At 56.6% G+C, this 95,127-nt stretch carries 87 protein-coding genes and 2 pseudogenes (1 of these 89 only partly in view); 49 read left to right on the top strand and 40 right to left on the bottom strand.

Annotated elements, in window-relative coordinates:
* The 5 genes from CHB79_RS22130 to CHB79_RS17375 form a co-directional block, all read left to right on the top strand.
* On the top strand, positions 1 to 227 hold a 227-nt coding region (locus CHB79_RS22130), incomplete at its 5' end, for a hypothetical protein (RefSeq protein WP_217898871.1).
* A 504-nt stretch (positions 228 to 731) separates the two neighbouring features.
* Positions 732 to 2,264 carry a TolC family protein gene (locus CHB79_RS17390; RefSeq protein ID WP_029529598.1) on the top strand — a complete coding sequence of 511 codons (1,533 nt, stop codon included), beginning with the start codon at positions 732 to 734 and terminating at the stop codon, positions 2,262 to 2,264.
* Positions 2,245 to 3,018 carry an efflux RND transporter periplasmic adaptor subunit gene (locus CHB79_RS17385; protein ID WP_089360808.1) on the top strand — a complete coding sequence of 258 codons (774 nt, stop codon included), beginning with the start codon at positions 2,245 to 2,247 and terminating at the stop codon, positions 3,016 to 3,018. The genes CHB79_RS17390 and CHB79_RS17385 overlap by 20 nt, the downstream gene beginning before the upstream one ends.
* The gene (locus tag CHB79_RS17380; RefSeq protein WP_089360807.1) at positions 3,011 to 4,351 is read left to right on the top strand and encodes an efflux RND transporter periplasmic adaptor subunit; all 1,341 of its coding nucleotides are present in this window, start codon (positions 3,011 to 3,013) and stop codon (positions 4,349 to 4,351) included. The genes CHB79_RS17385 and CHB79_RS17380 overlap by 8 nt, the downstream gene beginning before the upstream one ends.
* Complete coding sequence (locus tag CHB79_RS17375; protein WP_089360806.1) at positions 4,351 to 6,447, top strand: site-2 protease family protein; 2,097 nt, start codon at positions 4,351 to 4,353, stop codon at positions 6,445 to 6,447. The genes CHB79_RS17380 and CHB79_RS17375 overlap by 1 nt, the downstream gene beginning before the upstream one ends.
* A gap of 50 nt (positions 6,448 to 6,497) precedes the next feature.
* Here the strand turns inward: CHB79_RS17375 and CHB79_RS22085 are convergent, their stop codons facing one another.
* From CHB79_RS22085 to aroC, 6 genes are all read right to left on the bottom strand, one after another.
* A complete protein-coding gene (locus CHB79_RS22085) occupies positions 6,498 to 6,647 on the bottom strand; it encodes a hypothetical protein (RefSeq protein ID WP_176443212.1) in 150 nt (49 codons plus the stop codon).
* 407 nt (positions 6,648 to 7,054) lie between these two features.
* Complete coding sequence (gene mtnC, locus CHB79_RS17370; RefSeq protein WP_010488702.1) at positions 7,055 to 7,738, bottom strand: acireductone synthase; 684 nt, start codon at positions 7,736 to 7,738, stop codon at positions 7,055 to 7,057.
* Between the two features lie 64 nt (positions 7,739 to 7,802).
* Positions 7,803 to 8,348 (bottom strand): 1,2-dihydroxy-3-keto-5-methylthiopentene dioxygenase, encoded by a 546-nt coding sequence (locus CHB79_RS17365; RefSeq protein ID WP_010488703.1) that lies wholly within the window; start codon positions 8,346 to 8,348, stop codon positions 7,803 to 7,805.
* Between the two features lie 53 nt (positions 8,349 to 8,401).
* Positions 8,402 to 9,016: a methylthioribulose 1-phosphate dehydratase gene (locus CHB79_RS17360; RefSeq protein ID WP_029529600.1), complete on the bottom strand. Its 615-nt coding sequence runs from the start codon at positions 9,014 to 9,016 to the stop codon at positions 8,402 to 8,404.
* A gap of 44 nt (positions 9,017 to 9,060) precedes the next feature.
* Positions 9,061 to 10,212 carry an MFS transporter gene (locus CHB79_RS17355; protein ID WP_089360805.1) on the bottom strand — a complete coding sequence of 384 codons (1,152 nt, stop codon included), beginning with the start codon at positions 10,210 to 10,212 and terminating at the stop codon, positions 9,061 to 9,063.
* A gap of 53 nt (positions 10,213 to 10,265) precedes the next feature.
* Positions 10,266 to 11,357 (bottom strand): chorismate synthase, encoded by a 1,092-nt coding sequence (gene aroC, locus CHB79_RS17350; RefSeq protein ID WP_010488711.1) that lies wholly within the window; start codon positions 11,355 to 11,357, stop codon positions 10,266 to 10,268.
* Positions 11,358 to 11,634: 277 nt separating this feature from the next.
* Between aroC and CHB79_RS17345 the strand changes: the two genes are divergently transcribed.
* Both CHB79_RS17345 and CHB79_RS17340 read left to right on the top strand, forming a co-directional pair.
* On the top strand, positions 11,635 to 12,591 hold the full coding sequence (locus CHB79_RS17345) for an alpha/beta hydrolase (protein ID WP_089360804.1): 957 nt from the start codon (positions 11,635 to 11,637) through the stop codon (positions 12,589 to 12,591).
* Between the two features lie 84 nt (positions 12,592 to 12,675).
* On the top strand, positions 12,676 to 13,470 hold the full coding sequence (locus tag CHB79_RS17340; protein ID WP_089360803.1) for a hypothetical protein: 795 nt from the start codon (positions 12,676 to 12,678) through the stop codon (positions 13,468 to 13,470).
* Between the two features lie 21 nt (positions 13,471 to 13,491).
* Here CHB79_RS17340 and prmB read toward each other — a convergent pair whose 3' ends face one another.
* On the bottom strand, positions 13,492 to 14,421 hold the full coding sequence (gene prmB, locus CHB79_RS17335) for a 50S ribosomal protein L3 N(5)-glutamine methyltransferase (protein ID WP_089360802.1): 930 nt from the start codon (positions 14,419 to 14,421) through the stop codon (positions 13,492 to 13,494).
* A gap of 452 nt (positions 14,422 to 14,873) precedes the next feature.
* Between prmB and CHB79_RS17330 the strand changes: the two genes are divergently transcribed.
* From CHB79_RS17330 to folE, 4 genes are all read left to right on the top strand, one after another.
* Positions 14,874 to 15,473, top strand: a complete 600-nt coding sequence (locus CHB79_RS17330; protein ID WP_089360801.1) for a cysteine hydrolase family protein — start codon at positions 14,874 to 14,876, stop codon at positions 15,471 to 15,473.
* Between the two features lie 102 nt (positions 15,474 to 15,575).
* Positions 15,576 to 15,896, top strand: a complete 321-nt coding sequence (locus tag CHB79_RS17325) for a hypothetical protein (RefSeq protein WP_010488716.1) — start codon at positions 15,576 to 15,578, stop codon at positions 15,894 to 15,896.
* Between the two features lie 99 nt (positions 15,897 to 15,995).
* Positions 15,996 to 16,556: a Smr/MutS family protein gene (locus tag CHB79_RS17320; RefSeq protein WP_089360800.1), complete on the top strand. Its 561-nt coding sequence runs from the start codon at positions 15,996 to 15,998 to the stop codon at positions 16,554 to 16,556.
* Positions 16,557 to 16,703: 147 nt separating this feature from the next.
* Complete coding sequence (folE, locus tag CHB79_RS17315) at positions 16,704 to 17,252, top strand: GTP cyclohydrolase I FolE (RefSeq protein ID WP_010488718.1); 549 nt, start codon at positions 16,704 to 16,706, stop codon at positions 17,250 to 17,252.
* Positions 17,253 to 17,312: 60 nt separating this feature from the next.
* On the opposite strand, the gene CHB79_RS17310 is transcribed toward folE, so the two are convergent.
* Positions 17,313 to 18,080: a GntR family transcriptional regulator gene (locus CHB79_RS17310; RefSeq protein ID WP_089360799.1), complete on the bottom strand. Its 768-nt coding sequence runs from the start codon at positions 18,078 to 18,080 to the stop codon at positions 17,313 to 17,315.
* A 669-nt stretch (positions 18,081 to 18,749) separates the two neighbouring features.
* Here CHB79_RS17310 and CHB79_RS17305 point away from each other — a divergent pair.
* Together CHB79_RS17305 and CHB79_RS17300 are read left to right on the top strand one after the other, a co-directional pair.
* Positions 18,750 to 20,099, top strand: coding sequence for an NCS2 family permease (locus tag CHB79_RS17305; protein WP_010488720.1), 1,350 nt, complete (start codon positions 18,750 to 18,752; stop codon positions 20,097 to 20,099).
* A gap of 113 nt (positions 20,100 to 20,212) precedes the next feature.
* Entirely contained in the window at positions 20,213 to 20,839 is a 627-nt protein-coding gene (locus tag CHB79_RS17300; protein WP_089360798.1) for a LysE family translocator, read from the top strand.
* A 29-nt stretch (positions 20,840 to 20,868) separates the two neighbouring features.
* On the opposite strand, the gene CHB79_RS17295 is transcribed toward CHB79_RS17300, so the two are convergent.
* The gene (locus tag CHB79_RS17295) at positions 20,869 to 22,482 is read right to left on the bottom strand and encodes an ABC-F family ATP-binding cassette domain-containing protein (protein ID WP_176443211.1); all 1,614 of its coding nucleotides are present in this window, start codon (positions 22,480 to 22,482) and stop codon (positions 20,869 to 20,871) included.
* Between the two features lie 310 nt (positions 22,483 to 22,792).
* Complete coding sequence (gene uraH, locus CHB79_RS17290; RefSeq protein ID WP_010488723.1) at positions 22,793 to 23,146, bottom strand: hydroxyisourate hydrolase; 354 nt, start codon at positions 23,144 to 23,146, stop codon at positions 22,793 to 22,795.
* A 412-nt stretch (positions 23,147 to 23,558) separates the two neighbouring features.
* Between uraH and puuE the strand changes: the two genes are divergently transcribed.
* From puuE to CHB79_RS17240, 10 genes are all read left to right on the top strand, one after another.
* Positions 23,559 to 24,488 (top strand): allantoinase PuuE, encoded by a 930-nt coding sequence (gene puuE / locus CHB79_RS17285; RefSeq protein ID WP_010488724.1) that lies wholly within the window; start codon positions 23,559 to 23,561, stop codon positions 24,486 to 24,488.
* Positions 24,488 to 25,003, top strand: coding sequence for a 2-oxo-4-hydroxy-4-carboxy-5-ureidoimidazoline decarboxylase (gene uraD / locus CHB79_RS17280; RefSeq protein ID WP_089360796.1), 516 nt, complete (start codon positions 24,488 to 24,490; stop codon positions 25,001 to 25,003). Before puuE ends, uraD begins: the two co-directional genes overlap by 1 nt.
* Before the next feature lie 69 nt (positions 25,004 to 25,072).
* Positions 25,073 to 26,068: an allantoicase gene (alc, locus tag CHB79_RS17275; protein WP_010488728.1), complete on the top strand. Its 996-nt coding sequence runs from the start codon at positions 25,073 to 25,075 to the stop codon at positions 26,066 to 26,068.
* 113 nt (positions 26,069 to 26,181) lie between these two features.
* Positions 26,182 to 26,685: an ureidoglycolate lyase gene (locus tag CHB79_RS17270; protein ID WP_010488730.1), complete on the top strand. Its 504-nt coding sequence runs from the start codon at positions 26,182 to 26,184 to the stop codon at positions 26,683 to 26,685.
* A gap of 49 nt (positions 26,686 to 26,734) precedes the next feature.
* Positions 26,735 to 28,057 carry a urate hydroxylase PuuD gene (locus CHB79_RS17265; RefSeq protein WP_010488732.1) on the top strand — a complete coding sequence of 441 codons (1,323 nt, stop codon included), beginning with the start codon at positions 26,735 to 26,737 and terminating at the stop codon, positions 28,055 to 28,057.
* A 154-nt stretch (positions 28,058 to 28,211) separates the two neighbouring features.
* Positions 28,212 to 29,567: a nucleobase:cation symporter-2 family protein gene (locus tag CHB79_RS17260; protein WP_010488734.1), complete on the top strand. Its 1,356-nt coding sequence runs from the start codon at positions 28,212 to 28,214 to the stop codon at positions 29,565 to 29,567.
* Positions 29,568 to 30,017: 450 nt separating this feature from the next.
* Positions 30,018 to 30,878, top strand: coding sequence for an outer membrane protein OmpK (locus tag CHB79_RS17255; protein ID WP_089360795.1), 861 nt, complete (start codon positions 30,018 to 30,020; stop codon positions 30,876 to 30,878).
* Between the two features lie 256 nt (positions 30,879 to 31,134).
* Positions 31,135 to 31,512: a DUF3302 domain-containing protein gene (locus CHB79_RS17250; RefSeq protein WP_089360794.1), complete on the top strand. Its 378-nt coding sequence runs from the start codon at positions 31,135 to 31,137 to the stop codon at positions 31,510 to 31,512.
* A gap of 2 nt (positions 31,513 to 31,514) precedes the next feature.
* Positions 31,515 to 32,474: an HlyD family secretion protein gene (locus CHB79_RS17245; protein WP_010488740.1), complete on the top strand. Its 960-nt coding sequence runs from the start codon at positions 31,515 to 31,517 to the stop codon at positions 32,472 to 32,474.
* A 286-nt stretch (positions 32,475 to 32,760) separates the two neighbouring features.
* The gene (locus CHB79_RS17240) at positions 32,761 to 34,224 is read left to right on the top strand and encodes an NCS1 family nucleobase:cation symporter-1 (protein WP_089360793.1); all 1,464 of its coding nucleotides are present in this window, start codon (positions 32,761 to 32,763) and stop codon (positions 34,222 to 34,224) included.
* An 84-nt stretch (positions 34,225 to 34,308) separates the two neighbouring features.
* On the opposite strand, the gene CHB79_RS17235 is transcribed toward CHB79_RS17240, so the two are convergent.
* Positions 34,309 to 35,130 carry a transporter substrate-binding domain-containing protein gene (locus CHB79_RS17235; RefSeq protein WP_089360792.1) on the bottom strand — a complete coding sequence of 274 codons (822 nt, stop codon included), beginning with the start codon at positions 35,128 to 35,130 and terminating at the stop codon, positions 34,309 to 34,311.
* A gap of 62 nt (positions 35,131 to 35,192) precedes the next feature.
* Positions 35,193 to 36,188 carry a GTP 3',8-cyclase MoaA gene (gene moaA / locus CHB79_RS17230; protein WP_089360791.1) on the bottom strand — a complete coding sequence of 332 codons (996 nt, stop codon included), beginning with the start codon at positions 36,186 to 36,188 and terminating at the stop codon, positions 35,193 to 35,195.
* A gap of 204 nt (positions 36,189 to 36,392) precedes the next feature.
* On the opposite strand from moaA, the gene CHB79_RS17225 reads away from it, so the two are divergent.
* Positions 36,393 to 37,037: a TetR/AcrR family transcriptional regulator gene (locus tag CHB79_RS17225; RefSeq protein WP_010488751.1), complete on the top strand. Its 645-nt coding sequence runs from the start codon at positions 36,393 to 36,395 to the stop codon at positions 37,035 to 37,037.
* 85 nt (positions 37,038 to 37,122) lie between these two features.
* Here CHB79_RS17225 and CHB79_RS17220 read toward each other — a convergent pair whose 3' ends face one another.
* Positions 37,123 to 38,799 carry a DEAD/DEAH box helicase gene (locus CHB79_RS17220; RefSeq protein ID WP_010488754.1) on the bottom strand — a complete coding sequence of 559 codons (1,677 nt, stop codon included), beginning with the start codon at positions 38,797 to 38,799 and terminating at the stop codon, positions 37,123 to 37,125.
* 387 nt (positions 38,800 to 39,186) lie between these two features.
* On the opposite strand from CHB79_RS17220, the gene CHB79_RS17215 reads away from it, so the two are divergent.
* Positions 39,187 to 39,978: a crotonase/enoyl-CoA hydratase family protein gene (locus CHB79_RS17215; RefSeq protein WP_089360790.1), complete on the top strand. Its 792-nt coding sequence runs from the start codon at positions 39,187 to 39,189 to the stop codon at positions 39,976 to 39,978.
* A 101-nt stretch (positions 39,979 to 40,079) separates the two neighbouring features.
* Here the strand turns inward: CHB79_RS17215 and CHB79_RS17210 are convergent, their stop codons facing one another.
* Complete coding sequence (locus CHB79_RS17210; RefSeq protein ID WP_089360789.1) at positions 40,080 to 40,853, bottom strand: spermidine synthase; 774 nt, start codon at positions 40,851 to 40,853, stop codon at positions 40,080 to 40,082.
* Positions 40,854 to 41,020: 167 nt separating this feature from the next.
* On the opposite strand from CHB79_RS17210, the gene CHB79_RS17205 reads away from it, so the two are divergent.
* The 5 genes from CHB79_RS17205 to CHB79_RS17185 all read left to right on the top strand — a co-directional run bounded on the left by CHB79_RS17205 (position 41,021) and on the right by CHB79_RS17185 (position 46,783).
* On the top strand, positions 41,021 to 42,355 hold the full coding sequence (locus CHB79_RS17205) for a flavin-containing monooxygenase (RefSeq protein ID WP_089360788.1): 1,335 nt from the start codon (positions 41,021 to 41,023) through the stop codon (positions 42,353 to 42,355).
* A gap of 9 nt (positions 42,356 to 42,364) precedes the next feature.
* A complete protein-coding gene (locus CHB79_RS17200) occupies positions 42,365 to 43,306 on the top strand; it encodes a bile acid:sodium symporter family protein (protein ID WP_089360787.1) in 942 nt (313 codons plus the stop codon).
* On the top strand, positions 43,303 to 44,085 hold the full coding sequence (locus tag CHB79_RS17195) for an SDR family NAD(P)-dependent oxidoreductase (RefSeq protein WP_010488765.1): 783 nt from the start codon (positions 43,303 to 43,305) through the stop codon (positions 44,083 to 44,085). Before CHB79_RS17200 ends, CHB79_RS17195 begins: the two co-directional genes overlap by 4 nt.
* Positions 44,086 to 44,225: 140 nt before the next feature.
* The gene (locus CHB79_RS17190) at positions 44,226 to 44,957 is read left to right on the top strand and encodes a sulfite exporter TauE/SafE family protein (protein WP_089360786.1); all 732 of its coding nucleotides are present in this window, start codon (positions 44,226 to 44,228) and stop codon (positions 44,955 to 44,957) included.
* A gap of 26 nt (positions 44,958 to 44,983) precedes the next feature.
* Entirely contained in the window at positions 44,984 to 46,783 is a 1,800-nt protein-coding gene (locus CHB79_RS17185; protein WP_089360785.1) for an N-acyl-D-amino-acid deacylase family protein, read from the top strand.
* Positions 46,784 to 46,840: 57 nt separating this feature from the next.
* Here CHB79_RS17185 and CHB79_RS17180 read toward each other — a convergent pair whose 3' ends face one another.
* From CHB79_RS17180 to CHB79_RS17170, 3 genes are all read right to left on the bottom strand, one after another.
* Entirely contained in the window at positions 46,841 to 47,485 is a 645-nt protein-coding gene (locus CHB79_RS17180; RefSeq protein WP_089360784.1) for a DsbA family protein, read from the bottom strand.
* Entirely contained in the window at positions 47,482 to 47,925 is a 444-nt protein-coding gene (locus CHB79_RS17175; protein ID WP_089360783.1) for a disulfide bond formation protein B, read from the bottom strand. The genes CHB79_RS17180 and CHB79_RS17175 overlap by 4 nt, the downstream gene beginning before the upstream one ends.
* Positions 47,926 to 48,044: 119 nt before the next feature.
* The gene (locus CHB79_RS17170) at positions 48,045 to 48,413 is read right to left on the bottom strand and encodes a hypothetical protein (RefSeq protein WP_141133436.1); all 369 of its coding nucleotides are present in this window, start codon (positions 48,411 to 48,413) and stop codon (positions 48,045 to 48,047) included.
* A 260-nt stretch (positions 48,414 to 48,673) separates the two neighbouring features.
* Between CHB79_RS17170 and CHB79_RS17165 the strand changes: the two genes are divergently transcribed.
* The gene (locus CHB79_RS17165; RefSeq protein WP_089360781.1) at positions 48,674 to 50,020 is read left to right on the top strand and encodes a class II 3-deoxy-7-phosphoheptulonate synthase; all 1,347 of its coding nucleotides are present in this window, start codon (positions 48,674 to 48,676) and stop codon (positions 50,018 to 50,020) included.
* Positions 50,021 to 50,072: 52 nt separating this feature from the next.
* On the opposite strand, the gene CHB79_RS17160 is transcribed toward CHB79_RS17165, so the two are convergent.
* Both CHB79_RS17160 and CHB79_RS17155 read right to left on the bottom strand, forming a co-directional pair.
* Positions 50,073 to 50,996 carry a response regulator gene (locus tag CHB79_RS17160; protein ID WP_089360780.1) on the bottom strand — a complete coding sequence of 308 codons (924 nt, stop codon included), beginning with the start codon at positions 50,994 to 50,996 and terminating at the stop codon, positions 50,073 to 50,075.
* 2 nt (positions 50,997 to 50,998) lie between these two features.
* Positions 50,999 to 52,303: an ATP-binding protein gene (locus tag CHB79_RS17155; protein ID WP_089360779.1), complete on the bottom strand. Its 1,305-nt coding sequence runs from the start codon at positions 52,301 to 52,303 to the stop codon at positions 50,999 to 51,001.
* A 297-nt stretch (positions 52,304 to 52,600) separates the two neighbouring features.
* Here CHB79_RS17155 and CHB79_RS17150 point away from each other — a divergent pair, with 297 nt between their 5' ends.
* From CHB79_RS17150 to CHB79_RS17140, 3 genes are read left to right on the top strand one after another with little or no spacing between them, the layout of a single operon-like run.
* Positions 52,601 to 53,995 carry an ethanolamine ammonia-lyase subunit EutB gene (locus CHB79_RS17150; protein ID WP_089360822.1) on the top strand — a complete coding sequence of 465 codons (1,395 nt, stop codon included), beginning with the start codon at positions 52,601 to 52,603 and terminating at the stop codon, positions 53,993 to 53,995.
* 10 nt (positions 53,996 to 54,005) lie between these two features.
* Positions 54,006 to 54,821: an ethanolamine ammonia-lyase subunit EutC gene (gene eutC / locus CHB79_RS17145; protein ID WP_089360778.1), complete on the top strand. Its 816-nt coding sequence runs from the start codon at positions 54,006 to 54,008 to the stop codon at positions 54,819 to 54,821.
* Between the two features lie 32 nt (positions 54,822 to 54,853).
* Entirely contained in the window at positions 54,854 to 55,021 is a 168-nt protein-coding gene (locus CHB79_RS17140; RefSeq protein WP_010488787.1) for a DUF2897 family protein, read from the top strand.
* 49 nt (positions 55,022 to 55,070) lie between these two features.
* Here CHB79_RS17140 and CHB79_RS17135 read toward each other — a convergent pair whose 3' ends face one another.
* Positions 55,071 to 55,841 carry a type 2 periplasmic-binding domain-containing protein gene (locus CHB79_RS17135; RefSeq protein WP_089360777.1) on the bottom strand — a complete coding sequence of 257 codons (771 nt, stop codon included), beginning with the start codon at positions 55,839 to 55,841 and terminating at the stop codon, positions 55,071 to 55,073.
* Positions 55,842 to 55,996: 155 nt separating this feature from the next.
* A complete protein-coding gene (locus CHB79_RS17130) occupies positions 55,997 to 56,617 on the bottom strand; it encodes a TetR/AcrR family transcriptional regulator (protein WP_010488791.1) in 621 nt (206 codons plus the stop codon).
* Between the two features lie 230 nt (positions 56,618 to 56,847).
* Between CHB79_RS17130 and CHB79_RS17125 the strand changes: the two genes are divergently transcribed.
* The 9 genes and pseudogenes from CHB79_RS17125 to CHB79_RS17090 all read left to right on the top strand — a co-directional run bounded on the left by CHB79_RS17125 (position 56,848) and on the right by CHB79_RS17090 (position 68,053).
* Entirely contained in the window at positions 56,848 to 58,632 is a 1,785-nt protein-coding gene (locus CHB79_RS17125) for an acyclic terpene utilization AtuA family protein (protein ID WP_089360821.1), read from the top strand.
* Between the two features lie 43 nt (positions 58,633 to 58,675).
* A complete protein-coding gene (locus CHB79_RS17120) occupies positions 58,676 to 59,548 on the top strand; it encodes an SDR family oxidoreductase (protein ID WP_089360776.1) in 873 nt (290 codons plus the stop codon).
* Positions 59,549 to 59,551: 3 nt separating this feature from the next.
* Complete coding sequence (gene atuC / locus CHB79_RS17115) at positions 59,552 to 61,168, top strand: geranyl-CoA carboxylase subunit beta (RefSeq protein ID WP_089360775.1); 1,617 nt, start codon at positions 59,552 to 59,554, stop codon at positions 61,166 to 61,168.
* 42 nt (positions 61,169 to 61,210) lie between these two features.
* Complete coding sequence (atuD, locus tag CHB79_RS17110; RefSeq protein WP_089360774.1) at positions 61,211 to 62,371, top strand: citronellyl-CoA dehydrogenase; 1,161 nt, start codon at positions 61,211 to 61,213, stop codon at positions 62,369 to 62,371.
* A gap of 39 nt (positions 62,372 to 62,410) precedes the next feature.
* Positions 62,411 to 63,205, top strand: coding sequence for an enoyl-CoA hydratase/isomerase family protein (locus CHB79_RS17105; RefSeq protein ID WP_089360773.1), 795 nt, complete (start codon positions 62,411 to 62,413; stop codon positions 63,203 to 63,205).
* A gap of 46 nt (positions 63,206 to 63,251) precedes the next feature.
* Positions 63,252 to 64,674: pseudogene (locus CHB79_RS17100) on the top strand (acetyl-CoA carboxylase biotin carboxylase subunit); the annotation flags it as partial.
* 341 nt (positions 64,675 to 65,015) lie between these two features.
* Positions 65,016 to 65,255 (top strand): annotated as a pseudogene (locus CHB79_RS22440) (acyl-CoA carboxylase biotin carboxyl carrier protein subunit); the annotation flags it as partial.
* A 14-nt stretch (positions 65,256 to 65,269) separates the two neighbouring features.
* Positions 65,270 to 66,094 (top strand): SDR family oxidoreductase, encoded by an 825-nt coding sequence (locus CHB79_RS17095; protein ID WP_089360771.1) that lies wholly within the window; start codon positions 65,270 to 65,272, stop codon positions 66,092 to 66,094.
* A 132-nt stretch (positions 66,095 to 66,226) separates the two neighbouring features.
* A complete protein-coding gene (locus tag CHB79_RS17090) occupies positions 66,227 to 68,053 on the top strand; it encodes a long-chain-acyl-CoA synthetase (protein ID WP_089360770.1) in 1,827 nt (608 codons plus the stop codon).
* A gap of 67 nt (positions 68,054 to 68,120) precedes the next feature.
* Here CHB79_RS17090 and CHB79_RS17085 read toward each other — a convergent pair whose 3' ends face one another.
* From CHB79_RS17085 to CHB79_RS17065, 5 genes are all read right to left on the bottom strand, one after another.
* Positions 68,121 to 68,699, bottom strand: a complete 579-nt coding sequence (locus CHB79_RS17085; RefSeq protein ID WP_089360769.1) for a hypothetical protein — start codon at positions 68,697 to 68,699, stop codon at positions 68,121 to 68,123.
* 117 nt (positions 68,700 to 68,816) lie between these two features.
* The gene (locus CHB79_RS17080; RefSeq protein WP_010488812.1) at positions 68,817 to 69,443 is read right to left on the bottom strand and encodes a hypothetical protein; all 627 of its coding nucleotides are present in this window, start codon (positions 69,441 to 69,443) and stop codon (positions 68,817 to 68,819) included.
* Entirely contained in the window at positions 69,440 to 70,018 is a 579-nt protein-coding gene (locus CHB79_RS17075; RefSeq protein ID WP_089360768.1) for an RNA polymerase sigma factor, read from the bottom strand. Before CHB79_RS17075 ends, CHB79_RS17080 begins: the two co-directional genes overlap by 4 nt.
* Positions 70,019 to 70,029: 11 nt before the next feature.
* Positions 70,030 to 71,727, bottom strand: coding sequence for a vWA domain-containing protein (locus tag CHB79_RS17070; RefSeq protein WP_089360767.1), 1,698 nt, complete (start codon positions 71,725 to 71,727; stop codon positions 70,030 to 70,032).
* A gap of 66 nt (positions 71,728 to 71,793) precedes the next feature.
* Entirely contained in the window at positions 71,794 to 73,239 is a 1,446-nt protein-coding gene (locus CHB79_RS17065; RefSeq protein WP_010488818.1) for an aminotransferase-like domain-containing protein, read from the bottom strand.
* Between the two features lie 234 nt (positions 73,240 to 73,473).
* Between CHB79_RS17065 and CHB79_RS17060 the strand changes: the two genes are divergently transcribed.
* Entirely contained in the window at positions 73,474 to 74,718 is a 1,245-nt protein-coding gene (locus CHB79_RS17060; RefSeq protein WP_029529607.1) for a cyclic di-GMP phosphodiesterase, read from the top strand.
* A gap of 31 nt (positions 74,719 to 74,749) precedes the next feature.
* Here CHB79_RS17060 and CHB79_RS17055 read toward each other — a convergent pair whose 3' ends face one another.
* Genes CHB79_RS17055 through CHB79_RS17045 form a run of 3 tightly spaced genes read right to left on the bottom strand, consistent with a single transcriptional unit; the run spans position 74,750 to position 76,739 of the window.
* Positions 74,750 to 75,562 (bottom strand): OmpA family protein, encoded by an 813-nt coding sequence (locus CHB79_RS17055; RefSeq protein WP_089360766.1) that lies wholly within the window; start codon positions 75,560 to 75,562, stop codon positions 74,750 to 74,752.
* A complete protein-coding gene (locus CHB79_RS17050) occupies positions 75,559 to 75,885 on the bottom strand; it encodes a DUF4398 domain-containing protein (protein WP_176443216.1) in 327 nt (108 codons plus the stop codon). Before CHB79_RS17050 ends, CHB79_RS17055 begins: the two co-directional genes overlap by 4 nt.
* A gap of 23 nt (positions 75,886 to 75,908) precedes the next feature.
* Positions 75,909 to 76,739 (bottom strand): substrate-binding periplasmic protein, encoded by an 831-nt coding sequence (locus CHB79_RS17045; protein ID WP_010488824.1) that lies wholly within the window; start codon positions 76,737 to 76,739, stop codon positions 75,909 to 75,911.
* Between the two features lie 111 nt (positions 76,740 to 76,850).
* Between CHB79_RS17045 and CHB79_RS17040 the strand changes: the two genes are divergently transcribed.
* Positions 76,851 to 77,804: an alpha/beta fold hydrolase gene (locus CHB79_RS17040; protein ID WP_089360764.1), complete on the top strand. Its 954-nt coding sequence runs from the start codon at positions 76,851 to 76,853 to the stop codon at positions 77,802 to 77,804.
* A gap of 63 nt (positions 77,805 to 77,867) precedes the next feature.
* On the opposite strand, the gene CHB79_RS17035 is transcribed toward CHB79_RS17040, so the two are convergent.
* Together CHB79_RS17035 and CHB79_RS17030 are read right to left on the bottom strand one after the other, a co-directional pair.
* Positions 77,868 to 78,797 (bottom strand): electron transfer flavoprotein subunit alpha/FixB family protein, encoded by a 930-nt coding sequence (locus tag CHB79_RS17035; RefSeq protein ID WP_010488826.1) that lies wholly within the window; start codon positions 78,795 to 78,797, stop codon positions 77,868 to 77,870.
* Complete coding sequence (locus tag CHB79_RS17030; RefSeq protein WP_010488827.1) at positions 78,798 to 79,547, bottom strand: electron transfer flavoprotein subunit beta/FixA family protein; 750 nt, start codon at positions 79,545 to 79,547, stop codon at positions 78,798 to 78,800. It abuts the gene before it with no gap.
* 320 nt (positions 79,548 to 79,867) lie between these two features.
* Between CHB79_RS17030 and CHB79_RS17025 the strand changes: the two genes are divergently transcribed.
* Positions 79,868 to 81,523, top strand: a complete 1,656-nt coding sequence (locus CHB79_RS17025; protein WP_010488829.1) for an electron transfer flavoprotein-ubiquinone oxidoreductase — start codon at positions 79,868 to 79,870, stop codon at positions 81,521 to 81,523.
* A gap of 148 nt (positions 81,524 to 81,671) precedes the next feature.
* Here the strand turns inward: CHB79_RS17025 and CHB79_RS17020 are convergent, their stop codons facing one another.
* Both CHB79_RS17020 and CHB79_RS17015 read right to left on the bottom strand, forming a co-directional pair.
* Positions 81,672 to 82,241, bottom strand: a complete 570-nt coding sequence (locus CHB79_RS17020; RefSeq protein ID WP_089360763.1) for a DUF1285 domain-containing protein — start codon at positions 82,239 to 82,241, stop codon at positions 81,672 to 81,674.
* Positions 82,242 to 82,295: 54 nt separating this feature from the next.
* The gene (locus CHB79_RS17015) at positions 82,296 to 82,907 is read right to left on the bottom strand and encodes a DUF4823 domain-containing protein (RefSeq protein ID WP_425439610.1); all 612 of its coding nucleotides are present in this window, start codon (positions 82,905 to 82,907) and stop codon (positions 82,296 to 82,298) included.
* 515 nt (positions 82,908 to 83,422) lie between these two features.
* Between CHB79_RS17015 and CHB79_RS17010 the strand changes: the two genes are divergently transcribed.
* The 3 genes from CHB79_RS17010 (at position 83,423) to CHB79_RS17000 (ending at position 86,029) form a co-directional block, all read left to right on the top strand.
* On the top strand, positions 83,423 to 84,490 hold the full coding sequence (locus tag CHB79_RS17010) for a DUF4331 family protein (protein WP_089360762.1): 1,068 nt from the start codon (positions 83,423 to 83,425) through the stop codon (positions 84,488 to 84,490).
* Between the two features lie 87 nt (positions 84,491 to 84,577).
* Positions 84,578 to 85,441: a DUF4198 domain-containing protein gene (locus CHB79_RS17005; protein WP_089360761.1), complete on the top strand. Its 864-nt coding sequence runs from the start codon at positions 84,578 to 84,580 to the stop codon at positions 85,439 to 85,441.
* Positions 85,442 to 85,447: 6 nt separating this feature from the next.
* Positions 85,448 to 86,029 (top strand): HupE/UreJ family protein, encoded by a 582-nt coding sequence (locus tag CHB79_RS17000; protein ID WP_089360760.1) that lies wholly within the window; start codon positions 85,448 to 85,450, stop codon positions 86,027 to 86,029.
* Between the two features lie 48 nt (positions 86,030 to 86,077).
* On the opposite strand, the gene nirD is transcribed toward CHB79_RS17000, so the two are convergent.
* From nirD to CHB79_RS16965, 7 genes are all read right to left on the bottom strand, one after another.
* Positions 86,078 to 86,446, bottom strand: a complete 369-nt coding sequence (nirD, locus tag CHB79_RS16995) for a nitrite reductase small subunit NirD (RefSeq protein ID WP_010488840.1) — start codon at positions 86,444 to 86,446, stop codon at positions 86,078 to 86,080.
* Positions 86,446 to 89,007 carry a nitrite reductase large subunit NirB gene (nirB, locus tag CHB79_RS16990; protein WP_089360819.1) on the bottom strand — a complete coding sequence of 854 codons (2,562 nt, stop codon included), beginning with the start codon at positions 89,005 to 89,007 and terminating at the stop codon, positions 86,446 to 86,448. The genes nirD and nirB overlap by 1 nt, the downstream gene beginning before the upstream one ends.
* Positions 89,008 to 89,436: 429 nt before the next feature.
* Entirely contained in the window at positions 89,437 to 91,161 is a 1,725-nt protein-coding gene (locus CHB79_RS16985; RefSeq protein ID WP_089360759.1) for a bifunctional protein-serine/threonine kinase/phosphatase, read from the bottom strand.
* Between the two features lie 51 nt (positions 91,162 to 91,212).
* Entirely contained in the window at positions 91,213 to 92,025 is an 813-nt protein-coding gene (locus tag CHB79_RS16980) for a formate/nitrite transporter family protein (protein WP_010488846.1), read from the bottom strand.
* 416 nt (positions 92,026 to 92,441) lie between these two features.
* The gene (locus CHB79_RS16975) at positions 92,442 to 93,668 is read right to left on the bottom strand and encodes a c-type cytochrome (protein ID WP_010488847.1); all 1,227 of its coding nucleotides are present in this window, start codon (positions 93,666 to 93,668) and stop codon (positions 92,442 to 92,444) included.
* 2 nt (positions 93,669 to 93,670) lie between these two features.
* Positions 93,671 to 94,210: a (2Fe-2S)-binding protein gene (locus CHB79_RS16970; RefSeq protein WP_010488848.1), complete on the bottom strand. Its 540-nt coding sequence runs from the start codon at positions 94,208 to 94,210 to the stop codon at positions 93,671 to 93,673.
* Positions 94,203 to 95,127 carry the 3' portion of a xanthine dehydrogenase family protein molybdopterin-binding subunit gene (locus CHB79_RS16965; protein ID WP_089360758.1) on the bottom strand. Its footprint extends 1,907 nt past the window's final position, so 925 of the gene's 2,832 nt are visible here — the last part of the coding sequence; its start codon lies off the right edge, out of view; the stop codon is at positions 94,203 to 94,205. The genes CHB79_RS16970 and CHB79_RS16965 overlap by 8 nt, the downstream gene beginning before the upstream one ends.

The following is a 95,127-nucleotide window of genomic DNA, read 5'->3' as shown; positions in this document are numbered from 1 at the left end:
CTTTTCCGAAGAAAACCGTTTCTACTCAACCACTTGCGCTTCCGATCAAACCAGCTTCTCGTCAGCGGGAGGCGCATTCTACAGCGTTCAAACTCGCTGTCAACACCTCTTTTTCTACCGCTTCCGATCACCTGGGCGATCACTCCAAAGGTCGTTCAAAACACCCTTCAGAGCCCGGCGCATTCTACACAGCTTTCGCTGCTTTGCAACCCCTCTTTTTAAGCTAACTTCTTGTTTTCCAAGAAGTTTTCCGAGAGGTCTGCGCCGGAAGAGGTGCGCATTATAGGCACCTCAGATTTGCCGTCAAGGGTTTATTTTAGCCCAGGCTGAAAAAACCATCGCAACCCAAGAAATCAAGTCACCCGACCTATTTCAAACAGCCAAGTCCAACAGGGGCAGCACAGCAGCCAGCATCATGAGCCAACGGCTCAAGCACGGGCTTGCAGTCAAAGCTAATCATTTGGCATTAAATGAAAAGAAGGGCTGGACAACCCCGGGGGACTACAACTATCTATATAGGAGTGAATCAGCGGCAGAACACTCATGCTGCGATAAAACAATACAATAAATGCGGTTAACTCCGAGGCTTAGCCAAAGCCCGAGCGTGCACCGGCGCAAGGTTAAAGAGCCCACTTCCAACCCATGCTGCTTTTGGGTTGTAAGTTAGCGCTGCGTTATTGCCAATCGATGCTTTACTTACCGTTAATGCCCCTGACAGAGCAAGGATTGCAATGCTAAATCGCCCAGTCAAAACCCTTAGTCTTGCCATCGCAGCGACCCTGCTAACTGCGTGCAACTCCATGGAGCCTCGTCCTTATACGGTAGAGGAGCAACAACAGCGGATCCTCGAAGATCAGGCGCGAATGTACGCTGACCAGGAACCCGTCACCCACCCCATTAGCTTTTATGAAGCGGTCGCTCGGGCACTGAAATACAACCTCGATTACCGTCTCAAGCTCATGGAAAGTGCATTAGCAGCCGACCTGCGCGACGTGTCGAGCCATGAGATGCTGCCCCGCCTTGTAGCATCGGCTGGCTACGCCGGACGCAACAATGACTCAGGCGGTACCTCGATTGGCATTGAAGATCGCCAGCAAAGCTTGCGGGCATCCACGTCTGAAGAGCGTTATCGCGATATTGATAGCCTTGGCCTGAGTTGGAGCCTGTTGGATTTCGGTGTTGCCTATTACCGTACTCAACAAAAAACCGATCAAATCATGATGGCCGAGGAACGCCGTCGTAAAGTCGCTCAGAATGTTCTGCAGGATGTGCGCAATGCCTATTGGCGCGCCCTCGCCGCCCAGCGCCTGATGCCAGAAGTCGATCAGCTGTTACAACGCACCCACAGCGCACTTGCATCTGCGCGCTCGGCTGAGGATCGCGGCTTGCTGCCACGTCAGGAGGCACTCGCATATCAACGCGCGCTTATCGACTCTATCGACCTGTTGAGCGTGCGCCGCCAGGACCTGGAATTTGCCCAGGCCGAACTCTCTGCCTTGATGTCGCTCCCACCTGGCTCAAAAATGGTGCTCAGTGATGAACCCGAGCCCCAGATGCCGGAACTCAAAGCCGACATAGGCAGCCTTGAACAGGCCGCACTGGAAAACCGCCCGGAGATCATGGAGGAATGGTATCGCAAGCGGGTCAATGCCAATGACCTGAAAATCGCCAAGGCACAACTGTGGCCCAACGTCAGCGTCAACTGGAGCTATCAATACGACTCCAACAAGTACCTGTACAACAACAGCTGGTCCGAAACGGGACTGCAGGTATCGGTCAACCTGATTCGCTTGCTGCAACTGCCTGCACTGAATAATGCAGAAGAGTCGCAAACCAAGACCGATGACACTCGCCGCCTGGCCTTGTCAATGGCGATCCTGACCCAGGTTCGCGTAGGTGCCCTGCGCTATCAGTTGTCCCATGAGCAGCTGGAGTTCGCCAACGAAAGCCTGCGCGTCGATCAGAGCCTGCTTAGCTACGCCCGCGCCGCGAAAAGCACAGCCGTTGGCTCGGAACTGGAAGTTATTCGGGCAGAGGGACGCTACCTGCTCTCCCGTTATCAGCGTGAAGCAGCTTACTCAAACACCCAGGCTGCCTGGGGCCGGCTCTATAACTCCATTGGCCTGGATATCATGCCTGAAGTGGTCAAGAGCTATGACGTCAAGACCCTTGCCGATGAGCTGAAGAGAAAAATGGATCAACAGGAACAAGAGAGACTACTTCCTCTGACACAAGGAAGCACCAATGCTTCAACGCAGTCGTAATACCGCCGTGATCGCAGCACTTTTAGCAGGAATCATGGCGACCCCGGTTGTCGCCGAGTCCCCCGTCACCAACCAGGAGCTAACAGACCCATCGGCAATTCGCGTGCTGCTCGCTGCCGATCTTGAAACCACACTGTCCAGCCAAATGAATGGCACGCTTGGCGAACTCAATGTCACGCTCGGCAAGCAAGTCAAAAAGGACGCCGTGCTGGCCCAGCTCAACTGCCAGGAGGCCCAGGCCCGCGCCAAAGTCGCAGCTGCTGAGCTGACCATGGCCAAGCAAAACCTCTCGGCAAAACAGAACCTGCGCAAGCTGGATGCAGTGGGCGACCTTGAGGTGGCCATTGCTTCAACCGAGGCTCAGAAGGCCGATGGCGCTCGCCTCATGGCTCAGGCACAAAGCGGCTACTGCGTGGTCAAGGCCCCTTTTGCTGGCCGCGTAGCCAAGATTCATGTCAAGGCCTACCAAACCGTCAGCGCCGGCGCCCCGCTATTTGACCTGGTCAGTGACGGTGCATTGAAGGTTCGCTTGAATGTGCCATCCACACGCTTGCCAACATTGCGTGAAGGCATGCCACTGGAAGTGAGCATCTATGAAACAGGCAAAACCTACACCGCTCACATCACAGCTATAAATGCACGGGTAGATGCCGTCGCCCAGACGGTTGAGCTTGAGGCGCGACTCGATGCCGAACATCCAGACTTGATTGCAGGAATGAGTGGAATTGCCCGTTTCCCAGCCGCAAATGAATGATCGACTGCCTCACCCCCAGCTATTACTGAGCCTTAACGCCCTTCGCGATCGGGCATTGCAAGCCGAGACACTCAACGCCCTCGCCTTCTCAATGGCCAATGACCTTTACCCATTGCTGAAGTACCGACAAGCATTGGTCATGGCTCAACGGGGTGAGAAGCTCGAGCTGCTTTGTGTTTCAGGGCTGGTAAAGCCGACTGAAGACTCGCCCTATTTGATCTGGCTGGGGCGTGCCAGCCGCTGGCTCAGCAAGCAATTACCGGACAACTCCGCTCAATGGCTTGCCCGCGAGGCTCTCGAACCGCCTGAAGACATTGCCCAAGGTTGGGCTGAATGGTGGCCAAGTGGAGTTTTCTGTGTGCCCGTCGTGGATGCACAAGGACAACGTCTCGGTCTTGTCCTGTTTCTAATGGATCAGCCACCCCAGGAGCCCCTGATACCACTGCTCGACGGCCTCTGGAAAACCTGGTCTTACTGCTGGGCGGCGTTGACCGTGCAACACAAGCTTCTCGGCTGGCGGCCAGGCAAGCGCCAGTTGTTGATCAGTGCAGTGGTGCTGTGCGCCCTGCTGCTTATCCCTGTTCGCCAGACCGTGCTTGCACCGGCGGAAATAGTCTCGCACCAGGCCCAGGTCGTGAGTTCGCCAATCGACGGCGTTATATCGCAAATGCTGGTACGACCCAACCAGCCTGTTGAGGCAGGCACGCTACTGTTCACCCTGGATGAAACCACACTGCGTAATCGTGCCGATGTATTGGCCAAAGAGGTCGCGGTGGCGGATGCTGAACTGCTGGCCGCGAGTCAACGCGCGTTCGATAACATTCAAAGTAAAAGCGAACTGACATTGCTTAATGGCCGCGCTCAGCAACGCCGGGCCGAGCTGGATGCGGTGCGCTCACAACTGCAACGCACCCAAGTCACCTCACCCGCTGCCGGCGTCGCCGTATTCAGCGATCCTAACGACTGGCTCGGCAAACCGGTGGTCACTGGCGAGCGAATCCTCCAGGTTGCCAATCCCAAAACCCCCGCAATGCGTATCCAGTTGCCGGTTGCCGATGCCATTGCGCTCGAACCCGGGGCGCCAGTCACCTTGTACCTGACTGCATATCCGCTGAGTCCGGTCCAGGGAAAGGTATTGGAAACCAGCTATAAAGCCAAACCGACTGATGAAGGTGTGGTCGCGTACCGGCTCCTGGCCAGTGTCGATGGCGAATCCAAGCATGCGCGACTCGGCCTGCATGGCACGGCCAAGCTCTACGGCGACTCCGTGATGCTCGGTTATTACCTGCTGCGCCGACCACTTTCTGCAGTACGGGCCTGGACGGGCTGGTAATGATCGATCCAACCGAGCTGCCCCTGCCTCCGTTGCGTGAAGACCTGCGCTTGAGCGAGGCGGCAATTACCGACAGTGGCGAACCCAGCTGGGTAATTGAAGATACCGTGATCAATCGTTATTACCAGATTGGCTGGCTCGAATTTGAGTGTCTGCTGCGCTGGGGCCAGACGCCTAAACAGATCAGTACTCAAATAGCGGAACAAACCGCGCTGCAACCAGATGCAGAACAGGTTGTTGAGTTCAGCCAGTTTCTTGAGCAAAACCAACTGCTGCGCCCGAATATGCAGGCCACCGATCGCCTCAGCCAACGCAGTGAAGGTAACAGTGGCCTGAGCTGGAAATGGTGGCTGCATCACTACCTGTTCTTTCGGATTCCACTGCTCCGGCCACAGCAGCATCTACGAGCGATAAACCATGCCTTTGGCTGGCTACTGAACCGCAAGACCGGGCTGGTAATCCTGATGCTCAGCCTGATGGGCATAGTGATGGTCATGCATCAGTGGGATACATTTACCCATGACGTGGTCGAGTCATTCTCGATGGAAGGCTTGCTTGGCTTCGCCATGGCCTTGATCGTCGGTAAAACCCTTCACGAATTGGGGCATGCCTTGGTTGCGACCCGCCTGGGCTTGCGCGTCGCCCACATGGGCGTGGCATTCGTGGTGTTATGGCCGATGCTCTACACCGATACCGGCGAAAGCTGGCGCCTGCCCAGATCGAGTCAGCGCCTGGCCATTGCCAGCGCGGGGATTATCACCGAACTGTCACTGGCGGGCCTGGCAACGCTTGGCTGGGCGCTGTGCGACCCCGGCCCTCTGCGCAACGCCTTGCTTTATCTTGCCACCACCGGCTGGATTCTCTCGCTGGCGCTCAATGCAAGCCCCTTTATGCGCTTTGATGGCTACTTCATCCTCTCGGATATTCTCGACTTCCCAAACCTGCATGAACGCTCGTCAGCCCAGGCCCGGATATTCCTGCGCCGCAGCTTGCTGGGCCTGGACGAACCCTGGCCAGAGGTGTTCAGCGCGGGCAAGCGTCGTGCGCTGATAGTCTTTGCCTTTATTACCTGGATGTACCGGCTGATACTGTTTCTCGGCATCGCCGTTGCGGTTTACTTGCTGTTCTTCAAGTTGCTGGGCATCTTCCTATTCATCGTCGAACTTTCATGGTTCATCTTTATGCCGATCTGGCGAGAGTTAAAACATTGGTGGCAAAACCGTAGCGAAGTGCGCAGAGGGCGACGCTATGGCTTGGTGACAATACTTGCAGCGGCCATCCTGCTCCTGGCACTACCCTGGCACTCGCAGATTCATATTCACGGTGTTGCCCGCGCAGAACAACAGGTGCAGGTGTTCTCGCCATATCCTGCCCATATCCAGCGGATTCATCCCGAGGGCAAAGTCAGCGCTGGCGACAAACTGGCCATTCTTGACCAGCCAGATATAGCCTCCAAGCTGCGCCAAAGTGAAACCAGCATGCGCAATATCGAGTCCCAGCTCACCGGCCTGCAAGCCGACAGCTCGGGGCTCGGATTGCAAGCTGCGACCCGCCAACGACTGTGGGTAGAACTCGAACAGGCACGCTCGGCTCAATCAGAGATCGACCGACTGGTCCTGAAGGCCCCTTTCGATGGCCAATGGCTGGATATCAATCCGGACTGGAAGGCTGGCCAGTGGATCAGCAACAAGGAACCTATTGGGGTGCTGATCGCAACAGATCGCTGGCAGGCCGATGGCTATGTACAGCAGGATGAGGTGCATCGACTGAGCATTGGCGATCCCGTAAGGTTTTATGCCAAAGGCCAGCCGACACCGGTACCAGGCAAGGTTATCGCCATTGGCAGTACGCGCAGCAGCCAGCTCGCCAACCCCATGCTCGCCTCGCGTTTTGGCGGGCCCTTACCCACCAGGCAAGACAGCAATGACCTGGCCCCGACTGAATCGCTGTTTCATGTGCTGATCCAGTTGGACAAAGCCCCGCTTGGCCAGCATGAAACCTTGGGAGACATCCAGGTAGAAGGTGCCAGGCGCAGCCTGTTGGCCGAAGGCATCACCCATTTATTTGCAGTCTTGCTACGCGAAAGTGGTTTTTGACGGCGCAAGGATCAGGCTGCCAGCTTGTGTCCTGCGCTGGATGGCAGGTCTTAACGGCTGAACAAATCGCCAATGCTGGCAACAGGCATCGTTTGCTCGGCCGAGTACCTGATTAATTTGTTATCAGCGGGGTTGTGCGACAAATAGCCTATGGCCACGACCATTGCCGGTATCAGCAGTATTGCCAGATAACGAGGCATAACCATCTTCCTCTCATGTAACGGCAGCTTGGCTGCGCGCAATTATTGTTGTTATTACCTGACTACAACCTTGCCGTTAATCTACCCGTAATTTTTTGCAGATTGCGCCAAAAATAAGACAATCCGCGCCGTGATCGATTCCGCCTGCAACCTCTCGCTCAAAATGGCTACAAGGCAATCCACCGCTACCCTTGAGCATAGTCGAGACCGTTATGCCTAGAGCGCTGCAGACCCAAACCAACCCCGCAGACACGCGCCCACAGCGGCCCATACCCGCGCATAAACGCTGGTGATGACGGCAAAACGGAGAAAATGGAAGGAATGCGAGTATTGAGCAACTCGCGACAGCCAGCGATGCTGGCTACCTAAACTGGCGCCAGCTGGGAGCATGGCACCAGAGGAATCAATCAGAAACGAGCGAGGTCAATCACGGCAAAGCTGGCCACGGTTTCATGGCCTGGCAACTCACCGCCCGATCGGGCCAGGCCAATGGTTTGCATGCCCGCTTGCTGCGCCGCATCCAGCTCTTCAACGATATCCGACAGGAATACAATCTCCTGCGCCGGCAAGCCAATCGCCCTGGTGATGTTCTGATAAGAACTGACTTCGCGCTTGAGCCCGGAGGTGGTGTCGAAGTAGCCGCTGAACAGAGGTCGTAGATCCCCCGCCTCCGAACAGCCAAAAATCAATTGCTGGGCTTGAATCGATCCCGAGGAATAGACATACAGCGCATAACCGGCCTGATGCCAGCGCCGCAGTGCTTCAACGGCATCCGGGTAGACATGCCCCTTGAGCTGGCCGCTTGCGTACCCCTGCGCCCACACCATGCCTTGCAAGGTTTTTAATGGCGTGGCCTTGCGGTCGGCAATAATCCACGCCAGCAGAATCTCGATAACCCGCCCTGTATCGGCGTCGCTCTCTCCCGCCTCGACCCTAACGGCCTGGAGTTGCTCGGCAACTGCTGGCTCCTCGGCATGCTGCAACACAAAGTCCGGCAAATGTTCAGCCGCGAAAGGGAACAACACATCGAAGACAAAGCTAACGGCGCTTGTGGTCCCTTCGATATCGGTAAGTACTGCTTTGATCGGCATCTTGTCTCCAGACAGGTCAAGATCCATAAGTGAATTGACTGGCTCGGCAGGCGTTACCAGCGGCTTAGTCGTCCAGGCCTGGGAATTTAGAGGCAATGTCATCGCCGGTAAATTGCGCCACCCACCCTTCGGGGTTGTTGAACATGCGGATCGCCACAAAGTGCGGATTCTCGCCCATATCAAACCAATGGCGCGTGCCCGCAGGAACGGAAATCAGGTCATTTTTTTCGCAAAGCACGGCATAGACAAAATCATCAATGTGCAAGGTAAACAAACCCCGCCCTGCAACAAAAAAACGCACCTCGTCTTCAGCGTGGCGATGCTCATCGAGAAACTTGGCGCGCAGCTCAGCCTTTTGCGGGTGATCCGCTGCCAGGCTGACAACATCGACCGTGACATAACCGCGCTCAGTCATCAGTTGGTCAATCTGGCTCCGGTAGGCGGCCAATACTTCATCGGAACCGGCACCGGCTGCAATGGGCGCGCTCGCCTGCCAGCGCTCGAAGCGCACACCGACGCTGTCGAGCGTGCTGGCGATGTCTTCAAGGTGGGTCAGTACCTTGTTTGGCAATTCAGGTGACGACTCATGATAAACACTGAGCATACTCATAAGCTGAGTTCCTTCTACGTCTTCGGGGCAAGACTGTGCAGCCCCGTGATGGACTAATTCTTTTGCAGCGCGCGCACCCGCAGCTCGCACTCGAACAAGAATTCGAATGCCTCGATTTGGCGTAGAGCATCACTCATCTGCGCGCCCCAAGTATACAAACCATGGCCACGAATCAAGTAGCCGACACAATCGGGGTGCGCCTCAAGCCAGGGCCGGACCTTGGACGCCAAGCGCTCGATATCCTGGTCATTATCAAAAATCGGCACGGTCACCACCGACTGGTGAGTAACCACGCCACTGAAGGCTTTCTGCAGCTCGTAATCTTCAAACTGCAGGCTATCGCCCTCGGTAAGGCGGGTAAGGACTGTGGCACCAACCGAATGCGTGTGCAGCACCGCACCGATTTCCTTGCGCCACTTATAGAGCTGGGTGTGCAGCAGAGTTTCTGCCGAGGGCTTCTTGCCCTCCTCCAGGCTGTTGCCATCAAGGTCGGTTGCCAGTACATCATTGAACCCCAGCTCGCCCTTGTGTCGGCCAGACACGGTCAGCAATGCCTTGTCATCAGCGAGTCGCGCCGAATAATTACTGCTGGTAGCGGGCGACCAACCTTTGCCATAAAGGAAACGCCCGGCATCGATTATCTGTTGCGTCAGGTGCTCGCGATTCAAGTAGCTGTGCTCGGGTTGCTGTTGCTCTGGTTGTAGATCAAGGCTCACGGCCGATCCTCCTGCAAACGAGTGGCAATAATGACGGCAGCAACAAGCACTGCCAAGCTGGCGAGTGAAAAGGTCCACGCCGCACCCAAGGTATTCCAACTGTAGCCTGCGTAAAGTGCGCCCAATGCACCGCCGACTCCAGCCGTGGCTGCATAAAGCGACTGGCCCTGGCCTTGCTGGCGATCTGCAAAGCTACGCTGCACAAAATGTATGGCAGCGGCATGAAAGCTGCCAAAAGTGGCCGCGTGCATCAGTTGGGCGAGCAGCAACAACCACAGATGATCGGCAAAATTACCCAGCAAAAGCCAGCGCACTGCGGTGATCAGAAAGCTGGCCAGCAACACCTTGCGCAATGAAAATCGCACCAACAGCCTGGCCATGAAGATGAACAGCACGATTTCAGCGAGCACGCCAAGCGCCCACATGACACCAATCACGCCACGGCCATAGCCTTGGTTTTCCAAGTGCAGGCTCAGAAAAGTGTAATACGGACCATTGCTCAGTTGCATCAAGCAAACGCAAAGGTAAAACGCCGCGATGCCGGGGCGGCGCAGTTGAGCAATAAAGCCACCGTCGGCAACAAGGTGCGGGTGATTTTGCGGTTGCGCGTTGGGCACCCAGAAGCTGCTCGCAGCGATACCGGCCATGATCAGCATCAGGGTCCAGGGGTAGGCATCGAGACTGACCCACTCAAATAGCTGGCCAAGGCCCACCACCGCGACGATAAAACCGATACTGCCCCACAGGCGGATCTGGCTGTAGCGCGCAGTATGCTCACGCAGGTGTGCCAGGGTAATGACCTCGAACTGAGGCAGCACGGCGTGCCAGAAGAATGCATGCAGCGCCATTACCAGTGCCAGCCAGGCATAGCTTTTATCGAACACAATGGCACTGAAACAAAGCAAGGTCGCAACCGCGCCAAAACGCACAATGGCCAGGCGGTGCCCTGAATAATCCCCCAGCCATCCCCAGATATTTGGCGCAATACAGCGCATCAGCATGGGGATCGCCACCAGCTCACCGATTCGCGCCGGAGCAAAGCCCAGGTGATCGAAATACAAAGCCAAGAAGGGTGCGGTACCCCCCAGAAGCGAGAAGTAGAAGAAGTAAAACCCGGACAACCGCCAATATGGCAATGCAGCCGACATTCAGCGGTTGACCAAGACGCGCAGCCGAGTCCTGGACAGGCAGGCCAAATGCCTCACAGCTGCGGCAACACCGGGGTTGTGACCTGAACGTCTGCGTTTTGCGCACGATGGCGCAACAGGTGATCCATCAACACCAACGCCATCATGGCCTCGGCAATCGGCGTCGCCCGAATGCCAACGCAAGGGTCGTGACGCCCTTTGGTGATCATCTCCACTGCATTGCCGTTGATATCAATGGACCGGCCAGGCGTGGTAATGCTCGAGGTCGGCTTCAAGGCCAAATGCGCAATGATTGGCTGGCCTGATGAGATTCCACCGAGAATGCCACCAGCATTATTGCTGAGGAATCCTTCTGGAGTCAGCTCGTCGCGGTGCTCGGTGCCACGCTGGGCCACACAGTCGAAACCGGCGCCGATCTCAACCCCCTTGACGGCATTGATGCTCATCAATGCATGGGCGAGTTCAGCATCCAAACGGTCGAAGATGGGCTCGCCCAGGCCCGGCATCACGCCTTCGGCAATAACGGTGATCTTTGCCCCAACCGAGTCCTGGTCACGACGCAGTTGATCCATATAGGCTTCCAGCTCAGGTACCTTGTCCGGATCGGGACAGAAAAATGCATTCTGCTCGACGCTGTCCCAGGTTTTGAAGGGAATCTGGATCGGGCCAAGCTGGCTCATGTAGCCCCGAACGACAATGCCCTGGGTCGCCAGGAACTTCTTGGCGATGGCCCCGGCGGCAACTCGCATGGCCGTCTCGCGCGCAGAACTGCGTCCGCCGCCACGATAATCGCGCACGCCATATTTGTGGTGATAGCTGTAGTCGGCGTGTGCTGGGCGGAATACATCCTTGATCGCCGAGTAGTCCTTGGACTTCTGGTCGGTGTTGCGAATCAGCAAACCGATGGAGCAGCCAGTGGTTTTACCTTCGAACACCCCCGAAAGAATCTCGACCACATCGTCTTCCTGACGCTGGGTGGTATGACGGCTGGTGCCCGGCTTGCGCCGATCAAGGTCGCGTTGCATGTCTTCAAGCGACAATTCGAGCCCTGGAGGACAGCCATCAACAATGGCAACCAGCGCCGGGCCATGGCTTTCGCCTGCGCTAGTGACGGTGAACAGCTTGCCGTAGGTATTGCCGGACATGTGCAAAACGCTCCGCGATATTAAAACCATGGGTATGATCGCTGCAGGGCCGGCATTGTGTTCAGGCCCCAGCGCCTACCATGGCAAACAAGACATTAAGGTAGCGCGCAAGTATACCTGCGGCGGTGCGACACTTCATCCTCGAACCTTATTGGACAATGTGCGTCGAATAGCTCGGTGATGCCAAGATGCCTTCAGCGATCTCGGCTACAAGCTGGCCACAGGTCAGCCCGCCACGTCCGCTTCATTACTTCAATCCTTAAGGCAGTGCCCAAACATGCTGCGAGTTGTGCTCTTGATGATTCCTCTATTAGCCGGTCTTGCCCAGGCAGCGCCTACACAGATCTCCCAACGTCCAGTCAGCCTGCAAACCAGCCAGGGCGAATTATTTGGCACCCTGGTCACCCCAAAAAGCAGTACGGCGATTCCTGTCGCCCTGCTTATCGCGGGCTCAGGCCCCACCGACCGTAACGGCAACAACCCTGGCGGCGGTAATAATGACAGCCTGCGCAAACTGGCTTATGCGCTGGCCAAGCACGGCATTGCCAGCCTGCGCTACGACAAGCGCGGCGTGGCCAAAAGCCAACCCGCCACGCCTGATGAACGCAACCTTAGCGTTGAACGCTATGTGGAAGACGCCGTGGACTGGAGCCGCCAACTGAAAGCCGACAAACGCTTTAACAAGCTGGTGCTAATTGGCCACAGTGAAGGCGCATTGATCGCGACCCTGGCCGCTCCCCATGCCGGGGCAGATGCGTTGATCTCAATTGCTGGCAGCGCACGGCCCATCGACCAGGTGCTGCGCGAACAGCTCAGCCGTCGCCTGCCACCCGGGAAGCTGGCTGTCAGCATGCGCATTCTCGATACGCTCAAAGCAGGCAAGACAACCGACGATGTTCCCGATGACATGCAGGTACTGTTCCGGCCGGCTGTCCAGCCATACTTGATCAGCTTGTTCCGCCAGGATCCCGCCCGCGCATTTGCCGAACTGAAGATGCCGGCACTGATTCTTCAAGGTAATCACGACATTCAAGTCGATGTCGCCGACGCCCTGATGCTCAAGGAAGCAAATCCGCAGGCCCAACTAGCCCTGATCGAGGGAATGAACCATGTAATGCGCATCGTTGCCCTCGACCTGAAAGCGCAACTGGCCTCGTACAACAATCCTAAGTTGCCCTTGGCGCGGGAGTTAACCCAACACATTACGGACTTTATTCAGAACTTTCGTACCTGATCGGCTCCAGTTTCCCCAAAAGCTGCCGACAACTCCTGTGCAAGCACCTTACATGCATCACACCTGCGCACAGGATCGCCATTGATGAACACAACCCCAGCACCCGCCACAGGCGAGGCCACAGCAGATCAGCAAACTGAGGCAACAAAGGCCCATCCCTGGTCGGAGCTGGGTGCTGAGCACTTTCGGCTGTTGCGGCTTGCAGCACTGCCGATTGATCGCCATACAGGTGCGCGCCCACTGCGCTTTGTGCAACTGGGCCGTGTCGAGCGTCACAGCCCACAGCTGAGCATGCTGCGGCTGACAATCACCCTTCCCGACCAAACTGTGCGTAAACATATCAACGCCCTGGAAGTTTGGATTGATCACCGTTCACGGGAAGTGCGCTTTGGCCCAGACAAAGGCCTGCACCTCGAACCGACCAATCGTGGATTGGGTCGTTTCCTGCTCGCCCAAGGCATTGCCTGGGCAAAACAACATTGCGCGCACTACTTGGTCGAAGGGGGTGCATTGCACGTCAAGGACGCGCCGACCGATGATGCCCGCGCCCGCCGTGACCATTTCCTGCAGACCCAGGGCTTCACCATCGAATACCAGGACCCGCTCCAGCTCAAAGCCAGCTATAGCGCGGCGCGCGTCAGCGTGCTGCACAGTGACTGGCACAACGAAAAAGTACAGCTGGTCGAAACGCTCGAAGCCGCTGCCATGCTGCAACGTGCCGACCAGGCGCTCAATGAACAGGAAAACAGGCTGCGCAAACTGGAAGAGCGCACTGCGCAGTACAAACGCGAAGATGGCAGCTTGCGCTTCACCATCGCCTGCCTGGTAACTTTCAGCGTATTTCAGGCAGGCTTATTGATTTGGATCGCCACCCATTAGCCAACCGGCAGCAAGCTTTGGCTATTTGAGCCGAGAGCGAAACAACGCCTGGTGCTCGCGGCAAAGCTTGGCAGGCAATAAAAACACGCCATGGCCACCCTGCTGGAAGTCCAGCCAGGTGAAGTCAACCTCGGGATACAGTGCTTCGACGTGCACCTGGCTGTTGCCCACCTCAACAATCAACACACCGTTATCGTTCAAGTGATCCGCAGCTTCAGCCAGCATGCGTCGCACCAGATCCAGGCCGTCATCACCGCAGGCCAGCCCCAGTGCAGGTTCGTGCTGATACTCTTCGGGCATGTCAGCAAAGTCTTCAGCATCGACATAGGGTGGATTCGAGACGATCAGGTCGAAACGCTGGCCCGGCAAACCGGAAAAACCATCCCCCTGCACGGTGAAAACACGGTCCTCGATTCCGTGGCGCTCAATGTTCTGGTTGGCGACTTCAAGCGCCTCGAACGACAGGTCGCCCAGTATCACTTCTGCCTCAAGAAACTCGTAAGCGCAGGCAATACCGATGCAGCCAGAGCCGGTGCACAGATCGAGAATACGTTTGGGCTCGGCTGCCAGCCAAGGCCGGAAGCGGCTGTTGATCAACTCGGCAATAGGTGAGCGCGGCACCAGAACACGCTCGTCAACCAGGAACGGCAAGCCGCAGAACCAGGCTTCGCCCAGCAAATAGGCGGTGGGAACGCGGTCATCAATACGCCGCGCCAGCAAATCCTGCAGATGGGCATGCTCGTCATCTTCGAGGCGACAATCAAGATAGCTGTCTGCAATCTCATAAGGCAGGTGCAGAGCCCCGAGCACTAACTGACGCGCCTCATCCCAAGCGTTGTCGGAACCATGGCCATAGAACAACCCGGCGACCTGGAAGCGAGTCACGGCCCAGCGAATGTAGTCACGAATGGTTTGTAAACGAGTAGATCGGGCGGCGCCAACGTCAGTCACACAGGTTCTCCTTTCTAAATTGATCCGGCAGTTTAACAGCACATGGGAAAGCCCTGCGAATGCACCAGATAGTGCAACGACGGCAGAAATTAAGTATAAGAATCGCCCTGTGCCCACCGGTGCGGCATTCAATGCTTGAGTTGCACCCGGGATTGAGTTTCAAGCCAAGAGTATAAATCGGCTGGCGCTGGCAATTCTGTGGGCTGGGCACTGGCTTTTTAGGATGGCTTACTGCCATTATCCACCCCCACATAAATCCTTCAGCCTGTTTAACGCCGATGTAGTACCCCCCCAGCGCGAGCCCTAAACTGCTCGATATTTCCAATGTCTGAGTCTAGGCGGATAGCTGAACTTTTCACCTGCAACGCATCGCGCATGCAGTAATGGGTTCACAGCAGCGCCAGACAGGCAGACAATGAATAGCGTCGTCAGAGTCAACAAGGAGCCTTTGAATGTCACACCCCAAAACGCTACTGCAGCTAACTGGCCGTAGCCATGCCCCTGCCACCTTGAAGACTGCGACCCTGTTGGTTATCGATACCCAGGAAGAGTACCGCAGCGGTGTATTGAAACTGCCGCAGGTTGAACCAGCGGTGGCTGAAATCGCCAAGCTGCTCGACGCCGCGCGAGCCATGGGTACGCCTATTGTTCACGTCAAGCATCTAGGCATCCCCGATGGCGTGCTGGACCCACGCGGCCCGCGCGGTGCACATATCCCCGAGGTGGCTCCGCTACCGGGCGAACTGGTGATTGAAAAACGCCTGCCTAACGCATTTTCTGGCACCGACCTGCATGAGCGCCTGCAAGCACTGGGGCGGCTGGACTTGATTGTCTGCGGTTTTATGACCCACTCCAGCATCAGCAGCACAGTACGTGCCACCAAGGACTACGGTTACCGCTGCACCATGGTCAACGCCGCATGCGCAACGCGCGACCTGCCGACCCTGGATGGACAGGTCATCAGCGGCGCCGAGATGCACCGTTTTGAAATGATTGCGCTGGCTGACAACTTTGCCGCCGTGGTTGAGCAGGCCGACAGCCTACTAAACTGACCAATACAGGCCGATGGAGAAGACGCAATAACGACTGCTTTGCAGCGAAGGAACCACTAGAACCTGAGCCTGTCACACGCCGATACCCAAAAGGAAATCGGAATGAAGCAATCCGATGGTTTCAATGCCCGCCGCTTGCGCCCCCGCGAGCCGGGCAACTGGCGCCTGCGCTTCGCCGCGGCACTTGCCGCCTTGTTCGCTGCCGGCGGAGTGCTCCTGGCCATGGCAGGAGCCGCAGCACTGCTCGGCCGGCCGTCTGCCCTGGGCAACCTGAATGACTCCCCGGCGGGCTCGGCGGTATTAGTCGTCGCAGGTCTTCTCCTGCTCTGGTTTGGCGTTGCGCTCTGGCGCATGTTTCGCCGCCGATTACGCCGCCCTGGTGACTTGAGCATGTCGCGTCACCTGATGAAAAAGCGCAAGTGACCCTACCCCGCCCCGCAGCCATTATTTGATTATTCAATACAACAAGGCAGCAGAAACAGCGCTGCCTTGGTTACACTAGTGGCCAGTGTGGAGGCCATAATGCAAGACGATGATTTTTCTTTATTCCAAGCCCAACTCAAGGGCGTGAAGCCGATCAAGCATGATCGCGCCGATACCGGCAAACCCAAACTCGACAAGACCAAGCTGGCCACATTGCGCCAGAACGCGACGGTGCGTGACAACAGCATCAAGGTTGATGGTTTGTCAGACCAGTTCGTAATTGACGTCGGCACCGAGGATCCGCTCTATTGGGCAGCCAACGGCATGCAGGAAAGCCAGATGCGCAAGCTCAAGCTTGGCCAGATAGCCTTCGATGGCAGCCTGGACCTGCATGGCATGAACGTGGAGAAAGCCCGGGATACCCTGTGGGAGTTCCTGGCCGAGGCGTGCAAGCTCGAAGTACGCTGCGTGCGCGTTACCCATGGCAAGGCCGCACGAATAGACGGACGCAAGCCCATGATTAAAAGCCATGTAAACACCTGGCTTCGCCAGCATCCACAAGTACTTGGCTTCGCCTCGTGCCAGCCCAAGCATGGCGGCACAGGCGCGGTTTATATCATTCTCAAACGCACCATGATGGACGGGCGTGACGAAGATTGAATAGCCCATAACCCTCGGGATGAGTTAACGCTAAACCTTACTGACGCAAAATCTGTATCAGCTTGGCGTACGCCGCGCTTGCCAGCCGGCAATCCGCACCCTACCCTGCGCGTCTGTGCATATTTGTCAGTCCCAACAGGAAGATCAATGTCCCTGGAACAGAACTACACCCAGATTCTTGGCCAACTTGGTGAAGATGTGTCCCGCGAAGGCCTGCTCGACACGCCAAAACGTGCGGCAAAAGCCATGCAGTACCTCTGTCGCGGCTACCAGCAGACGCTGGAAGAAGTCACCAATGGCGCACTATTCAGCTCTGATGCCAGTGAAATGGTACTGGTCAAGAACATCGAACTGTATTCGTTATGCGAGCACCACCTGCTGCCCTTTATCGGCAAGGCCCATGTAGCCTATATCCCGAGCGGAAAAGTACTGGGGTTGTCAAAAATCGCGCGGATCGTCGATATGTACGCCCGCCGCCTGCAAATCCAGGAGAATCTGAGCCGCCAGATTGCCGAAGCCATTCAGCAAGTGACTGGCGCGCTCGGTGTCGCCGTGGTCATTGAGGCCCAGCACATGTGCATGATGATGCGCGGTGTCGAGAAGCAGAACTCTTCCATGGTCACCTCTGTGATGCTCGGCGAGTTCCGCAAGAATGCAGCCACACGCAGCGAGTTTCTCAGCCTGATCAACAACTGATCCTGCGCCACGAGCAGCCATCAAAGAGTGCATACCAAACTCTTTGATGGCCAAGCCAGCTCAGTTGTTGAGAATAGCCTTGCCCGGCTTTTTCTTGGTTTGCAGCAGGTGCGAGAATACGGCGTGCAAGTCATCCGATGCACTGTCTTCGTCGAGGTTGAGCTTGCTGTCGATGTGATCCATGTGATGCATCATCAGGCTGACCGCGCGCTCGGCGTCACGCGCCTCGATTGCATCAATAAGTTGATTGTGTTCATCGTAGGAACAGTGCGAGCGGCTGCCGCTTTCGTATTGGGCGATGATCAGCGAAGTCTGGGATACCAGGCTGCGCTGGAAGCTGACCAGCGGCGCATTCTTTGCTGCCTCGGCCAACTTCAGGTGAAACTCACCGGATAAACGAATACCCGCCCCGCGGTCACCGCGCGAGAAGCTGATCTGTTCATCCTCTACCATCTGGCGCAGTTCATTGAGCTGGTCGACCGTAGCGTATTGCACTGCCAACTCGGTGATTGCCCGCTCAACCATTCGCCGGGCATAGAATATCTGCCGGGCTTCCTCAACGCTTGGGCTAGCCACTACCGCGCCACGGTTGGGACGCAGCAGCACAACCCCTTCATGCGCCAAACGCGACAAGGCACGACGGATGATGGTCCGGCTTACGCCAAAAATCTCACCCAGGGCCTCTTCACTCAACTTGGTGCCGGGAGCGAGTCGCTGCTCCAGTATGGCATCAAAAATATGTGCATAAACGACATCGTCCTGCGTCCCGGTGCGACTGTTCTTAAGTGCGCGGGACTGCTTTTTGAGTGGCTGCAATTGTTCGTTCATTTGGGCTCGCGTTAGACAGGTTCAGCAATATAAATCGGGATCAGCGCATAGCCTGCAAAACCAGGCAATCCAGGCGCTCCCCCACGCTCATCACTGTTAATAGGTTCTTTATTGCGTAATCCCGGCTCACTGACAAGCAGCACACACGGATAAACACAAAAAAAACGCTTTCATTGTACACAATCCAGCCAATTCCCGCATTTTTTGCACAGATACAATCGGTGGCTAACACATCGCCTCAAGGTTCAGGCTGAGCATTAAATCCATAAACTGACTGATCCCGCTTCAAAGGATGGTCGGCATTGCCAGTTTACTGACCTGAAAGTCAATAAATTTGCTATATCCAAGGCCAGTTTACAGGCTGATTGCACATGAGCCTCAGGTTTAGCCAGCCGAGTATCCTTCTGTTTTTTATCACTTTTATAGACATGGATCAGCATTGGCAGCTATCAAAAGTATGGGCACAGCTATTGATAGCCTGCTTAGCAAGTAAAAACAGTATTTGCATTTTTTGTATACAACAGCATAATCGCGGTGTGTGACTTCCTGACCGCTCGGTCAACAACTTAGCCAGCAAGCACACTCAACCTGCCACCTGCCTCAGAGAGTTAACGTGCGCATAGCGCCAGCTCTGGGTGGCACACAACAAGAGAAATGAGGAGTACCCGCGTGGAAAGCGTAAAATCAGAACAAATCACTCAGCCAAACGCTGGGCTTGGTAAAAACGGATTACTTGATCGTTTTTTCAAGCTGACCGAGCACCGCACCACTGTCAAAACCGAGTTGCTTGCTGGCCTGACAACCTTTGTCACCATGGCCTACATCATTTTTGTAAACCCGAACATCATGGCCGACGCCGGGGTCGATCACGGCGCGGCCTTCGTTGCGACCTGCATCGGGGCGGCCCTGGGCTGTTTCCTTATGGGCCTGTATGCCAACTGGCCCGTAGGCCTGGCGCCAGGCATGGGCCTCAATGCGTTCTTCACCTACACCGTTGTCGGCGAGATGGGATACAGCTGGGAGACCGCGTTGGGCGCGGTGTTTATTTCCGGCGTTCTCTTCATGATCATGAGCCTTTCACGTATCCGTGAGTGGCTGCTCAATAGCATTCCCATGAGCCTACGCTTTGCCATGGGCGCCGGGGTCGGTTTATTCCTCGGTTTGATTGGCCTTAAAACGGCCGGCATTGTTGTCGACAGCCCGGCCACATTAATCACCATGGGTTCATTCGGCGAACCAAATGCCTTGCTTGCTGCCGTGTGCTTTCTGATGATTGCCGTGCTTAGCCACCGCAATGTATTCGGTGCCATTTTGGTCAGCATGCTTGCAGTCACCGCGATCGGCTGGGGCATGGGCCTGGTTGAGTTTGGCGGCGTGGTTTCGATGCCGCCAAGCCTGGCGCCAACCTTCCTGGCAATGGACATCAAGGGCGCATTCAATATCTCGATGGTCAGCGTTATCCTGGCCTTCCTGTTCGTCAACATGTTCGACACCGCCGGCACGCTGATGGGCGTTGCCCACCGCGCCAAACTGGTGGATGACGATGGTCAGATCCAGAACCTGTCCAAAGCCCTCAAGGCCGACAGTACTTCAAGCGTCATTGGCGCAATGGTGGGTTGCCCGCCTGTAACCAGCTACGTCGAAAGTGCTTCCGGGGTTGCTGCAGGTGGTCGCACCGGCCTTACGGCAATAGCAGTTGGCATACTGTTTCTCTGCGCGATGTTCTTTGCCCCGCTGGCAGGCATGATCCCTGCGTATGCCACAGCAGGCGCGCTGATCTACGTGGCAATGCTGATGATGAGCGGCATGGCCCACATCGACTGGGAAGACCTGACAGACACTATCCCCGCCATTGTCACTGTGGTGATGATGCCGTTGACCTTCTCCATCGCCAACGGCATTGCGCTGGGTTTTTTGACCTACGCAACCTTGAAGATACTGACCGGGCAACGTAGCAAAGTATCAGTGTCTTTATATGTGCTCTGCATTATCTTTATCGCTAAGTTTGCCTTCCTCTAGGCCGCTTTGCGGCTGGACAACCAAGCCTGTACGGCTGCTAGCCCCTGGCGAGAGCAAGGCTCCAAACCCCGACGCTTGTGCGTCGGGGTTTTTCAACATCTGGAGTAAGTAACATGAGTCTGGAAACCTGGTTATTGTTCAGCAGTGCGGCGCTGGTTGTGATCCTCATCCCCGGTCCACTTTCGCTGTTGATGGTCAGCAACAGCCTGAACTATGGCCTGCGTCGTTCAATACCCGCATTCATCGGCGGCGTGTCGGCTTCAATCTGCCTGCTAAGCGCTTCCGCCCTGGGCCTGGGCGCCCTGTTGCTGGCTTCGGAAAAACTGTTCTCCGCGCTAAAGCTCGTGGGCGCGTTGTACCTGTTCTATCTCGCCTGGCAGAGTTGGCAAGCCTCGCGCCAGGCGGCCAAGCCGGTCACTGCGGATGAACAGCCCGTCAACCCCAGCTTCAACAGCATGTTCTGGAAAGCCTTTGGCTTGGGCGCGAGCAATCCGAAAGACATCCTGTTCTTCGCCGCTTTTCTGCCCCAATTTCTCTCCACCGATCACTCTCTGGCCCAGCAACTAATGGTGATGATTGCCACCTGGGCAGCACTCGATCTTGCCTGCAAGCTGTTCTACGGTCTTAGCGCCCAGAGCGCGGCCCGCTACCTGAGGTCAGGCAAAGGCCAGGTCTGGTTCAACCGCATTAGTGCCGGCCTGTTTGGCGCAGCTGGAACCGCTTCGTTGTTGAGCCGCTAAAGGACGCTTGGCTGGACTGCATAGCGCCGCTACCAAGGCGCTAGCGTCCAGCCAGCGGAGTCCGGCGCCAGGCGGTGGGTTAATTGCAGCTGCTGCAGAAATACCTCATCGTGCGACACCACCATTAATCCGCCACGATACGCGCAAAGCGTTTGCTCAAGGGCTTGTAGCGAAACAAGGTCCAGGTGATTACTGGGTTCATCCAGCAGCAACAGTTGCGCCGGAACATCGGCATAGAGTGCACACGCCAGGGCAACCTTCAGACGCTCACCGCCACTCAGGCATCCGCTCGGTTGCATCACCGCATCCGCCTCAAGGCCCAATTGAGCCAATCGCGTACGCAACTCACTTTGATCAAGCCCGGTATTGACCGCTCGTAGTTGCTCAAGTGCCGATTTTTCAGGACTGGAGCCGAGCAACTGTTGATCCAGGTAGGCAAATGCACCGCTTATTTTGCATGCTCCAGCCAAGGGTTGCACAAGACCGGCCATGACCTTGAGCAAAGTCGATTTACCACAGCCATTGGGCCCGGTGATCGCGACCCGCTGGGTATTATTCAACACCAGGCTCAGGGTACGTGCAGCCGGTGCGACAAAGGGCAACTCCAAGTGCTCCAATTCCACCAGTCGTGCCTGATGCCCTTGCCCCGCACCTGGTGCCTGCATGCTAATCTCGGCTGCTTGCTCAACCTGTTGTGCCGCCTGCTTGACCTGCTGTGACAACTGCTCACGCTGCACACCCTGCAGTTTAAGCTGCTTGCCATTGCTGACCTCGCTACGTTGCCTGGCACGCCCCAGGAGAATCTTCGCCTGGTTGGCACTGCTGGCCTGGCTGCTTGCGCGGGCGTTTTGGCGTTCGGCTCGCGCTTGAATACAGCGTTGTTTCTGTACTGCATGTTTGCGCTGGAGTTTGCATTTGGCCAGATACGCTTGGGCCTGCTCATGCTCTTGCGCCCTGCATTGTTGATAGAAAGAAAAGCCTCCGCCATAGCTGCGCAGCCCTAATGAGGACAACTCAACCACCCGTTCCATGCTGGCCAGCAATTCACGATCATGACTGATTACCAGCAAGCCTTTGGGCCAGGCCTGTAATTGCTCGATCAATAGCTGGCGACCTTCGCGATCAAGGTGATTGCTCGGCTCATCGAGCACTAGGAATTCGACGTCCGCCAAATAAGCGCCGACCAGGGCAATGCGCATGACTTCCCCGCCACTCAAGCTGGCAACAGGCCGGTCAATGGCAATATGCCCCAAGCCTTGGGCGCCAAGCTCGGCTTCGAGTTGCTGGCTTATGTTCCAGCGCTCGCCCACGGCATCAAAGTCACAAGGATCAACACTGCCCGCAGCAATGCGTTGCAGCGCATCGATAATGCCTTTAACACCCGCCAACTCAGCTACACAGGTGTGTTTGGAGGTAGATATTTGCTGCGCCAGATAAAACACTCGCCCCGACCGAAAACATCGACCTGAAGTCGCAACGAGTTGCCCGGCGATAATCTTGCCCAGCAGGCTTTTACCTACGCCGTTGCGGCCAACCAAGGCCGTTTTGCGCAGGTCAAGTTGCACACTGAGATCACTGAAAATGGTTCGCCCATCGGGCAAGGTGTAAGAAACGCTGTCGAGCGTGAGATAGGTGTGGGTCATATGCGCCCCCATTTATGGATGCCAGAAACTCCCCCGCTATATGCCTAGCCGGGCTGGAAGTTGGCCGTCAAACAGACGGCGGCATCAATGGCGCATCGGACCAATACCTCTTTTGAGTCAGGCATGCAGTATAAATCATCGGTCGCAAAATCTCATTGACCCGGACCTGGACTGACCTAAGCCGCGCATGATCAAGATAAGTGCTGGATTTCAGGCAAAAAAAAGCCCGCAGTGTGGTACGGGCAAGGACTCTTCTATCGAGTCTGAGGGTGACAAGCATTCGGGTAAATCGTGATCTATCGAACCCAGGCTAGCTGCCGCGATAGGTTGAATAGCTGTAGGGCGAAATTAGCAGAGGTACGTGATAGTGCTCTTGCTCAGCATCGACACCAAAACGTAGAACAACGACATCCAGAAAGGCCTGATCAGCCAGCTTGACGCCCCGCGCACGGTAATAATCGCCTGCATGGAAGTGCAGTTGATAAACCCCGGTGCGGTAATCGTCGCCCTGCAGGACAGGCGCATCACAGCGACCATCGCTATTGGTTTGCACGGTTGTCAGCAGCTCCAGCTGAGCCCCCTCAACACGAAACAATTCAATTTTCAGATCGCTTCCAGGGCAGCCATGTGCAGCATCGAGTACGTGAGTTGTCAGTCTTCCCATTTGGCTAGGGTTCCCACACTGATCCGCAAGGGATTACAGGTAAAAACCGCACCTCCTTTCTGATGTTTATCGGCCGTAGTGCAAGGCGACAACGCCTTGTGATGGGCTGAGAATAGCATGTAAAAATTTATTTGCGACACTTTTATCTAAAATTGTACACAATATTGTAGGTTTTACGCTGAGCCAACGCCCAGTGCAATATTTTTCCAAAAACGGCCTTTCGCCCAAACAAAGAACCTTTCAGCGACATGACCTGACCAATCAGGCAAGTTTCTTGCTTTTGAATCATCACTAAAAATAGTGAAATTTTAGATTTACAAAATGCGATACACTTTGTATACAATTGCACAACCCGACCGCATCCCTGATATCTGCATATAGCGGTCGCAACACATTGAGAAGGAAGACTGCAGTGAGCGCTGAATACCCACGCGACCTGATCGGTTACGCCAACAACCCACCGCATCCGCAGTGGCCGAATGATGCCCGCATCGCCTTGTCCTTTGTCCTTAATTACGAGGAAGGCGGCGAGCGCAACATTCTGCATGGCGACAAGGAATCTGAAGCTTTTCTATCGGAGATGGTTTCGGCTCAACCGCTGCAAGGCGAGCGCAACATGAGCATGGAGTCGCTGTATGAGTACGGCAGCCGTGCAGGTGTATGGCGCCTGCTCAAGCTGTTTGCCAAACACGAGATCCCTCTGACCATCTTTGCTGTGGCCATGGCTGCAGAGCGTCACCCCGATGTGATCAAGGCCATGGTCGCAGCAGGCCACGAAATCTGCAGCCACGGCTACCGCTGGATCGACTATCAATATATGGATGAGGCGCAAGAGCGCGAGCATATGCTCGAAGCCATCCGCATCCTCACCGAGATCACGGGCGAGCGTCCATATGGCTGGTACACCGGTCGTACAGGCCCCAATACCCGCCGAATCGTCATGGAAGAAGGCAACTTCCTCTACGACTCCGACACCTACGACGATGACCTGCCCTACTGGGATCCAGCCAGCACCGAGCAAAAGCCTCATCTGGTCATCCCGTACACCCTGGACACCAATGACATGCGGTTCACCCAGGTGCAGGGCTTCAACAAGGGTGACGACTTCTTCGAATACCTCAAGGACGCATTCGATGTGCTCTATGCAGAAGGCGTAGAAGGCGCACCAAAAATGCTCTCAATCGGCATGCATTGCCGCTTGCTGGGTCGTCCGGCGCGGCTGGCAGCACTGGCGCGCTTTATTGAATACGTCAAGAGCCACGACAAAGTCTGGATCACCCGCCGCGTAGACATAGCGCGCCACTGGCATGCCACTCATCCATTCAAGCAGGAGCACGCTTAATGAGCCGCTTTCAGACCCTGACCCCTTCACAGCTAAGCCGCGAAGCGTTCGTCAGTGCCTTCGCTGATATTTATGAGCACTCACCCTGGGTTGCCGAAAAAGCTTATGACCTCGGCGCCGATGAGACGCTGGATGACATTGAAGCCCTGCAGCAGCGCATGGCGGATATATTGCTCAGCGCCAGCCGCGAACAACAGTTGAACCTGATAAATGCTCACCCTGATTTGGCTGGTAAAGCCGCAATTCAAGGTGAGCTGACCGCCTCCTCTACTTCAGAGCAGGCTGGAGCGGGCATCCAGGATTGTACCGCCGAAGAGTTTGCCCGCTTTACTGAGCTTAACGACGCCTACAAGGCCAAGTTCGGCTTTATCTTTATCATGGCGGTAAAAGGCAGTAACCGTCACCAGATCCTGGCAGCCTTCGAGGAGCGATTGAATAACTCCCCGGAGCAGGAATTTGCCCGCGCTCTGGCTGAAATCAACAAGATCGCGCTGTTCCGCTTGCAGCAGCTCTAGCTCCGACCGGAGAACTCTGCAAACAGCAACGTGATTATTCTCCTACGCCCTCATACAAGGCAGACATCCATGAAAGCTTATGCCGTACCCTTCGAAAAATACGTCAACCTCGCCGACGCCCGCCTGGGAACCAAGGCTATCTCGGTAACCGATGACTGGTTCGCCGACGTCAACCGCCTGTTCCAGCCGACCCCGGCCGTATGGAAGGAGGGCGTTTTCGATGATAACGGCAAGTGGATGGACGGCTGGGAGTCGCGTCGCAAGCGCTTTGAAGGCTATGACAGCGCCGTGATCCGCCTGGGCGTTCCAGGTTCGATCAAAGGCGTTGATATCGACACCAGCTTCTTCACGGGTAACTTCCCACCTTCAGCTTCGCTTGAGGCCTGTTTCGTTGCCGAAGGCGACCCGACCGACAATACCGAGTGGACCGAAGTCCTTGGCGCCGTCGAGCTTCAAGGCAATAGCCACCACTACCACGAAATCGACAATGCACAGGCATTCACCCACCTGCGCTTCAACATCTACCCGGACGGCGGTGTCGCTCGCCTGCGCGTACACGGCATTCCGTTCCGCGACTGGAGCGCTGTGGGCGATAACGAAGAAGTGGACTTGGCAGCCGCATTGAATGGCGGCCGTGCTCTGGCTTGCTCCGATGAACACTTTGGTCGCATGAGCAACATCCTCAACCCAGGCCGCGGCATCAACATGGGCGATGGCTGGGAAACCGCCCGTCGCCGTACGCCGGGTAATGACTGGGTTATCGTTGCATTGGGCGCCCCAGGTGAAATCGAGCGTATTGTCGTCGACACCCTGCACTTCAAGGGCAACTACCCGGATAGCTGTTCGATCCAGGGCGCATTCGTCAAAGGCGGTACCGACAGCCAGATCGAAACCCAGAGCCTGTTCTGGCGCGAACTGCTGCCTAGCCAAAAACTGCAAATGCACGCCGAACACGAGTTCAAAGAACAGATCAAGGCATTGGGCACCCTGACACACGTGCGTGTGAATGTATTCCCGGACGGTGGCATCAGCCGCCTGCGCCTGTTCGGCAAAGTGAGCAAGTAAGCACAGGCAACAAGCATAGTTTGACCGGCAGGGCCGCAATGCCCTGCCCGCTCTAAATAATAATTATGTGGAGTCGCAGCCAGCAGCGACTCCCAGACAAGAGAATGACCGTCATGCGTAAACTGATCATCGAGCCTTTAAGCAAAGAAGCATTCGCCCCCTTTGGCGATGTCATCGAGACCGAAGGCAGCGAGTATTTCATGATCAATAACGGGTCAACTCGCCGCTATCACAAACTGGCCACAGTCGAGACCGCACAGCCAGAAGATAAGGCGATCATCAGCATTTTCAGCGCTGAAGCGTTAGAGATGCCGCTGACCCTGCGCATGTTGGAGCGCCATCCGCAGGGCAGCCAGGCGTTTATACCGCTGCTCGGCAACCCCTTTCTGATCGTGGTCGCGCCAGTTGGCGATGCACCTGAATCAGAGCTTGTCCGTGCTTTCCGCAGTAACGGAAAACAGGGCATTAATTACCATCGCGGCGTTTGGCACCATCCGGTGCTTACGATCGAAAAGCGGGATGACTTCCTGGTGGTTGATCGCAGTGGTTCTGGTAACAACTGTGATGAGTACTTCTTTACCGAGGATGCCCAACTGCTCCTCGACCCCCACCAATAAGAGAAGCCCAGGGGACCCGATACAGGGCACTGGGAAAGAGGTAAAGACTGTGGAAGCACATTTGATTGAATGGCTGAACCTGAGCGTGCGCTGGGTTCATATGATCGTCGGTATCGCCTGGATCGGCGCATCCTTCTATTTCGTCTGGCTGGAAAACAACCTTAACCGCGTAAACCCCAAAGACGGCCTTTCCGGCGACTTATGGGCCATTCACGGTGGCGGAATCTACCATCTGGAAAAGTACAAGCTGGCGCCCCCAAAAATGCCGGAAAACCTGCATTGGTTCAAATGGGAGGCCTACTGGACCTGGATGTCCGGCGTCACCTTGTTGATGATCGTTTACTACCTCAACCCATCGCTTTACCTGATTGCTCCAGGCAGCGACCTGACACCTGCCGCAGCCATTGCCATCGGGATCGGCTCGCTGATCACGGGCTGGTTCGTCTACGACATTCTGTGTGACTCGGCCCTGGGCAAAAAACCTGCCCTGCTCGGCCTGGTGCTGTTTGTCCTGCTGGTTGGTGCGGCATTTGGCCTGAGCCAGGTGTTCAGCGGTCGTGGCGCCTATATTCATGTCGGCGCGATCATCGGCACCATCATGGTCGGTAACGTATTCCGCACCATCATGCCCGCACAGCGTGCACTGGTTAAAGCCATTGAGGAAGGCAGCACGCCAGATCCGGCATTGCCTGCCAAAGGCCTGCTGCGCTCGCGCCACAACAACTACTTCACCCTGCCGGTGCTGTTCATCATGATCAGCAACCACTTCCCGAGCACCTACGGCAGCAGCTACAACTGGCTGATCCTGGCGGGTATTGCGATCGCCGCCGTGTTGATTCGTCATTACTTCAACACTCGCCACAACAGCAACAGGTTTGCCTGGGCACTGCCCGCCGGCGCGCTGGCGATGATCTGCCTGGCCTATGTAACAGGTCCGGCTTCACAGCCGACCAGCACTGTTGCCAGCAACCATGCCGCGATCAAATACGCACCGCTGCCAGGCACTGCCAAGCCCGGCCCAGGCGCTGATAAAAATGCACGCAACCAACCCGAGCAGGCTTCTAGCGAACCCGCTCAGGCCAGCGCTGATACAACTGGAGCCAGCGGGAGCGATAGTTTCGAACAGGTCGATAGTGTCATCCAGACCCGCTGCACCGTTTGCCACTCAGCCAAACCGAGCAGCCCGATGTTCAGCGCAGCGCCGGCAGGCGTAATGTTTGATACACCGGCCCAGATCCAGCAAATGGCTGCACGTATCCAGGCACAAGCGGTCGCCACCCAAACCATGCCACTGGGCAACATCACACAGATGACCCAGCAAGAGCGTGACCTGATTGGTAAATGGATCGCCGACGGCGCCCAGATCAACTAATCAACACCAATGCCGCACCTGCAAGGGTGCGGCATTTTTGTATCCAGGGCCTGTTATCGAGCGCCCACCTTGCTTGCATAAAACTTAACAGCCATCGCTCGACGCGCATGACTGATCAGCGACTTACAAAAATAAAAGTGCCTGAGGTGTTTGCATGTCCCAGTTGAAATCACCACTGCCTGCTGTTGCGGCAGTCGATCAACGCCTGCCCCTGCTGCAAATGATACTGGTAAGCCTACAACACGTATTGTTGATGTACGGTGGCGCGGTTGCCGTGCCCTTGATCATTGGTGAGGCCGTGGGTTTACCCCGTGAGCAAATTGCTTTTCTGATCAATGCAGACCTGCTTGTTGCTGGCATCGCCACCTTGGTTCAGTCACTGGGCATAGGGCCAGCAGGTATTCGCATGCCGGTGATGATGGGTGCCAGTTTCGCAGCCGTTGGCAGCATGGTGGCCATGGCAGGTACGCCCGGCATTGGCCTTACCGGCATATTCGGTGCCACGATCGCAGCGGGTTTCTTTGGCATGCTGATCGCCCCCTTTATGTCGCGCATCGTCAATTTCTTTCCTGCCCTGGTCACAGGCACAGTGATTACTTCGATTGGCCTGTCGCTCTTCCCCGTGGCGCTCAACTGGGCTGGCGGAGGCAATGCCGCATCGCAATTTGGCGGTCTCCAATACCTTGCAGTTGCAGGCCTGGTCTTACTCTCCATCCTGCTGATCAACCGCTTCATGAGCGGTTTCTGGGTGAACGTGTCGGTACTGATCGGCATGCTCCTGGGCTATATCATCTCCGGCTGTCTGGGCATGGTTGACCTTGGCGGACTGGAACAAAGCCCCTGGTTCCAGGTGGTGACACCCTTGCACTTTGGCATGCCTGAGTTTCAATTGGCGCCAATCTTGTCGATGTGCCTGGTCGTGGTGATTATCTTCGTTGAGTCCACCGGCATGTTCATCGCCCTGGGCAAGATCACGGATGTAGAAATCACACCGAAACTGCTGCGTCGCGGCTTGCTCTGTGATTCAGGCGCATCATTCATTGCCGGATTCTTCAACACATTCACCCACTCGTCGTTCGCGCAGAATATAGGCCTCGTGCAGATGACGGGTGTGCGCAGTCGCTTTGTCACCGCTTCTGCCGGACTGATACTGCTGATACTCAGCCTGCTGCCCAAGGCGGCCTATCTGGTTGCCTCGATCCCACCGGCTGTGCTCGGCGGCGCGGGCCTGGCCATGTTTGGCATGGTCGCAGCCACCGGTATCAAGATTCTCCAGGAAGCGGATATAGCGGATCGGCGCAATCAACTCCTGGTCGCGGTCAGCATCGGCATGGGCCTGGCTCCAGTGGTGCGCCCCGAAATATTCGCGCAGTTGCCACAATGGATGGACTCTATCACCCACAGCGGGATCGCAATGGCTACCCTCAGCGCTGTCTCGCTCAATATCCTGTTCAATGTGCTCGGCGGTACACAGCGCGTATCAGGCAAGCACCACGCCACGGCACACTAGCCGTCCTTCAGAGCTGGGCGCCTGCCTGGCTCTACTCCCTGCAATTGCAAATAAGCTGCTCCGCTCTCAAAAATCGAAATCTGCCGCTGTGTCAGCCTGTGTGACCGGCGGTTCATTTTTTGTGCACAATAATTAAATAAATTGTTTTTCAGCTTGTAAACATATTGTTATAGTCCCTTTATCTTGACCGAATGGACAGCTTTTCGGTCGCCGGGGACCATGGCTATCCCATGGAACTATTGGCAGGCCCACGACTACAGCCAAACGGTGCTGCAAGGCGTGCGCCTGGGACCGCCCAGCAGGCCATGGGAGGCCATGGGAGGCCATGGGAGGCCACCGTCTTCGCCAAACCAGCGCAGGGTCAATAGTCACGAACATATCCTGCCAAGGGCTGCGGCACGGCGCAGGGAGCAATGCGTTATTAAGTCCAAAAACAATAAGGAAAACTTGATGAACCTGAAGCATCTGCCTCACGGCCTAGCCCTAACAGCCGGTTTGATCGCCGGTCAGAACGCACTGGCTGATGACCTGCTGCTATGGCAAAGCAACAGCCTCAGCTACCTCTACGGCAGTAATTTCCAGCGCATGAACTACAACGCCGAAGAACAACGCTCGCAGAGCACCTTTACCTTTGAACACGCCAGTGGCTGGGTCTGGGGCGATGTCTTTTATTTTATCGACTACGTCAATGCCGATAACAACCAGTCGCGCGGCAGTTTCAGCAATAACACCTTCGAACAAAAGGAACACAACACCTTCTACTACATGGAGTTTTCACCGCGTGTCAGCCTGAGTTGGCTGAGCGGCCAAGACCTGTCTGCGGGCCCGCTTAAGGACGTGAAAGCCGCATTCACCTACGAAAAAGGCGAAGGTGGTCCCGGCACCGAAAACTACCTGTACGGCTTAGGCTTTGATTGGGATGTGCCGGGTTTTGCCTTCTTCCAGACCAACCTGTATCGGGTAAAGATCAACAAGCAGGTGTTCTTTGCCGACAGCAATAGCAATGGCTACACCACCCAACTGACGGTTGCAGGCGCCTACCCCTTTGCTGTCGGTGATCAAAGCTTCCTGGTCGACGGCTTCGTCGATTGGCGCGCGCCATCCGATGAAGCAGGAACCCAAACTTCGGTCGGCTCATCGATTCAGATCAAGTGGGATGCTGGCAAGGCGCTGTTCAACCAGGAAAGCAAGCTATACATCGGTACCGAGTTGAACATGTGGCATAACAAATACGGGGTCAAGCCGGTCGACGGTTCTACTGATGGCTTCGACCAGACAGCTGTCCAGGCCTTGGTGAAATACTACTTCTAAAAACCCAATGCTCGACCAAAAGGCAATTACGCAACAGCGTAGTTGCCTTTTTTATGGGCAAAACCAAACGACAGGCGCTTGTCTGGCCTATTCTTGATGCCGTGTGATGGCATAATAAAAAGTGCTGCTTTTGGATGCAGACTTGGTGCCGACAGACGCCTTGCCACTCTTGGTATGCACGCCCGTCAAGACGCTTGCCCAAGGGTTATGCTGCAGAGAGTTCAACCTAATAACCACTCAATTACAGGGACGCAAAATGCTTGACTATGTCGCCTTGGGCCTGATTCTTTTTGTGGGCGTGGTGCTGTTCTACGGCATTATCGCGCTGCATGACATCCCCTACGAGATTGCAGTCAGTCGCAACCACCCCCATCAAGACGCCATTCACGCCACGGGCTGGGTCAGCCTGTTCACCTTGCATGCGCTTTGGCCATTCTTGTGGATCTGGGCCATGCTCTATCGCGAAGACCGTGGTTGGGGCCTATCTGATGGCCAGTCGCCCAAGAACCATGTCGAACACCTAGAAGCCCAGGTCGCGGATTTACAGCAGCGCCTAGGTGCACTTGAAGCGACGACAACTTCAGTGCCAGCCCCTGAACAGCCCTCTTCTACTCATCAGAGCGAGGAGCGCTGATCATGGAAACATTAATGGTCCTGACCTATGCCGCATTCTGCATTGCAGTTTTCAAGGTGTTCAAGATACCGCTCAATAAGTGGACGATTCCAACAGCGGTACTAGGCGGCATATTGCTACTTGGCTCGCTGATCTTTGCCATGAACTACAACCACCCCTACTCCGAGGCCACACGCTCGTACTTTGTCTCTACCCCGATAAACCCGGCAGTTAGCGGCATAGTTGCCGAGGTACCGGTAAAACCGAATCAACCGCTGAAAAAGGGCGATGTGCTGTTCCGCATCGACTCGACCCCCTTCCAAGCCAAGCTTGACTCGCTGAAAGCCCAACTCGTTTCCGCCAGGGCCGACCAGAATCGTGCGGCTGAACTGGTTAAGCGCAATGTAGGCAACCGCCGGAATCTCGACCTGGCCAGAGCCAGTGTCGAAGACCTCAACGCGCAGATTGTGGCAGCCCAGTACAACCTCGACCACACCACGGTTCGTGCACCAGCGGATGGCTTTGTCACCCAGGTCTCGCTGCGCCCGGGAGTGCGTGCCGCACGCTTCCCAATATCGCCGTCGATGATTTTTATCCCGGACGAGCAGCGTTACTACACCGCCTGGATGCGCCAGAACAGCCAGCTACGCCTGGAAGTCGGTGATGACGCCGAAATTGCCTTTGACGGCATTCCGGGACAGGTCTTTTCCGGCAAGGTCAGCGCTATCTACAAGGTCATTGGCGAAGGCCAGGTCCGTCCAAGCGGCGATATGATCCGTTATTCCAATGCACCACCACCAGGCCGGGTTCCGGTATTTATCGAGATTACCGATCCCAAGTTTGATCAGTACCGCGACCGCATGCCGGGTGGCGCATATGCGCAGGCGGCCATCTACAGCAAGCACCTGGAGGATCTGGCGATAATGCGCAAGATACTGCTGCGCATGGCATCCTGGCTCAATTACATCTTCCCGTTCCATTAAAACTCGCCCTCGAAAAACGCCCCAATCGGGGCGTTTTTTTTGCGCGCCGCACAGCCTTGGTGCTGCAAACCCTAACATCCGCCCAAGTCATGTCAGCTGACCGGACCTGATTAGTGTGCAAAAAATATAGTTTTTGTACGTAATTTTTCATGTTTTGTTGCCTCTAGTATCCATTAATGTGTACAACGATAGACTTCCACCACGCGTTAACGGACAAAGCGGCACAGTTCATGCTCATACAGGCCAACTACCTCAAGTCATCGACCGAAGCATAAAGGACGTTCAAATGCCCGATGAAAATCTAAAAATAAAAAACATCGAACCTAGCCTCTACAACGAAGACCTGGCCCCGCTGGAACACCACAAGCGAACATGGGGCAGCTTTGAAATATTCAATGTCTGGTCCAATGACATCCAGAGCCTGTTTGGCTATACCCTTGCGGCAACCTTGTTTATCTCATACGGGCTGAGTGGCTGGGCCGTATTGTCAGGCATCGTTCTTGCCGGTTTTATCGTGATGTTGCTGGTACAACTCACGGGCAAGCCCAGCGTCAAGTACGGTATTCCCTTTCCGGTAATGGCCCGTGCCAGCATGGGTGTTCGTGGTGCAAACTTCCCCGCAGTGGTGCGCGGTATCGTCGCCATTTTCTGGTATGGAGTGCAGACCTACTTCGCCTCAACCGCTGTAGCGCTGCTGCTTAACTCATTATTTGCCACGGGTAACGAGAGCACTTTCCTGGGCATGACAGCATTGGGTTGGCTGTCGTACGTGATTGTATGCATCTTTCAAGTAGCGTTGTTTATCCGCGGTATCGACTGGATCACCAAATTCCTCAACTGGGCCGGACCACTGGTCTATGCGGTCATGATCGCCTTGATGATCATGATCTGGTACAAAGCCGGCCCATCGCTGCTGAGCGAGCTGAGCACTATTTTCCGCGGCACCGGTGACTACAAAGCCGGACCGGTTGCTGCATTCGCCGCAGTCGTTGGCACCATGGTGGCTTATTTTGCCGCTGTGGTTATCAACTACGGCGACTTTGCCCGCTTCGTCAAAACCGAAAAGCAAATGACCCTGGGCAACTTCCTTGGCTTGCCGGTGAGCCTGGCAATTTTCTCGATGATTGCCCTGGTGATCACAGCCGGTACCGTTGTGGTCTTTGGTGAAACACTGACCAATCCGACCGACATTATCGCCCGCGTCGATAACCTGACCCTGACAATCATCGCCGCTGTCACCTTCTTTGCCGCCACGGTTGGCATCAACCTGGTCGCCAACTTTATTCCACCCGCCTACGACATCGCCAACCTGGCACCTGACCGCATCAGTGCCCGCACCGGTGGTTTCATCACTGCCGCCATTGCGTTTTTTATTGGCGCCTTGTGGGTCTCGTTTATCAGCCAGGTCGGTATTGCCGGTTTCGTTGATACCCTGGGCGCAGTCCTCGCCCCGCTCTACGGCATTCTTGTTGCCGACTATTACCTGATCAGCAAGCAAAGGCTCAATTTGCAAGATCTGTTCAGCGCAGAGGAAGGTGCAAGCTATTACTACGATGGTGGCTGGAATCGTAAGGCGATGCTCGCCTTTGGCGTTGCCTCCATCTTCTCCATCGCCACTGTCTGGGTACCAAGCCTGCAAATTTTCAATGGCTACTCATGGCTGTTCGGCGCCCTGCTCGGCGCAGCGTTTCATTACCTGTTGATGCGTGGCCATGGCGCCAGTATTCGTGTCGTACAATCCGAGCAGTAAGCAAACCTAAGGCGCCCGGAATGGACCCGGGCGCCTGCTACATGGCTTAAAACCTTTAGCACGCCTTCTGTATCTGCGAACCAATCATCCGCCCGCAGCTGCCTTGGCCTTTTGGCGTTTGAGGAAATCGACCTTCCATTGCTCCATGCCCATGAATTCAGAGTCTAGGTTGGCCTCGACCTGGTATTTGTCTTTCAGGGCAGCCACTTCAGCGCTGTGCTCGACCAAAAAGCGATCGAAGCGCTGAATCAACTCAGGATATTTGATGCTGGAAAGCTCAAAGCTGCCCCGTGTATGGGGCAGCTTTGGGTCAAACACCAAAGCCCCAGGCCGTGCACGAATAGTGTCCAGGTAATGCGTGGCCACCACCACATTGAAATAGGCACCGTCAGTGTCCTTCTTCAGGGCTTGCTGGATCATTTTGCGCAAGTCGGCGCTGTAGCTGAGGCTAACCTGCTTGTTTTCGACTTGCTGCTCATAGGCCCAAGGCGTCCAACCCTCGACAATCGACAAGCGCTTTAACGCCGTCAACGGCTGTCCAACCCGTGCGGGCGCGACCAATACACCATCGACGTAATCAACCACTGGCTGGCTGTAGCTCAAGGTCTTGCCTGCTTTGTACGCCTGCGCCCAGAGATCGCTGTCTGGGTATTTGAAATCCACCTGTCCTTCCAGCAATGCCGGCAACAACTGGTTAACCGGCAATGGGCGATACTCCAGCTCGATACCGCTGCTGGTGGCGAACAAGTCCAAAACCTCGCGGGCGAAGCCCTGATAGTGGCCCTGTTTATCAATGCTGTAGTGCGGAGCAAAGGACAGGGCCTCGACCCCGACCACATAGCGCTGCGCGGCAACAGGGGCAGATACAAGTAAAATCGACAAGCAGCAGAGGTGACGGTGCTTCACAGCAACCCTCCTGGTTATTGTTGTTGGTTTGGGTAGTGCCACAGGGCATTTTCTGGAGACGGCTAGCCGCCAGTCATACTCATAAACCTGACGACCTGGACTTGCTCATCAGTGGCGAAATGATGCCGCTCGGGCTTTAGCTTGAGTGCATCCTGCAAGGTATTGCGCAGCAGCTGGCTATTGCCGGGGTTGTTGCGCATAAGCTGTTTTAAATCCAGGGCTCCCTCGTTACCCAGGCACAGCACCAGCTTGCCTTCGGCAGTGACCCTGACCCGATTACATGCACTACAAAAATTATGGCTGTGTGGGGAAATAAAGCCTACCTGGGTCTGGCTGCCCTCAACCTGCCAATAGCGCGACGGCCCGCCCGTGACCTTGGCGCTGCGTCTCAGGACAAAACGCGATGACAGACGTTGGCGCACCTCATCACTGGAGCAAAACGTCAACTGGCGTTGATGGCAGGTGATAGCGCCCAACGGCATCTCTTCGATAAAACTGATATCCAGGCCACGAGCGACCGCGAACTCCACAAGTTCAACCACCTCATCATCATTGCGGCCTGTCTGTACCACGCAGTTGAGTTTGATCTTGTGGAACCCTTGCGCGCGTGCGACATCAATCCCGGCAATCACTTGCTCGAGCCGATCGCGCCGGGTGAACTCGGCGAAGCGATCCGGCCTTAACGAGTCAAGGCTGACGTTAAGCCGATTGACCCCGGCCGCATGCAACTGCGGCGCAAGTTCGGCCAATTGCGAGCCGTTGGTGGTAATTGCCAGGTCCTCAAGCTCCGGTCGCTGGCCCAGGCGCTGTAGCAGGCCCAGCAGGTTCTTGCGCACCAGTGGTTCGCCGCCGGTGATGCGGATGCGCTTGACGCCCAGGCCAATAAAGGCATCCGCAACCGCATAGAGTTCTTCGAGGCTAAGGATCTGCGAACGCGGCGCAAACACCATGTCTTCGCTCATGCAATAGGTGCAGCGAAAATCACAGCGGTCGGTAACCGACAGCCGCAAATAAGTGATGCGCCGACCAAAGGGATCGACCAATTGGGCGTTTTGCACAGCAAGCCTCCAAAATCCCTGAAGCGAAACACACTAAAGATAGGCGAACGATACAAGCAGATAAGACGGGCATTGTACAGAATTACCTGACTTTAAAGTCAGAATATTCCAATTAGACCAGCCAACTTGAGCCAGTCGCAACGCCGGTGCTAACATGCCCGACCGCCGCCCGAGGCCGGGCGCAACATGGACATTTAGAGGCTTATGACCAGTATCCGCGAGCGCAACAAAGAGCTGATTCTGCGAGCTGCCAGCGAAGAATTCGCCGATAAAGGCTTTGCGGCGACCAAGACCAGTGATATCGCCGCCAAGGCGGGCTTGCCAAAGCCGAACGTCTATTACTACTTCAAATCCAAAGAGAACCTCTACCGCGAGGTGCTCGAAAGCATTATCGAGCCATTGCTGGCAGCCTCTGCGCCCTTCAACCAGCCAGGCCAACCGGCTGAAGTGCTGACCGGATACATTCGCTCGAAAATCCGTATCTCACGCGACTTTGCCTTTGCCTCCAAAGTCTTTGCCAGCGAGATCATGCACGGCGCGCCACACTTGAGCAGCGACCAGACCGAACAGCTCAATGCGCAAGCCAAGCACAATATTTCCTGTATCCAGCGCTGGATTGATCAAGGCCTGATGGCCAAGGTCGACCCCAACCACCTGCTATTCAGCATCTGGGCTGCCACCCAGACTTATGCAGATTTCGACTGGCAAATATCCACCGTGACCGGCAAGGCCAAACTCGACGATGCTGATTATGATGCCGCCGTCGATACCATTACCCGCCTGGTACTCAAGGGCTGTGAAATCAAGCAGCACACCGCCGACGCATCGGAACAAGTCACCAGCACCTGAGCCTGCAATCACGAACCCGGCAGGCTGTAGCTGAGAATTACAGGCATAAAAAAACCCGCACTTGGCGGGTTTTTTATGTTGAGGATTAATCCTCGCGATAACGACGCAGCTTGAGCGGCTTGCCACCGACGCGAGTGTCCTTGAGCTTGCCAAGCAGGCGATCGAGGCCCTCTTCCGGCAACTCAACCAGGCTGAAGCTCTCGCGAATCTGGATACGACCAATGGCTTCACGCGCCAGGCCACCCTCGTTGAGGATTGCACCAAGCAGGTTTTTCGCAGCGATACCATCACGCGCACCCAGCGCGGTACGGCAACGAGCACGGCCCTCAGCCAAAGGCATTGGCGCACGGCGCTCACGATCACCACGAGCTGGACGCTCGCCACGATCAGGACGATCACCACGGTCACGTGGACCGCTGCTCGGAACCAAAGGCTGCTCTTTCTCGACATCGGCCAAGGTCAGTGCCTGGCCGTTGGTCGCTTTGCGCAACAGTGCGGCTGCCAGCGCACGCGGGCTGCAGCCGATATCGGCAGTCAGGCGGTCAAGCAGATCGCCATGGCTTGCTTCGGCATCGGCAACCAGCGGCGCCAGGCTCGAGGTCAACTTCTTGATGCGGGCATCGAGAACCTGCTGGGCGTTTGGCAGTTTGACTTCACCGACCTTCTGCCCGGTTACGCGCTCAATTACCTGCAGCATGCGGCGCTCGCGCGGCGTTACCAGCAACAGTGCGCGACCTTCGCGACCGGCACGGCCAGTACGGCCGATACGGTGTACATAGGACTCCGGGTCGTACGGCATGTCGACGTTGAATACGTGGGTGATACGCGGAACGTCAAGGCCACGGGCAGCAACGTCGGTAGCAACCACGATATCCAGGCGGCCATCCTTGAGCGAGTCGATAACACGCTCACGCTGGTTCTGGGCAATGTCACCGTTCAGCGCAGCCGCTTTATAGCCTTTGGCTTCCAACGCACTGGCCAGGTCCAGGGTCGCTTGCTTGGTGCGCACGAAGGCGATCAAGGCATCGAACTCTTCAACTTCGAGCAAACGCAGTACAGCGTTTACTTTCTGGTCGGCGTGGATCAGCAGGTGAGCCTGTTCGATACGTGCAACAGTCTGGGTCTTGGCAGCAATCTTGATGTGCTGTGGCGACTTCAGGTGCTTTTCAGCAATGGCGCGGATCGAGTGTGGCAAGGTTGCCGAGAACAGCACGCTCTGGCGGCTTTCTGGCATAGCCTGGAAGATCACTTCCAGATCATCCATGAAGCCCAACTTGAGCATTTCGTCCGCTTCGTCGAGCACCAGGTGCTGAATGGTCGAAAGTACTTTTTCATCGCGGCGCAGGTGGTCAACCAAACGACCTGGGGTTGCAACTATAACCTGCGCCCCCTGACGGATAGCCTTGAGCTGCGGGCCCATTGGCGCGCCACCGTAGACGGCAACGACATTCAAGCCTGGCATCTGCTTGGAATAGGTTTCGAACGCGGTGGCCACCTGCAAAGCCAGCTCACGGGTCGGCGCGAGAATCAGCGCTTGTGGCTCACGCTTGGCTGGGTCGATGCGGCTCAGTAATGGCAGCGCGAATGCTGCAGTTTTACCGGTACCGGTTTGTGCCTGGCCGATCATGTCATGGCCGGCGAGAATAACAGGGATGGCTTGCTGCTGGATCGGAGAAGGTTCTTCGTAGCCAACTGCGGTCAGGGCTGCGAGAATATTTTGGGTAAGTCCGAGCGCGGCGAAGCCGCCGATTTCCTGGGTCATGGGTCTGCCTCTAAGTGCATCCGCAAAGACCCATGCTCCAAAGCTGCGCATGCCGTGTAAGACCCTGGGGTCACCCTGGCAGCCGTGTCGGCGGGGATTTGCGAAAACGTATGATAATTGAATCGTCAAGGATAGCCCGTTATACGGACTGGCTGCCGAGGAAAGCCCCCCAGCGAGTTGCACTACCTGAACGCGGCCAAGAATTGACCGGCGCGCACTATACCGGAAAAGCTGACAAATGTGACGGTTTTCCGTTAATTAAACTCAAACACTGCCAAACGGTCATATTTTTAAGCCCTGTCCACACAGCCGCTGCAGTTCGTGGACAAGCTCAATCATGAAGGCTATACCCCAGTAAACCTCGAATATGTAGAAGGATCTTTGCTTATGAGCGCAAGCAACGCCGGACAGGTCAGTCGTGAAAAACGCGACCACGTAATGTTGATTGGCCTTGATCGATGCGCCAAACGTAATGCCTTTGACCTCGATATGCTCAACGACCTGTGCATGGCTTACGGTGAGTTCGAACGTGATGATGATGCACGCGTAGCCTTGATATTCGCCCATGGCGAGCATTTCACTGCCGGTCTCGACCTGGCCAGCATAGGGCCGGAGTTCACCTCTGGATGGCAAGTGCCTGCTGGCGGTTGCGACCCATGGGGGGTGTTTGGCGGCCCACGGGTGAGCAAGCCGGTGATAGTTGCAGCAAAGGGTTATTGCTACACCATTGGTATCGAATTGATGCTGGCCTCGGATATCAACTTGTGCGCCAGCAATACCCGTTTTGCGCAAATGGAGGTTCAACGCGGCATCTTCCCATTCGGTGGCGCCACCTTGCGCCTGCCGCATATCACCGGCTGGGGCAATGCAATGCGCTGGCTGCTGACCGGCGATGAATTTGACGCCCATGAAGCCTATCGCCTGAGCCTGGTCCAGGAAGTACTTGCCAGTGAGGAGTTGATGCCACAGGCCTTGTGGCTTGCGGGGCGAATTGCCGCACAAGCGCCACAGGCCGTCCGCGCGACATTGGCTTCTGCCCGCCAGACGGTTCGTGAAGGCGAAGCAGCGGCAGCGGCCAGCTTGCATCCAACCCTGATGAAGCTGATGAAAACCGAAGATGCCAAGGAAGGCCTCAAAGCCATGCTTGAACGCCGCCCTGGAGACTTCAAGGGCCGCTGAACCCATTAGCCAATCTCCATTGGATACATACTGATGTTGTTTGCGCGCCGATGGACAAGCTGCGCTTGTCGCATCCTACGAGCGCAGAAACACCAGCCTGGCTAACTGGCGGGGCGCAACGCAGTGATCAAGGGCTGCAGCGAATAGCCAAGCTCTGGCGCCAGGCGTTCGGCCCGTGCCTGCAAGCCAGGCATGTCCAGTACCTGATCAAGTTCGGCGGGAACCAGCAACATCACATTGCCCTCTTTGACCGGACACTCCCAATAATGCCGATTGAACAGCCCGCGCAGTAAAGCTGCGCCCAATGGCTTGCCATCATCGGTTGCCCATTGGTTGATAATCAACCAGCCACCGGGGTTGAGCTTGCGCTGGCAATCCTCAAGAAAACGCCACGCCAGATGGGCAACTCCCGGGCCGTGGTCGGTGTACAGGTCAACGAAAATCAGATCCGCGGTTTCAGCGCTGGGCAGCAGGTCCATGGCATCGCCGATACGCACGGTCAACCTCGGGTCGTCATCAAGACCGAGGAAGTCCATGGCCAGGCGCGGGACATCGGCGCGCAACTCGATGGTTTCAACATCATCGAGCGGCAGGAACTTCAGGCATGCCTGGGTCAGGTTACCGGCGCCCAACCCCAGAAACAGCGCCGTTTCCGGTGACTCATGGGCCAGCGCCCCCAGAAACATTGCCCGCGTATAGTCGTACTCAAGCCAACTGGGATCAGCGCTGAATACGCAGCTCTGCTCAATCGCATCGCCGAACTCTAGAAACCGGTATTCACCGATTTCAACCACACGAATCACACCGAATGCGTCATGCACTTCAGCCAGCAAACGCTCTTCTTGCAATTCATCTTCCGGAGGTAATCCAGGCATCACCCGCTCTCTACCGTGACATCCCTGACCAGGATATGTCGGGGAAAGGCGCCGATTGTCATTGAAGTAGGCCCCCGCGGTCACGCAATAATTAACCCAGTTATCGAGCATTGCGCGGCATGCGCGGCTATCGGCCTTAACAACAATAACAACGCCAGAGGTTACATATGTACGCCATTATCGGCGCAGGCCCAATGGGCTTGTGCACTGCACGCCAACTGAAAAAGTATGGCATCGACTTTATTGGCTTCGAGCTTAACGGCGATGTGGGCGGCTTGTGGGATATCGATAACCCGCACAGCACCATGTACGAGTCGGCCCACCTGATCTCATCAAAGGGTACGACCCAGTTCAGCGAGTTTCCGATGGACGAAGATGTGGCGCCCTACCCGCATCACAGTCAAATGCGCCGTTACTTTCGCGACTATGCCGAGCACTTCGAACTGCGCCCCCATTACCACTTCAACACCCGCGTTATTGAAATCCAGCGCTTGGACAAAGGTTGGAAGCTAATCAGCGAACATGACGGCGAGCAACGTAGCTGGCAGTTCGATGGCGTGCTGATCGCCAACGGCACCCTGCACAAACCCAATATGCCAAAGCTGCCGGGCACCTTCAGTGGCGAACTGATGCACTCCAGCGAATACTCAAGCCCCGAGGTATTCAGCGGCAAACGCGTGCTGATTGTCGGTTGTGGCAACTCGGCCTGTGATATTGCGGTCGACGCGGTGCACCGCGCAGCCTCGGTTGATCTTTCAGTCCGCCGCGGCTATTACTTCCTGCCCAAGTTCATCCTGGGCAAACCGACAGATACCTTTGGTGGCGCTGTCAAGCTACCGCGCCCCATGAAGCAGTTTATCGATGGCCTGTTGATCCGCGCCCTGGTTGGCAAGCCGTCCAATTACGGCCTGCCTGACCCCGACTACAAGCTCTATGAATCGCACCCGGTGATGAACTCACTGGTTTTGCACCACCTGGGTCATGGCGACATCAAGGCGCGGCGTGACATCGCGAGGATTGATGGCCAGCAAGTGACGTTCAGCGACGGCCAAACCGCCGAATACGACCTGATTCTGCAAGGCACCGGCTACAAGCTGGATTACCCCTTTATTGCCCGTGAACACCTCAACTGGCCAGCCCAGGTCGGCGCCCCGCAGTTGTACCTCAATGTCTTTCACCCCGAGTACGATGACCTGTTCATGATGGGCATGGTCGAGGCATCCGGCCTTGGCTGGCAAGGGCGCGACGAGCAGGCGGAATTGGTGGCCTTGTATATCCATCAATTGCAGCAAGGCAGCGCGGCGGCCAGGGCATTCCAGGCAATCAAGCGCGAGCGCGCGAGCATTCGTCTCGACGGCGGCTATAACTATCTTGAGTTGGAGCGCATGGCCTACTACGTGCACAAAGACACTTACCGGCAAAGTATCGCCAAGCACAGCGCAGAGCTAAAAAGTGAACTGGCCAGCCAGTCAGCAGCGTTTATCAGCAGCAGCGCACAGTAGGGATCGTTTGTGGAAAACGTAGCGATTCAATTCGACCCATCGAGCCTGATCCTGATCAACCTCATCCTCGCGGTGATGATGTTTGGTGTTTCCCTTGATCTCAAAATCGATGATTTCAAGCGCATCGCCCGTGAGCCCAAGGCGCCAGCCATCGGCTTGGTTGCGCAGTTCATTCTGCTTCCGGCATTGACCTGCCTGGCCTGTTGGGCGTTGAAGATCGAGCCCATGCTGGCAATGGGCATGGCGCTCGTTGCTGCCTGCCCCGGTGGCAGCTTCTCCAATATCATGACCTGGATGGCGCGCGGCAATGTGGCGGTGTCGGTGAGCATGACGGCAGTTTCCAGTGTGGCTGCCAGTGTTTTAACCCCGCTCAACTTTGGCCTGTACGCCTGGCTAAACCCCTATACACGCCCGCTGCTGACCGAGATATCGATTGATCCGCTGAATTTACTGTTGATGGTGCTGTTGGTGCTTGGCTTGCCGCTGGTACTTGGCATGTGGGTTGGCAAAGGCTTCCCTGGCCTGTCGAAGCGTATCGAAAAACCCCTGCGCATCTTTGCATTGCTGGTCATGCTGGCATTTGTCGGGATCGCCTTTAGCAAGAACTTCGAGCAATTCCTCAGCAACTTCCACCTGTTCTTCTGGTTGGTAGTCGCACATAACGCCCTGGCACTGTCGACTGGCTATATCAGCGCCCGCTTGAGTGGCTTGCCAGCGGCTGATCGCCGTGCAATCACCCTTGAGGTCGGCATCCAGAACTCGGCGCTGGGGCTGGTGATTATATTCACCTTCTTCCCCCAGGCCAGCGGCATGTTGCTGATCGCTGCATTCTGGGGCTGCTGGCACTTGGTCACGGGCCTGAGCCTGGCTTATTTGTGGTCTCGCAGGCCACCCGCTGACGCCACATCCACCCTCAATAAACTGACGCCAGCCGGAGAAAAACAGTTATGAAAGTCGTCCTTATAACTGGCGCCGCCAGCGGCCTCGGCTGGGAACTTGCGCGCGCCTGCCATGCCCGAGGTCATGCCCTGCTGCTGACAGACATCGATGCTGTCGGCCTGGCTGAGCGTATTGAGCAACTCGGTGGCGAACAGGTGCTGGGCATTGCTGGCGACATCACCGACCCTGAGACTCACGGCCAATTGTTGCAAGCCTGCACAGAGAAATTCACACGCCTTGATCTGTTGATCAACAACGCGGGCATCACCCATCGCTCACCCACCGTCAAGACTCAAACTGCGGTCTTTCACAAGGTCATGGCCGTTGACTATCACGCGCCATTGGAACTCACCCTGAGCGCCCTGCCCTTGTTGCGCGAAAGCGCTGGCCAGGTCGCGGCAATTGGCTCAATGGCCGGTTGGATGCCAGTGCTGGGCCGGGCGGGCTATTGCGCGGCGAAAAGCGCACTGAGCCAGAGCTTCGAGGTGCTGCGCGCAGAGATCGCGCAACAAGGTATCGGCCTGTTGATGGTCTACCCAAGCTTTCTCGACACCCCCATTGACCGTAATGCGCTGGGCGCCGATGGCAAACGCGCCGGGCATGCGCGCTCGACCATCGGCCAGATTCGAGGCGCAGACTGGATGGCCGAACAAATACTGGTCGCCCTGGAGCAACGCCGCGAACGCTTGTTTCCTGATCGTGGCAGCTGGCTTGCCAGCTTGTTGTGGCGAATCGCCCCGGCCTATTACTACAAGAAAATGAGCCAGCGGTTTGCCGGAGAAATGGAATAAGGCTCATCAATCACCATCACAGAGAAATCCATGCGGCATGACCAGCGCCCCTTGAGCATCCACCGATGGCTGGGAGTGGACAAGGTGCTTAACGCCCTGGAAGTTTCTGTAACTCAATACCCGCTTAAAAGAGAAACCTAATGGAACTGGCTTGGATTGCCCTGGGCATATTCATATTGCTCGCCTATACGCTTGAAGCCGTTACCGGCTTTGGCAGTATCGTGATTGCCTTGTCACTCGGCGCACTGCTGCTGCCAATCGAGCTGCTGTTGCCGATCCTGGTACCGCTCAATATCTGCATGACCGGTTACTTGAGCTGGCGCTACCGCAAACTGATTGACCTAAAACTGTTGCTTGGCATGATCCTGCCAGGCATGGCAGTCGGCACCATTATTGGCTATGCGTTGCTGCCGGTAATCGATGCCCAGTTGGCCAAGCGCGCTCTCGGCGTGCTGATACTGGTGTTTGCCGGGCGCGAGCTGTTGCGCCTGCGCACATCAAGCGTCAGTCATGCGCGACCACTTTGGCAAAACCGGATGATCACAGTGGCCGCAGGTATTAGCCACGGCCTGTTTGCTTCTGGCGGCCCCTTGCTGGTCCATGCGCTGGCCGGAAACACCCTGGATAAAAGCCGCTTTCGCGCCACCCTGGTTTGCGTCTGGTTCAGCCTCAATTCGTTGCTGACCCTGGCCTTTATGCTCGACGGCAGGCTCTATCCGACGCTGCCTCAGGTCGCGTTCTACGCACCACTGTTACTCATCGGCGTCTGGCTGGGCGAACGCCTGCACCGGCATGTCAATGAGCAGTATTTCCGCATAGCCATTTACAGCCTGCTGTTGGTAACCGGCTGTCTGTTGCTGATACCGCGTTAAGCAACCTCTGAGTCCCTGGAGCCTTTATGAACTACGACATAATTATAAAAAACGGTTTGTACTTCGACGGTAGCAACCAGCCCGGCCAGGTTCGTCACCTCGGTATACGTGATAATCGCATCGACGCGGTCAGTCTCAGCGCTCTGGATGAAACCGGCTGCACGCAGGTGATAGACGCTACTGGAAAGTGGGTGACGCCCGGCTTTATCGAGATTCACTCGCACTATGATGCCGAGGTCATTGCTGCGCCCGCACTTAAAGAATCAGTGCGCCATGGCGTGACGACCGTCACCGTCGGCTCCTGCTCGATCAGCATGGTGCTGGCGGATGCCGAAGACTGCTCCGACCTGTTTACCCGGGTTGAAGCGGTACCACGCGAGTACGTGCTACCTATACTGCAACAGAACAAGACCTGGCGTGATGCGGCCGGTTATCGCCACTTTTACAACCAGCATCCGCTAGGTCCGAACCTGTGCTCATTTCTCGGCCATTCCGAACTGCGCGTTGAAGTAATGGGGCTTGAGCGCGCGACGAGCAAGGTCAAACCCACCGAAGCCGAGCTGCAACGCATGGAGCAACTGCTTGAAGAGGCGCTAGATGCCGGCTGTCTCGGCCTGTCGGTCATGACTACCCGGCTAGACAAGATGGATGGAGATCGTGCCTGGTCAAGCCCGCTACCCTCCACCTTCGCCAACTGGCACGAGTTTTCGCGCCTGTTCGCCATCCTCCGTCGCCGCAACGCGCTGATGCAGGGCGCGCCCGATGCAGTCACCAAGATCAATGTGTTCGCCTTTCTCTGGCAAGCCCACGGCTGGTTCAGGCGCCCGCTGAAAAGCACCATGCTCACCGCGCTGGATCTCAAGTCCCAACCCATGCTGCACCGCTTCACCCGCTTTTCGGGCTGGGTGGCCAATAAATTGCTGCGCGGGAATTTTCGCTGGCAAACCCTGCCTGCGCCGTTCACCTTGAGTCTGGAAGGGCTTAATGTGAACGCATTCGAGGAGTTCGGTGCGGGCGAGATACTGCGCAACCTGAAGGAGCCGGATGAGATTTACGCCAAGGTCAATGACCCCGCGTTTCGTACCCTGTTCAAAAAACACGTCAAGGCCATTTTCACCATTGGTCTATGGCACCGTGACTTCTCGGACTGCTGGGTTACCGGCTGCCCGGATGCTTCGATGATCGGTAAAAACTTCGAACAGTTGGGCCGTGAGCGCGGTGTTGATGCAGTCGATGCCTACTTCGACATCGCCACCCAGTATCGCGACCAGCTCAAGTGGCAGACCTGCTACGGCAACCATCGGCCAGAGGTCATGCATAAGTTGCTCGCCAGTGACTGGACCCAGCCTGGTTTTGCCGACTCCGGCGCGCATTTGCGCTCTATCGCCCAATACAACTTTGCCCTGCGCCTGCTCAAGTATGCACGCGACGCCGAACTGGCGGGCAATGCCTTTATGGATACAGGACGCGCAGTACACCGCGTCAGTGGCGAGCTTGCCGACTTTATCGGTATCGACGCGGGCTATATTCGCGTTGGTGATCGTGCCGACGTGGTCGTTATCAACCCCGAAGGCCTGACCGACGCCCTGGACACAATTTGCGAGGCGCCAATGGAGGTGCTGGGCTTGCAGCGCGTAGTGAAACGCAATGACGAGGCGGTTGAATACACCCTGATTAACGGTCGCATTGCCTATCAACGCGGCCGGGAATTCGCCGATGAACTAGGCAAGCAGCAAGGTTTTGGTCAGTTCCTTGAAGGTCGGGACGTTCTGGCGCGTCAACCGACAGCACAACAGGCAGGCCTCAAACCCGCCACAACCTGCTGACCCAGTTGCAGAACCCGCTGACAGGGCTTGTACCTGGCAGCGGGCATTGCCATGGGGTTATTTGACCTGGGCAATCTCCTCCTCGACCAGGTTTATCAGTTGCTCAGAGCCAAAGCTGGGTAGCGATTTACCGTTCACGAAAAAGGTTGGCGTCTGCCTGATACCCACCGCTTTTGCATCGGCTGCGTCTTTTTCCAGGGTCGATGTGATATCCGCGCTCATCATTTCTGCCTTGGCCTTATCAACATCCAGGCCCGCCTGTTCGGCTGCCGCCCAGGCCATTGTGACTTGCGAATCATCATGCCACTGCGGCTGAGAAGCCATCACGGCCTCCAGCACCTGCGGATAAACGCCCTGCTTACGGGCGGTTTCGAGAATGCGCGCAGCAGTTTCCGAGCCCTCATGAAACAGCACATAACGTAGCACCAGGCGTACATCATCGGGGTTGTCCGCCAGCAGCTTCTTCACCAAGGGAAAGAAGGCGCGACAGGCCTCACAGGAAGGGTCGAAAAATTCGACAATAGTCACTGGCGCGCTGGCAGAGCCGATCACCGGCGAGTGAAAGCGAACCAGCGAACTGGCCGCTGCTGGTGGCGTTGCAGCCTGCTCCGGGGCTTGCGCCGACTTGAACCACAGGGCGCCCCCAGCGAAGGCGATGACCAGCACGCTGGCAATCACCAGCACAGTTAAACCTCTGTTCATTGGGTAGATCTCCGGGAAATCATCAAAAGAAGCATGCAGATAAGGCTGAATACGATCAGCGACAGCACAGGCAGCGCGATAGCACCGAAAATGGTCATATTGCTGCTGGAACACGAACCACCTGCCCCGCAGGGTTGGATGCTGTCGCCGAAAACACCGAAATACAGCAGGCTGTGGTAAAGCGCGACTAACCAGCCAAGGCCGGCAACCGGCAAGGCATAGCGCCACACGGTGGCGTCGGAGCGGTAACAGGCGACACCCAGCACTATCGCCAGCGGAAACATGAACACTCGCTGAAACCAGCAAAGATTGCAGGGCGCCTGGCCCATCACCTCACCGATAAACAGCGCACTCAAGCTGGCCACCAGCGCCAGCGCCCAGGCGCAGAGCAGCAAGTGCCAAGCGCTGAACAGCTGGGCCTTGTTGGATGGGGCGGTCATGCTCGCCACCTGCCGGCAACAGGCAGGCACGCCAGCCACACAGCCTGGCTGTGAAGAAAAGGAAATTGCATAAGTTGATCCCAAATTACAGGTATCTGGAGCCGCGGTGCGGCGGTTAATCAGATCAGCAAGAAGGATCGCGGCGGGCGTTCAATCGGTTCGATAAAGCCCATGGGCTGGCGGTGCAGGATGCTGGCACTCGGCACCTCGACGCGCGGCAATGCAGCGACCAGATAGGCCGCAGTCAATGATGGCGGCTCGTGGGCATGATCGGCAGTTGAAGAGGATTGATTATCGGCTGTGCACAACACGCAGGAGCTGGATGTCGCCAGGCTTTTACCACCGGAGTCAAGGCCTGCCACGGCGTTTGCCACGGCTGTTGGCGCTTCAATCCCCGTTAACAAGGCACTGGTCTGCCAAAGCCAGACCATCAAAAAGGCCAGGCTCAACGCACGAAGCATTCTCAGGCTGAAGGTGCAGCGGGGCATTGAATCATCCATGGGTTGCAAGACGAGCGCAGCCAGCAAATCAAGGTAGGCTAAAACCGGTTCGCTCAATTGCATGCATTCGAGCATAGCCCTGGATTATCCGGCAAGCGTCCTTGCAGGCAATTGATTACCGATTGCTACAAGTAGCAACAGACGCCCGCCACAATCGATAAACCCTGGCTATCACACTGATATTTTTGAAGCGCTCAGCCAATCGGTTACCATGCATGCCTGCCTAACCTATTGAATCGAGAATCGCGATGTCACAACCTTGGAGTCCCGATAGCTGGAGAGCCTGCCCAATCCAGCAGCAACCGCAGTACCCGGATGCAGCCCACTTGGCTAAAGTCGAGCAAACCCTGGCCGGTTATCCGCCATTGGTATTTGCAGGCGAAGCCCGAGAATTGCGTCGTCAGTTTGCGGAAGTGACTCAAGGTCGTGCATTTTTGCTGCAAGGCGGTGACTGCGCCGAAAGCTTTGCCGAGTTCAGCGCCGCCAAGATCCGCGACACCTTCAAGGTGTTGCTGCAAATGGCAATCGTGATGACCTTCGCTGCTGGTTGCCCAGTGGTAAAAGTCGGTCGCATGGCTGGCCAGTTCGCCAAGCCGCGTTCAGCCAATGATGAAACTATCGACGGCACCACCCTGCCCGCCTACCGTGGCGATATAGTCAACGGCATCGGTTTTGACAGTGCCAGTCGCGTGCCGGACCCGGAGCGCCTGCTTCAGGCTTATCACCAGTCCACAGCATCACTGAACCTGCTGCGTGCATTTGCCCAAGGCGGCTTCGCCGACCTGCATCAGGTTCATCAGTGGAACCTCGACTTCATTGCCAACTCGGATCTGGCCGAGAAATACAGCGCCCTTGCCGACCGCATCGATGAAACCCTGGCCTTTATGCGTGCCTGTGGCATGGACGCTTCGGCACAGGTGCGCGAAACCAGCTTCTTCACCGCCCACGAAGCCCTGCTGCTGGGTTACGAGCAAGCCTTTGTACGCAAGGACAGCCTCACCGGGCGTTTCTATGATTGCTCCGCCCATATGCTCTGGATTGGTGATCGCACCCGCCAACTCGATGGCGCGCACGTTGAGTTCCTGCGCGGCGTGGAAAACCCGATCGGGGTCAAAGTCGGGCCAAGCATGGGCAGCGAAGACCTGATCCGCCTGATCGATATCCTCAATCCCGAGAATGACCCAGGTCGCCTGAACCTGATCGTGCGCATGGGCGCCGACAAGGTCGAGGCCGGTCTGCCGCGCCTGATTCAAACCGTGCAGCGCGAAGGCCGCAACGTGCTCTGGAGCTCTGACCCCATGCATGGCAACACCATCAAGGCTTCAAGCGGCTACAAGACCCGCGACTTTGCCCGGATACTTGCCGAAGTTAAGCAGTTCTTCGCCGTGCATCAGGCTGAAGGCACCTACGCAGGCGGCATTCACATCGAGATGACCGGGCAAAATGTCACCGAGTGCATTGGCGGTTCACGGCCCATCACCGAAGACGGTCTGTCTGATCGCTACCACACTCACTGCGACCCACGGATGAATGCTGATCAGTCCCTGGAGCTGGCCTTCCTGATTGCCGAAACCCTGAAACAGGTTCGCCGCTAAAGCCATTGATGCTGTGCTCGAGCTTCACCCCGAGCACAGCAGGCTTGTCTTTCTAGGCACTTAGCCGCTCACGCAAGCGGCCCAGCATGCCGAACAAACTGCCTACCCGCTCGCGTTCCGGCTCATTGGTCGGCACCTGCGCCAGGCGCATCACTGCAGTTTCAGGTTCTGCACGCCAGATAATGGCTTGTTCAACAGCGGCGCCCAGGCCTTTCTCAAACATCCCGCGCCGTATCGGCTTGGGCAGATAACGAAAGATCTGCGCCTCGTTGATCAGCTTGAGCAATGCCTGGGTATCGCAAAACGGCGTGACCACGATACTCAACAAACGCGGATGAGCCTGTGCCAGGGTTTTAAGCAGAGGCGCGGTGTCGTCCCCGGCCAGCTTCAAATCACTGACCAGCAGCTCAACCGGCTCGCTGTTGAGAATGTGCATCGCCTCGGCAATATTGCGTACGCGCAACAAACGATGACCGCCCTGCTGGCAAAATGCATCAACCAGGGCCAGGGTCTCGGCATCATTGTCCAGTAGCAACACATTGAGCCGGGCGCTCATGGCACTGATCGACGCTAACTCGACAGGCGTGCTAGCCGCCGGTTGGCGCAGGGCAATTTCAGCCGCCTGGCGCAAGGTGAACGCCATTTCCTGAGGGTCCCAGGGCTTGGTCAGGTAGCGAAAGATACCGCCGTTATTCAGTGCATCAACGGCGGCATCCAGGTCTGAATAACCGGTCAAGAGTATGCGCAAGGTATTGGGTGCCAATTCACGGGCCTGGGCAAGCAATTCTGCGCCGCTCATGTGTGGCATGCGTTGGTCGCTGATCAGAATATGCACCGGTTGGTCCTCCAGCCGCTGCAAGGCGCGGTGCGGGTCACTTTCGGTCAAGACCTCGTACTGGCGGCGAAACTGCACCGCCAGGCTGCGCAATATGCGTTCTTCGTCATCGACAAACATGATGCGTGGCAAATGGCTCATATTCAGGCACTCCGTTGAAGTTGAGCCGCCTGTGGTCGCGGCAGGCGAATCAAAAAGCGCGTACCGCGCCCAGGCTCAGAGGCCACACGAATCAACCCGCCGTGGTCCTGAACAATCTTGAAGCAGATAGACAAACCCAAGCCGGTGCCCTGGCCAACGGGTTTGGTGGTGAAGAAAGGATCAAATATCCGCGCCACCACATGCGCTTCCATGCCCTTGCCACTGTCCTGCAGGGAAATAAACACAGCGTCCTCATCGGCCCAGCTCTTGATGACAACCTGGCCAAAGCCCTCAATGGCATGTACCGCGTTGTTGAGCAGGTTGAGCAGGACCTGGTTGATCTGTGACGGGGCGCAGGCAATCAGTGGCAGCTGGCCAAGGTGCAAGCTGATTTCGGCTTTGTCCTTGGTGTTGTTACGGGCAATCAACAAGGCGCTGCGAATACAGTCGTTGATATCAACCTCTTCGCTCATCGCCCGGTCAAGCCTGGCGAAATCCTTGAGCCCGACCACCAACTCGGCAATCTGCTCCAGGCCATACATGGTGTCGGCAAACAATTGCTGCATATCAGCACTGAGCAACTCAGGCGCTGCAGCTTCACGGGCCTGGGCCGCGAGTGCAAAAGCATCAGCAAGCTGCTCTTCGGTGGTATCGGGGTTGGCCATGCAGTCTGCCAGGCGAGCTTGCGCATCGGTCAGTTCGAATAACGCCGCGCCCAGCTCATTCATCAATTGGACATTGTTTTTGACATAGCCCAGCGGAGTGTTCAATTCATGGGCAACGCCGGCCACCATTTGCCCAAGCGATGCCATTTTCTCCGACTGGATCAACTGCGCCTGGGACTCCTTCAGGTCATGGAGCGCCTTGCGCAGCACCGTGTTGCGCTGAGCTATGCGCGACTCCATGGCCTTGAGCAAGTCGAGCACTGTGCCCAAGCCCTGGTAATGGCCAGCCTGATCAACCAACACGAAATCCTCTGTGATCGGGTATTGCAGTTGTCCGGTGATCTGCCTGGCGGCCTCTTCCAGACTGGTCGCCAGGCTGACCACCAAGGGCTGGGCGTTCATTATCTCGGTAACCGGATGCCGGCCACGCAAGTCACGGCCAAATCGCTGCATGAAGATGTCTTGTAAGGCGGTTCGACTGACCAGCCCCAGCGGCTTTCCCGCGCTGTCGACTATTGGCAGCGATAGAAAAGCCTTGTGCTGGGGGGTTAACAACCGGTCGGCGACATCAGCAATACTCATGTCCGGCGCAAGTGGCTCAACCGCTTTGAGCAACTGCGTAAGTGCGCTGGCAGTGGGCATCAGGCAACTCCTTGCTGGATTAGGCCTGTCATTTAAGCAGCGTCAAGTTGCCATCATGTGACATCGATCCCAACCCGGCAGACTGCAACGGCGCTGTCATCACCCAGTCATATTGGCCTAGACCAGTGCAACCTGAACCGCCCACGCACCAGCATGAATCAAACCTTGGCAGCGCTATGGGCTTCCCGGCTTGGATTCACAGCAATACAAGCCCCTGGCACGGCCACTGCAAAGGCAATTCAAAGCAAGGGTTTGCAGCGTTTGCACTATCACCGGCACTACACCGAGGCCCATCAATTGCCTTACCAAACCTCAATAGGCGCCCTGCGCTACCGTTTTGATGACCTTAAAAGCCTGCTCGGCAAAGCCAGTCCGGCCCGCTCCGGTGATTATCTGGCAGGCCTTGCAGCCGCGACCTACGAAGAGCGCATGGCCGCGAAAATGGCCCTGGCCGAGTTGCCACTCAAGCAGTTTCTCAATGAAGCGCTGATTCCTTATGAGCAGGATGAAGTCACTCGCTTGATCATTGACCGTCATGACAAGCAGGCTTTTGCGGCTATTAGCCATTTTACCGTTGGGGACCTGCGCGACTGGCTTCTGCTCGACAGCACAGACAGCCAGGTGCTGGCCGCCGTCGCACCCGGCATAACCCCGGAAATGGCGGCCGCGGTCAGTAAATTGATGCGCAACCAGGACTTGATCCTGATTGCGCGCAAATGCCGGGTCGTCACCGCGTTTCGCAACACTATCGGCCTGCCTGATCGCTTATCCGTTCGTCTGCAACCCAATCATCCGACCGACGATGTCCGCGCAATAGCGGCCAGCATGCTTGACGGGCTGTTGTATGGCTCAGGCGACGCCACGGTTGGGATAAACCCTGCCAGCGACTCATTGTCGACGCTGATGCGCCTGTGGCAGATGATGGATGAAGTTCGCCAGTATTTTGATATCCCCATGCAGAGTTGTGTGCTGACACACGTCACCACGCAAATCCAGGCCATCGAGGCTGGCGCGCCTGTCGATCTGGTCTTTCAATCCATTGCAGGCACCGAGAAAACCAACAGCAGCTTTGGCATCAACCTGAACCTGCTGCGTGAAGCACATCAAGCCGCGCAGTCACTAAGGCGCGGCACTGTCGGTGATAACCTGATGTACTTTGAAACCGGCCAGGGCAGCGCCTTGTCCGCAGGCGGCCACCACCAGGTTGACCAGCAAACCTGTGAGGCCCGCGCCTATGCCGCCGCCCGTGAGTTCAACCCACTGCTGGTCAACACCGTGGTTGGCTTTATCGGCCCCGAATACCTGTACGACGGCAAACAAATCATTCGCGCGGGCCTGGAGGATCACTTCTGCGGCAAATTGCTGGGCCTGCCGATGGGCTGTGATGTGTGCTACACCAACCATGCCGAAGCCGATCAGGATGATATGGACACCCTGCTGACGCTGTTCGGCGCTGCAGGAATCAACTTCATCATGGGCATTCCGGGCGCCGATGACATCATGCTCAACTACCAGAGCACCTCCTTTCACGACGCGCTCTATCTGCGCAGTGTCATGGGTTTGAAGCGTGCGCCTGAGTTCGACGCCTGGCTGGCGCGCATGGCCATCACCGAGACCAATGGCAAGCTGCGCGATATCGGTCGCGGCCACCATCTGCTGCAACAACTGCAGCGTATCTCTGGCGCCGCCTGAGGCATTGACGATGAGCGACGACCTGATCCAGACCAACCCATGGGATCAACTGCGCGCCCATACTTCTGCGCGTATAGCCCTGGGCCGCGTGGGTTCGAGCTTGCCTACCCGTGAAGTGCTCGCCTTTGGACTGGCCCACGCCCAAGCCCGTGATGCCGTGCATCGGCCACTGGACATCAACGACCTCAAGCAACAGTTGAAAACCCATGGCTTTCGCACACTGCAGGTTCATAGCAACGCCGCGGACCGGAACAGCTATCTACTGCGCCCCGATTATGGACGCCACTTGCACGATGACAGCCGGGTTTATCTTGAGCATGAACTGGCCGCCCCGGAACTGGCGATTGTGATAGCCGATGGCCTGTCAGCCATTGCTGCGCAGCGTCACGCATTACCCTTACTGCTGGCCTTTCGCGAACAGTTCGACACTGACTGGCCCAATACCCCGGTGGTGCTTGCAGAACAAGGTCGCGTGGCGATCGGCGACGGTATCGCCGTCGCACTGCGAGCGCGCCTGGTTGTGGTGATGATTGGTGAACGCCCTGGCTTGAGCTCACCGGATAGCCTGGGTATCTACCTGACTTACCAGCCCAGGCTCGACAGCATGGACAGCCAGCGCAACTGCATTTCCAATGTGCGCCCGCAAGGCCTACCTTATGCCCAGGCGGCCGCCAAGCTTGACTACCTTGCCCGTGAATCATTGCGCCTGCGGCTTTCAGGGGTGACCTTGAAGGATGACAGCAACCTGGCCAACGCGCCCGGCCAAGCAACTGCTATGGTATCAAGTGACCAGCCACCGAATGACAGTCTGCAGATCCCAGAGTAAGCTAGTTGTTCACCCCTGATTGGGAGCCGAGCATGCCTTGGTATATCTGGTTATTGATTATTGTCGTTTTAGGTTCCATCGTTGGCGGCCTGATGATGCTCCGCGACACAGCAAAACCGTTGAACCTGACCGATGAGCAGCTTAAGCGCATCCACAAACGTAATATCGAGCAAGACGCCAAGGATGCCCAGGACTCCTAGCGCTTAGTAGGCCCGGCCTGCTCAGCTAGGCCCTGGGCGGGTTCAATGGCTAGTTGTCCTGGCGCACGACCTTGATGTCGTAGGGTGCAAAAATTGCGTCCAGCTGCCCTGACTGGCGCAAGTCTTCAAGCAACTGACTAAAACGCTGTGCGCTGATGGGCGCGTTGTTGCGCAAGATCGCATGGTGGGCATAAACCTGGTCGACCCGCTCGGATATCAACAGGCCCTTTGCATACTTGGGATAGCTCTCGAAAAAAGCCTTCAGGTACGAACGCGTCACCAGGGCAATATCAGCTCGTCGGTGGACCACCATCATGATATTACCGTCAAGGGATCGACTAACGATGGCATTATGAGCTTTAGCCAGATAGCCAGGGTCAGTGTTGAACCCTGCGAACGCATAGTGATAACCGTTGAACAAAGCCAATCGTTTACCCAGGATCTTGTCGAAATAAGCCTGCTGGCGTCCCTGCGCGGTGCGCGCGACAAACACCTCGGCGTCTTCAAGCCCCATATCGACGCTTTGGTTGGGAATATCCTGCCAACCCCAGCGTGGATTCTCGAATAGGCTGATATCCACCCGGCCATTGTTCAGGTCAGCGTAACGCCGCTGCAAGGAAGTCGGGACAATGATGAATTCGAACTCAGCCTGCTGGTTGTTCAGTGCAGCGATCAACTCCGGCAGCAAGCCACGGCTCGTCACCTCGCTGGCTCCGAATGCATAGGGCGGAAAGTACACGCCACTGACGTTGACAACCTGCCTGGCCAGCGAAGTACTCGAAAAGATTATCAACAAAGCAGCTATCAACGGCTTGAACATAGGCTTGCCTATTACCCGAACATCCATATTGGCAAATAGCCACTAATTGCAAACTCTACCCTAGTTAATGGAGCTGCAAAATGCGCAAAGTGACCACTTGGCTGAAAGTGTCGGTTTTGCGCCAGGTTTTGTCCGTTCCCTGGAAGGCTCGTCTATCAGTCTTTCAACACCAGCGATAATGCCTCTTCGGCGAGTTGATCAAGGCTCATTGGCCCCTCGGAGCGAAACCAGGTTGTGGTCCAGCTCAAAGCCCCGGTCAGGAAGCGCCGGATAATGAATGGATCGGCCTTGAAGTAGCCCTCTGCCTTGGCTTGCGCCAAAACCTCCAGCCAGATCTGCTCATAGGTCTCACGCAGCGCCAGGATGTGGGCACGGCCTTCATCTGACAACGACCTCCACTCATAGACCAGCACTGCCATCGCCTCCCCTGTGCCCCCCATGATCGACTGCAATTCACAACGAATAAGCGCCAGCACTCGTTCGCGCAAGGTGGTTGCCTCATCCAGCGCGGCTTGCATCATGGCGGTGTTGTAGCGAACCGTTTCCTCCATCACCGAGCGCAGAATTTCATCCTTGCTCTTGAAGTGGTGAAAGATGCTGCCTGACTGGATACCAACTGCGCTGGCGAGGTCACGCACCGTGGTGCGCTCATAGCCTTTGCTGCGAAACAGGTGCGCGGCCGTTTGCAGTAATTTTCCACGGGCGCTGTCCGGGTCCGTCACCAAGCCATTGGCAACCAGTTCCTGCATGACAGCCTGGGCCTTCAAATCATCCAAACTTTTTACTCCTGGAATACCTGCCAGCAACTTGCCGGAAAACCATCGAACCGCTGCCAAAGAGGCCGACAAGTGCTTGTTGGAATTAACGAAATCTATGCCTACACGGTAAACCAAGCAAGCGCTTGGCACTAGCTCAGCATAGAAATATCACAGCAAAGGCTTTTCAACCAAGCGCTTGCTTGGTAGTGTTGATCACACCCTATCTGCATGTTGCGGGCCTGACTCTAATGACTAAAACCGTACGTATCGGCTGCGCCAGCGCATTCTGGGGCGACACCTCCACTGCCGCCGCCCAGCTTGTCAACGGGACCCGGCTGGACTACCTGGTATTTGACTACCTGGCCGAAATCACCATGTCGATCATGGCCGGGGCCAAAATGAAAAACCCGGATACCGGCTATGCCAGCGATTTCGTCGAGACACTGCAGCCACTGCTGAACACCATTGCCACACGCAATATCCGTGTTATCAGCAATGCTGGCGGGGTCAATCCCCAAGCCTGCGCGGCGGCGCTTGCTGCGGCCTGCGAAAAAGCCGGAGTCGAATTGAAAATCGCCGTGGTGCATGGCGACAACCTGCAAGCCAAAGCCAGCGAACTGGCCAAAGCCGGCACACTGGAAATGTTCAGCGGTGCAGCAATGCCGCCCTTCTGCGTATCGGTCAACGCCTACCTGGGTGCCCCGGGGATTGCGGCTGCGCTCGAACTGGGTGCGGACATAGTCATTACCGGCCGGGTCGTCGACAGCGCGGTGGTCAGCGGTGCCTTGGTCCATGAATTCGGCTGGTCCTGGAGTGACTACGACAAGCTCGCCCAGGCGGCGCTTGCCGGCCATCTCATCGAGTGCGGCGCGCAATGCACCGGCGGCAACTTCACCGACTGGCAAGAGGTTCCGGATTACGAGCATATTGGCTTTCCAGTGATAGAGGTTGGGGCTGACGCTGGTTTCACTGTCAGCAAGCCAGAAAACACTGGCGGCCTGGTAAGCCGGCTGACCGTCGGCGAACAGCTGCTCTACGAAATTGGTGATCCGCACGCCTACCTGCTGCCTGATGTGACCTGCGATTTCAGCCAGGTCGAACTGCAGCAGTCTGGCTCCAACCGTGTTGCAGTCAGCGGTGCAAAAGGCTCGGCGCCAACCGAGACTTATAAAGTCAGTGCAACCTACCCAGATGGTTTTCGCTGCACAGCCAGTTGCTTGATCAGCGGTATGGATGCAGTGAAAAAGGCGCAACGGGTCAGCCAGGCGATTATTGCCAAGACCGAGGAGATATTCGCTGAACGCGGCTGGGACAAGTATCGCGAGGTGAATATCGAATTGCTTGGCAGCGAAGCCACCTATGGTCCACATGGCCAGCGCCAGGATACCCGTGAAGTGGTGATCAAGCTCGCAGTACGCCACGCCAGAAAAGAAGCCTTGATAGTCTTCTCGCGGGAGATTGCCCAGGCTGCAACCGGCATGGCCCCGGGCTTGACCGGGATTGTCGGTGGACGGCCAACGGTCTACCCGGTTATCCGCCTGTTCTCCTTCCTGGTCGACAAGTCCGCCTGCGCAGTTGAGGTCGAGATCGACGGCCAGCGCCACGGCGTGGCCCTCCCTTCCCTGGAGCCCGGTCAGCAACATTCCCTGATCACCGCTGCACCGACAGCAAGCGGTCCTACGCCAACCTGCATACCGCTGATCAAGCTGGCGGTTGCACGCTCCGGCGACAAGGGCAATCACAGCAATATCGGGGTCATGGCCAGAAAGCCCGAATACATGGCATGGATCGCGGCTGCTTTGTCCGAGGCAGCCGTGGCCGGATGGATGGCCCATGTCCTTGAACCAAGGCAGGGCAAGGTCAGCCGTTGGTATTTACCCGGTACCCATAGCTTGAACTTCCTGCTGGAAAACGCCTTGGGCGGTGGTGGTGTCGCCAGCCTGCGCATTGACCCACAAGGCAAGGCCTTTGCCCAACAACTGCTGGAATTTCCGGTGCCAGTCCCTGCTGCCCTGGCGAGCAGCCTGGAGTAGACGATAGACACGCGCCCTGGCCCTCTACAAGACGAGAATAACAATGAGCTATAACTCGATTTTCCGCACCGACCTCTTCGCCGGGCAAACCATCATGGTGACCGGTGGCGGCAGTGGTATTGGCCGCTGCACCGCACATGAGCTGGCAGCGCTTGGCGCGCACGTCGTACTGGTTGGCCGTACGATTGAAAAGCTGGAAAAGACCGCAGGAGAAATCAGCCAGGATAACGGCAGCGTCAGTTATTACAGTTGCGATATCCGTGACGAGGCCTCGGTCAAGGCCATGGTCGAAAGCGTCATTGCAGCGCGCGGGCAAATCCATCACCTGGTCAACAACGCCGGCGGACAATACCCGGCGCCACTCGCTTCGATCACCCTTAAAGGTTTCGAGGCGGTGGTCAAAACCAATCTAGTCGGTGGCTTTCTGGTCGCCCGCGAAGTATTCAACCAGTCGATGAAGAACAGCGGCGGCAGCATCGTCAATATGCTGGCCGATATGTGGGGCGGCATGCCGGGCATGGGGCACTCAGGCGCGGCGCGGGCCGGGATGGAAAACTTCACCAAGACCGCCGCTGTCGAATGGGGCTATGCGGGGGTACGGGTCAACGCCGTGGCTCCCGGCTGGATTGCCTCCAGCGGCATGGATACTTATGAAGGCGCCTTCAAGGCAATCATTCCCGTCCTGCGTGAACATGTACCGTTAAAACGCATCGGCACGGAATCGGAAGTCTCTGCCGCCATTGTTTTCTTGCTCAGCCCAGGTGCCGCATTTATCAGTGGCACCACGCTACGCATCGACGGCGCATCCAGCCAAGGCACTCGCGCCTTTCCCCTGGCCAAGGCCAAAGCTGGGTCGGACCAGGCATTCAACGGCTTCCACCGCGCCTACTTGCCAGACGTGCTTAAAGGGGAATAACCAATGCCGGTGATTCAATCCGAGATTGATGTAAACAGCAGTGAGTTTGCCGATAACCGCCAAGCCATGCTTGAAGCCATTGCCAGCTTTCGCGAGGCCGAACAGAAGGTACTCGACAAGGCTGCAGCGGCCAAGGCCAAGTTCGACAAACGTGGCCAATTGCTGCCCCGTGAACGCCTTGGTGCCCTGCTCGACCCGGGCGCGCCATTTCTGGAGTTGTCATCTTTGGCGGGCTACAAGCTACACGACGACAAGGATGGCACCCAAGCAGGCGGAGGCATCATCTCGGGCATCGGTTATATCGCCGGTGTGCGCTGCCTGATCAGCGCAAGCAACAGTGCAATCAAGGGCGGCACCATTTCACCGACCGGCCTGAAGAAGACCCTGCGCCTGCAGCAGATTGCAGTCGAAAACAAACTGCCGGTCGTAACACTCGCGGAAAGCGGCGGCGCCAACCTCAATTATGCCGCTGATATTTTCATTGAGGGCGCGCGTGGCTTTGCCAACCAAGCGCGCATGTCCGCCATGGGGTTGCCGCAAATCACCGTGGTGCATGGCTCTAGTACCGCAGGCGGGGCCTACCAGCCAGGGCTTTCCGATTATGTGGTAGTGGTGCGCGGCAAGGCCAAGATGTTTCTCGCCGGCCCTCCCCTGCTAAAAGCTGCCACTGGCGAGGTGGCAACCGATGAAGAACTTGGCGGCGCAGAAATGCACGCGCAAACCGCAGGCACCGCTGAATACCTGGCCGAGAATGATGCCGATGCCCTGCGCATCGCCCGGGAGATTGTCAGCGTGCTGCCCTGGAACGCGCAATTACCCGCCCGCCAGGCGCCAAGTTATCGCCAACCGCTGTATGAGGCGCAAGAGCTGCTTGGAGTAGTACCTGCAGACCCGAAAAAGCCTTACGACGTGCGTGAAATCATTGCGCGAATCGCTGATGGGTCGGAGTTTCTCGACTTCAAGAATGAGTTCGACCAGCAAACCGTCTGCGGCCACTTGAGCATTGAAGGCCACCGCTGCGGCTTGATCGGCAACAACGGCCCAATCACTCCGCAAGGGGCGGCCAAGGCTGCGCAATTCATTCAACTGTGCGAACAAAGCAATACGCCGATTCTGTTCCTGCACAACACCACAGGCTTCATGGTCGGTACCGAGTCAGAGCAACTTGGGGTGATCAAGCACGGCTCGAAAATGATTCAGGCAGTGGCCAATGCCAGCGTGCCCAAGCTGACCATAGTGGTCGGCGGTTCCTATGGCGCAGGTAATTACGCCATGTGTGGACGCGGCCTGGACCCGCGCTTCATCTTTGCCTGGCCCAACAGCAGGACGGCAGTCATGGGCGGTGCCCAGGCCGGCAAGGTGTTGCGCATCGTCACCGAAGCCAAGCATGCAAAAGAAGGCCTTGAAGCCGACCCGAAAATGCTCGACATGCTCGAACAGGTCACCGCGCAGAAACTCGACAGCCAGTCGACCGCTCTTTACGGCACGGCCAGCCTTTGGGATGACGGCCTGATCGACCCACGCGATACCCGCAAGCTGCTCGGCTATTTGCTGGATATCTGCACCGAAGCAGCCCTGCGCCCCCTGAAAAACAATCGCTTTGGCGTGGCGCGCTTCTAGCCCTGGCGCCCGACTTAACCCTTCGCTCTGGAGAATAACAAGATGATCTTCACTCAAGAACACCAAGAGCTGCGTCGTACGGTCAAGAACTTCGTCGATAAGGAGATAAACCCCTATGTCGACCAATGGGAAAAGGATGGCCGTTTTCCTATTCACGATGTATTCAAAAAAGCTGGCAATCTGGGTCTGCTGGGCATCTCCAAGCCCGAAAAATTCGGCGGCATGGGCCTCGACTACAGCTACTCGATAGTTGCGGCGGAAGAGTTCGGCACCATTCATTGCGGTGGCGTCCCCATGTCACTTGGGGTGCAAACCGACATGTGCACCCCAGCCCTGGCCCGTTTCGGTTCTGATGAACTGCGTGATGAGTTTCTGCGCCCTGCCATCAGCGGCGAAATGGTTGGCTGCATCGGGGTTTCCGAAGTGGGTGCCGGCTCGGACGTCGCAGGCCTCAAGACAACGGCTCGCAAGGACGGCGACGACTATATTATCGACGGCAGCAAGATGTGGATCACCAACTCGCCAAGCGCTGACTTCATCTGCCTGCTGGCAAACACCTCGGACGGTAAACCCCACGTCAACAAGTCCCTGATCATGGTGCCGATGAACACCCCGGGCATCACACTCAGTCCACACCTCGACAAACTCGGGATGCGCAGCTCCGAAACCGCGCAAGTGTTTTTCGATAATGTCCGTGTGCCACAGCGTAACCGCATCGGCCAGGAAGGCGCCGGGTTCATGATGCAGATGCTGCAGTTCCAGGAAGAACGCCTATTCGGCGCAGCCAACATGATCAAGGGGCTGGAGCATTGCGTCGAGGCCACCATCGAATACTGCAAGGAGCGCAAGACCTTCGGCAACGCGCTGATCGACAATCAGGTCATTCATTTCCGCATGGCCGAGTTGGCGTGTGAAATCGAGGCCTTGCGTGCGCTGGTCTACCAGGCAACCGAAATGTATGTCGCTGGCAAGGATGTCACCAAGCTAGCCTCTATGGCCAAGCTCAAGGCCGGCCGACTGGGCCGCGAAGTGAGCGACAGTTGCCTGCAGTACTGGGGCGGCATGGGCTTTATGTGGGACAACCCGGTGTCCCGGGCCTACCGCGACGTGCGCCTGGTTTCGATTGGCGGCGGCGCCGATGAAATCATGCTCGGCATCATCTGCAAGCTGATGGGCATTCTACCCGGCAAGAAAAAAGCCTGAAGCAGAACGCTACCCAAGCCCTGAGCCAGAGAGAACCCCATGCAACTGCCAGACCTGAAAACACTGCTTATAAACCTCGAACAGGGTGTCCTGACAGTAACGCTCAACCGCCCCGAATCGCGCAACGCCATGAGCCTGAGCATGGTCGAAGAACTGACCCAGGTTTTCAGCCAGCTCAACCAGGACCAACAGGTCAGGGCTGTTGTCTTGCGCGGCGCGGGCGGGCACTTTTGTGCGGGTGGCGATATCAAGGACATGGCCAACGCACGCGCCGTTGGGATAGACGCCTACCGCGAGTTGAACCGAGCCTTTGGCATCATGCTTGAGCAAGCCCAGCGCTTGCCGCAAGTGGTGATTGCCCTGCTCGAAGGCGCTGTCCTCGGTGGCGGCTTTGGCCTTGCCTGTGTATCGGATGTTGCCATCGCCGCCGACGACGCCAAGTTTGGCTTGCCGGAAACAACCCTCGGTATTTTGCCAGCACAAATCGCCCCATTCGTAGCCAAGCGCATTGGCTTGACCCAAGCCCGTCGCCTGGCCTTGACCGCCGCTCGCTTCAGCGGCCAGGAGGCCGCGCGCCTGGGCCTAGTGCACTTCAGTGAAGCCAGTGCAGCGGAAATCGAGCAGCGCCTCGACGAAACCCTGGCGCAGATAAAGCGTTGTGCGCCCCAAGCCAATGCAGCGACCAAGGCTTTGCTGCTGGACACCGAACTGCAACCCCTTGGACAACTGTTGGATGACGCCGCTCAATCCTTTGCCAACGCAGTGCTTAGCCCCGAAGGCATCGAAGGCACCATGGCCTTTGTCCAGAAACGCACGCCAGGCTGGGCCGAATGAACCCGGGCCCAGTGCAACCCCCAGTCACCTGCCAGGAGTAGCCAGCATGCCGGGCTTCAACAAGATACTGATCGCCAATCGTGGTGAAATTGCCTGTCGCATCATAAACACGGCTCACGCCCTGGGTTATCGCACCGTCGCGGTGTACAGCCAGGCCGATGCCCAGGCGCGGCACGTGCAAATGGCGGATGAAGCCGTATGCATCGGGCCAGCCCAGGTTGGCCAGTCATACCTGAAGATCGACAACATCATCGCCGCAGCACAAAAGACAGCGGCAGAAGCGATCCACCCTGGCTACGGCTTTCTTTCCGAGAACGCCGACTTTGCCCGCGCCTGCGCCAACGCCGGGATCATTTTCATTGGCCCCAGTATCGAGGCGATTCACCTGATGGGCAGCAAGCGCCTGTCGAAAATCGCCATGCTCGAGGCTGGTGTGCCCTGTATTCCCGGCTACGAAGGCGCGGTGCAAGATCAAGCGACACTGCATGAGCAAGCCCAGCGTATCGGCTACCCGCTGATGATCAAGGCGAGCGCTGGCGGTGGTGGGCGTGGCATGCGCCTGGTCCAGGCCCATTCGGAGCTTGATGAACAGCTCAATACTGCTCGCTCTGAAGCACTCAACGCCTTTGGTTCCGGCGAGCTGATACTCGAACGCGCGGTGCTAAAGCCTCGCCACGTCGAGATCCAGGTGTTCGGCGACCAGCATGGCAACCTCGTCTACCTCGGCGAGCGTGACTGCTCGGTCCAACGCAGGCATCAAAAGGTCGTTGAGGAAGCGCCCTGCCCGCTGATGACGGATGCCTTGCGCCAGGCCATGGGTGAAGCGGCGGTGAAGGCCGCGGCATCGGTTAACTATGTCGGGGCAGGCACCGTCGAGTTTCTCCTCGATCAAAACGGCGACTTCTACTTTCTGGAAATGAACACGCGCCTGCAGGTCGAACATCCCGTCACCGAACTGGTCACCGGACAGGACCTGGTCGCTTGGCAAATCAGCGTGGCCCAAGGCGAGCCATTACCGCTGAAACAGGAACAGATACGCCTGAGCGGCCACGCGATAGAAGTACGGTTGTACGCAGAAGACCCGGCCAAGGATTTTATACCGCAAACCGGCACTATCATGCGCTGGCGCCCGGCCCTGCTCGACGGCATTCGCATTGATCATGGCGTGCTCGAGGGTCAAGCAATCAGCCCCTTTTATGATCCTATGCTGGCAAAAATCATCGCTTACGGGGCAACCCGCGACGAAGCCCGGCGCAAACTCGCCCGCGCGGTTGAAGACTGCGTATTGCTTGGGGTCAAGACCAACCAAAGGTTTCTCGCCAACCTGCTCAGGCATCCGCAATTTGCCTCAGGCGATGCAACCACGGCCTTTATCGGCGAGCACTTCAGCCAAGACCCAAGCCTGGCAGCAGCAACCATTTCCAATAAGGAACTGGCATTGGCAAGCGCACTGTTCTATCACGCCTCGACCATGCACAGCGCCCAGCAGGCAGAACGCAGCGGTTGGAGCAACTCGGCAACTGCCGGACTTGACTATGTGCTTGAGCTGGCTGAAAGCACGGTCAAGGCGACCCTGACCCTGGTGCACGCCGGGCAACAACCCAGACTGCGTATCAGCATTGAACAGCAAAGCTTCGAGTTGCACCTGCTCGATGCAGACGGCGAGAACTGCACAGTCGAAATCGACGGCGTGCGCCAGCGTGTGCCTTATCAGCTGCAACACCAGGGGCTGCACCTGTTTACCCACGGCGGCTCAGTGTACATCCAGAACGCGACGCACAAGGCCACAGGCAGCGCCGAAGCAACGGGTAGCGGTTTGGTCAAGGCGCCCATGGATGGCGCGATAGTCGAGGTGCTGGTTGAACCAGGCAGCCATGTCAGCAAGGGTCAATTACTGCTCGTGCTGGAAGCCATGAAAATGGAACATCCGCTAAAGGCGAGTATTGATGGAGTGGTCAACCGTATACAGGCAACCCCTGGCGAGCAGGTAAAAAACCGACAACTGCTGGTCGAAATCCAAGCACATGAAGCCGCAGTGTCGGCCAGTTAAACCGGAGAAGATCGATGTCATTGTCAGGCAAAACCCTATTTATTACTGGCGCCAGCCGTGGCATCGGTCGCGAGATCGCACTGTGCGCTGCCCGCGAAGGTGCCAACATCGTGATTGCCGCCAAGAGTGCCGAGCCCCATGCCAAGCTGCCGGGTACCATCCATAGTGTCGCCGAGGAAGTGCTGGCTGCGGGCGGCAAGGCCCTCGCTCTGCAAGTGGATGTGCGCGACGAGAGCGCCGTCAAGCTGGCCATGGAGCAAGCAGCCACGCATTTTTCTGGAATCGATGCGCTGGTAAACAACGCCGGGGCCATCAAGCTGCTCGGTGTTGAACATTTGCCGGCCAAGCGCTTCGACCTGATGTACCAGATCAACACCCGCGCGGTGATGGTTTGCAGCCAGGCTGCGCTGCCCTACCTGAAGAAAAGCAGCAATGGCCACATACTCAACCTGTCGCCGCCGCTCAACCTCGACAGCAAATGGTTTGCCCAGCACGGCCCCTACACTGTGACCAAATATGGCATGAGTATGTTGACCCTGGGCATGAGCGAGGAATTCAAGAAATACGGCATCAGCGTCAATTCACTATGGCCACAAACGATGATCGCAACTGCTGCGATTGAGTTCGAACTGGGCAGTCGCGATGTGTTCAAGCGCGCACGCACCCCGTTGATCATGGCAGAAGCCGCCTGCGCAATCCTGCGTAGCGAGCAGCGCAGCATCAGCGGCCGCTTATTGATCGATGAACAAATCCTCCGCGAACAAGGCCAGACCGAATTCGAACACTACCGCTACGATCCACAGGGCGGGGCTTTGATAGCCGATTTATTCCTCGATTAAAGGCACAAGCAACAAGTTGCACCGGCAATTTGCCAATCTGCCCGACTTAACCGCCCCAAGGCCATAGTCGGGCTAGATCGGGCCCGCATAGAGTGGCTTACAGCCATCTCAACACTGTGGGCCTAGAACCTCATGCGCAATCCAGACCTAATCTCGCCGTTAGATTTCCTCAGTCGTCTGCCCAAGCAACTGCCGAATCTTCCACGCAGGCTCCTAGGGCTTTACTACGCCCGGATAGGTAATCGTGACAAAACCCTGTCGCTGGCCTGGGCGCTACAACGAGCGGCAGATAAATACCCGCAGCGCCCTGCCCTGATCGATGAGCAACGCTCGCTTTCCTACGCAGGATTGAACAGATGGTCCAATCGCATTGCAGCTGCACTGAAAGTCGATGGCGTGCACGCTGGAACAGTAGTCGCGGTGATGCTCGAAAACCGTATTGAATTACTTGCGGTCCTTGCTGCGGTGAGCAAGCTGGGCGCCATTTCAGCACTGATCAATACCACCCAGCGCGGCAAGGTCCTGGCGCACAGCATAAACCTGGTCAAGCCCGGCTACATGGTTGTTGGCGAAGAACTGGTTTCCAGCATCACGGACGCGGAGCCACTTCTGGAGAAGTCATCCCTCGTGCGTTACTGGATTGCCGACCAAGACTGCTTGCAAGATACTGGCACCGCCCCCCATGGCTGGCTCAACCTATTGCAGCAAGCACAGGGCCAGCCTGAGCACAACCCGCTTGAAAGCTATGGCGTGAAGATGAAAGACCCGTGCTTTTTCATCTATACCTCCGGCACCACCGGCATGCCCAAGGCATCGATCATGAGCCACGGCAAATGGATCAAGGCCTACGGCGGCTTCGGCCATTCAGGCCTGGCCCTTAACAGCAGGGATGTGCTGTACCTGACCCTGCCCTGCTACCACAACAATGCCGTGACCGTTTGCTGGGGAGCAGCTATTGCAGGCGGTGCGGCTATTGCACTACGCCGCGGGTTCTCGGCCAGCGCATTCTGGTCCGATGTGCAGCGTTACCAGGCGACCTGCTTTGCTTACATCGGCGAGCTGTGCCGCTACCTGCTCAACCAGCCGGAATGCCCCGAGGAAAAGAACAACAGCCTGCGCAGCATGATCGGCAACGGGTTGCGTCCCGCAATCTGGCAGGCATTCAAGAACCGCTTCGAGATCGAGCAGGTTACCGAGTTCTATGCCTCGAGCGAGGGCAACATTGGCTTCACCAATGTGTTCAACTTTGACAATACCGTAGGCTTTTCACCGGCAACTTTCGCCATCGTCAAATACGATCTGGAAAACGACAGGGTTGTCCGCAATGCCAAGGGTTTTCTGCAAAAAACCAAAAGGGATGTACCCGGCCTGTTGATCAGCGAGATCTCGGACAAGTGGCCATTCGACGGCTACACCGACGCCCAGAAGAGTGAAACGGCCATTTTGCGCAACGTCTTCAAAAAGGGCGACGCCTGGTACAACAGCGGAGACTTGATGCGCGACATCGGCTGCAAGCATGCCCAATTTGTCGACCGTCTCGGCGATACATTCCGCTGGAAAGGTGAAAACGTTTCCACCACCGAAGTTGAGAGCACACTGAGCACATTTCCCGGCATTGAGGATGCGGTGGTCTACGGCGTCGAAATCAATGGCACCAATGGCCGTTGCGGAATGGCGGCTCTGCGGCTCGCCCCCGAGTCGGATTTTGACGGAGAAGCCTTGGCCCGCTACCTGGATGCCGAACTGCCAAGCTATGCAGCTCCCCTGTTCATTCGCTTGCTCGACCAGGTTGAAACAACGGGCACCTTCAAATACAAAAAAACCGACCTGAAGAACGCCGGCTATGACCCCAGGCACGTGCAAGACCCACTATTTGCCCGCTTGCCCGGCAGCAACAGCTTCACCCCTGTTACCCCTGAGCTGTATCAAGCGCTCACTAGCGAGCAATACCGGTTCTAACCGCAGCAGCAAGCCTGCGACAGCCCCAGCCTGGCCCGCGCCCGACTCCGCCTGAAGCAACAGCAGACTATTGCTTGAATTCGAACTGTAGCTGCGCACCATCAATGGATTCGAATGTCCCCTTGCCATTGGTGTCATCGGTGAGCAGCTTGCCACTTAACTCAAATGGTCTCGGCTGGGCCTCCTTGGGTGCAAACATAGGCGGCAACGGCTTTACCGCATTGTATTCATGGGTATCGGCATCATTAAGCTGCTTAACCAAGTCCTTGGGTAGACTCAAATCAAGCTTGACCTCGGGCACTTTGGCCACCGACTTGGCGGCAGGCGCAACTGGCTTTTTAACCTCAGGCTCGGTTTCGATTTCGGGCTCAAACTCTGTCTCAAGCTTGGGCGCTGGCGCCAGATCCAAATCAAGGTCCAGCTTTACGGCTGTCTTAGACACCTCAGCCTTGTTCTCAGGCTTGGGCTTGGTTGTCGTTTCGACTTTTTCAGCGTCAGCGTCTACCCGCGCCTCTGGCACAGCAGCTTCCTTGGGCTGGCTTGCAGCCTCGCTGCTTGCGGGCGACTTGGCAGGCTCTTGATCCGGGCCGCAAGCAGCCAGCAAGGCCAGCAAAACCGATATAACTAAATAACGCGTCAGGTTCATCTTGGCTCTACACAAAACATTGTGTCCGTACAGTTGGATCATCTCTGCGGCCTCCTGCATCATCCTTAATCCGGCAGGCTCAGGCACTGGCTTGCATCACTGGCTTTTTAGCACCCGCTATTTATCCTGCGCGCGCAGTTCCTGCAATCGCTGTTCAATATCAATCGTCGGATATTGCTCTTGCAGCGCCTTGCCCAGTGCTTCAGCTTGCTGTGTCTGGCCGTCATTGCGCAATTGAATTATCTGTTGCAATTGTGCTTCCAGATCATCGGTATCGGCTAGTGCGCCTGGCGCCATTTTAGCCTGGGACTTGTTCGCTTCATGCGTCTCGACAACAGGCGCCGAGGGCATGGCAGATTCAGCCGATATCGCATCGGCCGACTCATCATGCTGCATGCGCGGCGCGCTTTGCGGCGCAGCCATACGCTCGCGCTTGAGCGCAGGCGCGGCGTATCCCTGCATGGCTGGGGCCGCTGCCGGTTGAGGGTTATCGTAAATGGACGATGACGACTGATAACCATTGAATACCAGGCCAACTGCAAGGCCTACGACCGCAAGGCTACCGAACGCAACCGACCAACGCTTGTGACTTGCCCAGTTATACAAGCGCATCCATACCGACTGCGAGCCTGTCTTTCGAGCCTGGGCATTGGCTGCAGCCAAAATGCTTGCATCCAACGCAGCTGGAGGTTCCTGGCGTTGATTTTGACGATAATGCTCAACTAATTGTTCATCGTTATTCATACAGACACCTCTTCCAGCAACCGACGTAACTTTTGCATCGCATAGCGCAGACGACTTTTGACCGTTTCAGCCGGTGTGCGTGTCAGTTCGGCGATTTCGTGCACCTCCAGTTGGCCATGCGCGCGCAATACAAACACCTCCCGCTGCTCGGCCGGCAAGTCATCCAGCGCCAGCTGCAGGCGACGCTGGTCCTGAATCAAGTCGAGCTGTTGCTCAGGCCCCGGTTGTGAGTCCAGCTGGGCATGTTGCTGTTCATCGTACTCATCGCATGACGCATCGGCCTTGCCATGCTTGCGCCAGTAATCGATCAGCCGGTTACGGGCTATTTGATAGAGCCAGGTCTTGAATAGAACCGCTTCGCGCTGTAGCGACTCACTGCGTACGATACTCAACCAGGTTTCCTGAAAGATCTCTTCAGCAAGCGTTTGGTCACCGCATAGGCCGCATAAAAATCGAAACAAGCCAAGGCGATGGCGCTGGTACAGCTGCGCAAACGCCTCGGCATCACCTTGTCGATAACGCCGCAATAGGCTGGCGTCATCGACTTCCTTGGATTCAGAAACAGCTGATTTCACTATCACTCAACTCAATGGGTAGCCAGGTCGGGAGTTGAAGTTTGCAAGCTCTGGGCTAATTCCACCAGCTGAATAAATTCAGCACGCAGTCCAAAGCGGTCATCACCCTTTGCCTTGCGCGCCAGTTCAGCGCTGTCCTTGAGGGTAAATTGCCCGGTGTACTGTCCGCCCTGGAGCTGCTGGGCAAAGGCTGCCACGGCGGTTGCAAAGCGCATGTCTTGTGAAGCGGTGGCGATAGCTGCAACCTGCGCCGGCTTGGCGATGGGCACTTGCAGCAAGCGACTCGTATTTTGCCCGGGCGCCTTGTAACGCAGGCGCAACATGGCCAACTCGTCACTAACAGCCTGCTTGGCGGGTCCTGTTGCCCTCGGCTGATAGCGCAGCGGCTCTAGCCAGCCACGCTTACCTACTGGAACAACCTCATACAAAGCGGTCACGCTGTGACCAGCTCCGACTTCACCGGCATCGACCTTGTCGTTATTGAAGTCTTCGCGCTGCAGCGCCCGGTTTTCATAACCCAGCAGGCGATATTCACTGACTTGCGCCGGGTTGAACTCTAGCTGGATCTTTACATCCTTGGCGACCACGGCCAGGGTTGAGCTGAGTTGATCAACCAATACTTTCCGCGCCTCACGCAAGTTGTCGATATAGGCATAGTTGCCATCACCGGCATCTGCCAACTGCTCCATCAGGCGTTCGTTGTAATTGCCGGTGCCAAACCCAAGGGTTGTCAGGGATATTCCGGTTTTACGCTTGCTGGCAGCAAGACGCTTGAGCGCATCAAAGTCGCTGATACCCACGTTGAAGTCACCATCGGTCGCCAACAATATGCGATTGATGCCCTGCTTGATAAAGCCTTTCTGCGCTTGTTGATAGGCCAATTCAATGCCCGACTCTCCCGCGGTTGATCCACCCGCCCGCAGCCCATCGATGGCAGCTCGGATTGTGGCTTTATCACTGCCTGAAGTCGGTGCCAGGACCACACTTGAGTTACCGGCATAGACCACCAGCGAAACGTGATCTTGCGCCCGTAACTGCTCGACCAGAAGCTTGAGTGTGCTCTGCACCAGGGGTAAGCCTTCGCGCCGGTCCATTGAGCCGGAGACATCGACCAGAAACACCAGGTTTGCAGGTGGCAACTCGGCAACCGAACGGTCTTGTGCCTTGATCGCCACACGTAACAACAGGCTCTGCGGATTCCAGGGTGTTTGCGCCACTTCGGTACTCAGGGCAAAAGGTGACTCCCGGTTTTGGCCAACTATGTCGTAGGGAAAATAATTGACCATTTCCTCCAGGCGCACCGCATCCGGTTGCGGCAGTTGCCCCTGATTGAGCAGGCGTCGAACGTTGGCATAAGCACCGGTATCGACATCAATACTGAAGGTGGACACCGGGTTCTGCGCAGCGGCCATGACCGGATTTGCCGGATAATGCTGATATTGCTCCCTGCTTGTATCGGCATTGAATTGCCCATCGATGGGGACGGACAAAGCTCTAGCGTGGCTGACCACATCAGCGTACTCGGCACTGATGTGTTTATTCATCGCAGGTGCTGACGCAAGCCTTGCCCGTTCGTAGGTAACAGGCGGCTTGACTGAAGCAGGTTTAACGGGCTCTGGCACATCGTAGCTGCACGCACTCAACGCGATGAGCAACGAGCTGGCGAAACCGTATAACAGGATATTGGGGCAACGAGTTGGGGTGGGCATGGCTGCGCCTCCTTGAATGATTCATTCAAGTAGACGCAGCCGGTTGTGCAGCGGGGTTAAGATGGATCAATTTATCTGTGCGGGCTGGACCTCCTGGCACAACTGGGTCGCAAGCATGCCCAAGGTCATTACCGCACGCTCGGCCTCGCGATTCCACGGCACGCCGCAGTTAATCCGCACACAATGATTGAACTGCTCGGTGTTACTGAAGATCAATCCCGGCGCAATACTGATGCCTTGCTGCAACGCACGGGTATGCAAGTCCTTGGTATTGACCCGGGCAGGCAAACTCACCCACAAGATGAAGCCTCCTTTGGGCCGGGTCATTTGTGTGCCCTCGGGAAAATACTGCTGCACCGCCAGCTGGAAGGCGCTGAGGTTTTTGCGGTACTCCTGACGGATATAGCGCAAGTGCCGGTCATAACCGCCATTCTCAAGGTAGGCAGCTACTGTCATCTGCGTGACACTGCAAGCCGAGTGAGTCGAGAATGTCTGCAGTCGCTGGATTTCATCCTGGTATTTGCCGGCGATAATCCAACCAATGCGCACGCCGGGAGACAGCGTCTTCGAGAAGCTTGAGCAATACACCACCCGCCCCTCACGGTCATTGGACTTCAAGGCCTTGGTCGGGCCTTGCTCGAACATCAACTCGCCGTAGATATCATCTTCGATAATCTGGATATCAAAATTCTCGGCCAGTCTGAGCAACTGCTTTTGCCGGTCTTCAGGAATGGTGCCACCCAGCGGATTGCTCAAGCGCGGCGTCAGCACCAAGGCTTTGATCGGCCACTGGCTGGCAGCCAGTTGCAATGCCTCAAGACTCATGCCGGTGGTTGGGTCACTAGGAATTTCAATCACTTTCAAACCGAGCAGGTCGGCTAACTGCAGCAATCCATAATAGGTTGGCGACTCAGCCGCAATCAGGTCACCAGGTTTTGTCAGGACACGCAAAGACATCTGCAGCGCGTCCACACAACCGTGGGTGATGACCACCTCGGACGGATCAACCACCACGCCAGCGTCGCGCATGCGAATCGCAACCTGGCGGCGCAGCGGTTCATACCCAGGACTGAACATGTAGTTGAAGGCACGCGCACTCTGAAAGCGAGTGACCTTGGCCAATTGTTGATGCAATGCCCGAGCCGGTAGATAGTCGATATGCGGAACAGCAGCGCCCAGCGGAAACACGCCCTCACGACGCGACTCATCCAACACTTGATTAATGATGCTACTGCGAGTCACCAGGCTTGGACGCTCGACCTTCGCCACATCAGGCGTTGGTGCCGTCAGCGCAGGCGTTTGGTGGACGTAATAACCCGACTGCGGACGTGCCCGGATAAGCCCCTGATCCTCAAGATTGGCATAGGCCTGCAGCACAGTGGCGTGACTAACGCTCAGTTGAGTGCTCATCTTGCGCACCGACGGCACGCGCTCTCCAGGCTGGTAAACACCACGCCGAATATCCTCAGCCAGTTGCTGGGCAATGCGTTGATAGAGCAACAGATTAGTCATATGCGCGTTCTCGCCTTACTGAACCGTAACAGTAACCCGAACCTTGGAAATTGCACCGGTACAGATTCTTTTATACTGGACGATACAGTTGAGTTCTGCCAATTCTGTTACGGTCTAAAAAACAATATCAGCAACTGTTTTACACCTATGCCCAAAGCACACACCAATTCTTGGACGCTAGAGACAATCCACACCTAAACTTGAACGCATAACAACATGGAGCGCCAACTTCCAGTGCTCAAAAAAATCGAAATCAGCCAACTGCGGTTGGGAATGTACATCCATGAGTTCGCGGGCTCCTGGATGGATCATCCATTCTGGAAAGGCCGTTTTCTACTTACCCGCCCTGAAGACTTGCGCGCGATACGTAACTCGAACCTGCGTGAACTGTGGATTGACGCCAGCAAGGGCGAAGATCTTGCCCAGACTGAAAACAGCAAAACCGAACAGCAGGTTGCCGCGCAAACCGATGCATTGCTCTGTGCCGCGCTGCAAACCGAGCGGGTTGCCAAGGTTGAGCTCAATGATGAAATCAACCGTGCACTAAAGATCTGTGCCAAATCCAAGGCTGCCGTGGTTGAAATGTTCACCGATGCACGCATGGGCAAGGCTGTCGCAGTTGATCAGGTGTCATCGCTGATCGATGAAATAGCCGTATCGGTACAGCGCCACCCTGGCGCCTTGATCAGCCTTGCACGCCTGAAAACCGCCGACGAGTACACCTACATGCACTCGGTTGCCGTCAGTGCCCTGATGATTGCCTTGGCTCAAGAGCTCGAGCTGCCGGCTGAACTGGTCAAAGAGGCCGGCATCGCTGGCCTGCTGCATGACATCGGGAAGATGGCCATTCCCGATTCGATTCTGAACAAGCCCGGGAGCCTTAGCGAGGCTGAATTCAACAGGGTACGCAGCCATCCCGCTGCAGGGCATGCAATGCTTTTGCATAACCCGCTGATCAGCCCACAGGTGCTGGATGTTTGCCTCAGCCACCACGAGAAAATGGATGGAAGTGGCTACCCGAACAAAACACAAGGGCAAGACATCAGCTTGTTTGCACGCATGGGCGCTGTCTGCGATGTGTATGACGCCATTACCTCGGACCGCCCCTACAAAAAGGGTTGGGACCCTGCCGAATCGATTCGAAAAATGGCTGAATGGCAGGGGCATTTCGATGCGCAAGTATTCCAGGCCTTCGTTAAATGCGTGGGTATTTACCCCTGCGGAGCGCTGGTTCGCCTGGAAAGCGGTCGGCTTGCCGTGGTGATGGAACAAAGCACAAAGTCGTTACTGACACCGGTGGTCAAGGTGTTCTTTTCCGCCCGCTCGAAAGTGCCCATCAAGCAAGAAATTATTGACCTGAGCAAAGTTGCCGGGCGCGACAAAATCATTAGCCGCGAAGACCCGGACAACTGGAATTTCAAGCACCTCGAGGCACTCTGGTCGGGTTTGCAATCGAGCAAGAAATCCTTGTTTGATTAGCCCATGGCGGTAAAGCCCCCGACCGCAGGGTTTAGCGGCTTTCGCCCAGGCCGCCCAGCTCATCGGAGAACACAATCTCAACCCGACGGTTCTGCGCGCGGCCCTTGAACGAAGCGTTTTCAGCAACAGGAAAACTCTCGCCCAAGCCTTTGACACTGATGCGCTTGCTGTCGACACCCAAGTCCGTCAAGACATCGGCCACCGCTTGTGCCCGAGCGCGTGACAACTCGAGATTCTGTGCATCATCGCCGCTGCTGTCGGTATAGCCTTCAATGCGCACGATACGCCGCGGGTTGAGCTGCAAAAACTGCACAACCTTGAGCACCGTGCGGTTGGCAGAAGCCTTCAAATCGGCATGACCGGCGTCAAACAGCACATCGCCCAGGGTTATGATCAAGCCGCGATCGGTTTGGGTGGTTGCCAGGCTGATCATTTGGTCGCCGAGCATGCTGCCCTGCTCTTGCAGGCTTAACATTTTCGCCTCACGCAGGGCCAGTTGCAGGCGCTGACGCTCAAGCTCCAACTTGGCCTCGCGCTCTTGATTAAGCATCAACTCGCTCTTCTGCACGGCGATAGCACTGTAGCGCTGGCTTAAATAGGCATAATGCTCAACGTCTGCTTCACTGCCCCAGTAGTTCGACAGGCGATCCGCTCGCGCCAGCGACTCCCCGGCCCGAATCACATCCTTGGGCGCACTGCGCAAGACGTTGGAATTCTCCTTAACCGACTGAAAGCTCGCACGAGCGGCCTCCAGCGCAGCATTGCTCGCTTGCTGCGAACCTGCGCAACCGCCCAGTGCAAGGCTCAATACGACACTAAGCGCAACCTGATAGCCTTTACTCATAGCTGAGATCCCAACTGCTGGCGCATCCGGTTGATGCGTTTGTTGATTTCCAGCAGTTGCGCTGAACTTTTACTCGCCAATACCCGGGCCTCGGCTTCACGTGCGTCGAGTTCTGCCTGTTCTGCCAGAACGCGCGCCTCTTTGTATTGCTCATCAAGCAGTGCAGCCTGGGCCAGTTGTTGTTTGCTCAGCGCCAGTCGCATGGAAGCATCCGTAGATACGGCACCCACCGCGGTGGCCTGCTCAATAGCCTGATCGGCAAGGCGCATTTGCTCGGTGGGTACCGGGTCGTTGGCACAGCCAGCCAACAGCAGCAAAACCATGCCTGCCGGATAAATTCGATTGATCACTGAGCCACCTTTGGCGCGCTAGCGGGTTCTGATTGTTGCTGTTTCCAAAGCTGCAAGTTCTTCTGGATCAATGATTCAGGCAGCTCGGAGGCAGCTATTTCTGTCATTTTCTTGGCCAACTGCCCACGCAGCCAGGCGTCATTGCACGCCGAATTATGCGACAGCGCCAAGTACATGGGGCGCCCCTCGATTGGCGGCGACAAGGGCAGCAGGTCATCCTGCAAACCCATGGTGGTTGCCCGAGCAAGGCTTGACTCGCGCTCGGCCAACACATAATCGACCTCACCGAGCATCAGCTTCTGAAAGACCTGACTCAAATTTGCGCCCTGCTCGATATCAAGATTGGCCTTGGCGTAGTCAGTGAACGCCGGGCTCAAGGCATCGGCCGCCTTTGCCCCTTTGCGGTCACGCAAGTCAGCCCATTCGATATAGGGAAAGCTCAGGATGTTGCGTACCCAAACCACGGTGTCGTGGCTGTATACCGAGGGGTAGATATAATCCAGGTCATCAAGCGAGGCTGGGGTAAGCTCAACCCCAGACAGCAGGTCAATGCGCCCACTGCGCACTTCCTCCTCGGCTTTTTCCCATGAGCGGCTGTACAGCACGTCCAGGCGCACACCAAGGTCCTTGGCGACCTTCTTCAGCATATCGGCCTGGGCACCCATTAACTGCTTGGGGTTTTGCGGGTCTCGCCACATGAACGGCGGGTTATTCGGATTGCCCGTCGCCACCAGGCGCTCGCATGAACCTGCGGCGAACGACAGGCTGGAAACGCTCAAGCAAGAGATGGCCAATACGCAGGACTTTAGCAAGTGACGATCAAGCATTCATAACTCTCAGATTAACCATTGAAGAGGCGCGTACAGCACCTCAACGCCCGGATTGAACTTCGTGCTAGTTTAACGTCAGCGCAGAATAACGGGTTATAAGGACATGCAATGAAAAAACTTTTACTCGCCCTGATCCTGACCATTGCCGCGGCCAGCGCAGTGCTCTATGTATTCCCGGCGACGCTCATGGCCAGCATTCAACTGATCGGCCAGACAGTTGCCGGTCTCTCGAGCAAGCAACTTGAGGTCGCCGATCTTAGCATTCATTACTACGAAGGCGGCCCCAAGGATGGCGAAACCATTTTAATGGTCCATGGTTTTGGCGCAGACAAGGACAACTGGCTGCAATTCGCCCGCTATTTCACCAAGCGCTACCACGTCATAGCGCTTGATCTACCCGGTTTTGGTGAAAGCAGCAAACCGCCAGCCAGCTACGATGTCGGCACCCAGGCCGAACGCGTTGCCGCATTCAGCCAAGCTCTGGGCATCAAGCGCCTGCACATTATCGGCAATTCGATGGGCGGGCACATCGCCGCGCTCTATGGGGCGCGTTACCCGCAGCAAGTCGCCAGTGTTGCCTTGCTGGATAACGCCGGTATCGACGCGCCGCAAAAAAGCGAGTTGTACCAACGAATAGAGCAAGGCAAGCCCAACCCATTGGTGGTCAATAATGCTCAGCAGTTCGAGCAGCTTATCGATTTTGTGTTTTACAAGGCGCCTGTACTGCCGGAACGCCTGAAGCATTACATGGCAGAGCAAGCCATTGCCAACAGCACGCTGAATAAACAGATATTCAGCCAGCTGCGTGAACGCTACATCCCGCTTGAGCCGGAACTGCCCAAGATCGAAGCGCCAACCCTGTTGCTCTGGGGCGATCACGACCGGGTTCTCGATGTGTCGAGCATCAAAGTCATGCAACCGCTACTCAAGCAGCCAAGCGTGGTGGTAATGAAAGACTGCGGTCATGTACCTATGATCGAGCGTCCCGAAGAAACAGCCAGGCACTACCGGGCATTTCTCGACAAGGTTGCCAGGCTTGAGGCTACCAAACCCAGTTCCTGAGGATTGCCAGAGGTACAAAAAACCCGCTCGGTGAGCGGGTTTTTATTGAGCTTGTAAACCGGATTAAACCAGCTTCTCCAGCTCAGGCACTGCTTCAAACAGGTCAGCAACCAGACCGTAGTCTGCAACCTGGAAGATCGGTGCTTCTTCGTCCTTGTTGATAGCGACGATAACCTTCGAGTCTTTCATACCGGCCAGGTGCTGAATCGCACCGCTGATACCTACAGCGATGTACAGCTGTGGCGCAACAATTTTACCGGTCTGACCAACCTGCATGTCGTTCGGTACAAAGCCTGCGTCAACTGCAGCGCGCGAAGCGCCTACGGCAGCGCCCAGCTTGTCGGCAACGGCGTACAGGTGCTTGAAGTTGTCGCCGTTCTGCATGCCACGGCCGCCAGAGATGACGATCTTGGCAGCGGTCAGCTCAGGACGGTCAGACTTGGCCAACTCTTCGCCCACGAATGCCGAAGTACCCGAGTCAGCGCCAGCCGATACGGCCTCAACAGCAGCAGAGCCACCTTCGGCAGCAACTGGGTCAAACCCGGTGGCACGCACGGTGATGACCTTGATCGCAGCAGACGACTGCACGGTGGCAATGGCGTTACCGGCGTAGATCGGACGCTTGAAGGTATCCGGGCTTTCAACCGAGATGATTTCAGAAATCTGATCAACGTCCAGCTGCGCGGCAACGCGTGGCAGGAAGTTTTTGCCGTTGGTGGTCGCGGCAGCCAGGATGTGGCTGTAGCCAGCACCCAGCTCAGCGATCAGCGGAGCAACGTTTTCAGGCAGCTGGTGGGCAAAGGCTGCGTTATCGGCAACCAGTACTTTGGTGACGCCTGCGATTTTGGCAGCGGCTTCAGCAGCTGCGCTGCAGCCCGAACCGGCAACCAGCACATGAATATCGCCGCCAATGGCTTGCGCCGCAGCAACAGTGTTCAGCGTGGCAGCAGCCAGAGCAGCGTTAGTGTGTTCTGCAACAACTAAGATAGCCATTTAGATTACCTTCGCTTCGTTCTTCAGTTTCTCGACCAATTCAGCAACCGACTTAACCTTGATGCCAGCACTGCGAGTCGCAGGAGCTTCGACCTTGATGGTTTTGACGGTAGAAGCGGTGGAAACACCCAATGCGTCAGGGGTGAGGCTTTCCAGTGGCTTCTTCTTGGCCTTCATGATGTTCGGCAGCGACGCATAGCGAGGCTCGTTAAGGCGCAGGTCGGTGGTCACGATGGCAGGCAGATTCAGTGCAACAGTCTGCAGGCCGCCGTCGATTTCACGGGTGACATTGACCTTATCGCCAGCCACTTCGACCTTGGAAGCGAAAGTACCTTGCGCGTAACCTGTCAGAGCGCCCAGCATCTGGCCGGTCTGGTTGTTATCGCTATCGATCGCCTGCTTGCCGAGGATAACCAGTTGCGGCTGTTCTTTCTCGACCACTGCCTTGAGCAGCTTGGCCACAGCCAATGAATTCAACTCTTCGCTGGACTCAACCAGGATTGCACGATCAGCGCCCAGAGCCAACGCAGTACGCAGTTGCTCTTGAGCGGTTGTCGGGCCAATAGTCACGACGACGATTTCGCTCGCAACGCCTTTCTCTTTCAAGCGCACCGCTTCTTCAACAGCGATTTCGCAGAAAGGGTTCATCGACATCTTGACGTTCGCAAGATCAACGCCGCTGTTGTCCGCCTTGACGCGAACCTTGACGTTGTAGTCGACCACTCGTTTGACAGCTACAAGAACCTTCATGGATTCCCCGTTACTCTCTGGTGAATAGGAATGTCGCCAAGATGGACCTGGCTAGTGATGCCAATCGGCTTTAACCGACCTTCAGCCCAGACGGCGAGCGCAAAACCGCCCGTATCTTGACTGCAGAGCAGGGTGTGGTCAATACACCGAACCGGCCAGTCATCTTTCTTGTAGTAATTTTCCAACAGTCCTACAGAAAATTCAAACAAACGTTTGTATTGGCCCGGACGGCGTGTGTAGATATAATGCGCCAGCATGGCTTTGGGCGCGAGCCAGCCACCATTATAAAATATTAAGAGTGCCTGAGTAGGAGATAACCTGTGGAACGCGAATTTATGGAGTTCGACGTCGTCATCGTTGGAGCTGGCCCAGCAGGCCTGTCCGCCGCATGCCGACTGAAACAAAAAGCTGCCGACGCAGGTAAAGAAATTAGCGTCTGCGTGGTCGAGAAAGGTTCCGAAGTCGGCGCCCACATTCTATCCGGCGCGGTATTCGAGCCGCGCGCGCTGAACGAGCTGTTCCCCAACTGGAAAGAGCTTGAAGCCCCGCTCAACACCCCGGTAAAGCGTGACGACATATATATGTTGAAGAGCGCCGAGAGCGCAACCAAAATCCCGGGCATGTTCGTGCCAAAGACCATGCACAACGAAGGCAACTACATCATCTCGTTGGGCAACCTCTGCCGCTGGCTGGCCCAGCAGGCTGAAAACCTCGGTGTAGAAATCTACCCTGGTTTCGCGGCACAAGAAGTCCTGATCAACGAAAATAACGTTGTCACCGGTATTCTCACCGGTGATTTGGGCGTTGATCGCGAGGGCAACCCAAAAGAAGGCGTCTATACGCCAGGTATTGAGTTGCGCGCCAAGTACACCCTGTTTGCCGAAGGCTGCCGTGGCCACCTGGGCAAGCAGCTGATCAAGAAATTCAACCTCGACACCGAAGCCGATGCTCAGCATTACGGCATCGGCCTCAAGGAAATCTGGGACATCGACCCGGCCAAGCACGAACAAGGCCTGGTGGTGCACACTGCTGGCTGGCCGCTGGACGATGAGAACATGGGTGGCTCGTTCCTCTATCACCTGGAAAACAACCAGGTGGTCGTCGGCCTGATCGTTGACCTGTCCTACAGCAACCCGTTCCTGTCGCCATTCGACGAGTTCCAGCGCTACAAGCATCATCCGGTGATTGCCCAGTACCTCGAAGGCGGCAAACGCGTCAGCTACGGCGCGCGCGCGATCTCCAAAGGTGGCCTTAACTCACTGCCGAAAATGGTATTCAACGGCGGCGCACTGATCGGTTGTGACCTCGGCACCCTGAACTTCGCCAAGATCAAGGGCAGCCACACGGCCATGAAATCCGGCATGCTGGCAGCTGAAGCAGTCGCCGACGCGCTTTTTGCCGGCAGCGAAGGTGGTGACCAACTGACTGGTTACGTCGACAGCTTCAAATCGAGCTGGCTCTACGACGAGCTGTTCCGCAGCCGTAACTTCGGCCCGGCCATGCACAAATACGGCGCTCTGCTCGGTGGTGCATTCAACTTTATCGACCAGAACATCTTCGGCGGCAAGATCCCGTTTACCCTGCATGACACCAAGCCGGATTACGCCTGCCTGAAGCTTGCAGCTGACTCCAAGCGCATCGACTACCCGAAACCAGACGGCAAGCTGAGCTTCGACAAACTGTCTTCGGTATTTCTGTCCAGCACCAACCATGAAGAAGAGCAGCCTTGCCACTTGAAACTGGCTGACGCGAGCATTCCAGTTGGGAAGAACTTGCCGATGTACGACGAACCGGCGCAGCGCTACTGCCCTGCCGGGGTTTATGAAATCGTCACCCAGGAAGATGGCGAGAAGCGATTCCAGATAAACGCGCAGAACTGCGTGCACTGCAAGACCTGCGACATCAAGGATCCTGCCCAGAACATCACCTGGGTGGCGCCTGAAGGTGCTGGCGGCCCGAACTACCCGAACATGTAATTACAGCCGCTTAATAAAATGCCCGCTGCCAAAACAGCGGGCATTTTTTATGGCCAAGTTAAAAATTTGCAGCCCCGATGACGCCTTTATCATCCGCTTATTGCCCTGCATTGGCGGACAAGCTTCGTATTACGCCCCACAGAGTGCCTCAATCCGGTTGCGGGGCAATGGGGAAAAACTGGCCACTGCTCCAGACACCAAGCCAGCTCTGGCCATCGATATCGCGTGGCACAGCGAGCTCGACCAATTGATAGAACACATTACGATGGATCAGTGCATCAAGGTTGGTGCGCACCCGTACAAAAGGCGTGGGTTCCTGGGTTTGCGGATCCAGTTCAACACGAATCGGATACTCGGCACCGGCAACAATTTCATCATCAACATTATTAGTGAAACGCAGTACCTGAGCCTCGCCCTCGCCCTCCACCGCCAGCGCTATTGCCACAAAGGGCGCTACATCGACGCGGATTCCGACTTTTTCGACCGGGGTGACCAGAACGTAGTCATCGCCATCGCGTCGAATAATGGTTGAGAACAACTTGACCATTGGCTTGCGCCCAATCGGCGTGCCCATGTAGAACCAGGTACCGTCCCGGGCAATACGCATGTCGATATCGCCGCAAAAATCCGGATTCCACAAATGCACCGGCGGCAAGCCTTTGCCTTCGCCTTTCGGTATCTGCGAAAGCAGGTCATTTGCCTTGCCTGAATCAGTCATACCCTCTCCTTTGCTCCCTGCTCAGTATCGGTACAGAGACACGACACTGTGCGATCAATCACTCAAGCCAATCAGACTACGCGCATACTGTTCAAGCGGCGGGCCGATCAGGTCTTCCGGCTTTTCATCATAAAAGGTCAGAAAGCCCCCGCGGCTACGAATCCGCGCGGTGTCGACCAAGTAGCGCGTATTGGTCTCGATCAACATTAACTGAATCACCCCGCTATCGACACCAATACGGTCCAACGCCTCTTGATCCTCCCATTCGGTGCCCGTGCCGATGCGGTCATCTGCCGTGGCAAAACGCCCATAAAGCAGATAATGCGCACCCGCTGCACGTGCCTCACTCATTGCCTGCTCAAGGCCAAGCGGTGTTCGAGCCCTGCGCACCAGCGGGAAGTACTCGATAAAGCCCTTGAAGGCTTCCTCAGCGACAATATTAGCCTTTGGATTGGCTTCGCCACGCGGGGTGAAGTAGCCCTGAGCGATATAAATAAACGAGTCAGCCTGCAAGCGACGCGAGTTCGCCCGCTGCGTACTGCTATGGTCAAGCACGCCAGCATCACGCAATTGATACTCGGTGCCAGCTGCCATATCACTGACAGTCATGCATCCAGCCATCGGCAAAAGCGCCAACAAAGCTAACAACGGAAACAGCCTAGGCATTATTCTTCTCCCGTACCGGTGCCAAAATACCGGCGAATATGCAGGCGATGCAGGTTCCACGCCAAATCCCCATGAGCCTCTGGCCGCCCGGAATCACGTATCCAGACAAGGCGAGCCCTCATGGATGATTCAGGCCCGGGCTAACTGTTCCTGTATCCAGATTGTCGCCAATCAGGCGCCCAGCTCTACAAGAAGCCAGGAAGGGCTCTGATAATGGGGCCGGAGATGTCTTAAAGGCCGGCGCACCATGCAAAACATTCGCAATAAAATGATGAAATACCAGCCCCGCCATGACTCCCTCAAAAAGCCATGGAAGCCGCCTCCAGACCGCACAGCCCTTCAAGTTGACCCGATTAAAACCGCTCTATACCCTGTGCGGCTTGAGTGCCTGGACAGCTTGCGCCGTGTGATATCTAACGGCCCCTGCCGTACCTGCAACACCTGACATTCAGGATGATTACGCTACGGACGGAAAAGCGTAACAGTGCTCAAAAACAATCAATAAGGAGATAGATATGTTCAAAAACCTAAGGACACTCAATACTGCAATCGCCTTGACTGCAGCCATAGCAGGCAGCAACCAGGCGCTGGCCAGCCATCATTTTGAATCTACCATCGTTCAAAAAACGCCCACGCTGAATCAACTGGACAACTACGTTTTCGCCTCCGATCGTCCTGATCACACAGTCTTTGTAATGGACGTAAGCGCCGTACCGAAAGCCGGGGTTGATGGCACCTTCTCAACCAAAGGGCTGTACAACATCCACGTAGCCAATGATGACAGCTATAAAACTGGACATACCTTTAGCTTCCGCTTCCAGGGTGCCGATCATTTCACCCTCTATCAGTCTGACGCGCCCAACGCGGCTGTCGGAACCATCGGCACCAAGATTGGTGAAGGCACCGTTGGCAAGGCCGTCGAACTGAAAAACGGCATTAAAGTCTGGACCGGCGTCGTCAAGGATCCGTTCTACGGCAACTCCACCAGCCTTGGTCTGCTGCGTGCACAGCTCAACAACGGCACACCTTATGACCCGGCAATCTGGGCGCAAGCCAAGGGCAAAAGCATCTTCATTGGCCGCAAAGCCGCTGCAATCGTGCTGGATGTACCTAACTCAATGCTTGCCAAGACTATACATGCCTTCATGACCACCGCCGTGGAGAAAGACGGTGCCTGGACGCAGGTTCAGTACTCGGCAAATCCTTTGCTTTCACACACCATGCTCTTCGAAAACGGCGCGCTCAAGGCAGTGCTTAATGGCAGCCGTCCGGACACGCAAAAGGCAATCAAACCATTTGTATCTGCTCGCATCACCCGCTCGGTGCTACTGGCCAAATCACAGAAAGACCCAATCAAGTACGCCGACGAAGTAACCAATACCCTGGTGCCGGATGTGCTTACCTACAAAACGGGCACCCCGGCCAAGTACTCCGCGAGCGAACGCAATGGCCGCTCGCTGGATGATGACGCCATGAGCGCCGTATTGAGCATGATGCTGGGCACCCCTACCGACCAGAAAATCGCTAATCCGAAACTGCATACCCCAACCTTCCCCTACCTGATCCCAACTTCTGTCGACTAAACCGTCACAGGCTCACAGGACCCGCGACGAATCAGCTGTGCAGTTGATTTGCCGCGGGTTACTTTTCTCGGAATCAAGGATGAGGCTATGTATTCGCTAATGGATTTTTTAGCAGACGATTTTCCCTATGCTCCCAAGAAACTAAGCTTGCGACTGCGCCAAGCTACGGCAGTGCTGGGCATGTTGATGCTCGCGCCGCTGGCCATGGCCCATGAGTTCTGGCTGGTCCCGCATGACGCACAGACAGGCCTGGAAAAAAAAGTGGTGTTCGAACTTCGGGTCGGACCAACCTGGCCTGGCGTGCAAACGCCTCGCATAGATAACCTGGTCAACTGGTTCAAGGCCAAGGACGCCCAAGGCGAATGGAATGTCGCCGGTCGGGATCGCACGCTCGCGGTGGGCAACTTCACCACCCGATCACCTGGCGCGACCCTGGTCGGTATGCGCACCAACAGCGCCCACCTTGAGCTGTCGGCATCAGAGTTCAACAAGTACCTGAGCGAAGAAGGCTTGACCGAGGTCATCAAAACCCGCGAACGCTTCGGCTTGAGTGACGCACCCGGTCGCGAGAACTTCTCTCGCTGCGCCAAGAGCATCATCCTCGTCGACGGCCAAAGCCAGGGTTATAACCAGCAGATCGGCCTGCCGCTGGAGCTTGTCCTGCAGACTGATCCGCTGGCATTGGACAGTGACAAGCCGTTCGGCATTCAACTGCTGTTCAACGGCGAGCCACTGCCGAACACCTTGATCAAGGCTCAGCTAAAGGCCGAACCACCGATTGAGCTTAGCGCCACCTCCGATAGCCAGGGCCGTGTCACGTTCAAGCTTCCCCAAGAAGGCTTGTGGCTATTCAACGCAGTGCACATGGAACCCAGCGTCGAAGACGATAGCGATTGGGAAAGCCTGTGGGCCTCCCTGACAGTTCAACTATCCAATAACAACAGCGAGTAGGCGCCCATGACCTTTAGCATTCGAAACTACCAGCAACCTCTGCTCTTGCTGCTCATCATGCTCACCAGCACCGCCGCACAGGCGCATACAGGCGCAGAGGCTGGCTGGCTGCACCCGTTATCCGGCGTTGATCACCTGCTGGCCATGATCGCCATTGGCGCCTGGAGCTGCCAGATGGGTGGCCGCGCCATCTGGATCGTCCCTAGCGCCTTTGTCTGCAGCATGTTGTTCGGCGGGATACTGGGCTTCGAGCAAGTCGACCTGCCCGGTGTTGAGATTGGTATTGTGCTGTCGGTAATTCTGCTAGGGCTTGCAATCGCCTTGGAGAAAACCTTTCCGGTGGTCATTGCCGCCTTTGGCGTGGGCATTTTCGGAATGTTCCATGGCTACGCCCACGGCTACGAAATGCCGGTGATGGACAACAAGCTGGCCTATTCAGCCGGCTTCCTCAGTACCACGGCCGCCCTTCATGTGGTCGGTGCTGTTGGCGCACTCTTGATACTCAAGCTGCCACGCGGCCGAGTCATACTCTGCACACTGGGTACCATTTGTGCCCTATGCGGCGTCTACTTGGCGACTCAGCTCTAAGCACAGCACTCCCCTTGGGCAATGCATCACGTGCATTGCCCAAGGTATTCAACCCATCGCAATCTCTACGGTTTCGCCATGCAAGCGCACAGGCCAGGTGCGCAGGCTCTGTTCCGGATACTCCAGGCAGGTGCCATCATCCAGGCGGAAGTGCTGCTTATAAAGCGGTGCGGCAATGACCAAGTTGCCGGATAAACTGCCGACAATGCCGCGGCCAATCACATTGGCACCAGACTTGGGGTCGCGATTATCAACTGCATACAGTTGTTTGTCTCCGGGCTCACCCGGCAGGTAGAACAAGGCCACTTGTATGCCATCGACCCAGGCCACTACCCCCGAGTTTGCGACCAGGTCCTGGCGACTGCACAAGGACTGCCAACCCTGGCCTTGCTGCACTTTTGCTTCTACGCGGCTCATCAGATCACCTCCTCGAATAGCGGAATCAGGGACAACTCGGTGTCACGGACAGGGCGACGTTGCTGGCGCTCCTTGACGAAATGAATATCCGGGTCGCTGCGTTTGTCGTTGACGAAGGTGCGAAAGCGTTTGAGCTTCTCCGGATCATTAAGTGCATTGGCCCACTCACATTCGTAGCGATCAACCACCAGTTGCATCTGCGCCTCCAACTCGCTGGCCAGGCCCAGGCTATCGTCGATGATGACCGCCTTGAGGTAATCCAGACCGCCCTCGAGGGACTCGCGCCATACCGAGGTGCGCTGCAAGCGGTCGGCGGTGCGGATGTAAAACATCAAGAAGCGGTCGATATAGCGGATTAGCGTGGCATCATCCAGGTCAGTCGCGAACAGTTCGGCATGACGGGGGCGCATGCCGCCGTTGCCGCTGACGTAGAGGTTCCAGCCGTTTTCAGTGGCGATGACACCCACATCCTTGCTTTGCGCCTCGGCGCACTCGCGGGTGCATCCGGAAACGGCAAACTTGATCTTGTGAGGTGAGCGCAAGCCTTTGTAACGATCCTCCAGAACCAGCGCCATGCCCACGCTATCCTGCACCCCATAACGGCACCAGTTGCTGCCCACGCAAGACTTCACGGTACGCAACGACTTGCCATAGGCGTGGCCTGTCTCGAACCCGGCGGCAATCAACTCGCTCCAGATATCCGGCAATTGGTGTAGTTGTGCGCCGAACAAATCGATGCGCTGGCCGCCGGTGATCTTGGTGTAGAGGTCGTACTTTTTCGCCACAGCGCCAATTGCGATCAGCCCATCCGGCGTCACCTCACCGCCGGGAATGCGCGGCACCACCGAGTAGGTTCCATTCTTTTGCATGTTGGCCATGAAGGTGTCATTGGTGTCTTGCAATGGCACCAACAAGGGGTCGGTGATAGAGCGATTCCAGCAGGATGCGAGTACCGACCCCACCGCTGGCTTACAGATGTCGCAACCAAGATGGCCCTTGCCGTACTTGCTCAACAGTTCGTCAAAACTCTCTATGCCCTCGACGCGCACAATCGAGTACAACTCCTGGCGGGTATAGGCGAAGTGCTCGCACAGGCTCTTGTCGACAACAACGCCACGGGCAGTCAACTCATGCTCGAAAACCTGCTTGAGCAAAGCTGCGCAGCCGCCACAGCCAGTCCCGGCCTTGGTACAGGTCTTGACCCCAGCAAGGTCGGCACAGCCATCATCAATCGCCGCGCACACTGCAGCCTTACTGACGTTATGACAGGAGCAAATAGTGGCCGTGTCCGGCAATGCATCGGCGCCCAATGCAGGTGCGCCCTCGCCTTGCGGCAAGATCAAGCAAGCGGGATCAGTTGGTAGCTTGATGCCGTTTTGCACATATTGCAGCAAGGCATCGTAATAACTGTTGTCCCCCACCAGCACGGCGCCAATGGCATGCTTGCCATCCGGCGAAACCACAAGGCGGCGATAGCTGGCCGTGGCCTCGTCGATAAAGCGATAGCTGCGCGAGCCGGCAGTAGCGCCATGCGCATCGCCAATCGAACCGACATCGACCCCAAGCAGCTTGAGCTTGGTCGACATGTCTGCCCCCATGAACGGCGTGCTGTCTTCACCGCATAGTTGCGCTGCAACCGCGCGAGCCATTTGATAACCGGGGGCGACCAAGCCAAAGACACTCCCGTTCCAGGCAGCGCATTCACCAATGGCGAATATTTGTGGGTCACTGCTACGGCACTGGCTGTCGATCGCCACGCCACCACGCGGCCCCAGCTCAAGACCACACTGCCTGGCAAGGGCGTCCTGCGGCCGGATACCGGCGGAAAACACGACCAGATCGGTCTCCAGAAACTCATCGCCAGTAAAGTTCATGCGGTAGCGATACTCATCACCAGCACTGATCGACTGCGTGGCGCAGGACAAATGCACACTCACTCCGAGCGCTTCAATTTGCGCCTTGAGCGCCAAGCCACCGTGATCATCCAGCTGCACGGGCATCAAGCGCGGCGCAAACTCAACCACATGCGCTTCCAGCCCCAGGGATTTCAGGGCATTGGCCGCCTCCAACCCCAACAGGCCGCCACCCACTACCACGCCGCGACGTGCATTCGTGGCCGCAACCTGGATAGTGTCCAGGTCGGCCAGGGTACGATAGACCAAGCGCGACTCGCCCTCGGCGCCTTCGATTGGCGGCACGAATGGATAAGAGCCCGTGGCCAGCACCAGCTTATCGAACGAGAAACAACCATCGGCGGTGATTACCTCTGCTCGCTGGCGATCGATCTCCAGCACCGGCACCCCCAAATGCAAAGTCAGCCCCGGCTGCTGATAGAGCTCAACCCCACTCAACGCCAGTGACTCGGCATCACGGCCGGTAAAGTATTCGGAAAGATGTACCCGGTCGTAGGCCCGCAACGGCTCTTCACTGAACACATGGATCTTGTACTGAGCCAGGGCGCCGCGCTCAACCAACTGCTCGACACAATGATGGCCGACCATGCCATTGCCAATAACGATCAGGGTTTGTGGATTTTTCAAGGTTGCGACACTGGAGTTCATAGAGCACCTATCCAAGCCAATCAGGTTTTCAAAGCAAAAAAAAGCGCCTGAAACCTTGCGGTTCCAGGCGCCTTTGCCTGTTCGTAAACGCTGGACTACAGGCTGCATGCCTGGCCTAGCGACTATTGCCCATGATCCTTGCAGATAGTTCGATCGCCTTTGATCGCCTGGGCCACCCACTTCTAGCGAGGGTATTGACTTAGTAAAAGCAAGGCTTATGCCACATTTTCAAAAGCGCTACAGTAGGCGTCTTGCACCGCTTTTGGCGGTGCTTATACAGCTCAAAGCAGGACTATCCGGAACTGCAATGGTGCAAATCCCGCTTGCGGCGCACCAGACTAATGCCAAGCAGCATTGCCAGATACGCTTGGGGGGCTCTGAAAAGCCAGTAAACCGAGGAAGTTACCGCTCTCCCTTTTCAGAGGCTCCTCAACCACCCCGGCTCAACAGCCAGATAACCAGCACCGCCAGGAACGCCGACAGCCCTTTCCAAAACAACAAGGGGTTACGCTCAAGTAATGGCGGCCGGTGCTTGCCGAGGATTTCCCGGCTGGGTTGGCGCAGTTCGAAGATAAATTCAGAAAGTGCGGCGTAGCGCTTGCGCGGGTCAGGTTGCAGCGCTTTGTGCAACACATCATCCAGCCAGGCAGGCAGTTCGAGGTCATGGTCTCGCAACGGTTGGTAGACCAGGCGGTTCTGCGCCGCGCGTTTTTTGCACTTGGCCACCTCGGCACCATAAGGCAACCGGCCGCTAAGCATTTGGTAGATGATGACCGCCAGGGAGTATTGATCGGAACCTGGTGAGCCGCGTTCACCGAGAAAATACTCAGGCGCGGTGTACTGCGCCGTGCCCAATAGCTGGTTGCGTTCAATGGGCGAGCTGATCTCCAGCAAACCGGCAACCTGTACCGAGCCAAAGTCTATCAGTTTCACGCCACCGCTGGGATCAATCATGATGTTGTCAGGACGTAGGTCCTGATGCAGCATTTCCAGGCGATGGAGGGCCTGCAAGCCTTTACCGATTTGCTCAGCCATGACCCGCACCAGCTCCAAGTCGGGCCGTGGGTGGTCAAGCAGCCACTGGCGCAGCGTCCGGCCCTCGACAAACTCGCTGACGCTATAGAGGTAGTTGCGCTTGCGTGTCTGGGCCGGTGCCTTGAGCACATGCGGGCTGTCGATACGCCGCGCAACCCACTCCTCGCCAAGCAAGCGCTCCAAGTGCGCCAGGTCATGTTGCATATCTACCGAGGGAGCCTTGAGTACCACCTGGGCCTGGCTCTCGATATCTTGTGCCAGGTAAATATGGCTGCGACTGCTGGCGTAGAGTTCACGGATTATCTGATAACCGTCAAACAGCTCGCGTGCCTCCAGTATTGGAGCAAATGGCAGCTCGGTCAGTCGCTGCTGTAACTCGCTGGCGTCCAGCTGTCCCAGACTGTCGAGCCGGACGAGTTGCAGCGTGAGATTGTCATCGCTGCCCTGTTCATAGGCATGTTCGACAATCGCCCGGGCAGCGCTATCCAAATCCCCGGCTTCGGCGATCAACTCAACCACACGCGCAGCGCTGGTGAACTCGTAGACGCCATCGGTTGCCAAGACAAAGTGATCGCCCGGCTCCAGCTGAAACCTGCGGTAATCCAGCTCAAGATACGCGTTGATGCCCATCGCCCGGCTCAGATAGCTCTTGTCCCGGGAGATCCAGAGTCGATGATCCTCTGTCAATTGCTCAAGCTGGCCATCGCGCAGACGGTAGATACGCGTATCACCCGCATGAAAGATATGCGCGGTAGTCGACTTGATGACCATTGCGCTCAGCGTGCACACATAACCCCGGTCGAGGTCATAGCGGTACTGGCTCTGCCGCGTCTGCGCATAGAGCCAGGAGTTCGTCGCCATCAGCACGCGTTGCGCCGATTTCTTCACCGACCATGCATCGGATGTACAGTAATAATCGCCCAGAAAGCTGCCCACCGCAGACTCGCTGGCAATGTGGCTGACAGCGCTGCTGCTGATGCCGTCCGCCAGGGCAATGGCAATGCCTTTGCTTGACAGCTGCGGCTCCTGCGGAATGCAGATACCGTGAAAATCCTGATTGGTCGGCTTGCGTCCCCTGGTCGAGTATTGCCCTACCGAAACCTTGAGCTGGCTTGTCATGCGACTCCCGACACACCCCGCCAGCACCTGGATCGGGGCGTTATGGCGCAATTAACTGAAAGAGCGCTTAGGAGCCGTCCGCACATGGGTGGTGTACAGGGTCAGGCCGGTAAAAGCCAGGCCGCCAACCAAGTTACCCAGTGCAGTCGGGATTTCATTCCAGAGCATGTAATCCATTACCGAGAAATTACCGCCCATGATCATCGCTGACGGGAACAGGAACATGTTCACCACCGAATGCTCAAAACCCATGTAGAAAAACAGCATGATCGGCATCCACATGGCGATGGTCTTGCCACTGACGGTGGTCGAGATCATCGCTCCCACAACCCCCATCGAAACCATCCAGTTGCACAGCATGCCGCGCAGGAAAATGGTCAGCCAGCCCGCGAGACCGTACTCGGCATAACCCAGGGTGCGCGCCTCGCCAATGTGCGAAATTTTTTCGCCGATGACACCGGGGCTGGTAGAAAAACCGTAGGTAAAGACAAATGCCATCATGACTGCCACAGTTAATGCACCGGCGAAGTTGCCGGTAAATACCAATCCCCAATTGCGCAGGACGCCACCCAGGGTCACACCAGGACGCCTGTCGAGCAGCGCCAATGGCGTGAGTACGAACACCCCGGTGAGCAAGTCGAACCCCATCAGGTAAAGCATTACGAAACCAACCGGGAACAACATGGCACCAATCAACGGCATGCCAGTTTGTACGGTTATGGTGATTGCAAACACAGCCGCCAAAGCCAGGATCGCACCCGCCATAAAAGCACGAATAAGGGTGTCACGGGTGGACATGAACACCTTGGACTCACCGGCATCCACCATTTTGCTGACAAACTCTGCAGGAGCTAGATAGGACATAGTATTTCTCTGGATATGAGTTTCGAAATGCAAAAAAAAGGCGCCTAGAGCCTTTCGACTCCAGGCGCCTTTGCCTGTTAATTCATGGGCTCATTGCCCTATGTGATACAACCGCCCGTGATACTTGATGCCGCCTGATCGCCGTTGATCATGAAGCCATCACTGGTACGCTCGTGAATTGGATTACCAACACCAGCCCCATCACAGCAAGTTGCGCGCCAAACTTCCTCAACCGGCGTTGCAGAGCCTCCGCCCAGGTTTATCGAACCAACAACAAGGCATCCTGGAACCAAAACAGAGCATTGCCCGGGGAAAACGCCCCATTGTGTGACCGGATATCCAAGCCATAAAAAACCCGCTACCAACAGACTTGATGGCAGCGGGTTGCTTGTCCTTCGAGCTTACATGCAGTGCAGTTAATGCTCGGCGGAAGGTGCTTGCGCCTGCAAAGCCTGGATATCGCTGACCGCCAGGTCACCGGGCTTGCCACCCCAGCTCTGGCGTAGGTAATTGAGCAGGTCGGTAAGCTGCTGATCACTCAACTTGTCGGCAAAACCCGGCATCGGTTGCATCCGCTCGAAACCAGTGAACTGCTGCTCAGCAATGCCATCCTCAATCACCCGTAGCAGGTTGCGCGGATCATCCAGGCGCAATGTGGTGTTGCCGCGCATGGCGACCGCGATATGTGGCTTGCCCTCGCCTTGTGCAGCGTGACAACCAGCACATACATTCAGGTATTGCTGGCGACCCTTTTGCGCACTTGGGCTGAGCTTGTCGAATGCCACTTCATCCAGCGCTTTAGCCTCTGGCGGTTGATCGCCGAGCAAGAATGTCGCCATGGCTGCCAGATCAGCATCAGTCAGGTGCTGGGTGCTGTTATGGAACACCGGGTACATCTCGTTGAACATGGTGCCCTGCGCACTCATGCCATGCTTGAGGAATGATGCAAGGTCCTGGTGATTCCAGCCGCGAGCGGCCAGGTCATCACTCAACAGCGATGGTGCCAGGTACCCATTGAGCACACCGCCAGCCATGCGTTTATCCAGTTCCATGGCACCGGTTTCACCCCGTGGCGTGTGGCATTCGCCGCAATGGCCAAGCACATCGACCATGTACTGGCCACGCTTCCATGGCGCGCTTTTGCCTTCAGCCGATTGCAGTTGCAAATCTTCGGCGTAAATCATGTTCCAGCCGATCAAGCCCAGCCGAATATTGAACGGAAAGCTCAGGCTGGTCTGCGGTGCGTCGCGCTCGACTGGCTCGATGGTCTTGAGGTAGGCGTGAATCGCATCCGAGTCCTGACGTGGCATCAGGTGGTACGAAGTGTAGGGCATTGCAGGATACAGGTTGGCACCATCGCGACGCTTGCCCTGGGTAAGCGCGGCGAAGAACTCCTCATCGCTATACAAGCCGATGCCGTGTTCTTTGCTTGGGGTGATATTGGTGCCATAGATGGTGCCGAAGGGCGAGACAATCGGCAGGCCACCGGCATAGGGCGCGCCACCGGGTTTGGTATGGCAGGCCATGCAGTCGGCGGCACGGGCGAGATAGGCGCCGCGCTCGACCTGGCCATCGGCATGCGCCGACAGCAACGGGGCGGCCAGGCCAAGTGCCAGGCTCAGGCGCAGAAATAAATGCTTCATGCTTAGCCCTCCCTGACCAGGCCGAGATCGGTCAGCACATTGCGCGTGGCGCTAAAGTAACGAACATAGCCAGTGCAACGGCAAATGTGATGACCAAGACTGTCTTCAATGACCTGCTCCAGCTGGCTGTTGACGACCGGCTTGCGCTGAAGTTTCTCGACCAACAAGGTCGCAGCATTGACGAAGCCTGGAGCGCAATAGCTGCACTGGAAGGCAAACTCATCGACAAAGCGCTGCTGGATCGGGTTCAGCTCGGTAACCTTGCCCTGCTCATCACGGCTGGCGTGGCCTTCGATTGTGCGAACCTTTTTCCCTGCAAAATAATGCGCACCGGTGATACAGGTGCGCACCTCTTCACTGGTGCCGTCGGGATTGTCGACTATCACCACGCAGGCATGGCAGATACCCTGGCCGCAGCCCAGGCGCGAGCCAGTAAGGTTTTCGTATTCGTGCAGGTAATCGATCATCGGCAGATCATCGGGGATGTCCGCCGAGTCCACGGCTTTACCGTTGAGGGTCAGTTGCAGCGGACGATTAGCCATTGAGGGCCTCCTTGATTCGCGCAGAAGTGATAGGCAAGTCGCGAATGCGTTTACCAATGGCGTGGGCAACGGCATTGCCGATGGCGCCGACAACCGGAATCATCACCACTTCGGCAATGCCCTTCGATGGATCGCTCGCCGACAGCGGCGGCAGGATTTCCGCGCTCTGCTTCCAGACCGCAACGTGGCGCGACATGGGTAAGCGGTAGCGGTTGAAGTTCCAGTCACCCTCTCCCGGCCCGCCTTCATAGAGCGGCATTTCTTCCATCAGCGCATGACCGATGCCCATGGCGATGCCGCCTTCGAGCTGGCCCTTGACCAGTTCTTCAACCAACACCCGGCCACATTCGACCCAGGAATGATGATTGAGTACCTGCACCTCATGGGTGCCCTTGTTCACCTTCAACTCCACCAGGGTTGCTACCGGGCTGTAGTAAGTCACCGCAGCGTTATTGAGCTGGGTGTCCGGGTAATGCACATTCTGGCGATCGAGCAAATGAAAGCCGGCGCTGCTCATTTGCGCCTTTTTAACCTGCGCAGCCCCGTCACCATACTTCACTGCAAGGCCGTCGAGGGGCAAACGCTCGCGAACGCCATCAATGCTGAATTCGGACTCGGCCCAGCTCCAGCGGTTAAAAGCGTGCACGGTCGCGCCTGTGACCAGGCCGCGCTCATGGGCGTGCTTGGCCAGCTCGGTAAAGCTCAGTGGTTGCATGCCGTTGGCGGTGAGCTTGCCATCGACCCAATGCGCATCCTCGCGGCGCACCACATAGGGGTTGGCCTGACCGCCATATGGGCCCTGGCGCCATATCTGCAAGGCCGCTGGCCACAGTCCATGATTGAACAGCACCCGCGCAGCCTCACGCGTGGCGTGGCTAAAGTAGTAGGCTGAATTGGTTGCCGAAGAGGCAGAGGCC

This window comes from Pseudomonas segetis (assembly GCF_900188155.1).
Classification (GTDB): Bacteria; Pseudomonadota; Gammaproteobacteria; order Pseudomonadales; family Pseudomonadaceae; genus Aquipseudomonas; species Aquipseudomonas segetis.
The sequence above is the reverse complement of the archived record's forward strand: the minus strand, read 5'-3'. Positions and strand labels throughout refer to the sequence as shown.

Coding starts and splice junctions, on each gene's coding strand:
- CHB79_RS17390 (WP_029529598.1), top strand. CDS start 732: ATGCTAAATCGCCCAGTCAAAACCCTTAGTCTTGCCATCGCAGCGACC.
- CHB79_RS17385 (WP_089360808.1), top strand. CDS start 2,245: ATGCTTCAACGCAGTCGTAATACCGCCGTGATCGCAGCACTTTTAGCA.
- CHB79_RS17380 (WP_089360807.1), top strand. CDS start 3,011: ATGAATGATCGACTGCCTCACCCCCAGCTATTACTGAGCCTTAACGCC.
- CHB79_RS17375 (WP_089360806.1), top strand. CDS start 4,351: ATGATCGATCCAACCGAGCTGCCCCTGCCTCCGTTGCGTGAAGACCTG.
- CHB79_RS22085 (WP_176443212.1), bottom strand. CDS start 6,647: ATGCCTCGTTATCTGGCAATACTGCTGATACCGGCAATGGTCGTGGCC.
- mtnC (WP_010488702.1), bottom strand. CDS start 7,738: ATGCCGATCAAAGCAGTACTTACCGATATCGAAGGGACCACAAGCGCC.
- CHB79_RS17365 (WP_010488703.1), bottom strand. CDS start 8,348: ATGAGTATGCTCAGTGTTTATCATGAGTCGTCACCTGAATTGCCAAAC.
- CHB79_RS17355 (WP_089360805.1), bottom strand. CDS start 10,212: ATGTCGGCTGCATTGCCATATTGGCGGTTGTCCGGGTTTTACTTCTTC.
- aroC (WP_010488711.1), bottom strand. CDS start 11,357: ATGTCCGGCAATACCTACGGCAAGCTGTTCACCGTCACTAGCGCAGGC.
- CHB79_RS17345 (WP_089360804.1), top strand. CDS start 11,635: ATGCTGCGAGTTGTGCTCTTGATGATTCCTCTATTAGCCGGTCTTGCC.
- CHB79_RS17340 (WP_089360803.1), top strand. CDS start 12,676: ATGAACACAACCCCAGCACCCGCCACAGGCGAGGCCACAGCAGATCAG.
- CHB79_RS17330 (WP_089360801.1), top strand. CDS start 14,874: ATGTCACACCCCAAAACGCTACTGCAGCTAACTGGCCGTAGCCATGCC.
- CHB79_RS17325 (WP_010488716.1), top strand. CDS start 15,576: ATGAAGCAATCCGATGGTTTCAATGCCCGCCGCTTGCGCCCCCGCGAG.
- CHB79_RS17320 (WP_089360800.1), top strand. CDS start 15,996: ATGCAAGACGATGATTTTTCTTTATTCCAAGCCCAACTCAAGGGCGTG.
- folE (WP_010488718.1), top strand. CDS start 16,704: ATGTCCCTGGAACAGAACTACACCCAGATTCTTGGCCAACTTGGTGAA.
- CHB79_RS17310 (WP_089360799.1), bottom strand. CDS start 18,080: ATGAACGAACAATTGCAGCCACTCAAAAAGCAGTCCCGCGCACTTAAG.
- CHB79_RS17300 (WP_089360798.1), top strand. CDS start 20,213: ATGAGTCTGGAAACCTGGTTATTGTTCAGCAGTGCGGCGCTGGTTGTG.
- CHB79_RS17295 (WP_176443211.1), bottom strand. CDS start 22,482: ATGACCCACACCTATCTCACGCTCGACAGCGTTTCTTACACCTTGCCC.
- uraH (WP_010488723.1), bottom strand. CDS start 23,146: ATGGGAAGACTGACAACTCACGTACTCGATGCTGCACATGGCTGCCCT.
- uraD (WP_089360796.1), top strand. CDS start 24,488: ATGAGCCGCTTTCAGACCCTGACCCCTTCACAGCTAAGCCGCGAAGCG.
- alc (WP_010488728.1), top strand. CDS start 25,073: ATGAAAGCTTATGCCGTACCCTTCGAAAAATACGTCAACCTCGCCGAC.
- CHB79_RS17270 (WP_010488730.1), top strand. CDS start 26,182: ATGCGTAAACTGATCATCGAGCCTTTAAGCAAAGAAGCATTCGCCCCC.
- CHB79_RS17260 (WP_010488734.1), top strand. CDS start 28,212: ATGTCCCAGTTGAAATCACCACTGCCTGCTGTTGCGGCAGTCGATCAA.
- CHB79_RS17255 (WP_089360795.1), top strand. CDS start 30,018: ATGAACCTGAAGCATCTGCCTCACGGCCTAGCCCTAACAGCCGGTTTG.
- CHB79_RS17250 (WP_089360794.1), top strand. CDS start 31,135: ATGCTTGACTATGTCGCCTTGGGCCTGATTCTTTTTGTGGGCGTGGTG.
- CHB79_RS17245 (WP_010488740.1), top strand. CDS start 31,515: ATGGAAACATTAATGGTCCTGACCTATGCCGCATTCTGCATTGCAGTT.
- CHB79_RS17240 (WP_089360793.1), top strand. CDS start 32,761: ATGCCCGATGAAAATCTAAAAATAAAAAACATCGAACCTAGCCTCTAC.
- CHB79_RS17225 (WP_010488751.1), top strand. CDS start 36,393: ATGACCAGTATCCGCGAGCGCAACAAAGAGCTGATTCTGCGAGCTGCC.
- CHB79_RS17220 (WP_010488754.1), bottom strand. CDS start 38,799: ATGACCCAGGAAATCGGCGGCTTCGCCGCGCTCGGACTTACCCAAAAT.
- CHB79_RS17215 (WP_089360790.1), top strand. CDS start 39,187: ATGAGCGCAAGCAACGCCGGACAGGTCAGTCGTGAAAAACGCGACCAC.
- CHB79_RS17210 (WP_089360789.1), bottom strand. CDS start 40,853: ATGCCTGGATTACCTCCGGAAGATGAATTGCAAGAAGAGCGTTTGCTG.
- CHB79_RS17205 (WP_089360788.1), top strand. CDS start 41,021: ATGTACGCCATTATCGGCGCAGGCCCAATGGGCTTGTGCACTGCACGC.
- CHB79_RS17195 (WP_010488765.1), top strand. CDS start 43,303: ATGAAAGTCGTCCTTATAACTGGCGCCGCCAGCGGCCTCGGCTGGGAA.
- CHB79_RS17190 (WP_089360786.1), top strand. CDS start 44,226: ATGGAACTGGCTTGGATTGCCCTGGGCATATTCATATTGCTCGCCTAT.
- CHB79_RS17185 (WP_089360785.1), top strand. CDS start 44,984: ATGAACTACGACATAATTATAAAAAACGGTTTGTACTTCGACGGTAGC.
- CHB79_RS17180 (WP_089360784.1), bottom strand. CDS start 47,485: ATGAACAGAGGTTTAACTGTGCTGGTGATTGCCAGCGTGCTGGTCATC.
- CHB79_RS17175 (WP_089360783.1), bottom strand. CDS start 47,925: ATGACCGCCCCATCCAACAAGGCCCAGCTGTTCAGCGCTTGGCACTTG.
- CHB79_RS17170 (WP_141133436.1), bottom strand. CDS start 48,413: ATGCCCCGCTGCACCTTCAGCCTGAGAATGCTTCGTGCGTTGAGCCTG.
- CHB79_RS17165 (WP_089360781.1), top strand. CDS start 48,674: ATGTCACAACCTTGGAGTCCCGATAGCTGGAGAGCCTGCCCAATCCAG.
- CHB79_RS17160 (WP_089360780.1), bottom strand. CDS start 50,996: ATGAGCCATTTGCCACGCATCATGTTTGTCGATGACGAAGAACGCATA.
- CHB79_RS17155 (WP_089360779.1), bottom strand. CDS start 52,303: ATGCCCACTGCCAGCGCACTTACGCAGTTGCTCAAAGCGGTTGAGCCA.
- eutC (WP_089360778.1), top strand. CDS start 54,006: ATGAGCGACGACCTGATCCAGACCAACCCATGGGATCAACTGCGCGCC.
- CHB79_RS17140 (WP_010488787.1), top strand. CDS start 54,854: ATGCCTTGGTATATCTGGTTATTGATTATTGTCGTTTTAGGTTCCATC.
- CHB79_RS17135 (WP_089360777.1), bottom strand. CDS start 55,841: ATGTTCAAGCCGTTGATAGCTGCTTTGTTGATAATCTTTTCGAGTACT.
- CHB79_RS17125 (WP_089360821.1), top strand. CDS start 56,848: ATGACTAAAACCGTACGTATCGGCTGCGCCAGCGCATTCTGGGGCGAC.
- CHB79_RS17120 (WP_089360776.1), top strand. CDS start 58,676: ATGAGCTATAACTCGATTTTCCGCACCGACCTCTTCGCCGGGCAAACC.
- atuC (WP_089360775.1), top strand. CDS start 59,552: ATGCCGGTGATTCAATCCGAGATTGATGTAAACAGCAGTGAGTTTGCC.
- atuD (WP_089360774.1), top strand. CDS start 61,211: ATGATCTTCACTCAAGAACACCAAGAGCTGCGTCGTACGGTCAAGAAC.
- CHB79_RS17105 (WP_089360773.1), top strand. CDS start 62,411: ATGCAACTGCCAGACCTGAAAACACTGCTTATAAACCTCGAACAGGGT.
- CHB79_RS17095 (WP_089360771.1), top strand. CDS start 65,270: ATGTCATTGTCAGGCAAAACCCTATTTATTACTGGCGCCAGCCGTGGC.
- CHB79_RS17090 (WP_089360770.1), top strand. CDS start 66,227: ATGCGCAATCCAGACCTAATCTCGCCGTTAGATTTCCTCAGTCGTCTG.
- CHB79_RS17085 (WP_089360769.1), bottom strand. CDS start 68,699: ATGAACCTGACGCGTTATTTAGTTATATCGGTTTTGCTGGCCTTGCTG.
- CHB79_RS17080 (WP_010488812.1), bottom strand. CDS start 69,443: ATGAATAACGATGAACAATTAGTTGAGCATTATCGTCAAAATCAACGC.
- CHB79_RS17070 (WP_089360767.1), bottom strand. CDS start 71,727: ATGCCCACCCCAACTCGTTGCCCCAATATCCTGTTATACGGTTTCGCC.
- CHB79_RS17065 (WP_010488818.1), bottom strand. CDS start 73,239: ATGACTAATCTGTTGCTCTATCAACGCATTGCCCAGCAACTGGCTGAG.
- CHB79_RS17055 (WP_089360766.1), bottom strand. CDS start 75,562: ATGAGTAAAGGCTATCAGGTTGCGCTTAGTGTCGTATTGAGCCTTGCA.
- CHB79_RS17050 (WP_176443216.1), bottom strand. CDS start 75,885: ATGGTTTTGCTGCTGTTGGCTGGCTGTGCCAACGACCCGGTACCCACC.
- CHB79_RS17045 (WP_010488824.1), bottom strand. CDS start 76,739: ATGCTTGATCGTCACTTGCTAAAGTCCTGCGTATTGGCCATCTCTTGC.
- CHB79_RS17040 (WP_089360764.1), top strand. CDS start 76,851: ATGAAAAAACTTTTACTCGCCCTGATCCTGACCATTGCCGCGGCCAGC.
- CHB79_RS17035 (WP_010488826.1), bottom strand. CDS start 78,797: ATGGCTATCTTAGTTGTTGCAGAACACACTAACGCTGCTCTGGCTGCT.
- CHB79_RS17030 (WP_010488827.1), bottom strand. CDS start 79,547: ATGAAGGTTCTTGTAGCTGTCAAACGAGTGGTCGACTACAACGTCAAG.
- CHB79_RS17020 (WP_089360763.1), bottom strand. CDS start 82,241: ATGACTGATTCAGGCAAGGCAAATGACCTGCTTTCGCAGATACCGAAA.
- CHB79_RS17015 (WP_425439610.1), bottom strand. CDS start 82,907: ATGCCTAGGCTGTTTCCGTTGTTAGCTTTGTTGGCGCTTTTGCCGATG.
- CHB79_RS17010 (WP_089360762.1), top strand. CDS start 83,423: ATGTTCAAAAACCTAAGGACACTCAATACTGCAATCGCCTTGACTGCA.
- CHB79_RS17005 (WP_089360761.1), top strand. CDS start 84,578: ATGTATTCGCTAATGGATTTTTTAGCAGACGATTTTCCCTATGCTCCC.
- CHB79_RS17000 (WP_089360760.1), top strand. CDS start 85,448: ATGACCTTTAGCATTCGAAACTACCAGCAACCTCTGCTCTTGCTGCTC.
- nirD (WP_010488840.1), bottom strand. CDS start 86,446: ATGAGCCGCGTAGAAGCAAAAGTGCAGCAAGGCCAGGGTTGGCAGTCC.
- nirB (WP_089360819.1), bottom strand. CDS start 89,007: ATGAACTCCAGTGTCGCAACCTTGAAAAATCCACAAACCCTGATCGTT.
- CHB79_RS16985 (WP_089360759.1), bottom strand. CDS start 91,161: ATGACAAGCCAGCTCAAGGTTTCGGTAGGGCAATACTCGACCAGGGGA.
- CHB79_RS16980 (WP_010488846.1), bottom strand. CDS start 92,025: ATGTCCTATCTAGCTCCTGCAGAGTTTGTCAGCAAAATGGTGGATGCC.
- CHB79_RS16975 (WP_010488847.1), bottom strand. CDS start 93,668: ATGAAGCATTTATTTCTGCGCCTGAGCCTGGCACTTGGCCTGGCCGCC.
- CHB79_RS16970 (WP_010488848.1), bottom strand. CDS start 94,210: ATGGCTAATCGTCCGCTGCAACTGACCCTCAACGGTAAAGCCGTGGAC.